At 41.7% G+C, this 114,560-nt stretch carries 120 protein-coding genes, 2 tRNA genes, 2 rRNA genes, 6 pseudogenes and 1 riboswitch (2 of these 131 only partly in view); of the genes and pseudogenes, 83 read left to right on the forward strand and 47 right to left on the reverse strand.

Translation table 11 applies throughout. The annotated features are described in order from the left end of the window. On the reverse strand, nt 1-198 hold the 5' portion of the coding sequence (locus NSQ37_RS07930) for a hypothetical protein (protein WP_041904602.1). The gene continues 105 nt to the left of window position 1, outside the view; the window shows 198 of its 303 coding nt (coding positions 1-198); it begins with the start codon at nt 196-198; its stop codon lies off the left edge, out of view. A gap of 134 nt (nt 199-332) precedes the next feature. Between NSQ37_RS07930 and NSQ37_RS07935 the strand changes: the two genes are divergently transcribed. From NSQ37_RS07935 to NSQ37_RS07995, 13 genes are all read left to right on the forward strand, one after another. Beyond that, nucleotides 333-608, forward strand: coding sequence for a hypothetical protein (locus tag NSQ37_RS07935; protein WP_167340497.1), 276 nt, complete (start codon nt 333-335; stop codon nt 606-608). A gap of 13 nt (nt 609-621) precedes the next feature. Continuing rightward, nucleotides 622-888, forward strand: coding sequence for a hypothetical protein (locus NSQ37_RS07940; protein ID WP_167340498.1), 267 nt, complete (start codon nt 622-624; stop codon nt 886-888). 16 nt (nt 889-904) lie between these two features. Beyond that, nucleotides 905-1,183 (forward strand): hypothetical protein, encoded by a 279-nt coding sequence (locus NSQ37_RS07945; protein ID WP_010331229.1) that lies wholly within the window; start codon nt 905-907, stop codon nt 1,181-1,183. Between the two features lie 17 nt (nt 1,184-1,200). Further along, nucleotides 1,201-1,350: a hypothetical protein gene (locus NSQ37_RS07950; protein WP_003328171.1), complete on the forward strand. Its 150-nt coding sequence runs from the start codon at nt 1,201-1,203 to the stop codon at nt 1,348-1,350. Nucleotides 1,351-1,377: 27 nt separating this feature from the next. Next, complete coding sequence (locus NSQ37_RS07955; protein WP_167340499.1) at nt 1,378-2,442, forward strand: conjugal transfer protein; 1,065 nt, start codon at nt 1,378-1,380, stop codon at nt 2,440-2,442. Nucleotides 2,443-2,453: 11 nt separating this feature from the next. After that, nucleotides 2,454-2,702: a transposon conjugation system subunit ConC gene (conC, locus tag NSQ37_RS07960; RefSeq protein WP_167340500.1), complete on the forward strand. Its 249-nt coding sequence runs from the start codon at nt 2,454-2,456 to the stop codon at nt 2,700-2,702. 12 nt (nt 2,703-2,714) lie between these two features. Next, the gene (locus NSQ37_RS07965) at nt 2,715-3,239 is read left to right on the forward strand and encodes a conjugal transfer protein (protein ID WP_120027805.1); all 525 of its coding nucleotides are present in this window, start codon (nt 2,715-2,717) and stop codon (nt 3,237-3,239) included. After that, entirely contained in the window at nt 3,127-5,622 is a 2,496-nt protein-coding gene (gene conE / locus NSQ37_RS07970) for a VirB4-like ATPase ConE (protein WP_167340501.1), read from the forward strand. Before NSQ37_RS07965 ends, conE begins: the two co-directional genes overlap by 113 nt. A gap of 17 nt (nt 5,623-5,639) precedes the next feature. Next, nucleotides 5,640-5,966: a YddF family protein gene (locus NSQ37_RS07975; RefSeq protein ID WP_084992079.1), complete on the forward strand. Its 327-nt coding sequence runs from the start codon at nt 5,640-5,642 to the stop codon at nt 5,964-5,966. A 3-nt stretch (nt 5,967-5,969) separates the two neighbouring features. Continuing rightward, complete coding sequence (locus NSQ37_RS07980; RefSeq protein WP_167340502.1) at nt 5,970-8,414, forward strand: CD3337/EF1877 family mobilome membrane protein; 2,445 nt, start codon at nt 5,970-5,972, stop codon at nt 8,412-8,414. Continuing rightward, complete coding sequence (locus tag NSQ37_RS07985; protein ID WP_167340503.1) at nt 8,411-9,400, forward strand: bifunctional lytic transglycosylase/C40 family peptidase; 990 nt, start codon at nt 8,411-8,413, stop codon at nt 9,398-9,400. Before NSQ37_RS07980 ends, NSQ37_RS07985 begins: the two co-directional genes overlap by 4 nt. Before the next feature lie 14 nt (nt 9,401-9,414). Next, complete coding sequence (locus NSQ37_RS07990) at nt 9,415-9,921, forward strand: hypothetical protein (RefSeq protein WP_167340504.1); 507 nt, start codon at nt 9,415-9,417, stop codon at nt 9,919-9,921. 62 nt (nt 9,922-9,983) lie between these two features. Then, nucleotides 9,984-10,364: a cystatin-like fold lipoprotein gene (locus tag NSQ37_RS07995; RefSeq protein WP_167340505.1), complete on the forward strand. Its 381-nt coding sequence runs from the start codon at nt 9,984-9,986 to the stop codon at nt 10,362-10,364. Nucleotides 10,365-10,373: 9 nt separating this feature from the next. Here the strand turns inward: NSQ37_RS07995 and NSQ37_RS08000 are convergent, their stop codons facing one another. Continuing rightward, entirely contained in the window at nt 10,374-11,072 is a 699-nt protein-coding gene (locus NSQ37_RS08000) for a DUF4145 domain-containing protein (protein ID WP_167340506.1), read from the reverse strand. 253 nt (nt 11,073-11,325) lie between these two features. On the opposite strand from NSQ37_RS08000, the gene rapI reads away from it, so the two are divergent. The 4 genes from rapI (at nt 11,326) to speE (ending at nt 14,449) form a co-directional block, all read left to right on the forward strand. After that, complete coding sequence (gene rapI, locus NSQ37_RS08005) at nt 11,326-12,501, forward strand: response regulator aspartate phosphatase RapI (protein WP_167340507.1); 1,176 nt, start codon at nt 11,326-11,328, stop codon at nt 12,499-12,501. Continuing rightward, entirely contained in the window at nt 12,458-12,577 is a 120-nt protein-coding gene (phrI, locus tag NSQ37_RS08010; protein ID WP_010886415.1) for a phosphatase RapI inhibitor PhrI, read from the forward strand. Before rapI ends, phrI begins: the two co-directional genes overlap by 44 nt. 78 nt (nt 12,578-12,655) lie before the next feature. Next, nucleotides 12,656-13,339 carry a hypothetical protein gene (locus NSQ37_RS08015; RefSeq protein ID WP_167340508.1) on the forward strand — a complete coding sequence of 228 codons (684 nt, stop codon included), beginning with the start codon at nt 12,656-12,658 and terminating at the stop codon, nt 13,337-13,339. A gap of 279 nt (nt 13,340-13,618) precedes the next feature. Next, nucleotides 13,619-14,449, forward strand: a complete 831-nt coding sequence (gene speE, locus NSQ37_RS08020) for a polyamine aminopropyltransferase (RefSeq protein WP_167340509.1) — start codon at nt 13,619-13,621, stop codon at nt 14,447-14,449. A gap of 75 nt (nt 14,450-14,524) precedes the next feature. Here the strand turns inward: speE and NSQ37_RS08025 are convergent, their stop codons facing one another. Further along, a complete protein-coding gene (locus NSQ37_RS08025) occupies nt 14,525-14,839 on the reverse strand; it encodes a DMT family transporter (protein WP_095714139.1) in 315 nt (104 codons plus the stop codon). Then, nucleotides 14,839-15,183: a DMT family transporter gene (locus NSQ37_RS08030; protein WP_167340510.1), complete on the reverse strand. Its 345-nt coding sequence runs from the start codon at nt 15,181-15,183 to the stop codon at nt 14,839-14,841. The genes NSQ37_RS08025 and NSQ37_RS08030 overlap by 1 nt, the downstream gene beginning before the upstream one ends. A 148-nt stretch (nt 15,184-15,331) precedes the next feature. On the opposite strand from NSQ37_RS08030, the gene NSQ37_RS08035 reads away from it, so the two are divergent. Beyond that, nucleotides 15,332-16,171, forward strand: coding sequence for a MerR family transcriptional regulator (locus tag NSQ37_RS08035; RefSeq protein ID WP_167340511.1), 840 nt, complete (start codon nt 15,332-15,334; stop codon nt 16,169-16,171). Nucleotides 16,172-16,246: 75 nt separating this feature from the next. Beyond that, nucleotides 16,247-17,152: an agmatinase gene (gene speB / locus NSQ37_RS08040; protein ID WP_095714142.1), complete on the forward strand. Its 906-nt coding sequence runs from the start codon at nt 16,247-16,249 to the stop codon at nt 17,150-17,152. A gap of 807 nt (nt 17,153-17,959) precedes the next feature. On the opposite strand, the gene NSQ37_RS08045 is transcribed toward speB, so the two are convergent. Continuing rightward, nucleotides 17,960-18,409 (reverse strand): hypothetical protein, encoded by a 450-nt coding sequence (locus NSQ37_RS08045; RefSeq protein WP_044802974.1) that lies wholly within the window; start codon nt 18,407-18,409, stop codon nt 17,960-17,962. A gap of 885 nt (nt 18,410-19,294) precedes the next feature. Continuing rightward, nucleotides 19,295-19,798: an RrF2 family transcriptional regulator gene (locus tag NSQ37_RS08050; RefSeq protein WP_004393007.1), complete on the reverse strand. Its 504-nt coding sequence runs from the start codon at nt 19,796-19,798 to the stop codon at nt 19,295-19,297. Nucleotides 19,799-19,994: 196 nt separating this feature from the next. Here NSQ37_RS08050 and NSQ37_RS08055 point away from each other — a divergent pair, with 196 nt between their 5' ends. The 6 genes and pseudogenes from NSQ37_RS08055 (at nt 19,995) to NSQ37_RS08080 (ending at nt 24,353) form a co-directional block, all read left to right on the forward strand. Beyond that, the gene (locus NSQ37_RS08055) at nt 19,995-20,636 is read left to right on the forward strand and encodes an FMN-dependent NADH-azoreductase (RefSeq protein ID WP_007409582.1); all 642 of its coding nucleotides are present in this window, start codon (nt 19,995-19,997) and stop codon (nt 20,634-20,636) included. Between the two features lie 8 nt (nt 20,637-20,644). Continuing rightward, entirely contained in the window at nt 20,645-21,499 is an 855-nt protein-coding gene (locus NSQ37_RS08060; protein WP_341123520.1) for an NAD-dependent epimerase/dehydratase family protein, read from the forward strand. Nucleotides 21,500-21,584: 85 nt separating this feature from the next. Beyond that, nucleotides 21,585-22,214 carry an FMN-dependent NADH-azoreductase gene (locus NSQ37_RS08065; RefSeq protein WP_341123521.1) on the forward strand — a complete coding sequence of 210 codons (630 nt, stop codon included), beginning with the start codon at nt 21,585-21,587 and terminating at the stop codon, nt 22,212-22,214. A gap of 48 nt (nt 22,215-22,262) precedes the next feature. Continuing rightward, nucleotides 22,263-22,712 (forward strand): GNAT family N-acetyltransferase, encoded by a 450-nt coding sequence (locus NSQ37_RS08070; protein WP_341123522.1) that lies wholly within the window; start codon nt 22,263-22,265, stop codon nt 22,710-22,712. A gap of 79 nt (nt 22,713-22,791) precedes the next feature. Next, a pseudogene (locus tag NSQ37_RS08075) lies at nt 22,792-23,086 on the forward strand (NAD(P)H-dependent oxidoreductase); the annotation flags it as partial. 742 nt (nt 23,087-23,828) lie between these two features. After that, the gene (locus tag NSQ37_RS08080) at nt 23,829-24,353 is read left to right on the forward strand and encodes an NAD(P)H-dependent oxidoreductase (protein WP_032870345.1); all 525 of its coding nucleotides are present in this window, start codon (nt 23,829-23,831) and stop codon (nt 24,351-24,353) included. Nucleotides 24,354-24,544: 191 nt separating this feature from the next. On the opposite strand, the gene NSQ37_RS08085 is transcribed toward NSQ37_RS08080, so the two are convergent. Further along, entirely contained in the window at nt 24,545-24,703 is a 159-nt protein-coding gene (locus tag NSQ37_RS08085) for an ester cyclase (RefSeq protein WP_076982829.1), read from the reverse strand. A gap of 452 nt (nt 24,704-25,155) precedes the next feature. On the opposite strand from NSQ37_RS08085, the pseudogene NSQ37_RS08090 reads away from it, so the two are divergent. From NSQ37_RS08090 to NSQ37_RS08110, 5 genes and pseudogenes are all read left to right on the forward strand, one after another. After that, a pseudogene (locus NSQ37_RS08090) lies at nt 25,156-25,546 on the forward strand (BCCT family transporter); the annotation flags it as partial. Between the two features lie 38 nt (nt 25,547-25,584). After that, nucleotides 25,585-26,988 carry an MFS transporter gene (locus NSQ37_RS08095; RefSeq protein ID WP_059368300.1) on the forward strand — a complete coding sequence of 468 codons (1,404 nt, stop codon included), beginning with the start codon at nt 25,585-25,587 and terminating at the stop codon, nt 26,986-26,988. A 339-nt stretch (nt 26,989-27,327) separates the two neighbouring features. Next, entirely contained in the window at nt 27,328-27,642 is a 315-nt protein-coding gene (locus NSQ37_RS08100) for a MarR family winged helix-turn-helix transcriptional regulator (protein WP_072588824.1), read from the forward strand. A 160-nt stretch (nt 27,643-27,802) separates the two neighbouring features. Beyond that, nucleotides 27,803-28,155, forward strand: a pseudogene (locus NSQ37_RS21215) (cystatin-like fold lipoprotein); the annotation flags it as partial. A gap of 125 nt (nt 28,156-28,280) precedes the next feature. Further along, nucleotides 28,281-28,706: a MaoC family dehydratase gene (locus NSQ37_RS08110; protein ID WP_038463641.1), complete on the forward strand. Its 426-nt coding sequence runs from the start codon at nt 28,281-28,283 to the stop codon at nt 28,704-28,706. Nucleotides 28,707-28,969: 263 nt separating this feature from the next. Here NSQ37_RS08110 and NSQ37_RS08115 read toward each other — a convergent pair whose 3' ends face one another. Both NSQ37_RS08115 and NSQ37_RS08120 read right to left on the reverse strand, forming a co-directional pair. Continuing rightward, on the reverse strand, nt 28,970-29,311 hold the full coding sequence (locus NSQ37_RS08115) for an MmcQ/YjbR family DNA-binding protein (protein ID WP_025284287.1): 342 nt from the start codon (nt 29,309-29,311) through the stop codon (nt 28,970-28,972). A gap of 343 nt (nt 29,312-29,654) precedes the next feature. After that, nucleotides 29,655-30,098 (reverse strand): Rrf2 family transcriptional regulator, encoded by a 444-nt coding sequence (locus NSQ37_RS08120; RefSeq protein ID WP_012116883.1) that lies wholly within the window; start codon nt 30,096-30,098, stop codon nt 29,655-29,657. 197 nt (nt 30,099-30,295) lie between these two features. On the opposite strand from NSQ37_RS08120, the gene NSQ37_RS08125 reads away from it, so the two are divergent. Together NSQ37_RS08125 and NSQ37_RS08130 are read left to right on the forward strand one after the other, a co-directional pair. Further along, nucleotides 30,296-30,934, forward strand: coding sequence for an NAD(P)-dependent oxidoreductase (locus tag NSQ37_RS08125; RefSeq protein ID WP_007409573.1), 639 nt, complete (start codon nt 30,296-30,298; stop codon nt 30,932-30,934). Nucleotides 30,935-31,132: 198 nt separating this feature from the next. Then, a complete protein-coding gene (locus NSQ37_RS08130; RefSeq protein WP_341123531.1) occupies nt 31,133-31,258 on the forward strand; it encodes a hypothetical protein in 126 nt (41 codons plus the stop codon). Between the two features lie 315 nt (nt 31,259-31,573). Here the strand turns inward: NSQ37_RS08130 and NSQ37_RS08135 are convergent, their stop codons facing one another. After that, entirely contained in the window at nt 31,574-32,809 is a 1,236-nt protein-coding gene (locus NSQ37_RS08135; RefSeq protein ID WP_085341756.1) for a toll/interleukin-1 receptor domain-containing protein, read from the reverse strand. Nucleotides 32,810-33,057: 248 nt separating this feature from the next. On the opposite strand from NSQ37_RS08135, the pseudogene NSQ37_RS21220 reads away from it, so the two are divergent. Next, nucleotides 33,058-33,131 (forward strand): annotated as a pseudogene (locus NSQ37_RS21220) (class D sortase); the annotation flags it as partial. A gap of 697 nt (nt 33,132-33,828) precedes the next feature. Here NSQ37_RS21220 and NSQ37_RS08140 read toward each other — a convergent pair. After that, nucleotides 33,829-34,803 carry an NAD(P)-dependent alcohol dehydrogenase gene (locus NSQ37_RS08140; protein ID WP_012116887.1) on the reverse strand — a complete coding sequence of 325 codons (975 nt, stop codon included), beginning with the start codon at nt 34,801-34,803 and terminating at the stop codon, nt 33,829-33,831. A gap of 177 nt (nt 34,804-34,980) precedes the next feature. Here NSQ37_RS08140 and NSQ37_RS08145 point away from each other — a divergent pair, with 177 nt between their 5' ends. Then, the gene (locus NSQ37_RS08145) at nt 34,981-35,316 is read left to right on the forward strand and encodes a winged helix-turn-helix transcriptional regulator (protein ID WP_012116888.1); all 336 of its coding nucleotides are present in this window, start codon (nt 34,981-34,983) and stop codon (nt 35,314-35,316) included. A gap of 541 nt (nt 35,317-35,857) precedes the next feature. On the opposite strand, the gene NSQ37_RS08150 is transcribed toward NSQ37_RS08145, so the two are convergent. Next, the gene (locus tag NSQ37_RS08150) at nt 35,858-36,886 is read right to left on the reverse strand and encodes a fatty acid desaturase (protein ID WP_012116889.1); all 1,029 of its coding nucleotides are present in this window, start codon (nt 36,884-36,886) and stop codon (nt 35,858-35,860) included. Between the two features lie 177 nt (nt 36,887-37,063). Between NSQ37_RS08150 and NSQ37_RS21225 the strand changes: the two genes are divergently transcribed. Next, nucleotides 37,064-37,162 carry a molecular chaperone TorD family protein gene (locus NSQ37_RS21225; RefSeq protein WP_412678112.1) on the forward strand — a complete coding sequence of 33 codons (99 nt, stop codon included), beginning with the start codon at nt 37,064-37,066 and terminating at the stop codon, nt 37,160-37,162. A gap of 446 nt (nt 37,163-37,608) precedes the next feature. After that, the gene (cspC, locus tag NSQ37_RS08155; protein WP_003156143.1) at nt 37,609-37,812 is read left to right on the forward strand and encodes a cold shock protein CspC; all 204 of its coding nucleotides are present in this window, start codon (nt 37,609-37,611) and stop codon (nt 37,810-37,812) included. Between the two features lie 644 nt (nt 37,813-38,456). Here cspC and NSQ37_RS08160 read toward each other — a convergent pair. After that, a complete protein-coding gene (locus NSQ37_RS08160; protein WP_059368304.1) occupies nt 38,457-38,918 on the reverse strand; it encodes a CarD family transcriptional regulator in 462 nt (153 codons plus the stop codon). A gap of 566 nt (nt 38,919-39,484) precedes the next feature. Here NSQ37_RS08160 and NSQ37_RS08165 point away from each other — a divergent pair. Beyond that, entirely contained in the window at nt 39,485-40,165 is a 681-nt protein-coding gene (locus NSQ37_RS08165; RefSeq protein WP_094031530.1) for an aspartate/glutamate racemase family protein, read from the forward strand. Between the two features lie 106 nt (nt 40,166-40,271). Here the strand turns inward: NSQ37_RS08165 and NSQ37_RS08170 are convergent, their stop codons facing one another. The 3 genes from NSQ37_RS08170 to NSQ37_RS08180 all read right to left on the reverse strand — a co-directional run bounded on the left by NSQ37_RS08170 (nt 40,272) and on the right by NSQ37_RS08180 (nt 42,477). Next, a complete protein-coding gene (locus tag NSQ37_RS08170) occupies nt 40,272-40,841 on the reverse strand; it encodes a DUF2812 domain-containing protein (RefSeq protein ID WP_169510092.1) in 570 nt (189 codons plus the stop codon). Further along, a complete protein-coding gene (locus NSQ37_RS08175) occupies nt 40,828-41,145 on the reverse strand; it encodes a PadR family transcriptional regulator (RefSeq protein ID WP_012116900.1) in 318 nt (105 codons plus the stop codon). Before NSQ37_RS08175 ends, NSQ37_RS08170 begins: the two co-directional genes overlap by 14 nt. Nucleotides 41,146-41,511: 366 nt before the next feature. After that, a complete protein-coding gene (locus NSQ37_RS08180; RefSeq protein ID WP_094031531.1) occupies nt 41,512-42,477 on the reverse strand; it encodes a patatin-like phospholipase family protein in 966 nt (321 codons plus the stop codon). A gap of 216 nt (nt 42,478-42,693) precedes the next feature. Between NSQ37_RS08180 and NSQ37_RS08185 the strand changes: the two genes are divergently transcribed. From NSQ37_RS08185 to NSQ37_RS08205, 5 genes and pseudogenes are all read left to right on the forward strand, one after another. Continuing rightward, a complete protein-coding gene (locus NSQ37_RS08185) occupies nt 42,694-43,170 on the forward strand; it encodes a DinB family protein (protein WP_327943972.1) in 477 nt (158 codons plus the stop codon). Between the two features lie 35 nt (nt 43,171-43,205). Further along, a complete protein-coding gene (locus NSQ37_RS08190) occupies nt 43,206-43,571 on the forward strand; it encodes a cupin domain-containing protein (RefSeq protein ID WP_095352371.1) in 366 nt (121 codons plus the stop codon). A 164-nt stretch (nt 43,572-43,735) separates the two neighbouring features. Beyond that, nucleotides 43,736-43,920, forward strand: a pseudogene (locus tag NSQ37_RS08195) (hypothetical protein). Between the two features lie 285 nt (nt 43,921-44,205). Next, complete coding sequence (locus NSQ37_RS08200; protein WP_015239237.1) at nt 44,206-44,526, forward strand: hypothetical protein; 321 nt, start codon at nt 44,206-44,208, stop codon at nt 44,524-44,526. Between the two features lie 401 nt (nt 44,527-44,927). Continuing rightward, complete coding sequence (locus NSQ37_RS08205; RefSeq protein ID WP_032873047.1) at nt 44,928-46,274, forward strand: FAD-binding oxidoreductase; 1,347 nt, start codon at nt 44,928-44,930, stop codon at nt 46,272-46,274. An 82-nt stretch (nt 46,275-46,356) separates the two neighbouring features. On the opposite strand, the gene NSQ37_RS08210 is transcribed toward NSQ37_RS08205, so the two are convergent. Together NSQ37_RS08210 and NSQ37_RS08215 are read right to left on the reverse strand one after the other, a co-directional pair. Next, a protein-coding gene (locus NSQ37_RS08210) for an IS3 family transposase (protein ID WP_094031235.1) occupies nt 46,357-47,507 on the reverse strand; the annotation gives its coding sequence in 2 pieces (ribosomal slippage) (nt 46,357-47,234 and nt 47,234-47,507; 1,152 coding nt in all). Nucleotides 47,508-47,635: 128 nt separating this feature from the next. Continuing rightward, nucleotides 47,636-48,058: a VOC family protein gene (locus tag NSQ37_RS08215; RefSeq protein WP_012116908.1), complete on the reverse strand. Its 423-nt coding sequence runs from the start codon at nt 48,056-48,058 to the stop codon at nt 47,636-47,638. A 192-nt stretch (nt 48,059-48,250) separates the two neighbouring features. Here NSQ37_RS08215 and NSQ37_RS08220 point away from each other — a divergent pair, with 192 nt between their 5' ends. Next, on the forward strand, nt 48,251-49,192 hold the full coding sequence (locus NSQ37_RS08220; protein ID WP_341123538.1) for a cation diffusion facilitator family transporter: 942 nt from the start codon (nt 48,251-48,253) through the stop codon (nt 49,190-49,192). Nucleotides 49,193-49,254: 62 nt separating this feature from the next. Then, on the forward strand, nt 49,255-50,292 hold the full coding sequence (locus NSQ37_RS08225) for a flavin-containing monooxygenase (RefSeq protein ID WP_012116910.1): 1,038 nt from the start codon (nt 49,255-49,257) through the stop codon (nt 50,290-50,292). Nucleotides 50,293-50,390: 98 nt separating this feature from the next. Here NSQ37_RS08225 and NSQ37_RS08230 read toward each other — a convergent pair whose 3' ends face one another. After that, entirely contained in the window at nt 50,391-51,023 is a 633-nt protein-coding gene (locus tag NSQ37_RS08230) for a hypothetical protein (RefSeq protein WP_341123540.1), read from the reverse strand. Nucleotides 51,024-51,294: 271 nt separating this feature from the next. Between NSQ37_RS08230 and NSQ37_RS08235 the strand changes: the two genes are divergently transcribed. Next, nucleotides 51,295-51,828 carry a cupin domain-containing protein gene (locus NSQ37_RS08235; RefSeq protein WP_043021449.1) on the forward strand — a complete coding sequence of 178 codons (534 nt, stop codon included), beginning with the start codon at nt 51,295-51,297 and terminating at the stop codon, nt 51,826-51,828. Nucleotides 51,829-52,101: 273 nt separating this feature from the next. Here NSQ37_RS08235 and NSQ37_RS08240 read toward each other — a convergent pair whose 3' ends face one another. Beyond that, nucleotides 52,102-52,629 (reverse strand): DinB family protein, encoded by a 528-nt coding sequence (locus NSQ37_RS08240; RefSeq protein WP_341123542.1) that lies wholly within the window; start codon nt 52,627-52,629, stop codon nt 52,102-52,104. Between the two features lie 246 nt (nt 52,630-52,875). Between NSQ37_RS08240 and NSQ37_RS08245 the strand changes: the two genes are divergently transcribed. The 5 genes from NSQ37_RS08245 (at nt 52,876) to NSQ37_RS08265 (ending at nt 56,787) form a co-directional block, all read left to right on the forward strand. Continuing rightward, nucleotides 52,876-53,670 carry a dihydrodipicolinate synthase family protein gene (locus tag NSQ37_RS08245; RefSeq protein WP_341123544.1) on the forward strand — a complete coding sequence of 265 codons (795 nt, stop codon included), beginning with the start codon at nt 52,876-52,878 and terminating at the stop codon, nt 53,668-53,670. 143 nt (nt 53,671-53,813) lie between these two features. Further along, complete coding sequence (locus NSQ37_RS08250; RefSeq protein ID WP_043021451.1) at nt 53,814-54,017, forward strand: hypothetical protein; 204 nt, start codon at nt 53,814-53,816, stop codon at nt 54,015-54,017. Nucleotides 54,018-54,168: 151 nt separating this feature from the next. Next, a complete protein-coding gene (locus NSQ37_RS08255; RefSeq protein ID WP_043021452.1) occupies nt 54,169-55,218 on the forward strand; it encodes a Cfr family 23S rRNA (adenine(2503)-C(8))-methyltransferase in 1,050 nt (349 codons plus the stop codon). A gap of 109 nt (nt 55,219-55,327) precedes the next feature. After that, entirely contained in the window at nt 55,328-55,711 is a 384-nt protein-coding gene (locus tag NSQ37_RS08260; RefSeq protein ID WP_015239247.1) for a hypothetical protein, read from the forward strand. 113 nt (nt 55,712-55,824) lie between these two features. Then, nucleotides 55,825-56,787: an arsenic resistance protein gene (locus NSQ37_RS08265; RefSeq protein ID WP_032866825.1), complete on the forward strand. Its 963-nt coding sequence runs from the start codon at nt 55,825-55,827 to the stop codon at nt 56,785-56,787. 59 nt (nt 56,788-56,846) lie between these two features. Here the strand turns inward: NSQ37_RS08265 and NSQ37_RS08270 are convergent, their stop codons facing one another. Then, nucleotides 56,847-57,896 (reverse strand): NAD(P)-dependent alcohol dehydrogenase, encoded by a 1,050-nt coding sequence (locus NSQ37_RS08270; protein WP_025284311.1) that lies wholly within the window; start codon nt 57,894-57,896, stop codon nt 56,847-56,849. 159 nt (nt 57,897-58,055) lie between these two features. Here NSQ37_RS08270 and NSQ37_RS08275 point away from each other — a divergent pair, with 159 nt between their 5' ends. Beyond that, nucleotides 58,056-58,460: a MerR family transcriptional regulator gene (locus NSQ37_RS08275; protein ID WP_043021453.1), complete on the forward strand. Its 405-nt coding sequence runs from the start codon at nt 58,056-58,058 to the stop codon at nt 58,458-58,460. A 223-nt stretch (nt 58,461-58,683) separates the two neighbouring features. Continuing rightward, complete coding sequence (locus NSQ37_RS08280; protein WP_007409336.1) at nt 58,684-59,973, forward strand: Na+/H+ antiporter NhaC family protein; 1,290 nt, start codon at nt 58,684-58,686, stop codon at nt 59,971-59,973. Between the two features lie 30 nt (nt 59,974-60,003). On the opposite strand, the gene pdxR (NSQ37_RS08285) is transcribed toward NSQ37_RS08280, so the two are convergent. Beyond that, on the reverse strand, nt 60,004-61,386 hold the full coding sequence (gene pdxR, locus NSQ37_RS08285; protein ID WP_341123545.1) for a MocR-like pyridoxine biosynthesis transcription factor PdxR: 1,383 nt from the start codon (nt 61,384-61,386) through the stop codon (nt 60,004-60,006). Between the two features lie 117 nt (nt 61,387-61,503). Here pdxR (NSQ37_RS08285) and NSQ37_RS08290 point away from each other — a divergent pair, with 117 nt between their 5' ends. Continuing rightward, a complete protein-coding gene (locus NSQ37_RS08290; protein WP_341123546.1) occupies nt 61,504-62,124 on the forward strand; it encodes an FMN-binding negative transcriptional regulator in 621 nt (206 codons plus the stop codon). 47 nt (nt 62,125-62,171) lie between these two features. Here NSQ37_RS08290 and NSQ37_RS08295 read toward each other — a convergent pair whose 3' ends face one another. Next, entirely contained in the window at nt 62,172-62,534 is a 363-nt protein-coding gene (locus NSQ37_RS08295; RefSeq protein ID WP_341123548.1) for a hypothetical protein, read from the reverse strand. Nucleotides 62,535-62,741: 207 nt separating this feature from the next. Here NSQ37_RS08295 and NSQ37_RS08300 point away from each other — a divergent pair, with 207 nt between their 5' ends. From NSQ37_RS08300 to NSQ37_RS08315, 4 genes are all read left to right on the forward strand, one after another. Beyond that, complete coding sequence (locus tag NSQ37_RS08300) at nt 62,742-63,350, forward strand: class I SAM-dependent methyltransferase (protein ID WP_341123550.1); 609 nt, start codon at nt 62,742-62,744, stop codon at nt 63,348-63,350. Further along, the gene (locus NSQ37_RS08305; RefSeq protein WP_015239254.1) at nt 63,322-64,008 is read left to right on the forward strand and encodes a response regulator transcription factor; all 687 of its coding nucleotides are present in this window, start codon (nt 63,322-63,324) and stop codon (nt 64,006-64,008) included. Before NSQ37_RS08300 ends, NSQ37_RS08305 begins: the two co-directional genes overlap by 29 nt. Beyond that, complete coding sequence (locus NSQ37_RS08310) at nt 64,005-65,078, forward strand: sensor histidine kinase (RefSeq protein ID WP_341123551.1); 1,074 nt, start codon at nt 64,005-64,007, stop codon at nt 65,076-65,078. Before NSQ37_RS08305 ends, NSQ37_RS08310 begins: the two co-directional genes overlap by 4 nt. A 177-nt stretch (nt 65,079-65,255) precedes the next feature. Next, on the forward strand, nt 65,256-65,834 hold the full coding sequence (locus NSQ37_RS08315) for a TVP38/TMEM64 family protein (RefSeq protein ID WP_341123553.1): 579 nt from the start codon (nt 65,256-65,258) through the stop codon (nt 65,832-65,834). A 91-nt stretch (nt 65,835-65,925) separates the two neighbouring features. Here the strand turns inward: NSQ37_RS08315 and NSQ37_RS08320 are convergent, their stop codons facing one another. Further along, nucleotides 65,926-67,116 carry an MFS transporter gene (locus NSQ37_RS08320; protein ID WP_025284320.1) on the reverse strand — a complete coding sequence of 397 codons (1,191 nt, stop codon included), beginning with the start codon at nt 67,114-67,116 and terminating at the stop codon, nt 65,926-65,928. A 258-nt stretch (nt 67,117-67,374) separates the two neighbouring features. Between NSQ37_RS08320 and NSQ37_RS08325 the strand changes: the two genes are divergently transcribed. Next, on the forward strand, nt 67,375-67,953 hold the full coding sequence (locus NSQ37_RS08325; protein WP_021495037.1) for a TetR/AcrR family transcriptional regulator: 579 nt from the start codon (nt 67,375-67,377) through the stop codon (nt 67,951-67,953). Nucleotides 67,954-68,030: 77 nt separating this feature from the next. On the opposite strand, the gene NSQ37_RS08330 is transcribed toward NSQ37_RS08325, so the two are convergent. Then, entirely contained in the window at nt 68,031-68,915 is an 885-nt protein-coding gene (locus NSQ37_RS08330) for a DMT family transporter (RefSeq protein WP_332286491.1), read from the reverse strand. A gap of 126 nt (nt 68,916-69,041) precedes the next feature. Between NSQ37_RS08330 and pdxR (NSQ37_RS08335) the strand changes: the two genes are divergently transcribed. After that, a complete protein-coding gene (gene pdxR, locus NSQ37_RS08335) occupies nt 69,042-70,430 on the forward strand; it encodes a MocR-like pyridoxine biosynthesis transcription factor PdxR (RefSeq protein WP_341123554.1) in 1,389 nt (462 codons plus the stop codon). A gap of 65 nt (nt 70,431-70,495) precedes the next feature. On the opposite strand, the gene NSQ37_RS08340 is transcribed toward pdxR (NSQ37_RS08335), so the two are convergent. From NSQ37_RS08340 to NSQ37_RS08360, 5 genes are read right to left on the reverse strand one after another with little or no spacing between them, the layout of a single operon-like run. Continuing rightward, on the reverse strand, nt 70,496-70,795 hold the full coding sequence (locus NSQ37_RS08340) for a spore coat protein (RefSeq protein WP_012116933.1): 300 nt from the start codon (nt 70,793-70,795) through the stop codon (nt 70,496-70,498). Between the two features lie 14 nt (nt 70,796-70,809). After that, nucleotides 70,810-71,007: a hypothetical protein gene (locus NSQ37_RS08345; protein WP_003156073.1), complete on the reverse strand. Its 198-nt coding sequence runs from the start codon at nt 71,005-71,007 to the stop codon at nt 70,810-70,812. A gap of 18 nt (nt 71,008-71,025) precedes the next feature. Then, a complete protein-coding gene (locus NSQ37_RS08350; protein WP_015239260.1) occupies nt 71,026-72,162 on the reverse strand; it encodes a zinc-dependent alcohol dehydrogenase in 1,137 nt (378 codons plus the stop codon). Between the two features lie 18 nt (nt 72,163-72,180). Then, entirely contained in the window at nt 72,181-72,549 is a 369-nt protein-coding gene (locus NSQ37_RS08355; protein ID WP_039062697.1) for a spore coat protein, read from the reverse strand. 17 nt (nt 72,550-72,566) lie between these two features. Beyond that, nucleotides 72,567-72,812, reverse strand: coding sequence for a hypothetical protein (locus NSQ37_RS08360; protein ID WP_015239261.1), 246 nt, complete (start codon nt 72,810-72,812; stop codon nt 72,567-72,569). Between the two features lie 413 nt (nt 72,813-73,225). Here NSQ37_RS08360 and NSQ37_RS08365 point away from each other — a divergent pair, with 413 nt between their 5' ends. The 3 genes from NSQ37_RS08365 (at nt 73,226) to NSQ37_RS08375 (ending at nt 77,323) form a co-directional block, all read left to right on the forward strand. Next, nucleotides 73,226-74,443 carry a sensor histidine kinase gene (locus NSQ37_RS08365; RefSeq protein WP_341123555.1) on the forward strand — a complete coding sequence of 406 codons (1,218 nt, stop codon included), beginning with the start codon at nt 73,226-73,228 and terminating at the stop codon, nt 74,441-74,443. Then, a complete protein-coding gene (locus tag NSQ37_RS08370; RefSeq protein WP_012116939.1) occupies nt 74,436-75,071 on the forward strand; it encodes a response regulator transcription factor in 636 nt (211 codons plus the stop codon). Before NSQ37_RS08365 ends, NSQ37_RS08370 begins: the two co-directional genes overlap by 8 nt. A gap of 98 nt (nt 75,072-75,169) precedes the next feature. Beyond that, nucleotides 75,170-77,323 (forward strand): MMPL family transporter, encoded by a 2,154-nt coding sequence (locus tag NSQ37_RS08375; protein WP_032866777.1) that lies wholly within the window; start codon nt 75,170-75,172, stop codon nt 77,321-77,323. A 33-nt stretch (nt 77,324-77,356) separates the two neighbouring features. Here NSQ37_RS08375 and NSQ37_RS08380 read toward each other — a convergent pair whose 3' ends face one another. From NSQ37_RS08380 to NSQ37_RS08395, 4 genes are all read right to left on the reverse strand, one after another. After that, a complete protein-coding gene (locus NSQ37_RS08380; protein ID WP_015239265.1) occupies nt 77,357-78,079 on the reverse strand; it encodes a gamma-glutamyl-gamma-aminobutyrate hydrolase family protein in 723 nt (240 codons plus the stop codon). Between the two features lie 125 nt (nt 78,080-78,204). Next, on the reverse strand, nt 78,205-79,836 hold the full coding sequence (gene abc-f, locus NSQ37_RS08385; protein ID WP_032866774.1) for a ribosomal protection-like ABC-F family protein: 1,632 nt from the start codon (nt 79,834-79,836) through the stop codon (nt 78,205-78,207). Nucleotides 79,837-80,115: 279 nt separating this feature from the next. Then, the gene (locus tag NSQ37_RS08390; protein WP_032866771.1) at nt 80,116-80,643 is read right to left on the reverse strand and encodes a GNAT family N-acetyltransferase; all 528 of its coding nucleotides are present in this window, start codon (nt 80,641-80,643) and stop codon (nt 80,116-80,118) included. A gap of 115 nt (nt 80,644-80,758) precedes the next feature. Then, nucleotides 80,759-81,616: a YitT family protein gene (locus NSQ37_RS08395; protein ID WP_032866769.1), complete on the reverse strand. Its 858-nt coding sequence runs from the start codon at nt 81,614-81,616 to the stop codon at nt 80,759-80,761. Nucleotides 81,617-81,898: 282 nt separating this feature from the next. Here NSQ37_RS08395 and NSQ37_RS08400 point away from each other — a divergent pair, with 282 nt between their 5' ends. Both NSQ37_RS08400 and NSQ37_RS08405 read left to right on the forward strand, forming a co-directional pair. Beyond that, on the forward strand, nt 81,899-83,032 hold the full coding sequence (locus tag NSQ37_RS08400) for a glycerol dehydrogenase (RefSeq protein ID WP_003156056.1): 1,134 nt from the start codon (nt 81,899-81,901) through the stop codon (nt 83,030-83,032). A 145-nt stretch (nt 83,033-83,177) separates the two neighbouring features. After that, on the forward strand, nt 83,178-84,389 hold the full coding sequence (locus tag NSQ37_RS08405) for a Bcr/CflA family efflux MFS transporter (protein ID WP_032866766.1): 1,212 nt from the start codon (nt 83,178-83,180) through the stop codon (nt 84,387-84,389). A 28-nt stretch (nt 84,390-84,417) separates the two neighbouring features. Here NSQ37_RS08405 and fabF read toward each other — a convergent pair whose 3' ends face one another. Further along, the gene (fabF, locus tag NSQ37_RS08410; RefSeq protein WP_021495025.1) at nt 84,418-85,653 is read right to left on the reverse strand and encodes a beta-ketoacyl-ACP synthase II; all 1,236 of its coding nucleotides are present in this window, start codon (nt 85,651-85,653) and stop codon (nt 84,418-84,420) included. A 108-nt stretch (nt 85,654-85,761) separates the two neighbouring features. Here fabF and NSQ37_RS08415 point away from each other — a divergent pair, with 108 nt between their 5' ends. Next, nucleotides 85,762-86,601, forward strand: coding sequence for a helix-turn-helix transcriptional regulator (locus NSQ37_RS08415; protein ID WP_007409314.1), 840 nt, complete (start codon nt 85,762-85,764; stop codon nt 86,599-86,601). A gap of 41 nt (nt 86,602-86,642) precedes the next feature. Here the strand turns inward: NSQ37_RS08415 and NSQ37_RS08420 are convergent, their stop codons facing one another. Both NSQ37_RS08420 and NSQ37_RS08425 read right to left on the reverse strand, forming a co-directional pair. Beyond that, nucleotides 86,643-87,386, reverse strand: coding sequence for a sulfite exporter TauE/SafE family protein (locus NSQ37_RS08420; RefSeq protein WP_015416927.1), 744 nt, complete (start codon nt 87,384-87,386; stop codon nt 86,643-86,645). 157 nt (nt 87,387-87,543) lie between these two features. Beyond that, the gene (locus NSQ37_RS08425; RefSeq protein WP_032866763.1) at nt 87,544-88,002 is read right to left on the reverse strand and encodes a GNAT family N-acetyltransferase; all 459 of its coding nucleotides are present in this window, start codon (nt 88,000-88,002) and stop codon (nt 87,544-87,546) included. A 131-nt stretch (nt 88,003-88,133) separates the two neighbouring features. On the opposite strand from NSQ37_RS08425, the gene NSQ37_RS08430 reads away from it, so the two are divergent. The 4 genes from NSQ37_RS08430 (at nt 88,134) to NSQ37_RS08445 (ending at nt 91,654) form a co-directional block, all read left to right on the forward strand. Continuing rightward, the gene (locus tag NSQ37_RS08430) at nt 88,134-88,955 is read left to right on the forward strand and encodes a MerR family transcriptional regulator (protein ID WP_032866761.1); all 822 of its coding nucleotides are present in this window, start codon (nt 88,134-88,136) and stop codon (nt 88,953-88,955) included. Between the two features lie 215 nt (nt 88,956-89,170). Then, nucleotides 89,171-90,043 (forward strand): DMT family transporter, encoded by an 873-nt coding sequence (locus NSQ37_RS08435; protein WP_032866760.1) that lies wholly within the window; start codon nt 89,171-89,173, stop codon nt 90,041-90,043. Between the two features lie 175 nt (nt 90,044-90,218). After that, on the forward strand, nt 90,219-90,836 hold the full coding sequence (locus NSQ37_RS08440; RefSeq protein WP_032866758.1) for an NUDIX hydrolase: 618 nt from the start codon (nt 90,219-90,221) through the stop codon (nt 90,834-90,836). A gap of 35 nt (nt 90,837-90,871) precedes the next feature. Further along, nucleotides 90,872-91,654 carry a class I SAM-dependent methyltransferase gene (locus tag NSQ37_RS08445; protein WP_032866755.1) on the forward strand — a complete coding sequence of 261 codons (783 nt, stop codon included), beginning with the start codon at nt 90,872-90,874 and terminating at the stop codon, nt 91,652-91,654. A gap of 48 nt (nt 91,655-91,702) precedes the next feature. Here the strand turns inward: NSQ37_RS08445 and NSQ37_RS08450 are convergent, their stop codons facing one another. Further along, nucleotides 91,703-92,761: a tartrate dehydrogenase gene (locus tag NSQ37_RS08450; protein ID WP_032866753.1), complete on the reverse strand. Its 1,059-nt coding sequence runs from the start codon at nt 92,759-92,761 to the stop codon at nt 91,703-91,705. A 182-nt stretch (nt 92,762-92,943) separates the two neighbouring features. On the opposite strand from NSQ37_RS08450, the gene NSQ37_RS08455 reads away from it, so the two are divergent. Beyond that, entirely contained in the window at nt 92,944-93,630 is a 687-nt protein-coding gene (locus tag NSQ37_RS08455; RefSeq protein ID WP_032866750.1) for a GntR family transcriptional regulator, read from the forward strand. A gap of 141 nt (nt 93,631-93,771) precedes the next feature. After that, the gene (locus NSQ37_RS08460; protein ID WP_025284340.1) at nt 93,772-94,965 is read left to right on the forward strand and encodes a macrolide family glycosyltransferase; all 1,194 of its coding nucleotides are present in this window, start codon (nt 93,772-93,774) and stop codon (nt 94,963-94,965) included. Between the two features lie 56 nt (nt 94,966-95,021). Here NSQ37_RS08460 and NSQ37_RS08465 read toward each other — a convergent pair whose 3' ends face one another. Next, nucleotides 95,022-95,276, reverse strand: coding sequence for a hypothetical protein (locus NSQ37_RS08465; RefSeq protein WP_007409304.1), 255 nt, complete (start codon nt 95,274-95,276; stop codon nt 95,022-95,024). A gap of 231 nt (nt 95,277-95,507) precedes the next feature. Here NSQ37_RS08465 and NSQ37_RS08470 point away from each other — a divergent pair, with 231 nt between their 5' ends. Both NSQ37_RS08470 and NSQ37_RS08475 read left to right on the forward strand, forming a co-directional pair. Further along, a complete protein-coding gene (locus NSQ37_RS08470; RefSeq protein WP_007409303.1) occupies nt 95,508-95,777 on the forward strand; it encodes a hypothetical protein in 270 nt (89 codons plus the stop codon). 136 nt (nt 95,778-95,913) lie between these two features. Then, nucleotides 95,914-97,269: pseudogene (locus tag NSQ37_RS08475) on the forward strand (serine hydrolase). Nucleotides 97,270-97,321: 52 nt separating this feature from the next. On the opposite strand, the gene NSQ37_RS08480 reads toward NSQ37_RS08475, so the two are convergent. Continuing rightward, nucleotides 97,322-97,495: a hypothetical protein gene (locus NSQ37_RS08480; RefSeq protein ID WP_007409301.1), complete on the reverse strand. Its 174-nt coding sequence runs from the start codon at nt 97,493-97,495 to the stop codon at nt 97,322-97,324. Between the two features lie 196 nt (nt 97,496-97,691). Between NSQ37_RS08480 and NSQ37_RS08485 the strand changes: the two genes are divergently transcribed. Then, a complete protein-coding gene (locus NSQ37_RS08485; RefSeq protein ID WP_014417056.1) occupies nt 97,692-98,258 on the forward strand; it encodes a YdhK family protein in 567 nt (188 codons plus the stop codon). 51 nt (nt 98,259-98,309) lie between these two features. On the opposite strand, the gene NSQ37_RS08490 is transcribed toward NSQ37_RS08485, so the two are convergent. Beyond that, the gene (locus tag NSQ37_RS08490) at nt 98,310-99,470 is read right to left on the reverse strand and encodes an MFS transporter (RefSeq protein WP_007409299.1); all 1,161 of its coding nucleotides are present in this window, start codon (nt 99,468-99,470) and stop codon (nt 98,310-98,312) included. A 54-nt stretch (nt 99,471-99,524) separates the two neighbouring features. Then, a riboswitch (purine riboswitch) is annotated at nt 99,525-99,624 on the reverse strand. Nucleotides 99,625-99,801: 177 nt separating this feature from the next. Between NSQ37_RS08490 and NSQ37_RS08495 the strand changes: the two genes are divergently transcribed. The 3 genes from NSQ37_RS08495 (at nt 99,802) to NSQ37_RS08505 (ending at nt 102,530) form a co-directional block, all read left to right on the forward strand. Next, on the forward strand, nt 99,802-100,518 hold the full coding sequence (locus tag NSQ37_RS08495; protein ID WP_007409298.1) for a GntR family transcriptional regulator: 717 nt from the start codon (nt 99,802-99,804) through the stop codon (nt 100,516-100,518). Between the two features lie 121 nt (nt 100,519-100,639). Beyond that, a complete protein-coding gene (locus tag NSQ37_RS08500) occupies nt 100,640-101,326 on the forward strand; it encodes a FadR/GntR family transcriptional regulator (RefSeq protein WP_100001257.1) in 687 nt (228 codons plus the stop codon). After that, entirely contained in the window at nt 101,316-102,530 is a 1,215-nt protein-coding gene (locus NSQ37_RS08505) for a CynX/NimT family MFS transporter (RefSeq protein ID WP_341123563.1), read from the forward strand. Before NSQ37_RS08500 ends, NSQ37_RS08505 begins: the two co-directional genes overlap by 11 nt. Before the next feature lie 59 nt (nt 102,531-102,589). Here the strand turns inward: NSQ37_RS08505 and NSQ37_RS08510 are convergent, their stop codons facing one another. The 6 genes from NSQ37_RS08510 to NSQ37_RS08535 all read right to left on the reverse strand — a co-directional run bounded on the left by NSQ37_RS08510 (nt 102,590) and on the right by NSQ37_RS08535 (nt 107,238). Beyond that, the gene (locus NSQ37_RS08510) at nt 102,590-102,904 is read right to left on the reverse strand and encodes a DMT family transporter (protein WP_007409295.1); all 315 of its coding nucleotides are present in this window, start codon (nt 102,902-102,904) and stop codon (nt 102,590-102,592) included. Further along, the gene (locus NSQ37_RS08515) at nt 102,904-103,233 is read right to left on the reverse strand and encodes a DMT family transporter (RefSeq protein WP_341123565.1); all 330 of its coding nucleotides are present in this window, start codon (nt 103,231-103,233) and stop codon (nt 102,904-102,906) included. Before NSQ37_RS08515 ends, NSQ37_RS08510 begins: the two co-directional genes overlap by 1 nt. Nucleotides 103,234-103,305: 72 nt before the next feature. Further along, complete coding sequence (locus NSQ37_RS08520) at nt 103,306-103,887, reverse strand: TetR family transcriptional regulator (RefSeq protein ID WP_007409294.1); 582 nt, start codon at nt 103,885-103,887, stop codon at nt 103,306-103,308. Between the two features lie 116 nt (nt 103,888-104,003). Further along, on the reverse strand, nt 104,004-105,566 hold the full coding sequence (locus tag NSQ37_RS08525) for an APC family permease (protein WP_007409293.1): 1,563 nt from the start codon (nt 105,564-105,566) through the stop codon (nt 104,004-104,006). 238 nt (nt 105,567-105,804) lie between these two features. Continuing rightward, a complete protein-coding gene (locus tag NSQ37_RS08530) occupies nt 105,805-106,659 on the reverse strand; it encodes a manganese catalase family protein (RefSeq protein ID WP_007409292.1) in 855 nt (284 codons plus the stop codon). A gap of 111 nt (nt 106,660-106,770) precedes the next feature. Then, nucleotides 106,771-107,238, reverse strand: a complete 468-nt coding sequence (locus NSQ37_RS08535) for an SRPBCC family protein (RefSeq protein WP_059368353.1) — start codon at nt 107,236-107,238, stop codon at nt 106,771-106,773. Nucleotides 107,239-107,365: 127 nt separating this feature from the next. On the opposite strand from NSQ37_RS08535, the gene NSQ37_RS08540 reads away from it, so the two are divergent. The 6 genes from NSQ37_RS08540 to NSQ37_RS08565 all read left to right on the forward strand — a co-directional run. Beyond that, nucleotides 107,366-108,367, forward strand: a complete 1,002-nt coding sequence (locus tag NSQ37_RS08540; protein WP_015239286.1) for an NADPH:quinone oxidoreductase family protein — start codon at nt 107,366-107,368, stop codon at nt 108,365-108,367. A gap of 428 nt (nt 108,368-108,795) precedes the next feature. Further along, a complete protein-coding gene (locus NSQ37_RS08545) occupies nt 108,796-110,214 on the forward strand; it encodes a sugar porter family MFS transporter (RefSeq protein ID WP_341123568.1) in 1,419 nt (472 codons plus the stop codon). A gap of 301 nt (nt 110,215-110,515) precedes the next feature. After that, a tRNA-Arg gene (locus NSQ37_RS08550) sits at nt 110,516-110,592 on the forward strand. Nucleotides 110,593-110,600: 8 nt separating this feature from the next. Continuing rightward, nucleotides 110,601-110,674 (forward strand) — tRNA-Gly (locus NSQ37_RS08555). A 98-nt stretch (nt 110,675-110,772) separates the two neighbouring features. Next, nucleotides 110,773-112,322, forward strand: a 16S ribosomal RNA gene (locus NSQ37_RS08560). 233 nt (nt 112,323-112,555) lie between these two features. Next, nucleotides 112,556-114,560, forward strand: a 23S ribosomal RNA gene (locus NSQ37_RS08565) (it continues 925 nt past the right edge of the window). Together the 16S and 23S rRNA genes with 2 tRNA genes alongside form the textbook arrangement of a ribosomal RNA operon.

Consider the following 114,560-nt stretch of genomic DNA (forward strand, 5'->3'; position numbering starts at 1 on the left):
CTCATTTGAAGCATAATTTATTGTAACTTTTACCACCTCGTATCCATTATGGAAGCCTGAATCAAATCCAGGATCGTCAATTATATCTCCTACTTGAGGACGAAAGTCAGATTCAAATGTTTTCACTAATGTTTGAGTATTTTCCTCTGTAGGTTCTTGATTAATTGATGAGACAAATAATATTAAATTTATATTCAAAACATTTACCCCCTATCTATGCTGTTTAAATAATCTTTAGTTTAATTCTATTGTTATTGATGATTGAGTGCAAATCTTCCGTTGGTGGGTTTAGGTGAAACCCAAGAACTTAATTCAATATAAGGATGGTGAATATGTTACTTGCGATATTTTTTGTAATCGTGAGTTTACTTGGCGGCGGTCTCTTATTCCTTTTGATATATCCTAAGCTTCAAAGTTTGGCTGACCGTTATAGTTGGACAGAAAATACAATTTTTATTATGGCTGTATCTGTGACAGTGGTAGCTTCAATGTTCGGTCTAATTTCTGAGAGTGTTAATTCAGATGTCATTGCAAAGGTATTGTATTATACCTTTGTTTTTTTATGGGGTTTTTCAATATGCATAGGCGTTTTTCTAAGAGAACGTTAAGGGAGGAAATCAGATGTTTAACATTAATCTGTTGAATCAGGCCCGACTAGAGAGTGATTTGGAGTCTCTTGGCTGTTTGGATATTGCTGAGGAACTCATTGAAAAAATGATGGAAGACGTCTTTTACAGTGATGTTGCTCAAAGGGTCATAGTCCAAACTCTTGCGGTTATAGATAACGTGAATGCTAAACTTCAAGCCACATTCAACATACTGGAGGATGAAGACGCCGAGACAGATGAAAGAATTGTAGAGTTTGAAGGAATTAGCTACTACCAATAAGGGGTGAAAATGTGCGGTGTCTGCTGTAGACAAACGATTCAAAAGCTTGGGTTTTAATGTGGGTATCCCCTCTTTAGTTTTTGTGAGAAGTTTAAGCAGAGATTGTATGTTGGTTGTCGAAGGCGAACGAATAAAAGGTTTCGCTGAATATCGTTACACATTCTACAAGACAAGATATTTGCCGGACGGTCGAATGACTAGTTTAAAAGTTTATATGGAGAATCAAAGCATAAAAAGGGTGTTACATCGTGTAGCATCCTTTTTATTATTCCTTGAAAAAACAAAACAGGTTTGAAGAAAGCGAGGTCTTTCATGAAACAGAGTGTTGAGGTCGTTGAAATTAAAGGTAAGCCAGTGGAAGTGATCGTGACGGAGTTAAACGAACCGAACTATGAAAAAATGGCGAGAGCCATTTTGAAAATGACAAGAAACATGAAAGTTAACCAGGAGGAAAGTGCTTAGAAATCTATGAAAGGAGAGTGAATCGAATTGCTTCATAAAGAAATTGGCTCGGATAAAAAAGAAGAGTCCTTTTTTCGGTCTGCCTTTCAAAAACTGAAACGAATTGAAAGACCGGAAAAAGATAAACAGAAAGTTCCTCGTGACAGGTCGAAGCTGATAGCCGTCACATTGTGGTCTTGTGTCGGTGGCATGCTGTTTATCTGCTTGCTCGCTGTACTTCTATCAATTAACACACGATCCCAACTTAATGACATGAAAGATGAAGCCAATAAGCCAACAAATGACGATAAACAAAAAATTTCGGTGACTGCTGCTGAAAACTTTCTGTCAGGGTTTATCAATGAATATGTCAATGTGAAGAACGATCAAGAATTTATTGATAAACGCATGCAGAGTCTTGAAAGCTACATGGTGAAACAGGAAGATAACCATTTTGAAGATGAAGAACGCTTTAATGTAGATGGCTTAAAAGGTGATCGTGAGTTAAAAGATTACAGCTTATATAACGTGAAAGAAGGTGATAAAAACAGCCTTTTTCAATATAAGGTCACATATGAAAATCTATACCCTGTAGAAAAGGAAGTTGAAAAAGAAGTCAAAGACGGAAAGAAGAAAAAGAAGGTGAAAGAAAAGATTAAAACAAACGAAAAATCCGAAAAACAATTGTTGCTGAATATTCCAGTCACAAATAAAGGAGATTCTTTTGCTGTATCTGCTGTCCCTTACTTTACACAGATTTATGATCTGAAAGGCAATATTGCTTCTGAGATTAAAGAAGAAACTAGAGACGAATATGCAGGCGAGAAAAAAGAATCTATCGAATCATTCCTTCATACTTTCTTTGAGAAATACGCTTCTGAAAAGAAAGAAGAAATGGTTTATATGATGAAAAAGCCGGAAGCGTTGGAAGGAAACTTGTTATTTGGGGAAGTTCAGTCAATGAAAATCTTCGAGACGAAAAAAGGTTTCGAGGTTTTTTGTGCTGTTCGATTTAAGGAAAAAGAAAATGATATTCCGGTAAATGAAAAATTCAGTTTAGAGATTACGGAAAACAGCGGTCAGTTTTATGTAAATAAACTCAAACATCAATAGGAGGTTTAAATATGGATTTCATGAATTTCTTTATTCTTGGCGCAGACCTTCCAACACTTGGAGGAGTAAAAGGATGGGCATCAGATGTTGTTGTCCAATTCATTACGATCGTGGTCATGTTCATAGCCGCAAAGAATCTTATGAAATTAAAAATGGGCGGCATTATCTTTGTTTGCTGTATTGGTAGTGCGGTTACATGGATTATTAAGCACTGGCCAGAATTCTCCGGCTGGATCAATGCGCTAATGGAAAAACTGTAAGGGGGCATCTGAATGGGGCGTCTGGTGTTCAACTACCGGAAGGCAATGAGAGAGCCGAAAAAGATTCAGCAATTAACCGAAAATTATTCGTTACCATTTGCAGTTGAGTTAATACCGGCTATTAACTATTTCATTTTTGTTGGTCTCTGCTTTGGATTTTGGTACGGCGTGAGGATGATTTTTCCTCACGCTTTTGATAACAGTTTCGTCATCGTGATCTTTGGAATACCGATTTTTTTAACAATGCTTGTTACGAAAATAAAGCCGGAAGGCAAAAACATCTATTTATACTTCATTGATTTTGCAAAGTATTACTTCTTCATCAAGCTTCCACAAAAGAAGTTTTGCAATGACCGAAAGGTTGATCTAAGCAACGAAAAACAAATTGAGTTTCGAAAACTTGTGAAGGTGGTGGATTATTCGAATGAGACTAAAAACGCCTATGAAGGCAATACACAAGAATTTGCTGTTAACAAGAACGGGCGACGTGTGGGCGTACTACCGAATAAAAAGCAATTCGATTCCTATGCAAAATAAAGAAAAAGTTGAATCGTATAAAAAGAAGTGGCAGCATCTTTTTGAAGAAATTACATCTTATGAGGATTTTCACTTGATGATGTATCCAAGTGAGTATGAATTAGAAAAACGATTTAAGGATTTAGAAACAGATATTGCGGCAGATGCAATGGATGTGGCACGTTACTACAATGAAGAAACGGTAAGGCTATTAGAACAGCGATTAGGAAGGCTGACAAAGTATGACTTCATTATAGGTGTAAAACTGAAAAGCAGTCTTGTAAATATTAGTGTCGAACTTAAAGACAATATATTATCTTTTTTCAATACAGCGACTGATACAGTCGTGAAAATGCTCGGGTGGGAACAAAATGTTTCCACCTCTTTTTTTGAAAAATATGAGGAAGTCGAAGAAACACTAGCGAACATCATGGCTTCTGTTCGCGGAGAACGGCTTTCAGAAACAGAAATGACATACATTAACCGTTATCACTTTGTACGTGGGTTAAAGCACCAAACGAATGAAGAAAGTGAGATAAAGGATGTTCGCTCTATTACAAACACGATCATAGACCCCACTGACCCATCAGTTTTGCATTTGCATAGTGATCAAGATGAAGGCTATTCAGCATTTGTCGTGATTGACGAATTTCTTCACAATATGTCGGAAAGTGATTTGTTTTATGAAGCACAGTCTCTTCCCTTCCCTGTTGAAGTTCAGATGAAAATTCAAACGGAATCAAAGTCCATTACCAAGCCTGCCCTCAACCTCAAAAGACAGCAATTGAAAGAAGAACAAAAAGAACAACAAAGCACAGGCGATCGAAGTGATGTTTCCACTGTCACAAGTGCCACAATGATAAGGCATTTACAAGATGAAATAAAGAAAGAAGATGTGCATGTGATGAACTGGCTGTCGGTGATAGTCGTTCATGGAAAGACAAAAAAAGAATGTGTGGGAAAAGCAACGATTGTCAAAAGGCATTTAAAAGGCGCTGGCATTACGTGTCGGCTTCCGGTGGCTGATCAACTGAACCTTTTTTATAAAATGCTTCCCGGTGAAAAGTTAGATATAACCGATAAGAACTGGATTCAAAAAACGACACAAGATGGCGTGGCAGAAAGTCTATTTGCTGTTAACTCTGATATTGGTTCGAAAATTGGATTCTTCCTTGGTTGGGTTGATCGTTTCCAAGAACACACCGACTTAGAAAGTGCCATTATGTCCAGCCGTGATTTTGTCTTATTTCACCCTTTCCTAGCGAATCAGCAGTTAAAAGGTTCAAAGACACGTTCTCCTCACTGCCTAATCACCGGAGACACAGGAAACGGCAAGTCATATCTGGCGAAATTGATCTTTAACTACATCAGCATGTTAAACATCAAATCTCTGTATATAGACCCTAAAAAGGAAATGAGAAAGTGGATTCAAAGAGTCTTGAATGATGAATACATTCGAGAGAACTTTCCCTTATATATTGCACATTTAGAGAAATACAACTATATCACACTAGATCATGAAAACACGCACAACTGGGGAGCGCTTGATCCTATCTCCTTTCTCCCTCCTATGAAAGCGAAAGAGCTAGTTCAAGTCATTTTTGAACAAGTATATGACTTTAAAGGGAAAGACGATGTGAACACAGCTTTCCTTCGTGCTACGTCAGAAGTAATTGATGAAAAACAAAAAGGTGAACAGGTCGGCTCGCTTGATATTATTCGGAAGATGCAGAACCATCCGGAAGAAGCTGTACAAAAGGCTGGCGACTATTTAAATGAGGTTGTGTCAGATTCTATTTTGAAACTTTGTATTCATGATGGTTCAAACCCTGCATTGTCTCTTGAAAAACGAATCACCATTTTAGAAGTTGAAAATATGGATTTACCAGATCATGCTGAGCGACTTGAAAACTACACCATATCACAATTAAAGTCTAGTGCCGTCATGTTTGCGCTTGGTAAGTTCTGCGAACTATTCGGTATGAATCAAGATGAACAAACTGTTGAATTTATAGATGAAGCATGGATATTCACCACTTCCCAACAAGGAAAAAAAGTAGAAAGACAAATGCGCCGGATTGGTCGCTCATACAACAATGCGGAATACTTCATTTCCCAATCTACAAAAGACGCATTAAAAGAAGAGGATTCTGGAAACTTCGGCGTTGCCTTTGCCTTTGATGAACCGAATGAGCGTGAAGAAGTGTTGAAATGGATGAACATGGAGGTCACAAAAGAAAATAAAAAAATGATGGAATCCATGTTCCAAGGTCAATGCTTATTTAAAGATTACTATGGCCGTACCTCCAAAATCTCAATAGAATGCCTATTCGAAGAATGGCAAGGTGCTCTGAAAACAGTTGAGAAAAAAGCTGTCGCATATGCGGAAGAAAAATATTTGTAAAAGGGGTTGAATCGTACATGGAAATAGCTTTCTTAAACTCTCTTGTTGTCACGAGTCCAGGCTTTTATAAAGCTGAAAAAATCACATTGGACGAAGTGAAACAATGGCTGAATCATTATGAAGGTCGGTACAAAAGTTTTATTGGGCATAAATCAACGGCACAGTTCCTGCAAAAATTATTAGGTATCAAGATTGAACAAAACCGAAAGACTTTCAGGCATATGAAATATCAAAAAGCAATTTGTTTTTCCCTATATGAACGATATCCCGAAAACGTGCTGCTAACGCAAAGAGACTTAGAGAAAGCCAGATACCAATTTTATTTATTAACTCGATTAGATTAGGAGGTGGCTGTGATGAAGAAGAAAAGGATCCTGATTTTATCGGCAATCGTGTTGTTGTTTTTAACTGTCGCTTCAGCTGTAACAGTATTTTCGGCTGACGGAGATACCACCACACAGCCAAAAATCGAGAAAGCCGGCGGCGTGGAATTGAAGGTGAAAAGGTTTCCTATCTCACGCTATCAAGCGAATAATGAAGCATCTGACGATTTAATCAAGGGGGCGTTTGTTGGGCTGACAAACGTCACTTTTTCTTTTGCGGGAAACATTGTTCGTGTGGTTGATGCGGGGATGGATATTTTGTATAACTTGCAACCGATTGACGAGTTCGCAAACTCCATTACAAACGTCTCTAAAACAGTTTATAAAACCCTGAAAAAGACTTTCGGTGAAGCCTTATTCATCTTCACGTGCGCCTATGTTGTCTACCTGTTCTGTGTGAGAGGTAGCGTAAAAGAAGCAATGCGACGGAGTATTCTATTTATTTGTGTCATGGTGATCGGCGGGCTTTGGATGTCAAACGCTGGTTATTACATGAAAGCGTTGAATGCCTTGTCTGTAGAAGCACAAGGAAAGCTTTTAACTGCGGGAAATGGATTAGTGGGCATTGTTCAAGATGAAGGGAATTTTGCTGACAGTTCTGCTATTGAAAAAGGAAAGGAAATGGAAGGCACAGTCGCAGTTATGCGTAATCTATACTTTGACATCGCTTTGATGAAGCCATTTTTAATCGTGAATTTTGGAGAAACAAGTGAAGTAAAAATTAATGAAAAAGGTGATTCGAAAGAGAAATTATCAAGGGTCGATAAATTGCTTTCATACAAGCTGTCAAAAGACGGAGAAAAAGAAAAACAGAAGCATATAAAGGATACTGAAATTGAAGAATATGAAAATGAGTCTATGACCTCTGGGAATGTTTTTAATCAACTTGGAGAATCTTTTATTGCTGTGGTCGCTTCTATTGTCATTGGGATACCATTTTTAGCATTAGCTTTCTTTAACTTCTTGCTCCAAATAATCGCTCTAGTGATTGTATTCTTTGTACCATTCGCTTTCATCTTAGCGTATGTTCCCCAATTAGCTTACTCGGGATTTGTCACCCTTGGACGCTTGGGGAGTGTTTACCTACTGAAAGCAATGTTAGGGGTTATCGTTCTGTTTGTGTACGTGACTTGTTTTATCGTTGACAAGTTAATACCGCCAAATGGTTTTGGAATGTATCTTTTAAATGTTGCTGTCCTTGCCTCAATCTTGTGGATTGGTTTTCACAAGAGGGATGCCATTATCAAGTTTGTGACTGCTGGAAAAGTTGTTTCAGTTGATAATAATATGATGGAAAATATGAGACAAAACATTGTTCAGCCTGCTTGGGAACAAGCAAAAAAAATAGGTGGAACATTGGGTAACGGTGGGGGCGTATTTACTGACTTTGCAAAGGATTTTAAGGGGAGAAAAGATGGTTCGAATGCTGATGGCTTAAATGGTGCTCCAAGTGGAAGTGGTGGTAATTCACCGAGTGGTGCTGCTATAGGGTATGATAATACTCATGCTATTTCAAGAACCCCGCAAAAAGAGACTGCTAACGGAGTATCTAATCATAATAGCCGAAACTTAAAACGAAATCCTCAAACTCTGTCGAAAGAACAAGAGAAACAAAAAGAAGCATTTGCGAACGCAAAAGAAAATAAACAGCAATCCCATTTAGACAGATTGAGAAAAGACGGAATAAACTCTCCTATGCTGAAGGACGTTTTGCAAGAAGGTAATGAAGAGTTATCCAAAAGAGCGCCTATATTACAGGATAAAAAGGATGAATCAGCTAGAACAGATCAAAAAGAATATGTTGAACAGCTTCTTAAACAGCCTGATAACCAGCAACAAACTGATGATGCATCATTACAACATGAAGAAGAAACTGCTTCTGATCGAGCACCAGTCTTACAAGAGAGTGATAAAGACACAGAACGTACTGATCAAAAAGCGTATGTTTCTGAAGAACAAAACCAGAATCCTGAAACAGATATGCAAAAAGATTTTGAAGTCCAGAAAGATGATTCTGTTTCAAAAAGTGAACCTGTAGCACAAGAGAGATTAGCAGACATCAAACGTTCAGACCAAAAAGTCATAACGAGTCAATCTGAACCACAGAATGGCTTTGAAAGCTCTCAACCTACAAAAGTAGAGAATCAACCTGTTGTCAATAATGAACGAAAAACCAGACCATCTGAACCCGCAAAAGTTCATTCAGATGGTATTCGTGCTGAGAAAAAACAGACGGATGCACCTGCTGAAAGTAAGACTGTTTTAAGAGAAAATCAGCCTTCATCACAAACGATTAAGCGAACTGAACAAAACGTAAATACATTTGAACAAGTGTCTTTAAATGATATTGGAAGGCGCACCTCGTCAAAAGTTGAAGATCGACTGAGAAGGGATGAAAGAACAAGATGATAAGTAAAAAGGTAGTTCTTCCTTTGGTGTTCTCAACTCCTTTTATCTTCTTTTTTGTTTTATGTATCGTAGTGGTTATGACGATTTCAAGGGAAAATCAAGTTGGAGACGATTTTATAGGCGGCGGGGATGGCGAATATGAAACGGTCGGGATTGCACCGGAAGTCGAACGATTTAGGGCTGTATTTGAGAAGTACGCACGTCAGGAAGGAGTTTTTGATCAAGTGAATATTATTATGGCGCTCACCATGCAAGAAAGTGGTGGGCGTTCTTTAGATATCATGCAAAGTTCCGAAAGTATCGGCTTACCTCCCAACTCCATAACTGACCCAGAACGTTCGATTGAAGTCGGCATTAAACATTTTAAGAAGGTTTTTAAACAGGCTGGCGGTGATGTTCGTTTAACCTTACAGGCATACAACTTTGGTTCTGGCTTTATAGACTATGTCAAAAAGAATGGCGGGAAATACACAAAGAAATTGGCACTTGATTTCAGCCGATTGCAAGCTTTTAAAATGGGCTGGAAAAGCTATGGTGACCCAAGTTACGTTGACCATGTCATGAGGTATGTGAAAGGCTCTGATAAAAATGTGAAGCCTGTGAATGGTTCTATGGATTTCTATAAAACAGTCATGAAAGAAGCTTTGAAATATGAAGGGCAACCGTATGCCTGGGGAGGTTCAAACCCGAAAACTGGATTTGATTGTTCGGGCCTTGTTCAGTGGTCTTTTGCGAAAGCTGGAATCACTCTTCCTAGAACAGCACAAGAACAACATGGGGCAACAAAGAAAATAAGTGAAAAAGAAGCGACTGCGGGTGACTTAGTGTTCTTTGGCGGCACATATGAAGGAAAAGCCATTACTCACGTCGGCATCTATGTAGGCAATGGCAGAATGTTTAATTCAAATGACAGTGGGATTGAATATTCTGATCTGAAATCTGGTTATTGGAGAGATCACCTTGTATCCTTTGGACGTATTAAATAACTAGGAGTGAAAATATGAAAACACATATTGCATGGACTTCAGCTTGTTTATTATTGATATTGCTGACTGGATTTTTTACGAATGGACAGCAAACGTATAAGATTGAAAAGTTAAAGGATAAAAATGAAGTTTTAACAGAAAAAATTAAGGAATTGAACCATATAGAATCAACAAGCAGCGCTTCAGAAAACAAGGCATTTCTTGATGCGTTTTTTAATTACTCGGATATAGATAATCGATATGAGACAGTTAAGAAGCACACAACTAGAAAAGGGTTTGACTATGCATTCCCTTCTCGTTCTGATCAAAAGCACACAGTCAGTGTGCAAAGTGAGTTACTTTCACTAGAGAGTTATTCAAAGCCGTTAGATGAATCTCATGAATTGTTTTTAAACATTGTCGAAATTGCCACAACCGCAAATTCAGTTACTACGAATCAAGTGTTGATTGTTCAAACGACTATGAAAAAAGAGAAAGATGGTTGGTTAGTTGATAATGTGCAGGTCAAGGGAAATGGATAAAAGATGGAAAAGATCGAATTGTTTGTTTATACTAAATATTGAAAAAGGAGGTAATGTTTATTTTGAAAAACCTTTTTAGTTTCCTTAGTTTGATGATGATGTTCGTTTTAACTGCGTGCGGCGGCAATAAATATAATGATGCGATTGATGATGTAATCAATCAATATAAAGAATATAAAGGTGATGATACTAGAATAAATGTTTCGAGGGCTAATTCTATAGTTCGGGTTTACGATGGAGGAAAATATATTCAGTTCGCATTTTATATGCCTGATGATTCTTCTCGTGAATTAACTACTTTTAAATACTATGAAAAACTTGGAGACGAGTATAAAGAAATGAGCGACATGCCTGGAAATGGTGAAAATGATCGTCTTGGCTTATCAAAGAAAACACCTGACTATGAAGAAGCCAAAGGTAAAGAAACAAAGTTAAAGGAGTAGACCTGCGTTCTACTCCTTTTTTTGCTGTGTATTCATATTTGGAGGTGAATCTTCTGAACTAGATGTTTTGGCAGTTTTCATTTCAAATATAAATCTTGCTTCGTTCATTTCCCCTGGCAATATGTAGACATATTCAAGTATTTTGTTTGTTAATCTAAACATAGCATCAACTATATAACTATCAATATCTACTTGATCTCCATGAGCAGCCATATTTCCAAAATCTTTTATTACCTTTGAAATGTCACCCATTAAAGGGGGTAAAATGTTTTGTTGTTGTAACTGATTAAGTTTTTGATGAAGCTGTCCTTTAACAGCCCCTTTATCTTTACATACCATTTCTAAAGTTCTACGAAGAGAAATCAGACAAATAACGTCATCAATCTTTCTAACTCTTAAAGCTGATTCATATGCACTTTTAACACTTTTAGGAAGTCTGAATGAATTCACCTTTTCAGAAAGAGGGAATAAAACTTGACCATCTTCATAGATATCATAATCCTCAAAGTATGCTTCTTCAGTATTCCAATGAGTATGATATAGTTGAAAATCGTTACAAACCGGACACTCAAACACCTCGAATATGTCATTATATTGAGCTTGATCATCACCAAAACCTAATGGAACAAAAGTTTTTTTTTCATATCTATTTAACAGATTCATAGGAGTCTTATTTCCGCAGTGTGGACAAGTAAGAATTGTCACCATTTTAAGCACCTTCTACAACTTTTTTACTCGTATTATAGCACTATTATTGTGAACTGTTAATTTTATTCAATGATTCTAAAAGTTTGTAAATTGGCGTCAAGTCGCAAAAGTATTGGTATAACCGCAAAAAAACCGCAAAGGAGTAGATATAACGTACCTTTTTGCAATTCTTCTTTGTAAAATAAAGGGTGTTCTGACATAATACAATTAATGTAAATATTCGCACAATTTATGTAAGGATGGGGGAATTTTCTTGCGGGGTGTTTTCTTAGATAAAGATAAAATTCCGTACGACATAGTCACAAAAAAGTTAAATGATTGGTATACATTAATAAAAGATGATCAAGTTGAGCAGGCAGAGATTATAAAAATAGAAGTAGAGAAAGAATTGCTAAACATGGAAGAAAACCAAGATGCCTTGTTATATTATCAGTTATTAGATTTTAGGCACGAGATAATGCTGAGTTATATGAAATCTAAGGAAATAGAAGATCTCAATAATGCTTATGAGACTATAAAAGAAATTGAGAAACAAGGGCAATTAACTGGCATGTTGGAATATTATTTTTACTTTTTTAAGGGGATGTATGAGTTTAGGCGAAAAGAATTAACTTCGGCGATAAGTGCCTATCGAATAGCTGAATCAAAGTTGTCGGAAGTTGAGGATGAAATAGAAAAAGCAGAGTTTTTTTTCAAAGTGTCCTATGTATATTATTATATGAAACAAACATATTTCTCCATGAATTATGCAAATCGTGCTCTCAAAATATTTAGAGAGTATGAAGAGTATGCGGTCCAAACTGTGCGTTGTCAATTTATCGTAGCAGGTAACCTGATCGATTCTTTAGAATATGAAAGAGCCTTGGAACAATTTCTGAATTCTTTGAAAGTTGCTAAGGAAAGTAACATAGAGCATTTAATTGCAATGTCACACATGAATATTGGGATTTGTTATGATGAATTGAAAGAATATAAAAAGGCTTCACAACATTTAATTTTAGCGTTGGAAATTTTCGAAAAATCAAAACATAGTTTCCTAACAAAGACTTTATTTACTCTAACCTATGTAGAAGCAAAACAACAAAATTATGATGTTGCTTCGATATACTTTAGGAAAGGGCGATTTATTGCCGATAAAAGTGATGATAAGGAATACTCAGCGAAATTCAAAATATTAGAGGGATTATTTTTTTCTGATGGTGAGACTCAATTAATAAAGAATGCATTTTCATATCTGGCTTCGAGAAAAATGTTTGCTGATGTTGAAAATTTTTCGATTGAAGTCGCTGATTATTTTCATGAACAAGGAAATTTAATGCTCTCTAATGAATATTATCGTATGAGTATTGAAGCAAGACGAAAAATTAAAAAAGGGGAGATTATTAATGAAAATCAGCCGGATTCTATTGGCAGCAGTGATTTTAAGTAGTGTATTTTCAATAACTTATTTGCAAAGTGATCATAATACTGAGATCAAAGTGGCGGCAGATAGGGTAGGGGCATAGGTTACTTTAAATAATTAGAAAAAGCTTAATCTTTTTGATTAAGCTTTTTTATAAAAATACGAAAAGAAGGAAAGTGAAATGGAATACTCATTATTAGAAAACGGCATAGATTCATTAAAGAAAGCTAAAACTAACATAGAAGAGTTTGAGAAGTATCATAAGGAAAGCAGTTATCACTTTTTAAAAGATGCAATTATATTTCTTAATCATGGAATAGAAATTTTATTGAAATACATATTGTCAAAGCAAAATGAATCACTAATATTTACTGATATAAATTTATATATGGAAGCAAAAGAAAAGCTAAAGAATGAAAGTAAGGGTAAGAAAAACCCATTTGAATTTAATAATAAGCGAAATGTTTTTGACGTTGAGTTGGGTAACGGCAATAATAAAAAGAAACAATTGTATACAATTAATTTAAATGAAGCAATTAAAAGAATTAAGTTTTTAGTTGATATAGATATATCAAAAGATGTTGAGACGGCAATAACCCTTATTAATGACTATCGAAATCATATAACACATCATTCAATCATTTTAGATGAACCCAGTGTTAATGAGTTAGTTGAGAAGATAAAATTTTTATATAGTCATATACTTGATTTTTTCCAAGAATATATCACAGAAAGAGACGTAATGAAGGAAGTGGATGCAGAAAGATACCTGTATACAAAGCAAGAGTGGGAACAATATCAAAGCGATATGGAATACTTTTATTCCGAGAGGGCAATGAGTGACATCTCTAGTGATGAAATGTAGAGTTCCGTTGGTCTCTAATAGGTGCCCAATTTGTTCCCAGAATTCGTGAAAAATGATGAAAATATAGGTGTAAATAAAATAAACAGATGCTTAGAATACAAGCTTTTGTAGCCCATGATATGTTTTTACTAGGTGAGGATTGAGGGGCTATCTAAAGAAGAAAACATACCAAATAATACTGGTATGTTTTTTTATGTTTTTAGTCTTATAATATTGACTTTTGTGTAACACAAAAGATTATACTGAAAAATGATTTTTAACAGAAAAGGGTGGAATCATATGAGTTTATGGTTTACTGAAAAACAAACGGATTCTTTTGGTATAACAGCTAAAGTGAAAAGAACTCTGCATTCTGAAAAAACGGAGTTTCAACAGCTTGATATATTTGAAACAGAAGAATTCGGAAATATGCTCACACTTGATGGAATGGTGATGACTACAGAAAAAGATGAATTTGTATATCATGAAATGATGGTACATGTTCCGTTATTTACTCATCCAAATCCGAGAAAAATCCTTGTAGTCGGAGGAGGGGATGGCGGGGTCATTCGTGAAATATTGAAACATCCATCAGTTACTAGTGTAGTTCAAGTCGAAATAGACAGTAAAGTAGTTGAGTACTCTAAAAAATATCTTTCAGGGTTTGCTGAGAATATAGCTGATGCGCGTTTTGATTTGCGAATTGAAGATGGTTATATGCATATTCTTGAAAGTGAAAATGAATATGATGTAATTTTAGTCGATTCAACTGAACCGGTTGGACCAGCTGCTAATTTATTTACGAAAGGTTTTTATGCCGGTATATCAAAAGCATTGAAAGATGATGGCATATTAGTTGCTCAATCTGATAATCCATGGTTTAAAGGTGATCTCATTCAAACGGTTATCAAAGATGTAAAAGAGATTTTTCCTATTACTAAATTATACACTTGTAATATACCCACTTATCCAAGTGGTTTATGGACTTTTACTATGGGCTCAAAAAAGCATGATCCTTTAAATATTGATAAAGATAGATTTTATGACACTGGAAGCAAATATTATACAAAAGAAATTCATAACGCAGCGTTTGTTTTGCCTAAGTTTGTAAATGATTTATGTAATGATTAAATCTAAAAACACTTAAACAGTGATTAAAAAAGGCATACTGTAACAAGTATGCCTTTTTTAAATGAAAATTTTAGACTAAGAAAGCAGTTTTAACCCAATAGCCGCACATAAAATCATTGAGATGAAGAGGATTCTCCGCCATTCTTTAGGTTCGCCGTATATAAACATCCCGACTAATGCGGCTCCAACTGTCCCGATGCCAGTCCAGATAGCGTAAGCGGTACCCATAGGGATACTAGTCATAGCTTGTGAAAGGAAGAAGAAGCTTAATGTGAATGCTACAATGAGGACACATATGGATTTAATATCTTTCCGGATGACAAAGCGATTAATCGCGGAAACCCCAATAACTTCACATAAGCCGGCTAATATTAAAAGCAGCCAAGCCATTATTCATGTCCTCCTTCCGGCTCTGTTGAGTCTTTAGTTATGAGTTTCAATCCAATTACTCCTGCCAGAAGCAATAAGATTAATAATATTTTTATGAATTGAAAAGGTTCCCCAAATAAGAGCATTTCAGCTGTAACAGTACCAGCCGTACCTATTCCAGTAAATACTGCATATACAGTGCCTACTGGTAATTTACTTGAGGCAATAATTAATAGCCAGAAACTTAAAACGATTGCTACAATCGTTAACATCCATTCAATAAAATTTGTTGAATGTTTTAACCCAGACACCCAGCCGATCTCCATAATTCCGGCAACTAAAACATAGAACCAATTGCGATTCATAACGATCCTCCTTAGATGTTTAATTAAAGATTTAACTTAAGATCAAGTTATATCAAGATAACTGTTATTAACATAACCCTTTGTGTAACAAAAGAGTCAAGAAAGTTTGATCATTTATTGATGAACAATAAAAGAAGGTGAAAAGACATTGTTAAAAGAGCTTTTATCAATTAGTGAGATGGCGAAATTAAGAAGGATAACTGCTGAAACGTTAAGGCATTATGATCGTGTGGGGCTATTTAAACCCGCATATATTGACCCGAATACGGGTTATCGGTTTTATTCGATTTATCAATATGAAGTTCTTGGGACAATAAAAGAATTGCGTCAAATTGGCATGACTATTGAAGAGATCAAATTTTTTTTAACAGAAAGAAATACGGAAAAATCAATCGGAATCTTAGAAGAAAAACATAAATTATTGCAAAGAAATATAAAAGAACTAATCGATCTAGAAAAAAGTATAAATGAAAAGATAGAAAATTTTAACAAAGTATCGGAGGAAGGGTTGTTCCCAGGGATAAAAATCTATTCCTTAGAAGAACGGTTTTTCATTACGAAAAACACGAAAATATCAAATGATTTAGAACTAAGTTATGGGGTTATTGAAATTGAGAATATGATGCTGGAGAAAGCACCACTTGTCGCAAGTAATCGTTTAGGGGTTTTAATTGAAGAGGAGGATCTTCTTTCAAATCATTATTCAGCGCCGACAACTTTAATTGCTAGAACCAATCATATAAAAGATATCCCTGAGGAATATGTGATTCGTATACCAAAGGGGGAATTTGTGTGTTTAAGACACTACGGAGAAATATGGGATAGAACGGATAGTTTAACCCAATTGATGGCCTTCATCAAAGAACAGGATTACAAACTTGCTGGGAGTGCACTTCAAATGGTTCAAGTGGATATTTCAATAACAGATGAGCCGAATGAAGCAATGTTTGAAATTCAAATTCCTGTGGTGAAAGATAAAAAACGTTAGTTAAAGTTGTATGTTGACATTTGTGTAACACAAGAGTTTATGATGTCAGCATATTAGCAAAGGAGGGATTTATATATGGAAAAGAAACAATTTTTAGCGTATTCAGGTCTTCCGACATTTTGGAGAACTCCACAAACAAGAGATGTAACAAACGTAGATATAGCGGTTATGGGTGTCCCTTTTGATGTAGGTGTTTCAAACCGTCCAGGCGCTCGATTTGGACCAAGATCTATTCGGCAGATGTCATTGCATGCGGGAAATTTTCTGTATCCTTATAAGTATGATGTGAAAGAAAAGTTGAACATTATTGATTATGGTGATGTCGGAGCAAATATCGGTGAAAATTCTACAAAATTAATGATTGACGAAACTTATTCTCATGCTTCTAAGATATTAAAGTCAGGAGCGAAATTACTAACATTAGGCGGAGATCATACTATCCCTTATGGTTTGGTTCGAGCTGCCTATGAGAAGCATGGTAAGATTGCGCTTCTTCATTTTGATAGTCATCAAGATTCTCTGTCTGGAAATGATGGTGAAATATTTCATGGTACATTTGCAAATGATATAGCGGAAATTGGTTATGTTGATGCTTTGAGATCAGTACAAGTGTTTATTAGAACCAATATGCCGAATGATCAAAATTATAATATCATATACGCAAATGAAGCCTTGGAAATGTCTACAGAAGAGTTAGCACAAAAAATTAAGAGCATTATTGGAAATATGCCTGTCTATATAACGTTTGATATAGATTCACTTGACCCAAGTGTTGCACCCGGTACAGGGACACCTGTTGTTGGTGGACCGGATACTTACAATATAAGACGGTTACTGCAGGAATTAGCTGGGTTAAATGTCGTTGCGGCTGATCTTGTGGAAGTCTCTCCAATGTATGATGCTGGCGAGGTCACATCATTAGCAGCTGCGACAATTGCCACTGATTTGATATATTTACTAGCGCAAAATATTAAAAGATAAATAGAATTAAAACATCTTAAGGCTGTTTTTCGATTTCTGGTCAGGAGCAAGTATAATAAGATGTTTAAAAAGTTTACTTTTAAAAGATCGACGTGGGAAGTGCATAACAACACAATTATTCAGCGGTTTAATTATCCTAAAAACAGTGCCCAATTTGTGCCCAGAATTCATAAAAAATGATGAAAATAGGTGTAAACAAAATAAACAGATGCTTTGGTTAAAAGCTTTTGTAACCCATGATAGGTTTTTACTAGGTTGAGGGCCTAGTGGGTGAATAACCCGTGGAGGTTCAAGTCCTCTCGGCCGCATCTCAATGATACCAAGGATAATAGAGATCCTTGGTATTTTTTTGTTTGTAGAAAATTTGTCTGTTACTGCCCACTTACTTATAGTAAGTCATCTAGTTTGATGCCCTTCGTTTTGTTTATTTTACTTATCTTGGTGAGTGGTCAAGGTTCCTTTACTCCCATTTACTGTCCAGAAAATATGAAAAAACATTAAAAAAGGTGTAAATAATGATAATGAGCGCTGTATAACCCTTAAATATAGGACAGGATAATATTTCATAAGGCTGAGGGGAAAAGAGCAGGAAAAGCAGGAGAAGAAAATTGGAGAAAAGTAATTACTAATCGGTTTGATTTGCATCATATAGGATTTAATACAAAAACCTTTTATTTCTAGAAAAAGAGAAGTTGAAAAACCTGGAGTGAATTTATATCCAAAGTATAGAAAGTAAGGAATCTTTTAAAAAACTAAAAAATGATGAAATTACGGAAAGGTAATGAGTGATTACCTTTCCATAATTCGTTAATTATTTCTTTGAGCAATTTTATATTTCATCTTAACACTACCACCTTGAGCCGTTGGTGAAGCTGTAAATGTGTAATTGTATGTCCAACCAAACCAACCATTTTTAACCTCGGCAGAAATGCTGCCTTGCTTGCCTGGTGCGATGGTTCTTGAGACTTTTCCGTCAATTGATATTTTTATGTCATTGCTTCCGTTATTTGAAATCCAGAAGTTTACTTGTGCTCCGTCATTCTCATCTAATTCGAACTCCCGACTCCAGCTTGATTGATCAACAGAGTCTTCTGAAACCTCCCTGTCTAGAGCTTTGAATACTCCACTTGTAACTGCATAATTTTTCGACGATACACTTGTAGTCGACTCCGCAAAAGCAGGTATAGTACAAGTTCCAACAATTGCACCAGCTATCAGAGTCGATGTTACTCCTTTGAAAATGGACTTAAGATTCACGATCAAGCACTCCTTTTAATTTCATTTATTACACATACATATTCTGTATGCACAATACAAATAGTACCATGTAAAATAATTACAGTAAACGTTCTTTTGGATAATAATGTTTGTAACTCAACTTTTGTACCCCAAACATCCCAAATCAGACAAGTAAGCCTTGATATAGTTAGGTAAGCGGAAATTGGGTTCTTTTATTGAGGTACTGCTACTAGCAAAGATTTTCCGATACCCGCAAAACCAAAAAACACCATCCTTTCTCTAAAGTAACGAAAAGGGTAGTGTTTTTTGTGCTATTCAAGATTAATACGTACTCTTTTTTACTCTGTCTATCTACACTGAATTACAAAAATCGGACAAGCCAAGGTACTACCAAAAGAAAAAACTATCGCACCTATTGGGCGAGACCACCTTACTTCTTTTGTTAGTGGTTTCTTAGATCTTAGCTGGAATTACAAATTTAAAGCTAATATTTCCAGTGATTTTTTTAAAAAAAGTAATACCTAATTTTCGCCCAAAATTCATAAAAAAAAAGAAAACAAATGGAAATGTAGATAAAGAATGCTTTATTTATAAGGTTTATGTAATACATGATACGTTTTCACTATGTTGAGGGCCCAACGGGTATGTAACCCGTGGAGGTACAAGTCCTCTCGTCTGTAAAATAAGAAGATTGTTATTCTTTTTTATAAGGGACCATATAAATCGGCGATTAATGTAGTCTTTAATATGAGTATAACATTTGCGCTTTCTTATGCAAGAGAAGCACCAATAGGTACGGCATTGTTTTTACAAATTCAAACGCCGAGATGGAAAACGAAAAAACATAATATGACTTGTAATTTAAAGGCATCTTGAAGCACAAAAAAGCTCTGACTAATTAATTTAGTCAGAGCTTTTTTTTATGAAGTATTCCCGAGTATCTGTCCTTGTTTTTTTAGGCAATACTACGTCCAATTCTTTATTTAACCATGCGAGCGTTTTATTACGAAGATAATTACGCATCTGTTCTTCTGCTTCAAGCATTACCAAGTTAATTGTACAAGAAGAATTGCTGGATTCACAGGAGTTGCATTTGTCTCGATAAAGCAGACCATTGCTTACAATATTTTTACATTGAAAAATGGGTTTTGGTCCTTCAACAGCCTCTATTACATCCCAAAAGGAAATATCTTCTGGGGATTTTGCTAACCTGTATCCTCCCTTTACACCGGGGACAGAATTTACAATACCAGCTTTAGATAATTTACCGAAAACTTTTGAAAGAAATGTTTCTGAAAGTCCTTGGAACTCTGCAAGGTCCCGAATCCCGACACTTTCCTTGGAGGGAACATCTATTAAATAAACCAGACAATGTAAAGCATATTCAACCCCAACACTGTACTGCATATAAACTCACCTGCTTTTGATTTTAAGGGTTATCACATTGTATCTTAGGAGTATTTTTGGTGATAGTCAATCATAAAACCCTTCTTTAGTATATTATTTGTTCCGTTTGACAAAATAAACTGCAGGGTTTATATTAAAGACCGAATTGATCGTCGATTAAATTAATCTTTAATATAAAATAAAAGGAGAGTTTTAAATGAGCAAAACACTTATCATTAATGCACATCCAAAAGTGGATGATACGTTGTCATATAGTTTACGGGTAATGAAACACTTTTTGGAAACTTACAAAGAATTAATTCCAGAGAGTGAAGAGCTTGAGCAGATTAACTTGTATAGTGATGAAGTGCCTATGGTTGATAAAACAGTTTTAAGCGCATGGGATAAGGCTGGAAAGGGCGAAGAACTGACAAGCGATGAACAAAAAGTAACAGAACGCATGACAGAAGTATTGAAACAATTCAAAAGTGCAAAAACGTATGTCATCGTTTTGCCTTTGCATAATTTCAATATTCCATCAAAATTAAAAGACTATATGGACAATATCATGATCGCACGCGAAACATTTAAATATACTGACACTGGGTCAGTGGGTCTGCTTAAAGATGGACGAAGAATGCTTGTCATACAAGCCAGCGGATCAATTTATACAAATGATGACTGGTATGAAGAAGTTGAATACTCTAATAAATATTTGAAATCAATGTTCAATTTCCTCGGTATTGAGGATTATCAAATTATCCGAGTGCAAGGAACAGCTTTACTAAGTCCGGAGGATGTTTTACAAAAAGCAAATAAAGAAGTTGAAGAAGCTGCTTCAAGATTAGCAGGTAAATAAGGTATAGCATGAAGATCATTGTTGCTGCGGGGACTGGAGTAATTGGTCGGTCCCTTCTTCCTAAATTAATACAAAACGGCCATCAAGTATTTGCATTGACCCGAGGTAATCGGTCGAACACGTTCCTCAAAAGAATAGGGGTAACTCCTGTAAAAGCAGATGCAATGGATCGAGATGCTGTTCTTAATGTTTTTAGGAAAATTCAACCTGAGGTTGTTGTCCATCAGCTTACCTCTTTAACAAGTTACAATCTTATAGAAAACGCGAGAATCAGAATTATAGGTACGAGAAATATTGTTGATGCGTGTCATGAAGTTGGAGTGAAGAGGATAATTGCTCAAAGTCTTTCTATGGCCTATGAACCCGGATTAATACCTGCCAATGAAGATGTCCCTTTAGATCTCGACGCACCGAATCCAAGGAAAGTAAATGTAATTGGAGTGGCATCATTAGAATCCGCAGTTGCTGAATTACCCGAGTATGTCATCCTGCGGTATGGGCTGCTTTACGGATCAGGTACATGGTATGAAAAAAACGGAATGATTGGTCGGCAGGTATTAAAAGGAGAAACTAAAGCCGATGATAGCATCACATCATTTTTACATGTGGAAGATGCAGCACAAGCCTCAGTTGAAGCATTAAACTGGCCGAATGGACCGGTTAATATTGTGGATGATGAACCAACCACGGGAAAAGAATGGCTCACGCTATTTGCGAGCGAGATCGGAGCACCAAAACCAATATTTATAGATGGAAGTGAACGAGGAAAACGTGGGGCCTCAAATGGACAAGCGAAAAGAGAATATGGTTGGAAGCCCACTTATCCATCTTGGCGTATTGGTTTTAAATTATTAGCCACTTAATAATTCAGAGCGAGTGTAACTTCATAATTAAAGCCTTGGATTTTTCATTAATATGGAATTTATTCACAAAGGAGAGAGACTTAATATGTCGAAAATTTTATATATTACCGCTAATCCAAAATCAGTTGAAAATTCAGTTGGTCATAGGGTAGGACGTGCGTTTCTGGAATCTTATCGTGAATCTCATATAGGGGATGAAATTAGGACAATTAATTTATATGAAGATGAATTCCCAATAATCGATGAAGATATCCTTAATGGCTGGGACAAATTGCGGGATGAGGGTTCAGAGTTAAGGCAAGTAGAGAAGCATAAAATTAACGCACTCAATAATTTCACTGACAGGGTAGCAAGCGCTGATAAATTTGTATTTGTATCTCCTATGTGGAACTGGGGGATTCCTCCAAAATTGAAAGCTTTCATCGATTCCTTTGTTGTAGTAGGGAAAACATTTCACTACACTGAGAATGGACCGGTTGGTCATCTAAAAGGAAAAAAAGCTATTCACATTCAGGTGAGTGGTGGGGTTTACTCGCATGCACCTTTTGCGAAAATGGATTATAGCCACCCGTATTTAAAACATGTACTTAATATCATTGGTATACAGGATGTAGCAGTATTATATGTTGAAGGACATGAATTCAATCGAGACGAAGCGAAAGAAATTATTCACAAAGGTATATCAGATGCGAGAAAGTTAGCAACAACTTTTTAATACAAATCAAATAAATATAAAAACATATTAAAGGGGAGAGAATTTGTAATGGCTACGAATATTAGAAAAGCTGAAGCTAAGGATATTGACCAATTAACTGAGATAATGTATGAATATATCGTTGATTTTTATCAGAGACCGAAACCTTCAATTGAAAAAGTTCACCAACTTTTTTATACACTTCTTAATCAAAAAGAAGGTATCCAATTTGTTGCAGAACAAAATGATAAGCTAGTTGGTTTTGCTACATTATATTTCACTTACAATACACTATTTGCACAAACAACAAGTGTACTAAATGATTTATACGTTTTGGAAGATGCGAGGGGGACAGATGCTGCGAATGGCCTCTTCAAAGCATGGGAAAAATTTTCTGAAGACAATGACTATGCTGATATGTTTTGGCTAACTGCTCATGATAATAAACGAGCTCAGCGTTTTTACGAAAAGATGGGTGGAACTCCTGAAAGATGGGTCCCTTACTCAATTCAATTTTAGTAAACGACATTAAAACATTGCAAGAATATGTATCAATGGGAATCTGAAAAAAATGAAATTACGAGATTTAAATTAATGGTGGGAAGATGATGTGTTAACACATGGGCTGGGCTTATGGAACTGGAGATACTAAATTGCATGGAAAAGAACTGCTCTTAGCGATCTCCTTAGGCGCACAGGAATCTGATTATCAAGCAGGCGGAGAATATAATATCACGATCAGCGAGCTTATCAGACCGTTTCAAGTCACTGCTAACTATATAGGAATGCGTTTTCTTCCTGCCTTTACACAATATGGGACACTTCACCTTTCAAAAGAAGATGTTAAGAACAGTGCGGAGAAATTGGTTGACTATCTTAAAGCTGAGCATTGATCCGGTATTCGCGAGGGAAGCTGAAATAAATGATGTGAAACTAATTACAGCAGGGCGATGAGAGTGCATATTTCTTGATGAAATGCAGATTTCCTTGGTCTCTAATAGGTGCCCGGTTTGTGCTCCGAATTCATGAAAAATGATGAAAATAAGTATAAATAAAATAAACAGATGCTTTGAATAAAAGTTTTTTGTAACTCATGATAGGTTTTTACTAGGTTGAGGGCCCAGCGGGTGAATAACCAGTGGAGGTTCAAGTCCTCTCGGCCGTATCAATGATACCAAGGGTAATAGAGAGATCCTTGGTATTTTTTTGTGCTTATTTTTAAATGATCTACTGCCCACAATCTGCCCGCTTACCTAAAGTAAGTCATCTGCAGTAGACATCGCACAAATATTTTCATCATTATAGGTAGTTACTAATGCCTCAAACTCCAATTTGCAAAAGCAGAGAAAGTATTGCTAAGCATGGAGGAAAACAAAGATGCCTTGTTATATGATCAGCTATTAGAAATTAGACACGAGATAATAGGGTAGGGGCATAAGGGTACTGAAAAGGCTTAATCTTTTTTAAAAGGCTAAGCCTTTTTTTGGCTATAAATGTAATCGGTGTCCAATTAGTTGCCCTGAATTCATGAAAAAGGATAAAATAGGTGTAAATAAGTTGTTATTTTAAAATTAGAATCAATTCTTTATCACAAAAGCAATAATAACTAATCTGCGAAGAAAGGATAACGGTCAAATGAAAACATTAGTTATCGTTATACACCCTAATTTGGAAACGTCTGTTGTCAACAGAACCTGGATGAATCGTTTAAAGCAAGAGAATGACATTACAGTTCATGACCTGTACGGTGAATACCCTAATTTTATCATTGATGTAGAAAAAGAGCAGCAGCTCCTGTTAGATCATGGGCGTATCGTTTTTCAGTTCCCAATGTATTGGTACAGCAGTCCCGCGTTACTCAAACAATGGGAAGATGATGTGTTAACACATGGCTGGGCTTATGGAACTGGAGGTACTAAATTGCATGGAAAAGAACTGCTCTTAGCGATCTCCTTAGGCGCACAGGAATCTGATTATCAAGCAGGCGGAGAATATAATATCACGATCAGCGAGCTTATCAGACCGTTTCAAGTCACTGCTAAATATGTAGGAATGCGTTTTCTTCCTGCCTTTACACAATATGGGACGCTTCACCTTTCAAAAGAAGATGTTAAGAACAGTGCGGAGAAATTGGTTGACTATCTTAAAGCTGAGCATTGATCCGGTATTCGCGAGGGAAGCTGAAACAAATGATGTGTTGTGAAAATAAGGGTTTGTGATAGATAGATGTTAATTAAACTTTATTTCAAAGTTACATCGACTGAATGCAGGGGGGCATAGAGCGAGGACTTAATTATAAAAAAAGAGACCAAGCTATTCACCAGGTCTCTCACTATTTCAACTTTTTCCTGTTAATTAACGCCAAGCTGACGGAGAATATCATGCACATCCACATGAGATCTATGTTCAATAATTTTACCGTCAACAATACGTAACAACATCATAAGAGAGAATTTAACGCTTTTTCCTAAATTCAATTGTCGGTGATTGGCCTGTTTAAATGCATCCATTATTTCATACCCGGTGCTACTTATTTCTGTTGTAGTCTGTATACTGATTAATAGGTAAAGAAAGTCGAAAAGGTATACGAAATTCTTCATACAAATTAAAGTTTTGAATGAAAGAGCAGGATTACTCCTGCTCTTTTTCTTTCTAATTGGGCAAGATAAAACACAGACGGTTATTCCTTGGGAAAAACAAAAAAATTTCTTCTATCCATTGACTAGCTGGGCTTTAGCCGGGTTTCTATCACCCTGTTGGGCTTGTCAGATTTTAAAAAGGTATGCTACGTTTATAGTGTTTTGTTTCACCTGATTGTGGGGTAATAAAGATAGAATCAGTAAATAATTCTTAGGAACGACCTCAATCTTATAATAAACATATTGGAAGCCGTAATGGAAGAACTAAAATAAAGGTTTAGGATACTTTGGAGAAATAAAAGTTTGTTTTCGAATGTGATAATATTCACAATAGAGCTGTATTAAGGGGAATCATTTCTCCAAATAGTCTGCAGAAAATACCAACCACAGCCCAAGGATATATCACTAACCGCTTTGGCTGGTATTATCTGTTGGATGTTTCTCTTTTTGTTGCTTTTTGTATTATTTTTAGTCCAATCGGCAAAAATAAGTTAAGGAAACCAGCGAAAAAACTGAATTTCATCCTTCTTTCCTGGTTTACAATGTTATTTGGCGCTGATTTGGATATTAGTCTAGTCTTTTAAGGTACAGTTGAACCAATCATCCACTATGCCGTTAGCTCTCCATCAGGTGAAACAGAAACCCCCAGACTTTTAGAGAAGCATTACGCTATACATTCTGGGACTGCATGCTTGGACCGTTTATACGCTTGTATAATGTGGATTTGATAATTAAGGAGTCGATATTATTAAATGAAGTTTAACAAGAAAAAAATTAACGTTGTAGACATTCAAAAAGCGAAGAAAAGCGTGTTTGCTACAGGGATAGGAAACGCGATGGAATGGTTTGATTTTGCTTTATATTCTTATTTGGCAGTTATTATTAGTAAAAACTTTTTCAGTCCAGTTCAAAACGATGAATTAAAGTTAATATTTACTTTTGCTACATTTGCAATTGCCTTCTTACTTAGACCCGTAGGCGGAATTATTTTTGGTAAAATGGGTGATAAATTTGGTCGGAAAATAGTATTAACAATTACTATTTTAATGATGGCTTTATCTACTTTAATAATTGGTGTGCTTCCTACTTATGATCAGATTGGTGTATGGGCCCCTATATTATTACTCTTAGCTCGTATTCTGCAAGGTTTTTCTGTGGGTGGAGAGTACGCTGGTGCAATGGTATATATCGCAGAATCTTCTCCAGATAATAAGCGTATAAGGTTAGGCAGCGGTTTAGAAATCGGCACATTATCTGGTTATATAGTAGCTTCTGTTTTAGTTACAGTACTTTTCTGGACTTTATCTGATGTTCAAATGAATAGTTGGGGATGGAGAATTCCTTTCTTCTTAAGTATTCCAATAGGATTATTTGGTTTATATTTGAGAAGTCATTTAGATGAATCACCAATTTTTGAAAATGACATCTCTGAAAGCCAAGAACAACAACCAGGTTTATTAGAAGTCATTAAAACATATAAAAAAGATATCTTTTTATGTATCGTATTTGTGGCATTTTTCAATATAACCAATTACCTATTGTTAGGTTATATGCCTTCTTATTTAGATGAGAACCTTGGTATAAGTGATAATATAAGTACACCGGTTACAGCAATTGTATTGATTATTATGGTACCGTTCGCTTTAACTTTCGGTAAACTAGGAGATAAATTAGGAAATAAAAAAGTTATATCAATTGGATTAGTATTAGGAATTGTATTTTCGATTATCTCTTTTCAATTTCTTAATATGGGGAATATAACATTCTTATTTATAGGACTTTTAATGTTAGGTATTGTATTATCTGTATACGAAGGCACTATGCCAGGATCTTTACCTACGTTGTTCCATACTGACATTAGATATCGTACATTATCCTGGACATTCAACTTATCAGTTTCTATTTTTGGTGGAACAACACCTTTAGTTGCTTCTTGGTTAACCCATGTGACAAGAAACAATTTGGCGCCGGGTTTCTATTTATTAGCAGTTAGTTTAATTGGCTTAATAGTTGTGTTAACCTTATTTAAAGATACTTCAGGTAAATCTTTAAAAGGTTCTTACCCAACAGTTGCTTCTAAAGCTGAGTTTCAAGAAGCTGTTGAAAATCCAAAAGATGCACTGTGGTGGAAAATGGAACAAACAGAAAAGGAATGAAAAAAACATCCATTTAATTGACCGGCTACTCGAAATACAGACTCAGAATAAGCTGGGATTATCCGAGCAGCAATAACTGCAGCTCTTTTATATTCTGGAGGGCTTACTGCTTTGCAAAAGCAGCGTTGCTATTCTCGATCGTCATTATTTTATTGGTTGTGTCCTAATAATAAAACATTGACGCAAGAACGAAGAGAAATTAAAAGGTCCGAGCAATACAGCAAAATAAGAAGCAAGAAGCTTTGTTATGCCAGTTCTTCTCCCGAAGGAGAGCTGGCTTTTTATTTTCTATATGGGGTCCAAAGCAGAAAACGAGAACTTGTACGCTAATCACAGTACTTGGTTCTTCTTGTTTTATGGGAGAAGGAAAAAATATCTGTTAAAGGTTTAGGCGAAGAATTATATCTAGACTCCGGAACATTAACTCCAGTTTTAAAACGACTTGAGGAGCGAGGACTTATTATAAGAGAGCGTTCAAAAGAGGACGAACGAAGTGTAATTATTACGTTAACAACTGAAGGGAATGAGTTTAAAGAAAAAGTCACAATGATACCTAATGCAGTATTTGATAAAACCGGTTGTAATGAAGAAGAAATTAAAAGTTATAACAAGGAAATTCGTAATTTACTTAACATGCTGACAACTGAGCAATAGTTTTATGAATATAGATGGCAGGCCCAGCGGGTGAATAACCCGTGGAGGTTCAAGTCCTCTCGGCCGCATCAATGATACCAAGGGTTTTGACACCCTTGGTATTTTTTGTTTATAAAAATTCATCTGTTACTGTCCACTTACTTATAGTAGGTCGTATGATTTGTCAGTCACCTTCATCCTTCTGCTGACTGCGTGCGGCGGCAGTAAATATGATAATGATTAATGAAGTGATGAAGCAGGAGAAGAAAGTCAGAAAAGAAATGCGAGCCAGATTCAGATGAGCACAAAAGAGATAACGCCATAATTCGTGTATATGATGACGGGAAATATATTCAACTTGCGTTTTATCAGCCAGAAGAAAGTTCTCGTAGGCTGACTGCTTATTCTTATTATGAGAAGCTTGGAGATTCTTATGAGGAAATGGCACATATGCCGGGTGATGGTGATGGCGACCGCCTTGGTCTGTATAAGAAAACACCTGATTATAAAGAGGTTAAAGGCAAGGAAACAAAAACAATGTGCTTGTTCATTCCTGATAGGGGAACAATTGTTTTACCGTTAAGTTGTTGTGTGAGAGCCAGTATGTTAAAATGCTACGTAGATTTAATAATAAAGTTTAGATTCAAGGAGATTTATTTATGAAATTGGATGAATTCACCATCGGGCAGGTTTTTCAAACTAAATCTTTTGAATTAACAAAAGAGAATATAATGAATTTTGCAGAAGTGTATGACCCACAATACATGCATTTAAATGAAGAAAAAGCAAAAATGGGCAGATTTAATGGAATTATTGCTTCTGGAATACAAACGTTATCTATTACTTTTAAGCTTTGGATTGAAGAAGGGCATCATGAAGACGATATTATTGCTGGGACAGGAATGAATAATATAAAATTCCTAGCACCCGTTTACCCTAATGATAAACTGCACACTATTGTTAAGGTTATTGATAAAAAACCAAATAAAAGCCAGACGGGGATACTTACTGTATTGTTATCTACCTATAATCAGAAAGAGGAAAAAGTGTTTGAAGGTGAGTTATCAGTATTAATTAAACGCTAAATGACCTTTGCGGCATATCATCGTCACCTTTCATTTTTTATAGATGTCTGGATGAAATGAGCAATCATCTTAATTAATTGAGTGGACTTTGTGTCTGCTCTTTTTTTATTTGTTCAACCTATGTCAAGAAACAAAGGACTAACAATAACGAAAAAATCATCTCGTAAATACGAATTTAAAAATAGCTGCCTTGAGGTTTTTGCATATTCCTCTGTATCATTGCACCGGGTGAATATCTATAATGAGCGTTCTATCCTTCGATGTTATGTTTCCTTTTTACTTTTTGGTTTTGTCAGTTCAAAGCTGTACTTTACCATGTCATGGATTTGATGCTCTGGGAGTCCCTCATCTAAGGTAAGAGTATTCCAATGCTCCTTGTTCATATGGTATCCGGGCTTGATTTCTTCAAAAAGGCCACGTAGAAAATCAGCCCTTTCAGGTTCGCATTTAAGGTTGACACATAAGTGTTCGTCGCGAGTGAAGATAAGTGCAAATATTTTCTTATTCCCTTTGTGCCGAATTGCAGTCCAACCATCTCCAAAAGGATGGTTTTCATAAGAGTTTGGAAAGGTTAGGCAGTAATCTTTAATTTCATCATAATTCATTATCAATTCACTCCATACCTCATTATTTTTATATACAGAACATATTCGTTCAAACTAAGATTTGCGGTTTCTTTTATATTAATCCGAGATTTCCTCAAGTCTTTGTTTGAACTTAGCTTCTGAACCTTGAGTTGTTGGATAGTAATACTCAACGCCCTATTAAAGAATCTGGCATCGTCTGCATTGTCGTTAATTTTTCCTCTGTATCATGAGCATATTTATATCCCTTACTGTAATCTAAATCTTTCATCAAAAGGAGCAGACTTTATGTCTGCTCTTTTTTTTGTTCATGAAAAGCCATTTTTTTATCCCCAGTCTGATAAAAGATTTTCTGTGAAATCATTTAACAATTATTGGTCAATTTTTCTTTTTCAATAATATCCTTTACCACATCCTCAATTGTGATATGCCCAAGAGCTTTTTCCAAGGCAGATTGGGCGATTTCAAATATTGGACCAATTGTACTTTGAATGTTCCGGCCTACAGGACATTGAGGATTGGGATTTTCATGTATACTAAACAATTCTTTATCTTGAACAACATTAACTGCTCTATAAACATCAAGTAAGGTGATTTCAGTTAGATCCTTCGCTAATTCAGCTCCTGCAATACCTGGCCGAACTTTTACTAAACCTGCTTTTTTCAGCATCCCCACAATTTTTCTTATGAAGGCGGGATTTGTATTTACACTTCCAGCTAAAAATTCAGAAGTGCTAATTCCGTCTTCATTTATTTCAATAAGAGCCAATATATGAATTCCTACAGCAAAACGGCTGCTAATAGACATGATTTCTTCACCATCCTCATTACTTTACACTCTTTATAGTACACTTGTAACTGAATGTATTACAAGTTCTTTTACTCTAATATGCTCAATTAACAAGATGAGAAAAGTATTGACAAATAGAAAAGGTGTAACTAAAATTATTACATGTAATCAATATGGTTACATTTAAAATATTGAATGATTAGGAGGACTTTAAATTGAAAATTGGAATCATTGGTGCAACCGGAAAAGCTGGAAGTCTTATCTTGAAAGAAGCGGTAAGCAGGGGACATGAAGTAACTGCAATTGTAAGAGATGCTGCAAAACTTAAAGAGGAAAAGATTGCAGTCATTGAAAAAAATATAATTGATCTTACATCGGATGATCTAAAAAAGTTAGATGTAGCAGTTAATGCCTTCGGTGCTCCATTAGGAGAAGAACAGGCACATGTAGATGCTGGCCGGGCATTAATTAGGGCATTAAAAGGAACGGATACAAGAGCCGTAATTGTAGGTGGAGCAGGGAGTCTTTATGTAGACGAAAATAAAACTGTCAGTGTAATGGATACACCTGATTTCCCGGAGATTTTTATTCCGACAGCCAAAGGGCAAGGTCGTAACTTGCAAGAACTAAAGGAAACTTCTGATATTAACTGGACATTTATCAGTCCTTCAGCGGTATTTGACCCAGACGGGAAAAGAACTGGATTTTATCAGTCAGGAAAAGATCATCTTCTTGTGAATTCGAAAGGCGAAAGTTATATCAGCTATGCAGACTATGCAATTGCAGTATTGGATGAAATCGAAAATCCAAAACATATAAATGAACGCTTTACAGTTGTTGGAGAAGCTGAATAAGTGATTGAGTAGAAACAAAGGGGTACCATTAGTGTCATCGCTAATGGTATTTTCCTTCTAAGAATGTACGGAGACATTGAAAACTTTGCAATCAGAGCAGCTGATTATTTTTATGAAAAAGGGGATTTATCACGTTCCAATGAGTATTATCGACTGAGTATTAAAGCGGGACGGAAAATAAAAAAGGGGAGATAATTAATGAAGATTAGCCGGACTTTGTTTGCAGTGATATTATTGGGTAGTATCGTAGGAGTGATTTTAACAAATGATGTTCCTGTTATCAAAGCTCCTTTCCATGTTTCTGATGATAGAGTAGGTGCGTAACAGGTGATTATAATAGAGCGATATTTTCATTTTATGGGGACACGGAAATTTTAGTGTATATCGAGCTAATGATGAGGCTGTGCAACACTCATATTAATTAGCACCGAACATGTGCTTATATGCTGACTTTAGGAGTGAATTAGAGGTACTTAAATAGCAAACCTTCATTGGTAGTGGTGGTATTGAGGAGGCCTTCACTCATTTACATGAGCATAAGCAAATCAATTGAGATAAATATCGCATAAGATAAAGTTGTTGTTAAGCGAACATAGAAAAAGAGCATATATTAAAAATTTGCTCTTTTTCATGTCTAACTTAATTTTTAAGATTCCAATCATTATAAGCGTGACTTAATGTACTAGAAAGTATGTTTTCAATTCTACCGAACCATATAATTAAATCATCAATTGAAAAAGATTTATCATATTCATCAAGGACTTCTTTGACAAAATGAAATAAGGGGTTTTTTTCGCCTAAGAACTTAAGACATTCAATGTAGGTGCTTTGCCTTATTGTTAACGCATTTGAATGTAGTTCATTTAAGTCGGTTTCATTTTTTAGTTGTTTATTATTTAAGTACTCTAAAATATCTCTAAGTTTACCATTCTTATAATAAAAATGGTAATCAGAAGGAACTTTAGGTAAAAGGATAGGTTCTTGTGGACCATAATAATAAACGGGATAATCACATTGTTGTTCTTTTTGAATAACTTTAGCTATATCAATAATTGTAGTTGCATCTCTTAGATCCCTAACTAAGTTTAAAGGCGCTTGACACCATAGCCAATCAGCTTTTGGGATTGAAAGTTTTCTAAACTGAACTTCCATATTTCTATCCCAGTCTCTATAGTATGAATCGTGATAATGTGTACCGTGCTGCCATTCTCCATTGTAATTGAAATAATGTACAGTTATTGCCCAAGAGTCATGTGTTTGATATGTTATGTCTTTCAATAATAAAAATCCCCTTGGGAGTAACCAAATTATTCTCTCGCTATTACTTTTATCAAAGACAATATCATAATCATCATTTCTCTCGTTACTACTTTTGAAGTCTGGCTTACTTCCTCTTTTTGGGGGAGTTAGCCTTGGCTCATCCCAAATAAGATGTATTAAATCTTCATACTGTTTTTCAAAATCTCCTTTTTCTAAAATCGGTAAAACCAATCTTGACTTTATAAAATCAGGTAAGAGCAACTGGTTATCGACTGATGATTCCATTGCAATAGGAATGAATTTATCTTGTTTAGTGTCTTCGTAAATCTCGGGTGTAAGTATAATGGTTTCTGACCCTACTCCTCCAACTCTATTATTTGCTTTTTCACAGTAAGTTTTATCGCAAATTACTATTACCTTGTCAGCTTGTCTTATACTCTCTTCCATAAATTTATATCTATCATGTCCAATTTTTAAGTGCCACCTGTCTAAAATGACTTCAACTCCAGATTTAGCCTCTAATCTATTAGCTAAATCAAGTACCCATTGTTTATGAGCCTCAGAAGACCAACTGTAAGATATAAAAACCTTTGGTACCTTGACATCTTTCTCCATATAAACCTCCTAATAGGAACTTTTTATCTAAATATACCATATTTATTCTTTTCACGGTGCTAAGGATCTGATTTCTTTAAGGGCATTATGTTTAGAAGGATGTTTTTGAACTTTAAATAAGCTTCAGGTTGCTTTTCAATAGCATCTTTTTTTATGTATGTCACTCTCATGGCATGCCTAGGCAGTATAACCCTTTTTAGAAGTAAAGAAGTTAAGGTATTTTTTGCTCACCAATTATTAACCGCAATCTTACAACCTGTTATCCCTTTTCAATATCGGTAATGTACCGAAACGATATATCATTTATGGAAAGCGAATTTGAGAAAATGCAGAATATTAAAGATTAGGCTGACGAAATTTTCGTCAGCCTTTTTAATAAGAAGAAAGAAATTAAAACTCTAATCAATACACATGAAAAAGTTATAGTGATTGTTATTTTGGCTCACCATTTTTTAACCATAATTCATATAAACGTATATAATGATGACAAATGAAAATAGGAAATGTAATGAAAATAAGCTTTCATAATCAGTGATACGGATTTACAATGTTGAGGGCCTAGTGGGTGAATAACCCGTGGAGGTTCAAGTCCTCTCGGCCGCATACCAATAATACCAAGGGTTTGACCACCTTTGGTATTATTTTTTTGTGCGGAAAATACAGCTATGGGAGAAGACTTGCTTACCAAAACTTTCTAGGTTGAGGGCTTAGTGAGGTTAAACCCGTGGAGGTTCGACTCCTCTCAACCGCATATATGAAGTAATCCAAAAGACCAAACTCACAAGAGTATTGGTCTTTTTTATTAATTGAAATTACAGATTTTCCACTATACCTTTTTCGGTTATTCATACTATTCTTGGTACTGGTGAAAAGACGATCTATATTATAGCGGCTAAAGTACTGAATGCATCAGCAAATTGAGTTGATCTCAATCCATCTAAAGCCCCGCCTAATAACGCCGCAAATGGAGCAACGCCTTTTACAAGAAATGAGCGTCCATTTTATCCTGAAATGATGGTTTATTTTTTATCAAGTAAATTTATGATACGTTTTCCTCGTCCACCTCCAGCTTCTAAGGAATGATGAGCTTTGGCAACATCAGATAAAAAATAAATGCTATCAATAACTGGTCTGACCTTGTTGGAATCTACATAAGATGCTAATTCTTTTAGAAGTTCATTTTTGGGATTTGCGCTGAATGTGCGAACTCTACGAGAACCGAAAGTAGTTGAAGCTAATATATATATGAAGGACGAAAAACTAGGAAATCCAATAGTAACCATTCTACCGTTCTTTGCAAGCAAGCGCCTATAATGTTTGAGGTCAGTTCCCACTGTGTCCATGACTACATCAAACTTTTTAAGATCAGTAGGAGATGTTTTTTTATAATCAAATACTTCGTCTGCACCTAGCTCTTGAAGAAAAGTAAGATGTTTTTCGTTTGCAAGAGCAGTTACATGAGCACCCAACATTTTGCCAATTTGAATCGCAATGCTTCCGACTCCTCCACTTGCACCACGTACAAGTAACTTTTCGCCTTTTCTAAGTTTCGTTTTATATTTTAAGGCAATAATTGCAGTAACACCTACACCAGGCAATGCCGCGGCTTGTAAGAGATCAACCTTTGTAGGAATTTTAGATATTTTCTCAGGTGATATAGCTACATATTCAGCGGCACTACCAATTTGGCTCCTTAAATTCATTGGAAGAACTCCCCACACTCTATCACCTAATTGATAATTTTTTACGTTCGATCCTACCTCAACAACCTCACCAGAAAAGTCTGCCCCTGTTCCTTTTGGGAATTGATTACCCGTTAATAGTTTCAGCTTGCCTGATCGAAATAGCGTATCCATAGAGTTTACACTCGACCCATGTACACGAATGAGTACTTCTCCAGTTTCTATAACAGGTTTTGATATAGAATCTTCAAAAAGAACATTCGGTGATCCATATTTAGTATATTGTGCAGCACGCATCTTTTCACTTTTCATTTACTCACTCCATCTCCTTGAAAAAGTATAAACTTGAAGGGTTTTATGATCAATTTAGCTCTCTAATACATGGGTGACAGGGTTTACATATTTGATTATAATAAATGGAAAAGATTTAACAAGTACTCAATATAAACTGACTAAGTAAGGAAAAACTGACTAAGGAGTGGATAAAATATGACTGAAAGTGAGCTAAATAAAGCGATAGCTCCAGCAAGTTATGCATTAAATATATTAGCGGGAAAATGGAATTTAAAAATCTTAGCTGTACTATGTAGTTACAATGATATTCGATATAATGAGTTAAAGCGTAAAGTGTATGGAATTACAGGAACAATGCTCAATCAATCATTAAAGGACCTGATTGAATACGGAATTGTTCAACGAGTTCAGTATAATGAAGTTCCATCAAGAGTAGAATATTCATTGACTAGGGCAGGACTAGAGCTGAACCCTATATTTGAACAACTTCTTTTATGGGGCGAAAACCAATTAGAAAAATCAAAGTCATAATAAAATGAATATACAAAGAAAACGATGATCACGAGTAGAATAACAAAATAAAAATTAATTGTAAATAAATGTTTTTTATTTGTAGAAGAGATTGGCGAATTCATTTCAATTATAAACTGATAGAAGTATGAACAAGGTGATTCAAAAACGAACGTTTTGACAATATTAATATGATTGTTCGATATTATAATAATGATTATTCTTTGGAGGGTTTCCGAGTGGTGAAGTATTAGGGAATTTTAAGTCTTCAAGATGGCTGATAAAGTAATAAAAACGAGTAAATGTGTGCAATGGATATAAGTAAATGAAGGATATAACATGGATGCACCCAATTGAGGGCCCAGCGGGTGAATAACCCGTGGGTTCAAGTCCTCTCGGCCGCACCCTAATGATACAAAGGGTTTTGACACCTTTGGTATTTTTTTGTTGTAAGTGCATGTGGCATTAAAAAAGTGCTGACCTCTGCGTAAAATCTTTGCGCGAGTCTGCACTTTTATTATGCAAAATACACTGCCCATTATCATCGATTATGGGCGTTTATTTAATCCGTTCTTACCCGAGCTGATACCTGGCTTTTAGAAGTTTTTTTTAAGTGGGTAAAACCAACAAATTTTTTGCCTTCTTCATCCCATAGGCGGAACTTTAACGACTTAATACTTGTTGCCAGTGTGATGGTCGGAACGTTTTGCAATGGTTCGGTGTTGTTATGCACGATTTCAAGCTTATAGTTTGGGACTCTTGGGCTTAAATGATGAACATGATGGAAACCGATATTGCCTGTTAACCATTGCATGACTTTTGGAAGCTTATAAAAAGAGCTTCCTTCAACGGCTGCTTTTACATATTCCCAATGCTCATCTTCCTCGAAATAAGAATCCTCAAACGTATGCTGAATATAAAACATCCAAATTCCGAGGGATCCCGAGATCATAAAAATTGGCGTCTGGACCAGCAGAAAGGTTTGCCAGCCGATAGCCCAACATAAAAGTGCTGCCAAAGCGACGATCCCCAGGTTTGTTACATATGTATTCATCCGTTCTTTGCGTTTTGCTCCTTTACGATTAAAACGATTGGTAATCCCGAAGACGTAAATCGGTCCGATAATAAACATAACAAACGGATTTCTGTACAAACGGTACATTATTTTTGTCTTTGTTGAGGCCTCTTTATATTCCTCAACAGTCAGTACCCAAATATCGCCCGTACCGCGTTTGTCCAGGTTGCTGCTTGTCGCATGATGGACAGAATGATCGTGTGCCCAATGATCAAACGGATGCAGAGTCAGAATTCCTGTTATTGTTCCAAGGATTCGATTCGCCTTTCGGTTCTTAAAAAAGGAATAGTGGCAGCAATCATGAAAGATGATGAAGGTTCTTACTAAAAAACCTGCTGCAACGACAGAAATGGCTAATGTAAGGAAATAAGAAATGGACAAGCTCTTATATGCCAAATACCATAGCAGGAAAAATGGCACCAATGTGTTAATGATTTGACATATACTTTTTTGTAAATCGGACTTTTCATAGGGTGTAACCAGTTTTCTCAAAGTCCTTAGGTTTTGTTCATTCATTTTTTAAAAATTTCCCCTTCCCTGATGTTCTTCTATGTATCGAAAACGTTTGTCTTTGAAGTCACACCGTCATACACCATAGATGATAAGTATCTTTCCCATTCGTTTGTGAAATTATTGGAAATGAGATACTTTTTTCCAGGTCGATTAAATCTTTATTAGCAATGGCCAGCCAGGATACAAAAAGCGTATGAAGATTATACCCAGCTCTTTATCGGGCCAAACTCTCTCCATGCTCCCCAATGTGAATCGGTTTATTTAGACCGTAAATTTTGATTGTTTGAGGAACAAACATGACAAGTTAATACCGTTAAAATAGGGGTATACCTGAGTGATCGTTTGGAAACATCTGCAGAAACAAAGCTGTACCAGTGAACAGCCAAGAATATCTTGTACTTGAACAAGAAACAGCTGAGCTTTTTAAAGAAACCTTTAACAATCAATATGAAGTACTGGGTTTGAAGGCACTCGTGATTCATTTTCACGGTGTTTTCAAACCATAGCTATTAATAGGCATCTTATTTTGCACTGGTATCGACAGGTTTAACAAATAAAACATGAATGAACACATTATTAATTTGCAGTTATTTCCGTTTCGTGATATGATAAAGGAGAATTATTTTTGTTCGTGTAAAGGATAGTATGAATATCGACTTTTCGTCTTGATGATACTTTGGGCAAGGATAGTAATACAATGTGTAACACACTAGGAGGCAACAAAAATGGAACAAGGTACAGTTAAATGGTTTAATGCAGAAAAAGGTTTTGGATTTATCGAACGTGAAAATGGAGACGATGTATTCGTACACTTTTCTGCAATCCAAAGTGACGGATTCAAATCTTTAGACGAAGGTCAAAAAGTAACGTTTGACGTTGAGCAAGGTGCTCGTGGAGCTCAAGCTGCTAACGTTCAAAAAACTGCTTAATCTTCAATCGTTTATACAAACAGGCTCTTTATATAGGGCCTGTTTTTTTATGTTCTCTGTATCATACTGAATAAAAAAACCCTACTCAACGTTCGAGTAGGGACAGTTGCTACAAGGTAAGAAAAAGGTTTAAAACCTCAAAGGATTGTTTACAGTATAACATACCGGATTGACGATATGTGGAATATATATAAATGATTTGTTTTTATGTTCTCAATATCACTGTATGTTATTCTTTGTTACAATTCGCATATCTCTTTTACGAAAAGAAGATAAACAACTGCTATTCACTGTAGAAGCAGATATAGAGGAGAGTGGTTGTTTTTTCTTCCGGAAATAATCACTTAGACCTAAAACAATGAAAGCCCTGCCTCTCTTCCATCCTTACGGCTCCTTGTCCGTGCCAGTGTGAATCAGGATTACAAAAATCAAGTGACTATTTCATCGGGTTTTTTGATAAAACATCAAATGTTCGTTGAAGAAATTTTTAATAATAAAAACAGATTAGATTGTAGGAATAATAAAAGAGGTTAATGTTCTAAAAGTAAGTTGATGAAGTTAAGCGTCTTCGAAATATTTTAATCGTAATATTCCGAAAACTCGTGGGTGCTTTTTGGAATGCAAAACATTATTTAAAATTAACCTTAGCAGAAACTTTTCATTTGTTTTTCAGTGATTCCTTTAATGACTTCCAGTTCACTAATCAAAAATTCATATGCATGATCCAACATTTTTTTTTCGCTTGAATTAAGTGCTTTTTCTTTCTTCATTCGCATTAAATCACGTACAACTTCAGCGCCTTCTTGTATTTCACCCGTTTTTATTTTGTTCGTGTTTACTATATACCTTTGCTTCCAGGGCAGTAACTTATCTGATTCTCCATGCTGAAAAATGTGTATAATGTGTTTTAATGCACGTATATCAGTAACTGGCCGTATATTTGAACTCAATATTTTACGCGTTGGAATCATAACTGTCATATTACTGATTGACATTCTTATGACATAATACTGTTGTTTTTCCTCTAAGAATTGTTTTTCTTCTATGGCTTCAATTGTACCTGCTCCGTGCATTGGATAAACAATGTTATCGCCAATTTGAAACATATAATCCACCTCCATATATGGGAACTTAACTTAAGGTTATCATATATGGAGTGAGATATCAAATTTTTAATGATAACATGGTCATTTATTTGTGTCAATATTTTTTTTAAAAAACAACATCAAAACAAGAGGGAACCTGTGGGATTCCCAAAAAAGGAAAGATCAATTGGTCCGTGTATATCTTGGAATCTCGACTAATTAACAGAGATCAGTTTTTCGTTGAAAATGAGTTATTAAATCTCCTTTAGGAGTTCATGACTTGACATCAATGACACTTTACTAATCTATATGGACACAATTTAATCACCGATTTTTAACCATAATTCATGAAAACATATAGAAATGATGAAAGTGGAGGATAGAGAGTGTAATGAAAACAAGCTTTCATAACCTTAATGTATCTGCCATTCTTCTGCGTGCGGCGGAATTAGATATGATAATTCGATTAATGAAATGATAAAATAGGAGAAGACAGCCAAAAAGAAATGAGAGCAGATTCAGATGCGAAACACAAGAATAACTCATCGTGATCGTATTCGTACACATTTTTACAGAGGAGGACAATTATGATTGGAATACTGGCAGGAATGGGGCCAAAATCTACTGGGCCATTTGTAGATAAGGTAGTAGACGAGTGCCAAAAAATATATGGAGCAATACATGACATGGATTTCCCTCATATGATGATTTATTCTTGTCCGACTCCTTTCTATATGAATAAACCTCTCAATCATACGGACATGGAAAAGGCAATTATTGAGGGGGCTGTAAAGCTTGAAAAAACGGGTGTTGATTTTATTGCAATCCCATGTAATACCGCACATATCTATTTTAATCAAATAAAAAAATCGCTTTCAGTCCCTTTACTAAACATGATTGATGAAACCATAAAAAAAATACCTAAAGGCTCCAAAAAAGCAGCTCTTTTAGCCACTGTTCCTACGGTTCAATCTGGAATATTTCAAGAAGCGTTAAACAGAGAAGGTTATGATTTTTTACATCAAGATAGTTGGCAAATCTATGTCGATCACATAATAGAAAAGATTAAACAAGGTAAAATCAATGAGGCTCGTACATTATATGATGAATTACACCGTGAATTAGCAGAAAAGGTTGATACGGTTATCATTGCATGTACGGATTTAAATATGGTCACGGATCAAAAAAGCAGCGAACTTACCTTTGTTGATTCATCAGCCTGTCTTGCTCAAGCCATTGTAAATAAGTATGTATTATTAACAAAATAAGCCGTCTTATTTATCAGCAAATTCAGGGCGCTTTTTTTCCGTTAAAGCGCCCGGCTTCGGCAAATACATGATCCTCGATTACTTCTTTGAATGTAACTTCCCCGCGTTATTGTTCTTTTAACATTGAATACTTTCGATACGCTTTATAGAAACTGCAGCCAAATAGAACAGCCATAAGGGCGGGAAGCGACCTCAAAAGGGCAAATGGAGTTTCAAATAAAAATGCTTTCCAAAACATTGCGCTTTCCATACTCCACAGACCTTCAGTTAAATACAAACCTGATTCCTTGTAAATCAAATAAGAATAAAACAAGCACAGTAAACCAAAACAAGATGAAAAACTCATTAGTCTTTTATAATAATTACTCTTTGATTGGCGATCCGAGAAGATTTCATTTTGATCATCATCTTCTTTTTGCCAATATCGAGTTCCGCTAAGCCATGGGCTGTTTATATAACTCCAGCCGAAGTCTTCATAGATCTCTTTGTAGTCTTTGAACTTTTTCTTTGATAAATAATCTTGATAATCCAGTCGCATCACATATTTTTTGTCGGTTTTTTCGAAAGTGTATATTCCTAATCCGCTGATATTTGTACAGCGATAGCCTTTTTGTAATTGCTCGTTCAGCCATTGCTCCTCTTTTTCAATATCAAAAAACATCTTAAATGTCTTCATTCGATTCACTTCCTTCGTACAGGGATAAAATATGCAGTAACCTGTTTTGTTCCATTTTCAAAATGGCGCTTCCTTCCGCAGTTATCATATAAACTTTTCTCCGGCCCGACTCTCCAACAGGTTCAATCCAGCCATGCTTATTCAAGTTTTCAATCGCGCCGTATAATGTGCCGGCTGCTAAAATAACAGTTCCGTTACTCATCTTTTCGATCTTCTGCATGGCGGCATAGCCATGAAGCGGCTCCCGCAGAGCTAATAAAATATAATGCATGGTTTCAGACAGCGGTAATAATTTATGTTTCATATCCTCATCCTCTATTCAGTCTGACTATATAGTTAAACTTAATACAGTTCAACTGAATAGTCAATGGTCTTTTCAAAATTTGTCAAAGGAACTTGAAAATCAAATCTAAAAAGTCGCTTTTCTTACGTAATGGGAAGCGACTACTGAGTAGTCCTATTCAATTAAATGGCCCGATTGTTGGATGTAATGCTTAACTTCAGTGCTTGAAATGCCGGGTGGTAATAAGCTAAGCTTTCACTTTATCGAATGCCCAGCGTATAAACACCCCGTAAAGGTCCAAACCCTCTCGGCTGCATTAAAAATACCAAGGGTGTTGAGTCCCTTGGTATTTTTTGTTCATTGAATTATTATAAACTTCTAACTTAGTTAATGGTTGTTGTTCCAGTTTTTCTCTATAAATGTATTCACAGGCTGTAAGTTGGTTTTGTTCGCAATTTCAATGACAGCGGGAACCACGGAAGGGTCTGTTTTGGAGAAGTTAGGAATCCGCGGATCTAACCGGAAAAAGCGATCTCCCAGCAGATTCGCGCTGACCATGGATTCATAGTAGCCATTTCCGCCGGAGATCATCTGAAGAAATGGCAGTAATGGTTCATTAGGCGACCTGTCCAAAAGGACTCCCCAATTTGGAGGAAGGTCCTTCAGATTTTCGGGACGTATGTTATCCGCACTCACCATTCCCCATCCCCTCGTATCTCTTCTTAACCGAGTCGGGGCTTCACCTGTACCGATGGATAGTGCCGCAATTTGATCCAGTGGCACGTTGGCTTTACCAACCGCAAACGCGATACTGGCCGTACTGGGGTTCGTTGCCACTACATATCCGTCCACGTAGTTTTGATAGGCTCGCTGCGTCGCGGGAGCACCGCTGCTCCGCAGTATGACATCACTCACTTTCTCATTTAAATAGGGAGAGCCGGGAAAGTTGTGAAATAATACGGGCGTCCAACGATCCAGTGCTGGGGAGTATAATTTGAATGAAGGGACAACAATTCGTTTTCTTACATCTTTAAGACGAAGGCCTGGCGGGAAAAAGTTTCGTACCGCTTTAATAAAACCGGAATATGGTAATTGTTGATTGAAAACAGGTCCGCCCGGCCGCGAAGTGCTGAATGCGGGCAGGATTTCATCCTCAAAATACTGAAGTGTTTCCTTCGGAGATCTTCCGCTTGCTAATGCAAGGGCAGTAAATGAACCGATTGAATTTCCCGCAAATACATGGGTTCGGCTTATTAATGCTGGATTTTCTTCAGCCAGTCTGTTCAATAGCTGTAAACTTAAAGCACCTAAGGTACCGCCCCCGTCAAAGGTCATGATCCGATACTTTGCCAAAGCTGATTTCTCCTTTCTGATGAAAACTATCATTCAGTATATGTTTATCCAGCGTCTATTGTATGGATGAATGAATATCTCATACCATAAAAATTGCTCAATTTATCAATCTAACGGGGTGGGAAAGAAAATATTTTTAAGTTTAAGAGGCAGATCATGAAGGTATTCCATGGGAAGAAGGAGAATAGGTTATAAAAATAAAAGGGGGAAAAATATTTGAATACGATTGACCTTATCGTTTTACATTTTGAAGAGGTGAGACGGCGAAGCATCAAGTTATGGACAGCTATACCTGAGGAAAAAATGAACTGGCGCCCGGATTCCGAAGCCATGTCGTGTAAAGAAATGATAAGACACATATTAGAAGCGGAATTTCTTTATCATCAAATTTTAATGAAAAATATGAGTGAGTTTTCAGAGGAAACTATTAATCCTTATGAATCAAAAATGTTTACCACTGTAAGCGAAGAATTAGAATTTGCAAAACCGTATCGGGCCGAGTTTTTGACATTCATCAAATCGTTAAACGAAACAGATTTAACAAATATAAAGATTGACAGGTCTGATGTTGGATATATTCGCGAACTAGGAGACATGTTATTAAGAATCGCTTACCATGAGTCCGTACATACCGGTCAGCTTTTAGATTATCTCAGAACTGCTGAGGTTGACAGGCCTTTAATTTGGGACTAGTTAAATAATTGAGTTTTACACGGGAAGGGGAAAGAATGGAATATAGACCGATTAATTTTCAAGAGAAATTGGCTGCGTTCCAAGATCAATGGTCTCCAAAAGTAATCGCTGAAATGAATGATTATCAATTTAAACTTGTTAAGGTACAAGGGGATTTTGTTTGGCATAAGCATGACGAAACAGATGAAGTCTTCATTGTCATTAAGGGTAATTTAATCATTGAATTTCGTGATGGAGAAGTAACATTAAATGAAGGTGAAATGTTTGTCATTCCGAAAAATGTTGAACATAAACCTTATGCAGAATCAGAGTGTAACATTTTGCTTGTAGAACCTAAAGGTGTTGTGAATACCGGGCAGAAAATAACTGATCAAACAGCTGAAAATGATGTCTGGGTCTAGCCTGTAACAAAAAAACGATCAAAAAATCCGAAAGATCGAATGACGATTAGAGAAAATGATCAGGAAAACCAATTAAGAATGATTTTTGGTTAATTGTTGAAAAATTTTGTTAATATTATAATACATTGTTTGGAAATGTAATCATTTTATAAGGAGTTTTCTAATTGCGTTGGAGTAAATGGTTCAATATTTTTGCATAACAGCATTGGGATCAGTATATGGCTATAAATTGTTTACTAACCAAGAAGTCAGTACGACTCGTGTAATCATAGCTGCTGCAATTATCTTGTGGAACGTTGTCGGACTTTTTAGCAAAGAACCAGTAAAACAAACACAGCAAGCAAACTAAAAGTCAAAAACACAAAAAGTTGGTACAGAAGGATGCTGCAGCGTGCAGCATCCTTTTTATCATTTTCACAAAAAAACCAAGGGTTTAACCCCTTGGTTTTTTCGCAGTCTCCCTTTTTACGCTGCTTATCATAAACATTTAAGTTTCATCAAGCATCCAGAATCTGTTGTATCGATAAATGAAAGTTATCCTAAAATGTGCCGGTTCATCAAAATACCAGTCCAAGCTGCAGTTATTTCTTTACATAGTATGTAAAGATTAAAAAATGAGAGAAGGAGTGGCGTAATGTATTATAACGAAGGTGAAGATCAACAGTACGTTCAGAAGAAAAAGCCATACAACGAAGCCTGTGACCTAGGCCATGATTTTGATATGGCGGACGACGCAGCAAGAGCGGAAGCAGCAAGAGAAGCAGAAGCGAGAGCCAGAGCGGAAGAGGCAATAGCAAGAGCGGAAGAAGCAAGAGCCAGAGCAGCAGAAGCGGCAAAATTAGCAGCAGAAGCAAAGGTAAAAGCGGCAAAATTAGCAGCAAAAGCGAAATGTAAAAAACGTCATAAGAAAGAGAAAAAACAGGATTGCAAACGTAAGCACAAGAAGAAAAAATAAGAGCTTTTCATCATGTGAAAGATAAGATTCAATGTGTATTGATTTTAACCGTACAGGGGTGCAAAAACGATAAAGAATAAGATTCTTTGTCGGGGGATCAAGCAGAAAGATTGCTCAGCCGGTGTCTCAGCAGAACCACGCATGGCAGGGCAAACATAATTTTCTATGGACTTCCATAGTTTGGTCGGGATATCACGCCAATAAATGTAAGTGCCTATCATGATAAAAAAGGCAGGAGAGACAAGAGTTTCGGCAGCTTGCCGCTCTTGTCTTTTTTTTGTTTTTATATCATCTTCGCGTATATGTATCTATTTTTAAGTTTGCAGAACATCTGTCTAAGAATTTGTCCAATTCCTACATATACTGGTATCGGAATCAAATGCTTATTGGGAGTGAAATAGATGGGATCAGCACAGTTAACAGGACGCGTCATCTTCAAAGGGGACCCCGGCTATACACAGGCGGTTAAGAATTGGAACCCTTATGTTGATGTCTGTCCGCTTGTCTTTGTTTTTGCCCAAAATTCATACGATGTAAGTAATGCTATTAAATGGGCTCGTGAGAAGAATGTGCCTATGCGTGTCAGAAGCGGCCGCCATGCTCTGGATAAAAATCTTTCCACGGTAAGTGATGGGATTGTTATTGATGTGAGTGACATGAATAAAGTTTTCTTAGATGAAAAAAACGCGGTAGCAACTGTTCAAACCGGTATTCACGTCGGCCCGCTTGTAAAAGGTTTAGCTCGGGAAGGTTTTATGGCCCCGTTCGGAGACAGTCCAACCGTCGGAATCGGAGGAATCACAATGGGAGGCGGATTTGGAGTGCTTTCCCGATCGATCGGCCTGATAAGCGATAACCTTCTCGCACTGAAAATGGTAGATGCCAAAGGCAGGATTATTCAAGCAAATCAATCCCGCAATGAAGATTTACTGTGGGCTTCCAGAGGCGGCGGGGGAGGCAATTTCGGATATAACACCCAATATACATTCAAAGTTCACCGTGCCCCTAAAACCGCAACCGTCTTTAATATCATTTGGCCGTGGGAACAGTTAGAAACGGTATTTAAAGCGTGGCAAAAATGGGCGCCGTTTACAGACGAACGATTAGGATGCTATCTTGAGATTTACAGCAAAGTAAATGGCTTGTGCCATGTGGAAGGATTGTTCCTCGGTTCAAAACCAGAGCTGGTTCAATTATTAAAACCTTTATTAAATGCCGGAACACCGGCACAAACAGTAATCAAAACACTATACTACCCGGATTGTATAGATTTCTTAGATCCTGACGAACCGATTCCCGGCAGATCTGATCAGAGTGTTAAATTCTCCTCGGCGTGGGCGCTCAATCTTTGGCCGGAAGAACCTATTGCAGTAATGAGACAATTTTTGGAAAAAGCGACTGGGACAGAAACCAATTTCTTTTTTATCAATTGGGGCGGCGCGATAAGCAGAGTTCCAAGCAGTGAAACAGCCTTCTATTGGCGCCGTCCGTTGTTTTATACGGAATGGACGGCCAGTTGGAAAAATAAATCACAAGAAGCTTCGAATCTTGCATCAGTTGAAAGAGTGCGTCAGCTGATGAAACCATATGTAACAGGTTCATATGTGAATGTTCCGGATCAAAATATCGAGAACTTCGGAAAAGCATATTATGGCTCAAACTTTGCAAGGCTTCAAAGAATAAAGGCGAAATACGATCCCGAAAATGTATTCCGTTTTCCGCAAAGCATCCCGCCATCGTATAAATAGTTTGATCGTTTTAGGAAACAAATAAAAAACACACCAGAACATGGGACTGACCCCCGTTTTTGAGACAGGGATCAAAACACCTTTAAGCAGCCAGCTGTCGGTATGTGACCGGCGGCTGGTTGTTTAGTTTCGTTTGAATACGAATGTTGTTATAATAGTGTATATAGGTTTCGACAGTTTGTTCTACGATGGTCGTCGTAGTGCTTTCCAACCTGTCGAGGTAGAACGTTTCAGACTTTAGTGAGGAATGAAACGATTCGATGGAGGCATTATCAGCGGGCGTCCCTTTGCGGGACATGCTCATGGTAATGCCTTTTGTTTTAACAGCTTTCTGATACTCATAAGATGTATAAACAGAACCTTGGTCACTATGTAACACACAGTTCTCTGGCAGTGCGGGCAGCTGATCAAGTGTGTGTAAGACAAAGTCTGTGTCCTGTCTATCGCCAATCGTAAAAGCAATCACTTCTCCATTGTATAAATCCAATATACTGGAAAGATACAATTGTTTCTGCCCATAAGGCAAATATGTGATATCCGTTACTAGCTTTTCCAGAGGGCGATCAGACTGAAAGTTCCGATCCAATATATTCTCGGCCACGGCATATGGCTGCCCATTCTTCTTACGCTTTTTCACCTTAACCCGGCATTGCCACTGATTCTTCTGCATAATGCGCTGAACCGTTTTATGATTCATACGCATTCCCTTTTTTAATATGGCTGTGATTTTCCGATAGCCATATCGATACTTGTGTTCTCGGCACAACGTGCCGATTTGTTTTTCTAAATGGTATTTAGGGTTATCTTTCATCAGATTCTTCTTCCAACGATAATAAGATGCTCGTGAGATACCTAAATGAATACAGATATCCTTTATGGTCATTGTGCTGCGCAATGCTTCTACAAGCTCGACTGGCGTTTCGCTATCAGCTTCCTTTCCAATTCGTTGTACTTTTTTAACACTTCATTCTGTTGTCTCAGATAACGATTTTCTGCCTGCAGTTTCTCTAATTCGGAAGAATACTCTGGACCTTTTCCATAAGAATATTGCTTTCCGACAGGTTGTTCGAATCGATGTGTGTCCCCAGCTTTATACCACCTGACCCATGTCTGCACCTGCGTCTTATTCTTTATATTCAATTCCTGCATGATCTCCTTCACAGGCACGCCCGCCAATCTCATTTCTACAGCCTTCTGTTTGACTTCAACCGGATAACTCACTCTTGCCCTCATAGAAAAACACCTCCAAGTCTAATTTCGGATAACAACGATCCGTTTTCAAACTTGAAGGTGTTTTTTGTTTGTCTCATATTATGGGGTCAGTCCCCATTCAGGTGTGTTTTTATTGTTGCTAAATTTGGTTATTCAATTGCATCCCAGTGCGGATTCCAAACGATTTCCCATAAGTGTCCATCGGGGTCTTGGAAGTGACCGGCGTATCCGCCCCAAAAAGTATCATGAGCGGGATCAGTTATCGTTGCTCCTGCCTGTTTTGCCTGTTCCATGACTTTATCGGCTTCAGCTTTACTGCCAACATTATGTCCTAATGTAAATTCTGCAGGGCTTGGCGCAGTTAACGTAACGTTTGTTTCATGTGCGATGTCTTTGCGGTTCCAAATGGCAAGTTTCAGTCCTGTTTGTAAGTCAAAAAAGGCAACTGCATCATGTTCAAATTCTGTACCGGCTATTCCCTCTGTAGGCAGACCCAAGCCATCTCGATAGAAGTGAAGCGATTTTTCTAAATTGTCTGCGCCTAAAGTAATTACTGTAATCCGCGGCTTCATAGCAATCATTGATCAAGAGCAATATAAAGTATCGGGAATTTTCATTGAAAAGATTTTGACATTTCAGTAAAGAACCTATATATTCATATATGAGCACATAATCATATAAGGTTATTTTTTTGTCCATGTTAGAATGCTTCATAACAGAAAAGAAATAATAAATGCAGTGTATGAGATAAGGAGGAGATTTTTATGGGTCACAATCACAATCACGCTGGCAGATCCAATAAGAAGGTTTTATTGATCTCTTTTATCATGATTACAGGTTATATGATAATAGAAGCGATAGGCGGATTTTTAACCAATAGTTTAGCGCTTTTGTCAGATGCAGGCCATATGCTGAGTGACTCGATCTCATTAATGGTTGCTCTGATTGCTTTTAAATTGGCCGAAAAAAAGGCAAGTCATCATAAAACATTCGGCTACAAACGATTTGAGATTCTCGCAGCTGTGATAAACGGTGTTGCATTAATATTGATTTCCCTTTACATCATTTATGAAGCAATCAAACGTTTCTCTCATCCGCCGGAGGTAGCAACAACCGGCATGCTGACGATTAGTATTATCGGGTTAGCGGTGAATATATTGGTCGCTTGGATTATGCTGAACGGCGGAGATACAAAGAATAACCTGAACATAAGAGGGGCTTACTTACATGTGATAAGTGACATGCTCGGATCTGTAGGTGCCATACTGGCTGCGATCCTTATCATCTTCTTCGGGTGGAGCTGGGCAGATCCAGCGGCCAGTGTCATTGTGGCTATTCTTGTTCTGAGAAGCGGTTACCATGTGACGAAAGACTCCATTCACGTATTAATGGAAGGAACTCCGGAAAATATCGATGTCACTGACATCATTCATACAATTGAAGAGACAGAAGGAATCCAAAGCATTCATGATTTGCACATATGGTCTATCACAAGCGGATTGAATGCTCTTTCCTGCCACGTTGTTGTTAACGATCAACTGACCATTTCAGAAAGCGAAAGTATTTTACGCAAAATTGAACATGAACTTGGAGATAAAGGCATTACACATGTAACCATTCAAATGGAAACAGCAGCGCATAATCACGACAATACGATTCTTTGTCAGGCCCAAACTGAGATTCCGCGTGACCATCATCATCATTAAAGAAGGAAATAGGGGTTCACTTTGTCTTCTGACAATTAAGCTAAAACCGCGGGGGGATTCATATGTACGACACGATAGTAATCGGAGCCGGTCAGGCAGGAATCTCAGTAGGATATTATCTAAAGAAGTCGAAACAAAAGTTTATCATTTTGGATAAAAGTCATGAAGTAGGAGAAAGCTGGAAAAACCGGTATGACTCATTGGTTTTATTTACTTCTCGAATGTACAGCTCTTTGCCTGGAATGCAGCTTGAAGGAGACAAGCATGGACTCCCTTCAAAAAATGAAATTGCTGCTTATCTGAAAAAATATGTTGAAAGATTTGAAATCCCGATCCAATTACGGACAGAAGTAATAAGTGTCCAAAAATTAAAGAACTATTTCTTAATAAAAACAAACCGGGAAGAATATCAAACGAAGAATCTTGTGATGGCCGCAGGTCCTTTTCATACCCCTAACATTCCATCAATATCAAGGGATGTAGCCGATCATATTCATCAATTACATTCTTCACAATATAAACATTCAAAACAACTGGCGCCTGGGAATGTACTGGTAGTCGGCGGCGGGAATAGCGGGGCTCAGATAGCTGTTGAATTATCCAAAGAAAGAGTTACATATTTGGCTTGCAGTAATAAACCGGTTTATTTCCCTTTATGGATTGGAAAAAGAAGCATCTTTTGGTGGTTTGATAAATTAGGAGTTTTACATGCAAGTCATACATCAATATTAGGCAAGTTCATTCAGAAGAAAGGCGACCCCATATTTGGGTATGAATTAAAACATGCAATAAGACAGAAGAAGATCATCTTAAAACAAAGAGTCATAGCCGGAAAGCAAAATGAAATGATTTTTAAAGATTCATCTTCATTAGAAGTAAACAATATCATTTGGGCAACTGGTTTTAAGAATCCGCTTTGTTGGATGAAAATAGAAGGTGTTTTGGATAAGGAAGGCCGAATTATACATCACCGGGGTGTTTCAGCTGTGGAAGGATTGTATTTTATTGGTTTGCCTTGGCAGCATAGGCGAGGTTCAGCGCTGCTTCAAGGTGTAGGAAATGATGCTGAATACATTGTAAAACAAATGAACGGTGGATAGACAGAGGAGAGCAGTAACTTACGTGTTTACTGCTCTTTTTTGTGTTGAATAAGTACGGTTATGTGACTGTGTAAAGCCGAAAAAATCTTTTGGCTTAATTAATAAGAAGATCCCTGACTCATTGATTGTGCAACATTCTGACGTACTTCCCGAGCTAACTGCGCGGCACGTAAGGAAGCCTGCCAAATAGCCGGACTCACTGCAAATTGACTGATGGATAATGCCTGTTGTGTGGCTGGAACCATTGGTCTTAGGAGATTTTCCGCCTCGTCTACAGATGACTCGTATTGGTGACCGGCTGCTCTTCTCAGGTCTGCTATCGCTGCGGGGAAGTTTGACCATAGACGAAGTATTGAATTCATGCAGCCAACCATAAGAGGAAAATGAGGAGCCCGGCCTTGTCCGGAGGCGAGAAGCTCTGCTGCGCCTAAAGCGGAATAAACGTGATAGCTCAACGGAGTAAGATATTTCGCGTGTACAATATGAAGTTCTCGTAATCCCCAAGTGTCTGGAAGAAATCTGAATTCTGAACTCATACCGCATCCCAGAGCGAGTGCTCTGCTGACAGCCTGCAAGTGTTTCACTACCGCAGCCATTGATTGTTGAAAGGAGGATGAGTGTATTGGAATTTGTTGAATCGCAGATAAATGGCTTCGCATTTTAAGGTTTGCCTGACTTAAATCAGGCTGCTGTCTGTAATCATATACATAATACGGATAATAATAATACATATCTAAACTCCCTTTATGAATGACTTTTAGGAGCAGGATATGCACCCAGATTGTTTTTGATAAGGGCATGTGCCTAAATTATCCATCAGTGCAACGATTTTAGTCCGCGCATATTCAGTTGGTATTTTTTATGCAAACGGATTTAGTGGCCAAAACGTTTCTGCTAACTTAAGTCTTTTAGGCTGAACAAGGGAATTTCTTAGTGTGGCACACTCTCATTACCAAAAGCATAGGATAATATCACAAAAATTTAAAATTGCGGGGATGAAAAATGTATTATATACCTTTTTCGCATCAATGTTATTATTGTGTGAATGTACCGATGTATAGCGATGGAAGATCTGTTTATTGGACTGTTCCAAATAACTATGATCCTTCATACGAAGATAGAAACCTTCTCTTGAAAGATTATGGACCAAAACCATTCGTTGTGAATATCAATAAAGCCGCAAAACAAAACAATACATTCCGTACGGCTCTATGGACGGGAAAACATTTTCAAATTACTTTAATGAGTATCGGCATTGGAGAAGATATCGGTTTGGAAATCCACCCCCACGTAGATCAATTCTTACGGATTGAGCAAGGCCGGGGGATCGTTAAAATGGGTAAGAGCAAGGAACATTTAACTTTCCAAAGAAATGTCTATGATGACTTTGCCATTGTTGTCCCTGCCGGCACTTGGCACAATGTTGTGAATACGGGTAATACGCCGTTAAAACTGTATTCAATTTATGCTCCTCCTAACCATCCGTTTGGTACGGTTCATGTGACAAAGGCCGATGCAGCGGCTGCGGAAGATTAGTATAGGATTCCAGAGGACTTTACTGCTGCAAAGACTATAGGAAAAAATCGTATTTGGACAGCATCATTAAATAAAGCGATTGAATGGCTGAAACACAAAATATTAACGTTTCAGCTTGTCATAGTGCAGTTGATGCGATGCTTTATTCCACAACTTTTCAACAGCAAATGTGGTTTTTTGTCTGTACATTTTAATTGATTGGCAGTCAGTGAAAATAGGCAATCCGCAGGGAATTTGTAATAAATTTATCCTTGCTCCTCCTAATAAGCGGCTTTAACTGCCAAGTTTCTGTTTCTCTTCAAACCATTTGCGAAGCTGATGAATATGAGCTTGATGATATCTATTATGGTCTGCCATATGCCATATTCCCCATTGAATGGTTGCTTGTTTTTCTGCTTCATAATCTACTGTATGATTCAGCTGATCGTCAGTTAACTCATAACAAACAGACTTAAACATGCTGAATACTTCTTCATAATCAGTGAGAATTTGTTCTAATGAAACACCGGAAATGAAAGGGAGCTTATTGTTCTGATCTAACATTGGTCCATACTTCTCTTCAAGCTGCTTTGGTATCGGTTCACCCTTTATTCTGAATATCCAGTTGAGATCAACATTTGCTAAGTGTCTTATTAGCTGAGCTGTACTATTGTATGTTTGATTTGGTCCTTTATAAGCGATCTCCTGCTGTGACATGTCTGACACAATGGATATTAAGCGGCTGTAATTTTCATTAACGGCAGAATACAGCATTCCCACAAGATGATCCATGTGCGTTTCACCTTTTAAATCTAAAATCATTAACCCCACCTCATTAGCACAATTTTTATATTCAGTTTGTCTTATTACTCATATTTGTCAAGCCATCCAGGGAATGAATCGCTAGAGGATGAAGTAATGAAGCAGGCTCTCTTTGCCTGCTTTTTTTGTGTGTCGGCCTATACATCTGACATGTTTGTTTATCTGAAACTGTACCTTTTTAAATGTCAGATAGTGTTATATGATACTCTGCAGATATTCAAGAATATGTACTTGGAGGACATTCTCATGCGAAATTTTAATGTTGCTATCCCTACGCCTTTTCATGAAGATGAAAGTTTATATTTAGAAGGATTTGATGCTATTGTCGAACATTTGAAAAACAGCGGTATCCATTCGTTACTCATATGCGGTACGACTGGTGAACAGCATTCACTCAGCATAGATGAGCGTCTTCAGATCATTGAGTATGTTCATCAGCGAAAATTTGAAGATGTTGAACTGATGTTCGGTGTTTCAGCCGTAAGAACCAGTGATGCCGTCAAACTGATGAAACACATCGAGAAAACCAATATTGATTCTGTACTGATTGGTTTTCCTCCTTATATAAGACCGACACAGCAGCAAGCCGTTTATTACGTTGACGAACTTCTCAGTCATACCTCTAAAGAGGCTGTGCTTTATAATAACCCCGGCCGGACCGGTTTTAATCTGAGTGAGAAAGCGCTTAAAGACTTAATAAGCCGGCATCCCGGGATAAAGGGGCTGAAAGAAGGAGGAGACGTTCTGCGTCATAAACAAACAGAGTTCCCTGATCACTTTATTTTGTTTGCGGCAGGAGACGTTGAATTTCCGAAGATGATGAGTAACGGGTGTAACGGCCTGTCAAGCATGGCCGGAAATGTCTATCCTGAAGAAATCAGAGAAAGCTTCAGCAGCTTATCAGAAAATAAACCGATTAATCTGGACCGAATAAACGATCTGATTGCTGAAGTGACAAATCATCATACTGTCATGAATATAAAAAATCACTATAAGAAGATTGGGATTCAAGCAGGCAGCTGCCGGTCACCCATTATATAAGAAATGTTCCGTCGCGGATAAGTGAAAAATGTGATCAGCGCGCTTTCTGTACTTGGATTAGGCTTAATAAGCAAGTTATATAATACTGTCATTAGCGGGGGCGTAAGCATTTGTTTAGCTTTACATAAGGGAAACCTTATGATATGGTGATTATTGCTAATATTGACAAGAAAGAGGTGAAAGCGATGATAACGATTTATGGAATTTTGTATGGTAAAAATGCAAAAATTGGAAACATCATGGCAGACAAAGGGAGCAGTCTGTCCTTTTTTAAGCCAAATCACCATACAAAAACAGTTATCGGTGCTTTTTCTCTTTGTCAAATAAACGATAATCAAATGACATAATGTCCTTGTTTATTTGTGCATGATGTTATTTAAGCGTAGCACCGATAATTGTGTCGGTGTTTTTTTGTGCCTGATTTTAAAAAAAGGTTAGATTGATAACTCCCTTCTATTTACTCAAACAAACAAGAGTATTATGGAAGGATGAGAAAACATGCAACAAAAAAACAAGTATATAAGAATCCAAGAGTTCCTGAAGCAAAATAAATTTCCTGATTTTAGAATGAATCAAATCAAAAATGCTGTATTCCAAGGGAGAATAAATCATTTCAATGAAATAACGGTTCTTCCTAAATCCTTGAGAAAATTGTTAATAGAGGAGTTCGGAGAGTCAATTTTAAATATTGCTCCTTTAAAAGTGCAGCATTCTGAGCAAGTTACAAAAGTCTTATTTGAAATTTCAGGAGACGAAAAAATAGAAACGGTTAATATGAAATATAAAGCCGGTTGGGAGTCATTTTGTATATCCTCGCAGTGCGGCTGTCATTTCGGCTGTACATTTTGTGCAACAGGAGATATTGGTTTAAAACGCAATTTAACGTCAGATGAAATGACTGACCAAATTTTGTACTTTCACTTAAAAGGACATTCAATTGACAGTATTTCTTTTATGGGAATGGGAGAAGCATTAGCGAATGTACAAGTTTTTGATGCTTTACATGTGCTTACAAATCCGGAGTTGTTTGCTTTAAGCCCTCGCAGGTTATCTATTTCGACCATAGGTATTATTCCGGGCATTAAAAAAATCACTCAGGATTATCCTCAGGTCAACCTGACGTTTTCATTACATTCTCCTTTTAATGAACAGCGAAGCAAGTTAATGCCGATTAATGAACGCTTCCCGTTATTGGAGGTAATGGACACATTAGATGAGCATATACGTGTGACCTCAAGAAAAGTTTATATTGCTTATATTATGCTGCCGAGAGTTAATGATTCTATTGATCATGCGAATGAAGTAGTAAATCTTTTAAGAAGCAGATATAAGAGAGGGAACTTGTTCCATGTAAACATCATTAGATATAACCCGACTGTTAGTTCACCTATGAGATTTGAAGAAGTAAATGAGAAACAAGTTGTAAACTTCTATAAAAAATTAAAGTCAGCAGGAATTAACGTGACCGTCAGAAGTCAATTTGGCATTGATATAGATGCTGCTTGCGGACAATTATATGGAAATTATCAAAAAAATAAGAACCAATAAATCAGGTGCAGAACTCGGTTTGACTTCATATTATTTCATTTGATAGCATAAAATGGTTATCGTGATTGAAAAAAAGATACCCGTTTTTATAAAAAAAGGAGTCATAACGTTGCTGAAAAGGTTTTTTCTTGTTTTTCTTACGCTGATAATGTCTATATTTGCTGTATTCGCGGCTGCTGAAGAGTCTCCCGGCGATCGTGTCATTTCTTTTGACGAGCCTATGATTTTATTGATCTCACTCGGAATCATCTTATGTTTGTTCATTCCTCCATTCGTCATGTCCTTTTTTGGCAGTTTGGTTGTGAGAATCATATCCGGAGTCTATCAATGTTTTATCGTCCTCACGTTTGCGGGGCTCATTCCGATTGGATTTCTGATTCCCAATGGCTTTTTGACAATTCTTGCTGCCGTTCTGGGGACTTTGGTCAGTTCAGCGAGTGTTGCGGTCACCTTATTCGTTGGCAGGACAGAGAACACAAATAAGCTTTCGTAAGCGGTTTTGACAACAATAACACGCGTCCTGAAAACACCAAGTGTACAGACCCTTGGTGTTTTTTAATTCCGGCAGAAAAGAAGGTATAATGGGCGGAGAAGAGGTGTCAGCCAATGAAAATTAACAGAGAGACATTAGAAAAACAGCAAATTTGGATATATGGTGTGACTCTTGTAATCGGCGGAATAGCGGGGATCGCCGGGAAAGATTCAGGACTTCGCTGGGGATGGACGATATCACCGCTTATCGCTGTTCTCATGTATGCCATGTTTGCCCAAATCCCATTCTTGAAGCTGAAGGAAGCCATGTCAAACCTCAAGTTTATGGCGGCTTTATTGATCGGTAATTTCTTAGCTGTACCTGTCGTTGTATGGGTGTTAACCGCCATTTTTCCTCAATCTCCTCCTATATTATTAGGGGTTTGTTTGGTATTGCTTACACCTTGTATTGATTACGTCATCGTCTTTACTCAGCTCGGCAAAGGAAATGAGAGATTAATACTGGCTTCCACGCCGGTTTTGTTCGCCGTTCAGATGGTATTGCTTCCGTTATACTTGTGGCTGTTTATCGGGAAAGAAGTGATAGGGGCTGTTCATGCGGGGCCGTTTCTGGAAGCATTCTTATGTTTAATAGCGGGACCGCTGCTGGCGGCAGTGATGACACAATTGTGGGCTGATAAGAAGCCGGCGGGAGAAAAGGTGTTGGAGTGGACGGCGTGGCTGCCTGTTCCTTTTATGGCTCTGGTCTTACTGGCGGTCGTCGCCACACAAATCGGCAAGGTCATCAGTGATGCTGGCATCATTATACGTGTGATTCCGATCTATCTGTTATTCCTGCTCATTATGCCGTTTGTCTCCCGGTTTATCGCATATGCGTTCCGTCTGGATACAGGTGAAGGAAGAGCATTGATCTTCAGCACGGGCACAAGAAATTCTCTCGCAGTCCTTCCGTTAGCGCTGGCTCTGCCGGATGCTTGGGCCTCATTAGCCGCCGCTGTTATCGTCACACAGACGATTGTTGAATTGATAGGCGAATTGGTTTATATAAAAGCGGTGCCCGGATGGCTGCTGAAATAAAAAATAATTTGAACTGAAAAAAACATACCAACAAATATTGGTATGTTTTTTTATGTCGATTATAAAGTTGAAATATCAATGACGAAACGGTAGCGGACATCGCTTTGGAGAACCCGTTCGTACGCTTCGTCAACTTGATTGGCCGGTATCACTTCAATTTTAGGAGCAATGCCGTGCTCGGCGGCGAAATCAAGCATCTCCTGAGTCTGCGGAATACCGCCGACGAGTGAACCCGCAATGCTGCGGCGGCCCGTGATTAAGGAGAACACACTGTATGAGTCCGGCTTAGCGGGCGCTCCCACATTTACCAATGTACCGTCAATGCGAAGCAGGGATAAGTAGGCATCTACGTCAAGGTTCGCGGATACTGTATTTAAAATAAGATCAAATCGTCCGGCCAGCTCAGTAAATGTATCCGGATCGCTTGTTGCAAAGTAATGATCGGCTCCAAATTCAAGCGCTTCGTCTTTTTTGTTCATTGAGCGGCTGAGGACGGTGACCTCTGCGCCTAAAGCGTGCGCGAATTGAACGGCTAAATGTCCGAGCCCGCCCATTCCGACAATCGCCACTTTTTTGCCGGGGCCGGCATTCCAGTGTTTCAGCGGAGAATAGGTGGTAATGCCCGCGCACAATAGCGGGCTGGCGGCATCTAATTCCAATTGATCGGGAATCCGGACAACGAATCTGTCAGTGACAACTATTTTCTGGCTGTAGCCGCCGTACGTAGGGTTTCCGTCGTAGTCCAGGTTATTATAAGTCTGAACAACGCCTTTTGTGCAATATTGTTCGTCTCCGTTCAGACAGTATTCACATTCCCCGCAGGAGTCTACAAAACAGCCGACACCCACACGGTCGCCGACGGCAAATGTGGTGACTTCTTCACCCACGGCTTCCACAACTCCGGCAATTTCGTGTCCGGGAACCATCGGAAAGATTCCGCCGCCCCATTCATCGAATGCACTGTGGATGTCTGAGTGACAAATCCCGCTGTACTTAATATCAATCAGGATATCGTGCGGCCGTAATGCTCTTCTCTCAATCGTTGTCCGCTCAAATTTAGCTTTTGCATGCGGAGCGCTTAATACACGAGTCGGATGATTATTGCACATGGTTATCTTCCTTTCCAAGATAAAGTGATGAATCCTCTGTTCAATTTTACTTTAAATGTTAAAGCGGACTTTAAGTCAAGGAGTTTGGTTTATTTTTTTATGAAATGATATTCTATAATGGCACGCTTATGAAAGGTTTGAAGGACGGGTGATAAGAATATGAAGATTGCGCAGGCTGCAAAGCAGGTTGAGTTATCAGCCGCAACGCTTAGGTATTATGAAAGTATAGGACTGATTCCTCCGGTAAAACGCGATGAAAGCGGCATCCGCGATTATGACGAAGATGATGTGAATTGGATTGAATTTATTAAATGCATGAGAAGTGCCGGGCTGTCGATTGAGGCGCTGATTGAATATACCGCTTTATTTATTGAAGGAGCCGATCATACGATCGAACCCCGAAAAAACATCCTGATAAATGAAAGGAAAAGGCTGACGGAGAAACAGAGGGAAATTGATGAAACCATAAAACGATTAAACAGGAAGATTGAGGATTATGAAGATATCCTTGAAAATGAAGCGAAACTTAAAAACAGATTGAAGGCTGAATGTATTTCTGAATGAAGAGAAGGTGTCCCGGACGCCGGGCCGCATGAAATGTACCAAGGGAAACGAGCCTTGGTTTTTTTATTTTCTAAAGAGTGGAAACAAAACAGCTTTTTCTATCTTATCAATCATTACTTATCCTTTTTTCAGCTTGACTTTTTTACTGCAGACTTTTAAAGTGTGAAATGTTGCTTAGACTGTGATTAGCGACTTTAATGCTGAAAAGAGGTGGTTTACCCAGATGAACAATAAAAAGAACCCTTGGGCGTTATTGCCTTTAGTCTTATTCGTAGGGCTTTTTGTCGGCTCTGGTCTGGTGACCGGAGATTTTTATAAATTGCCGATCTTGATTGCCGCGATCATTGCGTCAGCTTTTGCGCTGTTATTTAACCGGAAGAAATCGCTCAATCAAAAAATAGAATGGTTCGCTTCCGGTGCGGGACATCCTGATATTATCATTATGGTTATGATTTTTATATTGGCAGGTGCCTTTGCTTCGGCGGCTGAAGCGATGGGAGCGGTGCATTCAACTGTCAATCTTGCTTTGAGCGTTATTCCGCAGCAGTTTTTGCTGCCGGGGCTGTTTATCATTGCTTGTTTTATTTCTATATCGATGGGAACATCAATGGGCACGATTGCGGCGGTTGCGCCGATCAGCGCGGGTCTGAGCGGAGAGCTTGGAATCTCCGGCGCGATTACGATGGCGGCTGTGGTCGGCGGAGCTATGTTCGGAGATAATCTTTCTTTTATTTCTGATACGACCATCGCGTCAGTCCGGACGCAAAAAACACAAATGATGGATAAATTCAAAACGAACTTTCTGATTGTTTTGCCTGCTGCCATTGTGACTGTTATTATCTTATTTTTTATTCCGGCAGGCCACGCCGGCCATACGGGTGCTGAATCTTACAGCTGGATTAAGGTGCTTCCTTATGTCGCCGTGTTGGTTTTTGCGTTAATCGGTATTAATGTGATGGCTGTCATATTCGGCGGATTGGTTTTGACGGGAATCATCGGATTAGCGGGCGGCAGCCTGACGCTTGACTCTTATTTTAAGGCGATTACGGATGGAATTGCCGGAATGAGCGATCTGATCATCCTGTCCATGCTGATCGGCGGGATGGTCGGCGTGATGAAACAAAACGGCGGGATCGACTTTTTACTGGAGTTCATCACGAAACGAATCCGTTCGAAAAAAGGCGCCGAAGCCGGCATTGCCGGACTGGTCAGCGTGACGAATCTGGCTGCGGCCAATAATACGATCTCGATTATCGCAGCCGGGCCGATTGCAAAGAATATCGCTGATAAATTCAACATCGACAACAGAAAATCGGCAAGTATTCTGGATATCTTTTCGTGTATGATACAAGGATTGATTCCTTACGGCGCGCAGCTGTTATCAGCCGGGAAATTCGGGAATATTTCACCCGTCAGCATCCTGCCATACTCTTTCTATCCCGTTTTAATCGGAATCTGCGGCATCGCCGCCATCATATTTGGACTGCCGAAATTCACAAGAAATACGAAATAAAAAAAGGCGCCGTTCGGCGCCTTTTTTCTTTCATGACAGCCAAGCATTTCTCAAAAGCTGTACGCCATGTGTGATCTGATCCGTATCGAGATGGGCGAAACCTAGCTTTATGATCGGCGGTTCGGGTTTTTCGGCAACGAAATAAACGGTGGTAGGATATACCTTCACTCCGTACTGAAAAGCGCGTTCGATTAATGTTTCTTCTGTATAGTTCAGGTGAACTCTCACCAATATATACAATCCCGACTGCTCGCCGATGATCGTCACATGACCGCCGAACTGCTGCTTTACATGTGAAATCAAGTGCTGCATTTTTCGCCTGTAAACAATGCGCATGCGCTTAATATGGCGGGTCCATTCACCGGCCTTCATCAATTCAGCCATGGTCAGCTGGTTAAGCGAAGAAGCGGTGCTTTCGAAATGAATAAACCGTTCTTTATACCGGTGCAAAAGGCGCTGCGGCAAAACCATATAGCTTATGCGGATGCCCGGAAGAAAGGATTTTGAGAAATTCCCTAAATAAATCACCCGGTCTGATTGAATGGAAGCAAGAGCGGGAAACGGCTGCTGTGTATAACGGAATTCACTGTCATAATCATCCTCAAGAATATAACCCTCTCTATGATTCACCCAATTGATCAGAGTTTGGCGCTGCTGAATGGACATGCTTACGCCGTAAGGGCTGTGATGGGATGGGGTCACATAGATTAATTTTTCTTTCATTGCATGTAATTGAGAAAAATCAGCTCCGTTTTCATAGACAGGCATCGTTTCCAGAGATAGCCCGTGAAATTGAAAAGCCGCTCTGGCACCGTCAAATCCCGGGTCTTCAACGATCATTCCCGAAAAATCCTCTTTCAGAATCCGGCTGAGATATATCAGCATCTGCTGCGTGCTGCTGCCGATGATAATGGAATCCGCATCTGTTTTCACTCCGCGGGATTCCAAGAGATAAGCGGCAATTTGTTCACGCAGGTCTCTCTCGCCGAACGGTTCACCGTACAGGAAGCTTTTCTCTGATGTCAAAACTTGATTGTATAATTTTCTCCATGTTTTCAGAGGAAAATGCTTTTGATCGACGGCTCCGGCGCGAAAATCAATCAGGACCGGCTGAGTTGATTCGGTTTTTTCAGCGTAAACAACATCGTTTTCTTTTTGAAATATAGAAGGTTCTACTTCATTTACAAAATAACCTTTGCGTGTTTCTCCGCGAATGTATCCCTCCGCTAAAAGAAGATCATAAGCCATCAGCGTTGTATTGCGGCTTACCCGCAGGGAATCTGCCAGCTCCCGAATCGAAGGCAGCCGCTCATCTGCCTGAATATTTCCCTGCTCAATCAATGTTTTAAATTGCTCGTAAATTTGTTTGTATTTCGGGGTGTCGCTTTCGAAAGCGAAAATCATATTTTTCATCAGATGTTCTCCTCTGACATGTTTATTTATTCCTAACTGTACCTTTTAAAATGTCAGGTGATATCTTATTATAGCAGAAAGCGCTTTATCAATCCATGTTCGAGAGGAGAGTTTTGTATGTATATTCCGGCTCCATTTCAGCTGAGTGAAGCTCAAGCGTGCGATGTTATCAAAGAGTATGGTTTCGCAGCATTGTTTTCAACGGCGGAAGGCATGCCGTATGCAACCCACCTGCCATTGATGATGAGTAAGAATAACGAATACTTATACGGTCATTTTGCATTGCCGAACCCCCAATGGAAAGAGATTGATGGCCAAAACGTGTTAGCCGTTTTTCAAGGGCCGCATTGTTATATCTCGCCTAAATGGTATGAGACGAATCAGGCTGTTCCCACATGGAATTATGTGGCGGTTCATGTTTACGGAGAGGCGGAGCTTTTGGATGAGGAAGAAACCGTGCAGTCGATGAGTGATCTCGTATTGAAATACGAAAGCCCCGACAGCCCGTACAAATTAGAGGATGTCGATGCGAAATTGCTGGCAGGCATGAACAAAGGGGTAAAAGGCTTTAAAATCAAAATCAGCAAAATAGAGGGGAAAGCAAAGCTGAGTCAAAATCATTCAGCTGCAAGACAAGGGCTGGTCGTACAACAGCTCAAACAGATTCCTCATACAAACGAACAGCTCATTTCCGGCTTGATGGAAGAAAACATCAAACGGATCACTGCGAACAACTGACAAGCATATTAAAAACATACCGGCAGCATACGGTATGTTTTTGCAGGTTATGAAGCTTTTCTCAGTATGAATAACGACTCAAACAGCACATAAATCAATGGCGCCATTAAAATGAAGAAAGAATGAAAAATAGCATACGGTATGAGTAAGTAAACGATAAGTTTCAATAGAATGGTAGACGGTTTATTGAATGTCCAGCGGTTCTTCAAGATATCAGTCATACAAGCTGAAACAAGGCCGACCGTCAAATATCCGGCTGCTATGTAAAGATAAATAAAAAGGTAAAACGGGTAAGAAGACAACGGCGGTGTGTCTTCCTGTGTCATTTTTAAACTCATGTAAAAGACCAATAAAAAGCAAACGGACGAAACGAGAGCTAACAAAAGGTGTTTATATAAATACTTCTTCATGTGTTTCACCTGCCTATGGCGCAATTATTTCTTAACATATTATGACATGGTTTTACCGCTGCTGAAAGAATCGGCAGCTGAAAAAGACGGCAAATCCCGCCGTTTTTTTTTATAACTTAAGATTTCTTAAGAACTTTTACGGCTTTTTCTTCAGGTTTTGAATGTAGAGTGTGTTTTATAAATTCAAAACAAATGGAGAGATTAAAGATGAAACGTCTGTTATTTTTATTTCAATACATTATGAATCCCAGATCTGTCGGCGCCGTTCTGCCCAGCTCGCGTTTTCTTGCTGAGAAGATGATGGGAAAAATTGATTTTCATAAAGCTGAATACATTGTTGAATACGGGCCGGGTACGGGAGTATTTACAAAAAAGCTGCTTGAAAAACGTCACCCTGGGACGATGATCTTATTGATAGAACAAAATGAGGAATTTTATGCTTTGCTGCAAGAAAAATATAAAGAGGAACAGAACCTATTTATTGTACATGGATCGGCTGAACATATTGAGAGTCATATGAAGGAGCATGGAATCCCTTATGCCGACTATGTCGTCTCAGGACTTCCTTTTGCAAGCCTTCCGAAAAAAGTGTCTGCTGATATTTTGACGAATACAGCTAAAATCTTAAGAAATCATGGAGAATTTATTACATTCCAATATACTCAATATAAAAAGGCATTGATTGAGCAATTCTTTCCCAAAACAGAAGTAAAGAGAGAATTCAGGAATATTCCGCCGGCATATGTTTTCAGCTGTTCATTGCCGCAAAAAAAGAGGGAGGATTCATATGGGGACAACCATTCTAATCGTAGATGATGACAAAGATATCCGAAACCTGATCTCTGTCTATTTAGAAAATGAAGGAATAGACACACAGAAGGCGGAAGATGCTGCTGAAGCATTGAAATTATTGGAGCAAAAGGAGTTTGACCTGATTATTTTGGATATTATGATGCCCAATATGGATGGGATTGAGGCATGCATGAAGATCAGAGAAGAACGCAATCTGCCCATCATCATGCTTTCCGCCAAATCGGAGGATATGGATAAAATTCAAGGACTGGCTTCCGGTGCCGATGATTATTTAACGAAACCGTTTAACCCATTGGAATTGATCGCCAGAGTGAAATCGCAGCTGAGAAGGTATAAAAAATACAATACAGATACGATCAGCACGGCGAACGTCATTGAAATCGGTGATTTGACCGTGAATACGGATACACGGCAGGTGTGGGTGCGGGGGAAAGAAGTCAGGCTGACTCCGAAAGAGTTTGATATTCTGGAGCTGCTTTCGAGAAACAAAGGAATTGTCATGAGTGTTGAAAAAATATATGAGGCGGTATGGAAGGAAGACTTTTTTAAGTCGGACAATACCGTAATGGTCCACATCACAAAGATCAGAGACAAGATAGAAGAGGATTCTAAACATCCGATTTATATCAAAACGGTATGGGGAACGGGATACAAAATATGAAGAAGTTTGGAAATAAGCTGATTGTCAGGCTTCTGATCGCGATCGCAATTAGTTATCTAGTTGCATTTGGTGTGTTGATTCTTGTTATTTTATCTATCTCATATCTGTACAAAATAAATTATTTAACAGATGTGAGCCAAGGAAACGCTAATTTTAGGATACTGATTCAATTTACTGCAGCTATTTTGACCTTTATTGCGGTTTTTTTGTTATTGGTGCGGAAAAAAATATTATATTTGAAACACATTACGGAGAGTGTTCACCATATTGCCAATGGGAAATTGGGTTTGACCATCAGGATTGAAAGCAGGGATGAATTGACACAGCTTGCACAACATATCAATTATATGTCCGAAGAATTAGAGAGTAAATTTGAACACGAAAGAGAATTAGAACGAGCGAAAAGTGAGCTGATCTCAAGTGTATCTCACGATTTAAGGACCCCGTTAACATCAATTATCGGATATTTGGATCTGCTTAAAAAAGAACAATACAACAGTAAAGCTCAATTTCAGGAGTACCTTGAAACGATTTATTCAAAATCGCAAAGGCTGAAATATTTAATAGATGAACTGTTTGAATATACACATTTATCGAGTCCGGACGTTACTTTGAACCGCAGCAAAACAGACTTGTCAGCCCTATTGGAACAAATCACCGGAGAGTACATTCCCATGTTTGAAAAGGAACGATTAACTGTCCGAAAATCAATTACGGAAGAGCATGTTCCCGTCTGTATTGATATAGAAAAGATGGTTCGCGTTTATGATAATCTTTTTATGAATGCGCTGAAGTACAGCATCAAACCATCTGAATTGTTCATAAACCTTGAAATAAAAGATGAAAAAGCAATTTTGCAAGTGTCAAACAAGGCCGAAAATCTCCCTGCTGACGATATCAATCAATTGTTTGAACGGTTTTTCAGAGGGGATAAGGCCAGGACGGGTCATCAAGGCACCGGGCTCGGACTTGCCATTTCAAAGAGAATTGTTGAGCTTCACAGCGGCCGTATTCATGCGGATTACAGCGGCGGATGGCTTCGTTTTTCTGTTGAACACCCGATTGACTAGAGCTTGCGGGACAAACGTTCCGTAAGCTTTTTTCTTAGAATAACTTAAGAATCCTTAAGAATTTTACCGGCTGTTTCTTCATTTTTTTTGCTTATGATGTGATGGAAAGCGAGGAGAGCGGAGAAATTGAAAAATAAAATGATTTTATTATGTATATGGTTTTTAGGTGTTTATTGTTTGAAGGAACTGGACGTGCTGTCATTTGATATGAATGATGTAACGGACTTTATATCAGGGCATGTGCAATACGCGATGCTGCTGTTTTTGGCTTTGTGGATCGTCAGGCTTCTCTTTTTTATTCCCGGCATGACGCTGATGTTTGTAGGCGGAATATGCTTTGATCCGATGGTCAGCATTTTATTATCAATGGCCGGACTGTTTATAAGCGAAACATTGGTTTATCTTTTTTCAAGGAAATTCGCCAGCGAAAAAACGACTCAATTACTGGAAGATAAATATCCTGACTTGAAAGTGTTATTGGAGGCGTACAATTATAAGTTTTTGGCAGTGGGGATGCTTTGTCCGGCAGCTCCTACGGATGTGATTTGTTTTTTATCCGCTGCAGTCGGGTTAAAGTATTCTGCCTACATGTTAACTGTATTGATTTCAAATATTCCTATGGTGCTATTGTCCAGCTTTGTCGTTATCAATTTCAGTGAGTCAATGACAGGTATTGTGTTAGTAATCGTTTCGTTTCTATTGATTACGATCTTAACGGTGAGAATGTGGAACCGCATGAAGCAAAATTACTCATGAAACAGGGGTTTTTTGTTCCGAAGGATGTAAAGAAGAATACATCAAAAAAAGCTGTCAGCTTGGTCCTGACGGCTTATTTTTGGTGAATGGCTTATTTCTCCGTGGTGAAATAAAGCAATGCGATGACCGGAAAAGCGATTCCAATCCATAATGTGATACTCCACCCGCCTGAGGCGTATGCCCATCCTCCGATTGATGATCCTATAGCACCGCCCAGAAAGAAGATGGCCATAAATAATCCGTTTAATCGGCTGCGAAATTCAGGTGCCAACGAAAAAATGGCACGCTGACTGAGTACGAGATTGGCAGATACACCCATATCCAACAGGATAGCTGCGGCCACCAGAACTGCTATGCCGACGTGAGAGCTGCTTTGAATCATGAGCGGGAGTAATAAAGAAACGATGACAACACCGAGAGCGATTCCGGTGGCAAGCCGGGTCAAGCCGCGATCAGCCAGACGGCCGCCTATCGGTGCAGCCGCTGCACCTGCAATGCCTGCTAATGCATACAGCGCGATTGCCTTTTGAGAAAAATGAAAAGCAGGACCGGACAATAATAAAGGTACAGTCGTCCAGAACAAGCTGAAAGCTCCAAATACAAACGCATGATAAATGGCACGGCGGCGTAAGACCGGAGTCGTGCGCAGCAGCTTCCACATTGAACCGAGTAAGACGGTGTAGCTTGTGTTTGCTGTTGGTTTTCTGGCAGGAAGCACTTTTGATAAGACGATTGCCAGGACAACACTTAACGCGGCGGATAAAGCAAATATGGCATTCCACCCCCATATATCAGCGACCAGACTGGATATCGGACGGGAAAGCATAATACCGAGCAGCAGGCCGCTCATCACATTGCCGACAACCCGGCCGCGTGCGGCGTCCGGTGCAAGGTATGATGCGAACGGAACTAGCACTTGGGCTGCAATTGATCCCAGTCCGATGAAAAACGCAGCGGCTAAAAACAGTGTTCCATGCTTCGCAAATGCTGTCAGTGTCAAAGCGGCTGCGCTTAGAAGGAGCGATACAACGACAAGTTTTTTGTTTTCGATAATGTCTCCCAAAGGGACGAGAAACAGTAAGCCGGCAACGTATCCGATTTGAGTCAGTGTGACAATCAATCCTGCGCTGCTTGGAGAAAGCCCGATTGCCGCACTAATGAATCCTGCCAAGGGCTGTGCATAATAAAGATTAGCGACAATGATACCGCATGCCGTTGCGAGAAGAAGGGTTAAACCAGGTGAAATTCCTTGATCTGCTGTTTGTTTGTTTTCTTTAGCCATATGAATGAACTCCTTTTTAAGTGGTTTTTATGATGCTTTGATAAATGATTTGCTGATTCATCTCCTTACGCAGAGGCTTTGAGAGTCTATGTTTCATCAAGACTTCCCTTAAGTTATTTTATAAACTAAACGTTTAGTTTTATTATAAGCAAATAATATACTAAACGTTCAGTTTTGTAAATGGGTTTCTGTTTTCTTTTTTTATACAGGTTAAGTATACTGAACGTATCGTTTATAATTCGGGAAGGAATGATTCATGTGCAGAGTAAACGAGGACGGCCGCGCGATGAAGGAACACATAAGGCGATTCTTTCTGCAGCGTATGACCTATTGTTGGAAAATGGCTTTGACGCGGTGACAGTCGATAAAATTGCTGAGCGTGCCAAAGTAAGTAAGGCAACGATTTATAAATGGTGGTCAAACAAGGCTGCCGTTATCATGGACAGCTTTCTTTCGACCGCTACGGACAGGCTGCCTGTGCCCGATACAGGATCAACAGTGCAAGATATATTGACCCACGCCACGAATTTAGCAAGATTTTTGACGAGCCGGGAAGGAACCGTTATTAAGGAATTAATCGGTGCGGGGCAGCTGGATGCAAAATTGGCGGAAGAATATCGCACTCGATTTTTCCAGCCCCGCCGCCTCCAAGCGAAAGGCCTTCTGGAAAAGGGAATTCAAAAAGGTGAATTAAGAGAGAATCTTGATATTGACGTAAGCATCGATCTCATTTACGGACCGATTTTCTATCGTCTGCTTATTACAGGTGATGAGGTGAATGATTCCTATGTGCATGATCTGGTGATGAGTGCGTTTAAGGGAGTTCAGCCTGCCTGAAAAATAGCCGGATCATGTGAAAGAGATACAGACTTCTGCTGCCTACGGGCGGAATATAATGAAAAGGCCGAACAAGTTCATTGTTCGGCCTTTTCTGATTGATTTGCGAACTGCCGGGCGGCCGCCACGCAAGCGATAACGCCGGCATTCACCGCCGCAAGTTCCCATCCTGCTTTTTCATGGAGAATCATGGCGGCCAGTAACAGTCCGAAGAAAGGCTGCAGAAGCTGCAGCTGTCCGACCGCGGCGATGCCTCCCTGGGCGAGTCCGCGATACCAGAATACGAAGCCGATCAGCATGCTGAATATTGAGACATATGCAAGACTGAGCAGTGCGGGCGCGCCGATGTTTGACCATGAGTCCGGCATGAAGCAGAAAGACAGGATGAACATAAGGGGAAGCGATAAAACGAGTGCCCAAGAGATCACCTGCCAGTTGCCAAGCAACCGGGAGAGGCGGGCGCCTTCGGCATAACCGAGACCGCACACGATAATCGAAGCGATCATGTACGTATCACCGAGCGGAGAGGATTCTCCTCCTTGCAGCAGAGCATATCCGGCTACGAGGATGCTGCCGGCAGCCGAGAAAATCCAAAAGACCGGTCTGGGCCGTTCGCCTCCTCGCAGTACGCCGAAGATCGCCGTCGCAAGCGGGAGAAGCCCGATGTAGACAATGGCATGAGCGGATGTGACATGCTGAAGCGCTAAGGCTGTAAGCAGCGGGAAACCGATCACGACGCCGAGCGCTACTGTTATTAGTGAAATGATGTCGCTTTTGGCAGGGCGTTTCTCCTGAAAAATGAGGAGCAGAGCGCCTGCCAATATACCGGCTATCGCGGCGCGGCATACGGTGAGAAATACCGGGTCAAAGTCCGCTACAGCCAAGCGGGTCGCCGGAAGCGAGCCGCTGAAAATGAGCACGCCGATAAATCCGTTAATCCAGCCGTTTGCGGCTTTCTTCATTCCAATCACTCCAATATATATTTCTAAACCCATTTTCAAAGTTTATAATGACTATAAACTGAAATTGGCCTTATACAAATGGCCAGTTTTTATAAAAAGAAGAATGCCAGTTTGGAGGGAGCAAAAATGGATATCACGCCATTTTTAAATAGAGATCTGGATATTCCGCTTTATCAGCAGCTTTATCGGCATTTTAAGGAAAATATGCATCAGGGCCGTCTTCCTAAAGGACTGAAGCTTCCTTCAAAAAGGCTTTTGTCAAGTCAGCTTTCCATCAGTCAGACGACTGTGGAGCGTGCCTATGAACAGCTTGCCGCCGAAGGCTATATTGTCAGTAAGCCGAGAAGCGGATGGTTTGCCGATTATGACTCGGACGCCGTCTATGTGAAAAAGCCGGGCGCTTCGCCTGTTCAAACAAAGGCGAAGGAAGACCGCCAATGGATTGATTTTCACTACGGCACTGTGGATGCCGCTCATTTTCCGTTTTCGGCATGGCGCAAAAGTATGGTTGCAAGCTTAGATCAATACGGGCATGAGCTGTATCGGCCCGGGGATGATTTGGGCGAGCTTGAATTGAGAACGCTCATTTCGGAGTACTTATATCAGTCGCGCGGGGTGAATTGCCGTCCTGAACAAGTGATAGTCGGCGCAGGGAACCCTGCTCTTTTGCAAATGCTGTGCAAAATATTTGAAGCAAATCTATCCATCGGATATGAAGATCCGGGTTATCCGAGAGCGAGGGAGATTTTTAAAGCCAATCACATGAAGATCATTCCGATACCCGTCGATGATGAAGGAGTCTGTATCCGGAAGCTGAATGAAGAGCGGCCGCGTCTTGTATATGTCACGCCTTCTCATCAATTTACGTTAGGAACGATTATGCCGGTAAACAGAAGGATTCAGCTGCTGAAATGGGCGAAGGAACATCAATCGTTCATTATAGAAGATGATTATGACGGTGAATTCCGATACACCGGCCAGCCGATCCCATCATTGCAGGGACTTGATCAGCATCACCGTGTCATTTATATGGGGACGTTTTCCCAATCTCTGATTCCTTCGCTGCGCATCAGCTATATGATTCTTCCTTTGCCGCTTATTGAAAAAGGCAGGGAAATCGCTTCTTTATATAAACAGACCGTCTCCTGCCACAGTCAGCTGACGCTGGCTCAATTTATCAAAAGCGGAGAGTGGCAGAAACATATTAACAGAATGAGAAAGCTGTACCGGAAAAAAAGAGCGGTATTATTAGAGGCCGTGCGGCGCGAGCTGGGACAATACGTCAGGATTCGCGGAGAAAATTCCGGGCTGCGGATTTTACTTGACGTTCATCTGCCTTTCAGCGAAAAAGAGCTGATTGGAAAGGCGGAGGAACAAGGCGTCAAAATCTATCCCGTGTCTCTTACCTATCAAAAACAAGTCCCTGAAAAAACAGTTTCCCTCGGATTCGCGGGGGTTTCTGAAACCGATATACAAGAAGGCATAAAAAAACTGAGAGCCGCCTGGGCGCTGTAAAAGGCAGCTCACAGTTTGAAATACTGAAGCTTGAGTCAGGGGTGCTGTCTCAGCAGCAAAACGATTTATAGGACGGGCAGGCGGAGCGCAGTATCAATATTTTGCAAATTGAGCCGGACTTGTTCATTTGTGTTCCACGGGTGATACCAGCCTTTTTCCATCATATAGCGTGAGATTTGCTCGTGCATGTCGATGGCTTCTTCTAAGTGACGGGTGAGGATCGCTTTCACTTCAGGCGTTCCGGCTTCCGTCGCCGCCATCGCATAGTTTCTGACACCGCTTTTTGCCGAATTCAATAAATCCATTGCGACAATTTGGTCTGTCAGTGCATTCATCCCCGTCAGGTATTCCATAATCGGATTCATTCGTTATTCATCTCCTATTCATGCTTTGCATCAGATAAAATCGAGGCAAACTCCTGCAATTGCCTTGTTGATGTATCCGCATCCTGCTGCATGATTTCTTTCAGCTGCGGATCGGATACGAGCGCTTTCATAGTTTTGGACTTCGTCAGACAAAGTGACTTAAAAGAAGCCATCTCCTGAATTTCGAGTAATTCATGTAAGGCGCTGGCCATTTCTGTAGCCTCCGTTCTCTAAGGTTTGAGTACAACTTTTATGCAATCATCTGTTTTCGTGTCAAACATCTCATAGCCGTGCTTCGCTTCACTAAGCGGAATGACATGGCTTACAACATCGCCCGGATCTATTTTGCCGGTTGACACCAGTTCAAACATATACGGCATATAGTGGATGACGGGAGCTTGTCCTGATCGGATATTGACGTTTCGCTGCATGATATCGCCAAGAGGAAAACCGTTATATCTCCCGCCATACACACCCGTAATCTGGATCGTTCCGCCTTTGCGCACCGCTTGGGAGGCAATGACTAAAGCGCTCATCGCCCCGCCCTGAAGTTTTAATCCGCTGGCGAGGAACTCAAGGTCTGTCATTTTCCCGTCCATGCCGACGGCGTCAATGACCACGTCGGCGCCGCCTTTAGTGATTTCCTTTAGGTAGCTGCCCGTATTTTCGTGGTCTTCGAAGTTCACGATTTCCACTTTATTCGTCCGTTTCGCATGCTGGAGACGGTAGTTGACATAGTCTACGGCTATTACGCGTTTCGCTCCCTTTAACCAGCAGAATTTTTGAGCGAAAAGGCCCACGGGCCCGCAGCCGAGAACGATGACTGTATCGCCTTCTTTTACGCCGGCATTGTCAACGCTCCAAAAGCCGGTTGTCATCGCATCGGCAATAACACTCAATTTCTCATCCGGTTCTTCACATGTTTCGGGGACTTTAAAATGAGTAAAGTTCGCAAAAGGGACGCGTAAATATTCGGCCTGGCCGCCCGGATAGCCGCCGGTACTCCCTGAATAGCCGAAATAAGCGCCCATATCGCCGTTTTCATTTGATTGGTCACATTGGCTTTCCAGGTGATTTTTACAATAAGTACATTCTCCGCAGGCGATATTAAAAGGAATAATGACACGGTCCCCTTTTTTGACTTTCGTCACGCCGGGGCCGACTTCTTCCACGATGCCCATCGGTTCATGCCCGATGATGTAGTCTTCCTGCAAGTTCGGGATGAGTCCGTGGATTAAATGTAAATCAGACCCGCAAATTGCCGTACTTGTGACTTTTATAATCATGTCATCGTGTTTTTCAATCTTCGGGTCAGGCACGTCTTTGACGACGACGTTTTTAACTCCTTGATACGTTACGGCCTTCATGCTGTAATACCTCCAGTGTTAGTGTTCATCAGGTGTGCGGTCAAACATCCCTTTTCTGTTCGTTTCAACGGGAAACAGGTTCATGTTTCCGACCATGAGGGTATTTTTTGCAGAGAGCTGATCCAGTTTATACTGTTCGCTCAGATCATGCGGGTGAAACCACTTTTTGCTGACCATCAAGTCTGTAATTTCCTGATGCATCGCGATTCCTTGCATGAGCTGTTTGCGCAGCAAAGCTCTTACATCAGGTGAAGCGGTTTCTGTCAAAGCGACGGCGGTATTTCTGACGCCTTCTTTTGCCCGTAAAAGAAAATCCATTGCGAATGTCATATCTGCGAGTTCAGGGACGTGTAATGAATTGATTGGATCTAAATGGTCATGATTCAATGATGCTTACCTTCCTTTCAATTGATGATCGAAGTCGGCCGGTTTTGAGGAACGGGGGCCTGAAACGTTGCCCGTTCATAAACCGCCTGCAGATCAGCCAGGTCTTGAGAGGCTTGCTGAACGTCTTTTTCCATTAACGTTTTCAGATCCTGATCAAACACAAGCCCTTGCATGAGCTTGGATTTCGCGACACAAAGCGTCTTAAAGTTAATCAGTTCATGTAAGTCCAGCGACTCGTGAGCCGCTAATTCACGCTTTTCCATAATTATCTTTAAACCTCCTCTTCTCAATTACGTAATTAATTTCCCCTGAGAAAAGAGCTCTAGTCTTACAAATTTTGTTTATCAGAAAAAGCGGAGAAAAAGCCTGACGGTGCATCAAAAAAAGAGGAAGCACAATCGCTTCCTCTTGTTCACATGGAATGGCTGTTGGTGTCATGAACATTTTTCTGATGCGCGGGCGGTTTTGCCGCGCGGGAGACGAGCCCGCTGAAACCCGGGAAAGGTCATAAAAAAGATATGAACAAAAGCAGCTTGCGCACAATCCCGCAGGCTGTTTTTTCTTTCACCCGTCATGCAGGAACAGAAGGGGAAGGTGAGAAGAAGGCACTTATGGTATGATGACAAATAGAATAAAACCTCGTGAGGCCGGTCGGCTAAAAGGAAGTGGACAGAGATTGTTTGGTACAAAACATCAAGAAGACTATGTCTCCCGTGACAGACGTTCATTGCATATGCTTGCGCTTCGGGTGCCCGGTCTGGCGTTTATTTTAATGGTATATGCCGCATCAGTCTCTTTGCAGTACATTTATGAAAGCTGGACGGTTTTTTTGCTGCTGTTATTCACGATATTGATCGTCATTTTTACCGTGCTGCACTGGCATTCCCATCGCTGGGTGAACAAAAAAACGTTTCTTTATTTCATCATACAGGGATTTATCATATATACATCGGCTAACTTGATGACCGGGGGCTATATCGCGGTTGTCGTCGGTCTCTATGCCTTTTTAATCGGGCAGATTATCGGAATGGCGGATAAGGGAAAAACGCTGCTCATACTCTATCTTTTCATTTTAATGTCCATAACAGCCCTGCACCAGGAGCATCCGCATCATCTGCTACGTTTCATCGTTATCGCCGCTCCCATCATGATCGTGATTATCACGTATGCGGCCACATTTTTCGCGCAAGTTGATGAAAAAATAAAAACACAAATGACGCTTGAAAAATTAGAGCTCGCTCACCGGCAAGTGAAACAGCTGACGCTTCAAAATGAAAGGCAGCGGATGGCGAGAGATTTGCACGATACGCTTGCACAAGGGCTGGTCAGCTTGCATATGCAGCTTGAAGCGGTGCAAGTTCATCTTTCGAAAGATAACACTGACAGAGCGAAAGACATCATCAGCCAGTCAATGGACAGAGTGAAAGGCACATTGGCTGCTGCGCGCTCGGCCATTGACAACCTTCGCAGCACATCAGAAAAGATCGGGTTCTTAAAAGAAAGCATCACTGAACAAATCAACCATTTTACAGAAGCCTCCGGGCTGTCTTGTTTTTTAGAGTACAGCGTGCATCATGTGCTTGACGTTCATACGGCGGAGAATTGCCATTACATGATTGGAGAAGGCCTGACAAACGCCGCCAAGCATGCAGAAGCAAAGAATGTCTGGGTATCCGTTCAGGAAGAAGAGGGACAGATCCGCATAACCGTCAAAGATGACGGGAAAGGCTTTGATGCCGGAACAGAAATGAAAAAAAGCGGACATTACGGGCTGCTTGGGATACAAGAACGCGTCAATATGATGAACGGCACTTGCCGTATAACAAGCGCCAGATCAGCGGGAACTCAAATTGAGATCATCATACCAATTCAAGGAGAGGCGGAACATGTATAAAGTGTTAATAGCAGATGACCATCTTGTCGTCAGAGAAGGTCTGAAGCTTTTGATAGAAACAAATGACCATTACACCATAACGGGAGAGGCGGAAAACGGGAAAACCGCCGTCCGCCTCGCAGAGGAACTAAAGCCCGATGTCATTCTCATGGATCTGTACATGCCGGAAATGAGCGGGCTGGAAGCCATTAAACAGATAAAAGAGCATTCTGATGTGCCGATCATTATTTTGACGACCTATAATGAAGATCATCTGATGATAGAAGGCATTGAATCAGGCGCGAACGGTTATCTGCTGAAAGACACAAGCTCAGAAACCTTATTTCATACGATGGATGCGGCGGTCAGGGGAGAAGTGCTTCTGCAGCCGGACATCTTGCGGCGTTTCCGGGAAATGAAAATGGAACGGGCAAATGCCAATGAAACACAGCTGACGGACAAGGAAATCATAGTTCTAGAAGCCGTTGCGCAAGGACATAAAAGCAAAGCGATCGCCTTCGATTTAGGAATCTCAGAGCGGACGGTAAAAGCGAGATTAACATCGATTTATAACAAATTAGGCGCTGATTCGCGGACGGAAGCCGTCACCATTGCCATGCAAAAAGGCATTCTGAAACTGAATATATAATGAAAAACTGCCCAAACGTACATGCCCCTATGTACGTTTTTTTTATGTGAATGTGAACTACAATTAGGCAGAAAGTAATGATTGGAGAGGAGTATTCGATGTCTGGTTTTTTATATAAATTAGGGGGATGGTCTGCCCGCAACCGATTTAAAATGATCAGTGCGTGGCTCGTGATACTGATCGCTTCGATTGTGATCGCCATCTCGTTAAAACCTGCTTTTTCTGAGGATATGTCAATTCCCGACACACCTTCTGAAAAGGCGATGGATATCATTCAAAAAGAATTTTCAAAGGGTCCCGATAAAGGAAGCATACGGGTTATTTTCGGAGCTGAAGACGGGAAGAAATTGACGTCAAAACCGGAAAAACAAGCGGTTGAAGAGACATTAAAGAAGATCAAAACCGATCATTCAGTCGCTTCAATTGCAAGTCCTTTTGAGACAGGAACCATTTCTAAAGACGGATCAGTGGCATATGCCGATATTACGTACAAAAAAGCGGCGGATGACATTACGGATGCGTCTGTTTCACATATGAAACACAGTCTGTCCGCCGCCGGAGACAAGGGTCTGCAGACGGAGATCAGCGGCGATGTGCCGGGGGCCGGTGTTGAAATCGGCGGTGTATCTGAAATTGTCGGCGTTGTGCTGGCATTCGTCGTACTGGCTATTACGTTTGGTTCATTAGTCATCGCGGGGCTGCCGATTGTCACGGCCTTGATTGGGTTAGGTGTAAGCGTCGCGCTGACGTTAATTGGGACACAGTTCTTTACGATAGCTTCGGTCAGTCTCTCATTATCCGGAATGATCGGCCTGGCCGTCGGGATTGATTATGCGCTGTTCATCTTTACGAAGCATCGTCAGTTTTTGGGCGAAGGTGTACAAAAAAATGAATCGATCGCGAAAGCCGCGGGAACGGCAGGCAGCGCCGTCGTTTTTGCGGGACTGACCGTGATCGTCGCGCTTTGCGGATTGACCGTTGTCGGCATTCCGTTCATGTCTGCCATGGGATTGACTGCGGCACTCAGTGTGCTGATGGCTGTATTGGCATCAGTAACGCTGGTGCCTGCGGTGTTGTCAATCGCGGGAAAACGGATGATTCCGAAATCAAACAAGAAGAAAGAAAAGAAAAGCGCCGGCACGAATGCCTGGGGGCGCTTCGTTACAAAGAAACCTATTCTGTTAAGCATTTTCAGCATTATTCTTTTATCTGTCATCAGTCTGCCGGCCATGCATTTAGAGCTGGGGCTGCCTGATGCGGGAATGAAAGCGAAAGACAGCCCGGATCGCCGCGCCTATGATCTGTTGTCTAAAGGATTCGGAGAAGGCTTTAACGGCAAGCTGACAATTGTTGCCGATGCAAAAGGGGTCAAGGGGAACAAAAGTGAAGCATTTCAAGACGCCGTGAAAGAAGTGAAGGACTTGCACAATGTGGCGAGCGTCACACCTGCCATGCCGAATCAAAAAGGGGACTATGCCATCATTACGGCAATGCCTGAAACCGGGCCGAATGATAAGGCAACGAAAGAGTTAGTGCAGGATATACGGAAACGATCAGACAAAAACGGCATCCGCCTGCTCGTCACCGGGTCAACCGCGGTGAACATTGATATTTCAGACCGATTAAACGATGCCATTCCGGAATTCGCCATTCTCATTGTCGGGTTTGCGTTTGTATTGCTGACCGTTGTTTTCCGCTCACTTCTCGTGCCGCTTGCCGCTGTCGTCGGCTTTTTGCTGACGATGACCGCTACACTCGGCTTATCGGTATTCGTCCTTCAGGATGGGAATTTCACCGGCTTGCTCAGCATTCCGGAAAAAGGCCCGATTCTCGCCTTCCTGCCTATTTTAGCGATCGGTATTCTTTTCGGGCTGGCGATGGATTATCAAGTATTCCTTGTCAGCAGAATGAGAGAAGAATATGTCAAAACAAAAAATCCGGTACAAGCCATTCATGCCGGATTGAAACATAGCGGACCTGTCGTAACAGCGGCGGGACTGATCATGATTTTCGTCTTTGCGGGATTCATCTTTGCGGGAGAAGCTACGATCAAATCCATGGGCTTGGCAATGACTTTCGGTGTACTTTTTGATGCGTTCATTGTAAGAATGACCATTATTCCGAGTGTCATGAAGCTGATGGGACATGCGGCCTGGTACTTGCCGAAGTGGCTGGATAAAATCATTCCGAACGTGGATATCGAAGGCCATAAGCTGACACAAGGCAAAACACCGGAGAAACCGGAAGAATAAAATGAAAAAGCAGATCGTTATGATCTGCTTTTTTTATGTGCTGACCGCATCCATGAAAAGAGAAAAAAGCTTTTTCATGTCTTCATGTTTTTTTGTCAGCATTTCGGGATGCCATTGCACGCCGACGACAAATAATTCACCCGTCCGTTCAATTGCTTCAATGGCCCCGTCTTTCGCATAAGCCGAGGCTTTAAACGAAGGCGCCGTCTCTTTTATGATCTGGTGATGGAATGAATTCACCCGCGCTGAATCGCCAAACAAGGTATGGAGACGTGTCCCTTTTTCAAAAGAAACATGATGGGTTTTTAACGGCGGATCTTTTTCTTGATCATGCTTAATGTCAGCAAACGAAGCGTGTGTCAGGTCTTGATATAAAGTTCCCCCGTAAGTGACGTTTAACATATGCATCCCCCGGCAGATTGCAAGAATCGGCTTTTCTAAAGCAACCGCCGTGAGAATCAGCTCCTTCTCGTAGGCGTCCCGATCAGGAAAGGTCTTTCTTAAAGCCTGTAAAGGTTCTTCGCCGTAAAACAGCGGGTCTATATCCTGGCCGCCGGACAGAATGATCCCGTCAACATGAGAGACCTGTTCCTTTAAAAGCGCCGTCTCTTGAATCACCGGCAATATAAACGGCACACCGCCGGCCTCAGAAACAGACTGAATATAATCATTATTGACATATGCCCGATTATAACCCGGGAAAGGGCCGGATTGATCAGCCATAATGTTTCCCGTAATTCCAATGCGTTTGGCCATTCTTCGCCCCCCTGAACCATGCTCATAATTAATCTGAACGTAGGTTGTACAAATCAGTTTGAAATTATTCTTCATGATACGTGAGCTTTCCAAAACAAAACCCGTGACAATCACGGGTTTTTCATTCATTTCAATTTCTTGATCTCTTCCGTCAGCTCTTTGAATTTTTGATCAAGCTCACGATATTGTTTATCAGCCGGAGTCATGAAGCTGAGTTTTCCGAGGACTTCCTGCCGTTCGGTCTCAAGCTTCAATCGCAGTTCTTCAGCATCGTCCCTGACGGAGGGAGATTCTTTCCATTGTTTTCGGACGCTGCCGTTTGAGATATCAAGCCGGATGTCCGTCGTCTTTTCGACAAAGTAACGATCATGAGATACGATGATGAGCGTTCCGTCGTATCGGGCCAAAGTGTCTTCAAGCTGCTCGCGTGACGGCAGATCAAGGTGGTTTGTCGGCTCATCCAGAATCAGCACATCTTTCTCCTCCAGAATAAACGCCATCAGTTTGCATTTGACCCGCTCTCCCATGCTCATCTTGCCGATGGGTTCCGTCCATTGCGCTGCGGTAAATCCTAAATGCTTCATGAGGGATTGAACATTTCCCCTTGCTTCGAACGTTTCTTTGTAAAAAAGCTGTTCGGGGGTTTTATCAAGCGGAAGGTCGAATACTTCCTGGGTTAAATATCCGACGTTTGCAGACGGAGAAATCCATATGCTGCCGCCCTGCGCTTTTTCCTGACCGAGGATGACCTTCAATAATGTTGTTTTCCCGCTGCCGTTCGGGCCTGTAATCGCGATCTTTTCACCGTGCATCACAGTGAAATTCACGTTTTTGAAAAGCGTTCGTCTGTCATATGACTTTGTGACATCACTTACTTCTAAAAAACGCTTTCCCGCTTTTTTGCGGTGCTCAATGGAAAAACGGACTTCATACTCCGCTTCAACCGGTTCTGCTTTCGCTTTTTCAAGCTCTTTTTCAAGACGCTTCTGCTTTGATTTAATCTGGGCGTCCGTGCGTTTTGCTTTTACGCGATGGTATTCTTTAAACCCTTCTATTTTCGTTGATTGGGCGTGGGCTTTTTTTGACCAGGCGCTCAGCTCGTTCATTTGAGCTTCAATCCTTTTGACCATATTCTGCTGATTCTCATATTCGCGCTGCTGTGTCAGTCTTCTCTGTTTGCGGACCTCCATATAGCTTGAATAATTCCCTTTATGTTCAATGAGTTTCTTTCCTTCGATGGCCCAGATTTTTGTCGCTGCTGCATCTATAAAAGCACGATCATGCGAAACAAAAATAATGGTGCCTTTGTAATTCTTGATCTGATTTAGCAGTATTTCTAAACTGTGCTGATCGAGGTGGTTCGTCGGCTCATCTAATAACAAAAGGCTGCTTGAGGAGGAGAAACCTTTGGCAAGACGGGCTTTCAATTTTTCTCCGCCGCTTAATTGCGAAAAGGCGCGTGCGGGTACGTTCCACTTTTCTAACAAGGCGGCCTCCGCAGGCTCCGGATGGCCGGAATCGTAAGCTTCTGTTTCTTGTTCCACCATATATATGTTCACATCTTGCATCATCTGGATCTGTCCTTGTGACGGCGTTTTTTGATTGCAGATCAATTGCAGCAATAACGATTTGCCGGCGCCGTTTTTACCGATAACGCCGATGATGTCACCTTGCTGAACGCTCGCGCTGATCTGTTCAAAAAGGGGAACGCTGTTGATTTCATAACTGATGCCGCTTATTTTTACCATTTCTTTCATATGTCAATCCCTCGCTTTAAAGGGAGGACCAAAAAAAATCCTCCCAAATTGATTTGGAAGGATTAGCCGTACCTGTGCATGATCAAATAAGCTATTTTTACATAGCTTTCGTATCGTATAGAAAATGGGCAGACTAATCCTATTTTTTCTGATTTGAAATATTTGATTTCAAACGGTCAAAATAAGATTAGTTAATCATTGTCCACCCATCATCCCTTCGTATTTGTTACAAACAGTGTAGCACACACTTATCTGTAAAAGCAAAGGGTATAAGCCTTTTTATTCCAGATTGGAGACTTCCCACTCTTCTTCTAAAACGGCATAATAATATTCATCCCACCATTCATTATCATGGGGGATGCATTTTTTAAAAAAGCCTTCCCGCCTCATCCCGATCTTTTCCATCACCCGGTGCGAAGCCATGTTTTCCGGCTGACATGTCGCAATGATCCGGTGTAATTTCATCTTGTTAAACCCGAATGCCAGCACGGCGCGCGCCGCCTCTGAAGCATATCCTTTGCCCTGGTATTCCGGGTGAAACACCCAGCCGATTTCATACGTATGATCGCCAAAATACTGAAAAAAAGCAATGTGGCCAATGACCGTTTTTTCATCCTTCAATAAAACGGGAAACTTCCCGGCATGTTCACCGCTGTTTTCAGTAACGAATTTCCTGGCATCTTCTTCAGTAAAGACACCCTCTGGTATATATTTCATGACATTCGGATTTGAGGCGTACGCATAGACATCCTGCCAATCTTCCGGTTCAAATGTCCGAATTACGAGCCTGTCAGTTTTGATATTCATTTTTTATGTTCCTCCATCAAAAAGATTTTTTCTACTACTTCGATTGAAAAATGTAAAAACCTTTGAGCGGGGAAGAGCCGAATAAAAAAAGCCTGCAGCTATACACTGCAGGCGGTTATTTTTCATTTCCGGCGGCGGGCAGGTTTGTAAACCCGAATTGCCCTCCGACAGCTTCTTTTACTTCATGAATAACGATAAATGATTTCGGGTCAATTTTTTGAACATGTTTTTTGATTTTCAGCAATTCGTTCTTTTTAATGACAACATAGATAATGCGCTTGTCTTTGCTGCCGTAATACCCGTATCCGTAAAAAATCGTCGCCGCGTTGCCGTACTCGGAGGTGATGGCTTTGGCGATTTCTTCGTATTGGTCAGACATAATGGTGAGGGCTTTTTTATTATGGAAACCCTCAATGACAATATCGACGATTTTGGCGCACAGATATACGAATATAAACGTATACAGCATATGATTGATGCCGATCGCTAAAACGGATGCGAAAATGATGACACAATCCATATAAAACATGCTTTTGGAGATGTTAAAGCCCTTTGTGTAATTTAATAAATACGCCAAAAGCGTGGTCCCGCCGGTAGATCCGTCAGCAATAAAGATCAATGCCAGCCCCGCTCCCATCAGCAGAGCGCCGAATACAATCCCGAGCACCATATCGTGCACGCCGAACGGAATAAAGCTGACGATGCTGAGAAAAACAGAAGTCATTCCCGTACCGAGTATCGTGTATAAAATCGTTTTTTTCGTTAAAAATTTATAAGCCAGCCCGATAAAAATCAAATTTACAACCAGAGTCGTAATACTTGCAGGTATATGGAAAAGATAATATAACACGAGAGCGATTCCCACGGTGCTGCCGTCCCCTAAATGATTCGGGATGACGAAAAATTCCACGGACGCCGCAATAAGAAAGGCTCCGGCCATAATCATCAGTATATCCTTGCAAATGTTCTTCATGTGCAAACCTCCTCCGCAGTCAAAAATATATAAAAAACAAAAACGCCTCAAAAATTATCCAGCAGAACTAAATAATTTTTAAGACGAATCATTCACAATCTCGTTTGTTCATTCAGTAAAGAATGATCAGCTTCAATATCGAAGATTATATAGACACCTTCACATCTTGTCAATGCCGTGAAAATTGATTTTTCTGCAGTGTATATGAGGTTTAAATCAATTTAAAACGAGGAATTATATCAGAAGAGTTTTCATTTCTGCTCTATCAATAAGAGAAATGTAATGAGAGACAACGAAGAAGGGATGATGACATTGGAACGAATTTTTATCAGTCCGGCCAAATACGTGCAGGGAAAAAACGCCATTGAAACGATCGGCGGACATCTGGAGGGCGTTGGTGAAAAAGCCGTCGTCATCGCGGACAAAACCGTATGGGATATCGCGGGCCACAAGGTGACGGCTGAATTAAAGAAAAGCAATATCTCTTCTGAAGAGGCGGTTTTCAACGGCGAAGCCTCCCAGGAAGAAATGAAAAGAATTGCCGGCATCGCAGAAAAAGCAGGCGCGACTATTGTCATCGGAGTCGGCGGCGGTAAAACGCTTGATACGGCCAAAGCCGTATCAGATGAAATAAACGGCTATACCGTTATCGTGCCGACGGCCGCTTCAACGGATGCTCCGACAAGCGGGCTGTCTGTCGTGTATTCTGAACAAGGCGCGTTCGAAAACTATCGTTTCTATCATAAGAATCCTGACCTGGTTCTGGTCGATACGAAAATCGTCGCGGAAGCTCCGCCGCGCTTTTTAGCATCAGGGATTGCCGATGCGATGGCGACGTGGATAGAGGCGCGCAGTGTCATCGCCAATGGCGGTAAAACGATGGCAGGCGGAATTCCGACAATCGCCGGAGAGGCTATCGCGGAAAAATGTGAAGCGGTATTATTCAAATACGGCCATCTCGCTTATGAGTCTGTGAAAGCGAAAGCCGTTACGCCCGCATTGGAAGCGGTGGTTGAAGCCAATACACTTCTGAGCGGACTGGGATTTGAAAGCGGCGGCTTAGCTGCGGCGCATGCCATTCATAACGGATTTACCGCGCTTGAAGGAGAAATCCATCACTTGACCCACGGTGAAAAAGTGGCATTCGGCACGCTCGTTCAATTGGCGCTGGAAAAACGTTCGCTTGAGGAAATTGAGCGGTATATCGCGTTTTATATTAGCTTGGGGCTGCCTGTCACACTTGAAGACATCAAATTGAAAGACGCATCTAAAGAGGACATTATGAAAGTGGCAGAAGCCGCGACGATTGAAGAAGAAACAATTCATGCCGCTTTTGACGTGACGGCTGACGACGTGGCGGATGCCATTATAGCGGCTGATCAATACGCAAAAGCATTTAAAGAAAAACACGCGTAAAACCTTTTATCGCGTGACCCGGACCCAAGGGCTGTTACAGCCCTTGGTTTTTTTATGCCCTTTGAAAACTTTTAAAAATAAAGAAAAAATTATGATACAATATACAAATGTTTTGAGAGATTGACAAAGGAAAGGTGGGAACGATATGCTGCATAATCCGACCGGTAAGGAGCGGCTTGCGCTGGCTTTTCTTCTCGGAATGCTTGCGATACTGGGGCCGCTCAATATAGATATGTATCTGCCGAGTTTCCCTGAAATCGCCGAAGATTTAAGCGCCCGCGCTTCGCTTGTCCAGCTCAGTTTAACCGCTTGTCTGATCGGACTGACAATCGGACAGGTTGTTGTCGGCCCGTTAAGTGACGCGAAGGGAAGAAGAAAACCGTTATTACTATGTATTTTTTTATTTGCGTTGTTTTCTCTGTTTTGCGCACTTGCACCGAACATTGTAACACTAGTGATTGCCCGTTTTCTTCAAGGATTCACCGCTTCGGCAGGACTCGTTTTATCCCGTGCAATCGTCAGAGATGTGTTTACGGGAAGAGAGCTTTCTAAATTTTTCTCGCTGCTGATGGTCATTACCGCCGTAGCGCCGATGGTGGCGCCGATGACGGGAGGCGCGATTTTACTGCTTCCGTTTGCATCATGGCATACGATTTTTCTCTTTTTAACGTTTATCGGTTTTTTGCTTGTAATCATCATTGCGCTCAAGCTGACAGAAACCCTGCCGCCGGAAAAGCGGATTCCGAGCTCCATCGGAAATTCCGTGCGGACAATGGGAAGCCTGCTGAAGGATCGGTCATTTATCGGCTATGCGCTGACGGTCGGTTTTATTCACGGCGGGAGCTTTGCGTATGTCTCCGGAACGCCTTTCGTGTATCAGGATATTTACGGAGTATCGCCTCAGGTATTCAGTGTTTTATTCGGCATAAACGGTCTGGCGATCATTACCGGAAGCTTTATCATCGGGCGTTTCGGCGGAATCATTCACGAAAAAAGCCTGTTGAGAATCGGCGTGATTACAGCGATGACGGCGACTGCCGTTCTGCTCGTCATGACGATCATTCACGGACCGCTAGCGGCACTGGTGATTTCAATTTTTATTTATATGATTACGATCGGCATGACGCTGACAAGCACCTTTACATTGGCGATGGAAAAGCAGGGACACCGCGCGGGAAGCGCAAGCGCACTGCTTGGCATGCTTCCGCTTCTTCTCGGTTCCATCGTGTCGCCGCTTGTGGGGATGAATGAAGCGACGGCCGTCCCGATGGGGGCAATTATGTTCACGACATCCGTTATCGGTTCCATCGCTTTTTTCGCCTTAACAACAAAACCGGAGAAAGCAAAAAAGGAGTGAAATGATTCACTCCTTTTTTTGATGCCCGTTATTCATATTTCTTCAGCACGATTGCCGAATTATGCCCGCCAAAGCCGAATGAGTTGGAAAGGCCGATCGTTAACGATTGCTGGCGGGGCCCGTCTGCTACATAGTCCAAATCACATGCCGAATCAGGGTGCTGCAGATTGATCGTCGGCGGGATGATGCCGTGTCTCAGGCTTTCTGTCAGAGCGATGGCTTCAACGCCGCCTGCCGCGCCAAGCATGTGGCCGAGCATTGATTTGTTTGCCGTAACCGGAATATCATACGCAAGCTCCCCGAATAATGTCTTGATGGCCAACGTTTCAGAAAGATCTCCGGCTTTTGTGCTTGTCGCATGAGCGCTTACGACATCAATGTCTTCCGCTGAAACATTCGCCTTTTTCAAAGCGTTTTTCATCGCCAGGTATGCGCCCGTTCCTTCCGGATGGGAGGCCACCATATGATAGGCGTCAGAGCTTGCGCCGTAGCCGAGCACCTCACAAAGGATCGGGGCGTTTCTGCCGATTGCGCTATCCAATGATTCCAATACTAAGATGCCCGCGCCTTCACTCATGACAAATCCATCGCGATCCGCGTCAAACGGCCGGCTTGCCGCGGCGGGGTCTTCGTTTCTCGCTGACAGCGCGTGGGCATTGCCGAAGCTGGCTAATGACAAATTCGTAATCGCCGCTTCCGCTCCCCCGGCAAACATGATATCTGCGTCATCATTCCGAATGGCGTTGAATGCTTCCCCGATCGACGTATTGCCGATGGAACACGCGGTGACGGGAGAAAGTGAGGGGCCGAGCGCGCCTAATCTGATGCTGATTTGAGCGGCGGCCGCATTTGAGATCATCATGGGGACAAGGCTCGGGCTCACTTTTCGCGCTCCCCGTTCATTTAAAGTATGAACGTTATCAATCAAAGTCGTGATGCCGCCGATTCCCGAGCCGACGTACACGCCGAGGCGTTCACGGTCAATCTGATCGAGCTGAATCCCGGAGCTTTCAAGCGCCTGTTCCGCTGCCGCTAGAGCAAACTGGCTGAAACGGTCAAGCCGTCTCGCTTCTTTTCTGCCCCATCTTTCTTCTGCGTCAAAATCACGGACGGTACCGGCTATTTTTGTTTTTGAGCCGGAGACATCAAACGAATCGATGAAAGAGATTCCCGATTTTCCTTCCGTCAGGTGTTTCCAAAATGTATGCACATCATTGCCGAGAGGTGAAATCACTCCCATTCCGGTGATCACAACTCTTTTCATGGTCATTCCTCCTTCGGTATGTATTTATTGTAACTCGCAATTATCCTATTACAAGTTGTTGATTATCCTAGTATAATGAATACCAGGGTAAGAGAGGAGAGATTCGGTATGATACCAGAAGGAAGATTGCAGGCGCTCTCAGAGTTTTTAAAAACGCAGCGGGCCAAAATTTCTCCGCAGATGGCCGGGCTGCCGATGGGTACACGGAGAAGAACGCCCGGACTCCGAAGAGAAGAGGTCGCGCAATTAGCCGGCGTAAGCACCACGTGGTATACGTGGCTGGAGCAGGGCAGAGACATTAAAGTGTCCGCAGCCGTATTGGACGCCGTTTCCGATGCGCTGCAGCTGAACAAAGATGAGAGAAATTATTTATACGCGCTTGCCATTGAGGAGGGCGTGAAGCAGCCGTTTGCTGCGGAGGAAGAAGCGGTTATCAGCCCGTCCCTTTCAAAAATCCTGCAGGAGCTCCGTTATTGTCCCACCATTATCTCGGACAGGCGGTGTCATATCGTAGGGTGGAACCAGGCTGCGGCGCACGTGTTTTTAGATTTTGAACAAATTCCTCCTGAAAAGCGGAATCTCATAGAGCTATTGTTTTCCAGAAAAGAATTAAGAAGTTTAGCCGTGAACTGGGAGCACTTTGTGAAAGGATTCATCGCCATTTTCAGAACGTATTACGGCCAGTATGTAGCTGATACGTGGTATTCTCAGTTTATAGAAGAAATGGAGAAAACGTATTCGGAATTTCATACGCTGTGGAATGAGAGCGAAGTCAGCTCGGCACCCGAAGTATTAATTGAGTTCCGCCACGCGAAGGCGGGAAAAATGGTCTTTAACCTGACTTCATTTCAGGTTCAGGGCAACAGTGATCTGCGTTGCAGTGTGTATACGCCGGTAGATCATACCGAAACGGAAGCAAAGCTGAAAAAGCTCTTCGAAAACAGATGAAGAACAGAACAAAACGGGAGGCGGCCGCCTCCCGTTTCAGTTTAAAATAAAAGCATGAGACCGGCGATGGCCGGTGTTAAAAAGATGGCTGATTTCAGAATGACTTTCGGCACGAGGTTGGTGAATTTCGCTCCGACATATGCGCCGCACATCGTTCCGATCAGCACTTTGACCAACAGCATATAATCGACAAATCCTTCCGTCACATAACCGAGTCCTCCGCCGACCGCAAGCGGGATAATGACAAGCATGGTGGTGCCGACCGACTGGCGGATGGATAAGCGCAAAAGAATCATTAAGCCGATTTGGATGAAAGGGGCAGAGCCGATCCCGAACGTTCCGGACAAGATTCCTGCGATGACACCGAGTACAACAGCTTTCACCCATATGTTCAGATTGCTTTGCTGTCCGGAATCTTCTTGTGTTTCTTTTACAATAAATAACCGGACTAAAATAAGCAGAGCAGATAAAAACAGCATGCCCGCCGTCAAGTAATGCAGCAAATCTGCGGGGATAAGGGAAGTAAGCCTTGCCCCGAAAAACGAACCGAATGCCGCAAAAACGCCGACGATGAGACCGATTTTCATCTGAATATTGCCTTCACGGTAGTGGCTGAATGCCCCCGATAAACTTGTGAAAGCCATTCCGGCAAGGGAGGTGCCTAAAGCCGTATGAATCGGTACGTGAAACAGTATAGTTAAAAGTGCAATGACAAAACCGGCTCCCCCGGCGCCGATAAACCCGAGAATAATCCCGAGAAGAAACATAACGAGTATAATAAGCACAATCTTCTCCTCCATTTAGATGCCTGATCACCATGTTCCGCTCCGCTGTATCAGGTTTTAATAATCGACCGTAGTCCGTCGACCGTCGTCTAATATCTTTATGTTATCTCAAATTTAAGGTATTGGCAAGAAGACGAATTGCTTTTATACAGAGGGTTTACAGCTCTTTCACCATCACTTTTTCACCATTGAAGTCCAGCTCTCCATTGAATAAGAAGCCGAATTTTTGATAAAGCCGCAATGCGTGGACGTTATCTTCAAACAGGCTTAAATAAATCCGTCTGCAATCATATATTTGAGTGAGATGACGGATTAGGGCATCAAGCAACAGCTTGCCCAATCCCCGTCCCTGATAGCGTTCATCAATAAAAAAACGGTCAAGCCACACTCTGCCGTTTTCATTTTCCTCATCATATTCCGGAAACCATCCGTACATGGCAAAGCCGACCAATTCCCCGTTAACATAAAGACCGGCCGGCTGATAATGCCGGCAATCCTCAGCATCTTGTAAGCACTCTTCCGCGGTTTCAATAAATGAAGTCTGGCTTTCCCTTACATGAAGCGCCAGTATATCGGCACGGTTTTCTTCCGTGACTGTTCTGATTTCAATCGTCATACTTGATACTCCTCTTCCGCTTTTTTTGAGACGGTAAAGCTTTCATTACGTAAGCCATTTGTGAATCAGCCTTCTCTCGGATACAATGATCATCATAAAGGATATGGTTACCGTATAGTCAAGGAGGCATTATGAGCGAAGACGTCAGAAAATACTTCACAACGGGTGAATTTGCAAAACTGTGCCACGTAAAAAAACAAACCCTGTTCCATTATGACGAGATCGGCCTGCTTTCTCCGGAAATCAAAAAAGCGAACGGATACAGATACTATTCCTATCATCAATTCGAACTGTTTCAGGTCATCGGTCTGTTTAAGGAGGTCGGCGTGCCCTTGAAGCAGATCAAACCGCTCTTAACAGACAAAACCCCTGAGGGTATCATCACGCTTTTAAAAGAGAAATCTTCAGAAATCGAAAGCAAAATCAAAAAGCTGGAGCACCTGCAAAGGATGATTCGGACAAAGGTGAAGCTGACCGAACAAGCCTTGGAGACAGACTTTTCCTCCGTCTCATTGCAGCGATTAGATGAAGAGACACTTATGATAGGACGGCCCGTACTCCATTTGCCAGAACGGCAATATACTGCCGCCATTTCAGAATTGATCCGCTATATGCGGGTACATGAGCTCGATCAGGGGCATCCGGTCGGCGGACTGTTTGCGCGGGAGCAGATTCTGAAAAAAGAATTCTACAACTACACCCATTTTTATATGAAGACAGAAGAAGGCATAGAGAATAGAGACCTCCATATCAAGCCGAAAGGGCTTTATGCCGTCGGGTACCAAATAGGGGATGAAGCGGAAGCGGCTTACCGCAGCATCATGCAGTTTATTGAAGAGTATGGGCTGGAAATGGGCGATTATGCATATGAAGAATATATGCTTGATGAGGTTGTGGCGGACGGGTTTGACAATCAGATCACAAGAATCCAGCTCCAAGTCCGCAATCCATAAAGCCGATGCCGCCGTTCATTTACGTCTTTTAACAAACCTTGTATAATGAGAAAAATCAGATTGCAATTGAGGTGAAAAACGATATGTTTCTAGCGCCCTTATTTGAACATGATGTACCGGCAGCACTTCTCCGCCCTTAATGGAGGAAAGTGACTGCGCTTCTCTCCGTTAGGGCATATGACGTGACCTAATATGATAACGGAGGGTGCATCAAATTGAAAAATACATTGTTCGGTTCGATTTATTTGGCATTGGCCGCCAGTATCTGGGGCGGTATGTATGTCGTTGTAAAAGTTGTGGTAGCGGTCATTCCGCCGCTTGAACTGGTATGGCTGAGATATGCGGTGGCGCTTCTTTCGCTTTTGATTCTCAGTTTATTTACACGCCAATCCTGGAAAGTTCATAAACGTGATTTATTACTGATCGCTGCGATCGGATTGATCGGCAACACGGTTTCGATCGTCACGCAGGAAATCGGCACGAAATTATCAACCGCGCAGATGGGTGCGATTATTACGGCATCCACTCCCGCATTTATGGTTGTATTTGCCCGGCTGATGTTGAAAGAACGGTTAACGCTGAAAAAAGGAATATCGACAGGGCTGGCGACGATCGGAGTATTGCTCATTGTGGGGAACGGAGATCTCAATATGTCGAGCCAGCTCGGCGGTCTCTCGCTTCTGGCTGCGGCGCTGACATGGGCTTTGATGTCCGTGCTGATGAAACGGGTTCCCGGCCATTACTCACCGCTTGTCGTCACAACGTATTCCATTTGCGTCGCATTTGTCATCCTGACCCCGTTTACAGCGGGCCCGCTTCGGGAGATTCCTTTGTCTCAGCTTGCCCGGCCTGAGATATGGGGCGGACTTTTATATCTGGGTGTGATCTCAACCGCCTGCGCGTTCTTGCTTTGGAATCGCGGATTGCAATTACTGAATGCGGCAAGCGGCGGTCTGTTTTTCTTCTTTCAGCCGCTTTCCGGGACTTTGCTCGGCTGGCTGCTGCTGGGAGAGACGATCGGAGGAACCTTCTGGATCGGGGCGGCTCTTATTGTTTCAGGCGTCGTTCTCGTCATGAAAGAAAAATAGAAAATGAAAAAAAGCCATTCAGCAAATGAATGGCTTTTTTCTGATTTTCCGGCAGGATTCGCTCCGTCATACACAGAAAACAAGGAGCAGAAACGGATCATGGGCATCGGTACTCTCAAGGTGCAATATCCTGACTCTTGGGGTTTCGTCAATTAACATAACGGGCGGTGAAAAAATGGAGCCAAAATGGCTTGAATGGGCAAAACAGCTTCAATCCGCGGCGCAAGCGGGGCTGGCTTATTCCAAAGACATATATGATATTGAGAGATTTGAAGAAATAAGAAAAATAAGCGTGGATATCATGGCGCATCATACCGGCATCGACAAAAGGGTCATAAAAGACGTATTCGCCGGTGATACGGGCTATCCCACTCCGAAAGTTGATATCAGAGCGGCAGTTTTTAAAGATCAGAGCATATTAATGGTAAGAGAGAAAAGCGACGGCAGATGGGCGCTGCCGGGAGGATGGGCTGATATCGGGATTTCACCGGGCGAGACCGCTGTCAAAGAAGTAAAAGAGGAGTCGGGAATCGACGTAAAGCCCGTTAAACTGTTAGCTGTAATGGATAAGAAATGCCATTCCCATCCGCCGTCCGCCGCCCACGTTTACAAAGTGTTTATCAAATGCGAGATCATCGGCGGCCGGATCAGGGAGGGAACAGAAACAAGCGCCGCCGGCTTTTTTGGGGAAACGGAACTGCCGCCGCTATCTGCCGCCCGCAATACAGAAAGTCAGATTGAAAAGATGTTTGCGTATTTCAAACATCCGGACGAACCCGTTTATTTTGATTAAGGCAGCAAGCAGAAAGAAAAGGGGGCCCGAGTATAATGGAGGATTCAATTAAACAGCAGGCGCAGCGGCAATTTGCCAAAAACGCCGCGAAATATGTGACTAGTCCAGGACACGCCGCAGGAGAGGATTTGGCTTATCTCGTTTCAGCTTCCGGTGCCGAAAAGCATATGGACGTGCTGGATATCGCGACGGGAGGCGGACATACGGCTAACGCTCTCGCTCCTCTCGTACGCTCTGTTATCGCATATGACCTCACGGAAGAAATGTTAGCAGCCGCTGAAGCATTTATATCCGGAAACGGATGGACGAACGTGTCATTCAAAAAAGGCGATGCTGAAAAGATGCCGTTTTCCGATGCTGCTTTCGATATCGTCACATGCAGAATCGCGGCGCATCATTTTCCCGATGTCAGAGCCTTTGTTCATGAAGCGTTTCGGGTTGTCAAACCGGGCGGCAGACTGCTTCTCATTGACAATACCGCACCTGAAAAGGATGAATATGACCATTTTTATAATGACATTGAAAAGAAACGGGATCAGAGCCACTTTCGGGCGTGGAAAAAAACAGAATGGCTCCGTTTTCTGGAGACAGCCGGCTTCCGGATTGAATCCGCTGTCTGCTTTTTGAAACCATTTCAATTTACCGTCTGGTGTGAACGGGCAGGCCTGACTGAAGAGAAAGCCGCATTACTGGAAAAACAGATGCTGGATGCTCCTCGTGATATACAGCGGTTTTTTTCTGTAGAAAAGGATCAATCAGGCCGTATTGCAGGCTTCACAGGTGAATCGGCCTGTTTCTGCGCGATCCGTCCCGTCTGAGACGAAAAAAACCGCTGTGCAGTTTTCCTGCCCGCGGTTTTTTTCGTATTATCTGTTCTTGATTTGAGAAATAATAGCGGAAGTGACATCTTCCGTTGTATGTTTTCCGCCGACATCAGGAGTCAGAATGCCGCTGTTTGTGACCGTTTCAATAGATTGTAAGAGGAGATGGCCCAGTTCCTCTTCTCCGAATGAATCGAGCATTAATTTCGCCGTCCATATTTGGCCTATAGGATTGGCAATTCCTTTTCCGACAATATCCGGGGCGGAGCCGTGAACAGGCTCAAACATGGAAGGATATTTGCCGTTTACATTGATGTTGGCTGCGGGAGCGATTCCGATGCTTCCCATAATCGCCGCGCCGATATCTGTCAGCACATCTCCGAACAGATTTGAAGCGACAATGACATCGAAGCGTTCCGGCTGCGTGACAAAGAAGGCCGCCAGTGCATCGATGTGCTGGGAATCCGTCTCAATCCCGGCGTACTCACGGCTGACCTCTTTAAAGATGTCATCCCAGAACGGCATCGAGTGAACAATACCGTTTGATTTCGTCGCGCTTGTGACGTGTTTCCGCCGACTTGCCGCCAGTTCGAAAGCATACCGCATCACTCTTTCCGTACCCCGGCGGGAAAAGACCGCGTTTTGTATGGCGATTTCGTCCTCACCCTGATAGATTCTGCCGCCGACAGAGCTGTACTCGCCCTCACTGTTTTCGCGGACGACTATCAGATCAAAATCCTTCGGGTTAACGAGGGGGGAAGTGATACCCGGCAGGAGCTTCGCCGGCCGCACATTAATCACCTGTTCAAATTCCCGGCGTATCCTGATGAGCAGCCCCCACAGCGAAACATGATCGGGGACGAGTTTTTGATTCCCCACCGCTCCCAAAAACAAAGCATCAAAGTGCTGTAACCTTTCTAATCCATCATCCGGCATCATAGTCCCGTGCTCCAAATAATACTCGCAGCTCCACGGAAAAGAAGTGAAATCAAAGGCAATGCCTCCATGTAATTCGGCGATCGCGTTCAACACCCGCTCCGCTTGAGGGACTGTTTCTTTCCCCACACCGTCCCCCGGTATGCTGGCAATCTTGTATGTTTTCATGTTTCCGTCACCTCTGAATGAATTGTTTTCGGTTTACGGCAGACTGTCGACCGTCGTTCATCATAATTCCATATTACGCCACATCCGATATGCTGACAAGCTCGGGAATGTTGCTTCCATAGATAAACTGTTATATGATCTTGGTAACAATAAGGCCTAAATTGTATGAAGAGGTAGGAAAGATGGATAATTTTAAATTAGATAAGCCAATCCCGTATTATCTGCAATTTTATTCCCAATTGAAAAAAATGATATTTGACGGGATTTTTAAACCGGGTGAACGGCTGAATGAGACTCAGCTGGCCAAGGATTTCGGAGTCAGCCGGTCGCCGGTCAGAGAAGCCATGCGGCTCCTTGAAAAGGACGGGCTTCTGACGGCAGACGATCGAAACGGCTTTGTCATTTATTCTTTGTCCGTTAAGGATGTTGAAGAGATTTATAAAATCAGAATGTCACTTGAATCACTGGCGGTCGAACTCGTTATTGATGAAGCGGTTGAGAGTGAAATTGACCTCATTGAAAAACAGCTGCGGGAGACGGAAGAAGCCATCAATAAAGGCGTCAAAGAGACTGAGATTATTTCCTTAAACGAGTCGTTTCATAGGCTCCTTGTGGATTTCAGCCGCAACAGCCGGCTGGCCATGCTGCTTGAGCATGTCAATGTGCTGATTCATTTTTGCAGAGTTCTTAATTTTAAAGGCGATGACCGTGCGGAGGTTATCCTGCATGAGCACCGGAAAGTCTTTGAAGAAATAAAAAAGGGCGACAAAACAAAAGCCGTGCAATATATGACGGAGCATCTCAAGCATGATGAAGAACATCTGAAAGGCGTGCTGAGAGCGGAAGAAACAGACGAATCATCACGATAGACAAGGCGAAATGCCTTGTCTTTTTTTTGCCGATGTCATCGAACCGTCATAAAGACCTGACGGATGTTCCTTGCATGATTTTTTCCGCGTCATTTATGATGGATATGGAAGAGACGCAAAAAAGGCAAAGGAGATTGAAAAATGGCGAAACATATTCTGATGATCAATTTTCCCGCAGAAGGACACGTAAACCCGACATTGGGTATGACAAAGGCCTTCAGCGAACGGGGCGATCACGTTCATTATATCTCAACGGAAAAATACAAAAGCAGACTGGAAGGAGTAGGGGCGAAAGTTCATCTTCACAGCGATCTGCTCAGAATGACACCTATTGATCCCGGCAGTCCGTCCGGCATACTTGCATTTTTAAAGGTTCATATCAAAACGTCACTGGAGATTTTACATATTGTGCAGCGGCTGGCAGAGGACATTCAATTCGACGCCGTCTATTATGATAAATTCGGTGCGGGAGAGCTGGTGCGGGATTATCTCAACATTCCCGGCATCTCTTCTTCAGCATCCTTCCTGTTCAATGAAGACCGTCTGAAAATACTGCCGCTCCACCCGGAATCGGGCGTGCCGTTTCAGCCGGACAGGGAATGTGAAGAGCTGTTGGCCGAGATGAAAGACAAATACGGTGTCGCCCCTGACAGCATGGTTCAATTTATGAACAACACAGGTGAATTGAACGTCGTCTATACAAGCAGATATTTTCAGCCCGAAAGTGAGACATTCGGAGATGAGTATTTATTTATCGGTCCGAGTTTTCCGAAGAGAAAAGGGCGCGTCGACTTCCCGATTGACTCACTAAAGAATGAAAAAGTCATTTATATCTCAATGGGAACGGTGCTCGGGGACACGGAAGCGTTTTTCAATCTGTGCATAGAAGCGTTCTCAGATTTTGAAGGAAAAGTAGTCATTGCCGCCGGGGAAAAAGCCGATCTGTCGAAAATCAAACAGGCGCCGGAAAACTTTATCATCGCCCCGTACGTGCCGCAGCTTGAAGTGCTGGAGCAGGCCGACGTGTTTGTCACGCATGGCGGAATGAACAGTGTAAATGAAGGCATTCATTATCAAGTGCCGCTGGTCGTCATCCCGCACGATAAAGACCAGCCGATGGTTGCGCGCCGCCTGACTGAATTGGATGCAGGCTATACCGTGCAAAAAGATGAAGTGAGCGCTGAAAAGGTAAAGCTTGCCGCGGAAGAAGTGCTGCATAACGGAAAATACAAACAAGGCATTCAAGCCATTAATGAAAGCTTTAAAGAATGTACGGACATGAAGGATGTTCTCGCCCGGATCGACCGGTTTATTGAACAAAAACATGCTCAATAATACATGGAAAAAGCCTGTTTCCTCTGTCAAGGGAAACAGGCTTTTTATAATGGCTTTTAGATGATGTGATGTTCTGCATTTGCAAGTTTCACAAGAGTCAAAAGAGATTCTGCCTCACGTGCGTCGAGTGTTTTTGCCAGACGGTCTTTTTCAAAGATCTGCTGGCCGAAGACATTCACTGACGCCTGGTCAACCGCTGTGTGCCAGTTCTTTTGTGAATGATTCTCAGAAAAAGAGAAAACGAACACGGTGAAGACCGCTATAAGCATCGCCATGACCCAAAATTTTTGCCGATTTCCTGCTGCTGACATAGGCCGCCTCCTAAACATTTTACTGGTATTAGATCATATATGAGCTGTTTTTAACAGAGTAAAGAAGTCATTATTTCATGTAGTCCAAATGAAACGGAGCACAGCCGAAAGCCCGCCGGTCAGGCCGATGAGCCAATTCATATTTTGTTCATATTTTATTAAAAGTTTATCCAAGTCTGTCCTTTACAGTAGATATAACCACAAAATGCTGCTGAAAGGAGCCTTTAAAAAATGCATATTCATATGATCAACAAAAACCAGTTTGAGAGTGACTTGGAGGCGGCCGGCTTCAGCCGTCAGGCAGATGATATTATCGGCAAAATGAAAGAGTACGTAACGGAATACGCGGCTTCATCCGAACGGTTCCTGATTGAAATTCAAACCGTCATGAACGAATACAAAGCCGTCGTCTGCGCGATGTTTTCGACCATGGAAATTGCCGGTGCAAATAAAGACGAGAAGCATGTTGAATTCGAAGCCTGCACAGTATTGTGTGAATAAAAGACATTCATCAAACCTCCGCGGCTGCCTGAACGGCAGTATACTGACTGGTGTTCCGGAAAGGGAAAATATTGAAACTTCTAAAGCGGCCGTTCGTATAAAAGGGTAAATCAGCTTGTATATGGAGGTTCGTGAAATGAACGAAAAGAAAAAACAAGCGTTTGAACAGCTTTTCAGCACTTTAGACGAAAGACATGAAATAAACGGCGCTGTATTGGCAGCGGAAAACGGCCGCATCTTATACCAGGGTTCATTCGGCGCTGCAGAACTGAAAACAAAGAGGATGCTGAATGACCAATCGGTCTTTGAATTGGCCTCGTATCGAAGCCGTTTACAGCTTTAGGCGTTATCATTTTAGAGCAGCAAGGGAAGCTGCGTTATGACGATATGATAGAGCGGTGGCTTCCTGATTTTCCTTATCCGGGCATTACCATTCGGCATTTACTCCATCATACGTCAGGATTGCCGGACTATATGGAGTTGTTCTTAACACATTGGGACCGGGACAGAATTGCCGTTAATCAAGATGTGATCAATATGCTCAAGCAGCATAAGCCGGATGCTTATTTCCCGCCGGGCAAGGAGTGGCTTTACAGTAATACGGGGTATGTGGTGTTAGCGGTTATTATAGAAATTGTATCAGGCATGAGTTTTGCTGAATTTATGAAACAAGCCGTATTTCATCCGCTTCGTATGCACGATACGCGGATTTATAACAGAAGGCTGAGTAAAGAAAACATTCCGAACTATGCATATGGCTATGTGTATGATGTTCATTCCGGAGAATATGTGCTGCCGGATGAACTTGAGGAAACTGATTATGTCGTCTTTCTTGACGGCATTCAAGGTGACGGAACCGTTAACTCCGCTATTAGAGATTTATATCTGTTTGATCAGGCTTTTTATACGGAAGAAATCATCGGCAAAGAGTCTAAAGATCAAGCGTTTACACCGGGCTATTGGAATGAAGAAGAGCAATTCGGATACGGATTTGGCTGGATGATTCAAAACAGCCCCCAAAAAGGGAAGGTTATCAGTCACGACGGAGGCTGGCCGGGCTATTCAACTCTGATGATCCGGTATATTGACCAGAATAAAACATTGATTTATCTCAGCAATATGGAACAATCGTATCAATTTGAACAAGCTGTAATTGCCGCGGCTGTAAACATCTTATTTGATCAGCCATACGTGATTCCGAAACGTCCGGCAGATCAGAAAAAAGCAGATATCGATCCTGCGATTTACAGCAGATTTACCGGCAATTACTCATTTCAGGATGACACACAGCATCGGTGGCGGTAAAAGAAAACCGATTGTATCTTACAATAGACGGGCAGACTCCATTCGAATTATTCCCAATGACGGAAACCCGTTATTTTGTCAGGGCGCTGCCGCTTGAAATTGAATTTGCAGGTGATAAAGCACAAACAGCCCCACATTTGTTTTATATCAGGACGGCACAGAAGAAACGGCTGTGCGGATAGACTGAGTGACATGCAAAACAAAACCGCCGTCCTGAGAAGACGGCGGTAATAGAAAAGTCAAACCCCTTTGATGACGCGAAATTTTCTTTTCGGCTCTGACATAAATATAGAAGAAAAAATCATAGCTCCGAGCATTGTGATGTATTCCATATAAAGCGAAACTTCTGCCAAAACCAACCCCGCAATCATTAAAACAGCGCCCAATACCACCGCAAAAACCTTCGTTTTCATGATGAGTTCCCCCTATTATCTGATAATTGAATTATACTGCATCTCCATTAATGTGTACATTTTGTGAACAATTTCACCTGATGAAAGGCAATAAAGAGAGAGTTGAAGAATTAGGAGAAATGACAGGCCATCTTTTTGTTTTACTGAAGAAACGAAAGGGAAAGTGAAAAATCAAAAAGGCAAAGGAGTTCTTGAAATGAAAGCGAGACTATTTTTATTCAGCATGTTTCTCCTGATCCCCGTTCTGGCGCTTGCCGGATGCAACAGCCAATCTTCAGGAGGAAGCGAAAAAGCGAAAGACAAAGAAACGCACTCTCACGAAGACATGAATCACTCAGGTTCATCCGAGGTGCCGAAAGGTTTAAAGAAGGCCGAAAATCCGACTTATAAAGTCGGCAGTGACGTTATGATTTTAGCTTCTCATATGAAAGGCATGAAAAATGCGCAAGGAACCGTAAAAGGTGCTTATGATACAACGGTTTACAGTGTATCTTACACTCCGGAAACGGGAGGAAAGCGCGTCGAAGATCATAAATGGGTCATTCAGGAAGAGCTGAAGGGCGCCGGTAATAAAACGTTAAAACCGGGTGACAAGGCCGTGATCGAGGCATCCCATATGAAAGGCATGAAGGGCGCCGAAGCCGTTATTGATTCAGCCAAAAAGACAACCGTTTATATGGTCGACTATACACCTACTGACGGCGGCCAAAAAGTAACCAATCATAAATGGGTGACAGAAGACGAGCTTGCTGCCGCAAAATAAAAAGACCGCAAAAGCCGAAGGAACTCCTTTGGCTTTTTTGCGGTCTCACATTTATGCGGATTTTCTTTTCAAAGCGGGTCTCGTTAAAGAGAATACAGCTAACGCGACAGCGATAATGACAATCAAACCGCCGCACCAGGCTGTTGCTGTGACTGAACCGGTTTGTCCGATCACGCCGCCGCCGATGGCTGACCCGAGCGCGATGCCGATCTGCAAAGCGGACGTGTTGAAGCTTTGCTGAATATCGGAAGACTCAGGCGCAATTTTGATTAAATAGCTTTGCTGCGCCGGCGCAAGGCTCCAGCTGAGCAATCCCCAGATCACCATCGCAGGCAGGAAAATGATTAAAGAAACCGTTGTCAGCGGAAGAATAAACAGGATCAGAGCGAAAGAAACGGTCACAAGCATGATGCTTTTAAATGCTCCTAAACGGTCATACAGCCAGCCTCCGAACGGGCCGCCGCATACCGCTGACAGACCGAACAAAAAGTAGCATACACTGACCCAAACGGAACTCAAATGAAGCGTTCTTTCCAAAAAAGGCGCAAAGTAGGCATAGAGTGTGTAATGCCCCGCCAATGTAAACAAGGTGACAAGATGTGCGCTGGCAATTTTGGCGGTCCCGATCGTCTTGATCTGCTCACGAAACGGAATCATTTTTTCGGCAGGTATTTTTTCAAAAAAGACGCTGATAATCAGCATGGAAACGAGAGATAATACGCCGATTCCCAAGAACAGAACGCGCCATCCGAAGGCATTGCTGATGATAATACCGACAGGCACGCCTAAAGCGATTGCGGAGCTGAACCCCATGAAAATGATGCCGATCGCCCGCGCTCTGTATTCAGGCGCCACGATTTTAGGAGCAATCGTTAAAGAAAGGACGACAATCAGCCCTGTGCTCATGGAAGCGAGCACCCGTGACACCATAAGTACGGCGAAATTGGGACTGAAATAAGCCACCAGATTACTTAGGAAGAAAATAAACAGTGCGATTAAATAAAGCCGCTTTCGTTCAGCCTTTGCCGTCACCGCCAAAAGCAGCGGGCCGGATACCGCGTAACCGAGCGCAAACACGCTGATCAGCTGCCCCGCGCTGACGATAGATATATCTAAGTCGGAAGCGATTTGCGGAAGAATACCGCCCACAATTAATTCAACCAATCCGACTGCGATGGTAGATGCTGCAAGCAGAAATACTTTGAAATTCATGTACAGATACTCCTTTTTTTATTTTTTAGAAAATAAAAAATCCTGATTACAAAAAGTGTACGGGACAATTTTTGTAATCAGGATTTTACGGTTCCTGGTAGACACCCTCAAACCATATCATTGAGGTTATACAATGTATGCAATATTCGGTTGTGTCCGTTTCTGCAAAAAATTCTACCATAATAGTGAGAGAGATTCCATAGAAAATTCGAGGAAATCCTTTCAATTTCAATATCGGCGGCTGTAATGTCATTGATGAAGCAGGGAAAAAAATTTATGATAACCGTAAGGAGTCTATACAGATCAAACATTATACAGCCGGAGGAAACCGATGAATAAGTACGAAAAAATCGCCAACGAAATGAGAAAGAGGATTAAAAGCAGTGTATATGACATAGATCAGCCGATCCCGGATGAAAAGACGCTCGCTGCGGAGTTCGGGTGCAGCCGGATGACGATGAAGCGGGCGCTTGATACACTTGCGGCTGAAGGGATGCTTTTCAGAAAAAGAGGGCACGGCACGTTTATCATTCAATCAGCCATGCAGGATGAGCACGTTCACGTAGTCAGCAACGAAATTCTCGGTCTGAGCAATTTGTTAAAAGGAAAAAATATCAAGAGCAAGGTCATCCGGTTTGAAGTGCAGTTTCCGTCTCAAGATGTCGCCGCACATTTGGCCATTGATGAAAAGACTCCCGTCTATTATGTAGTGAGGCTCAGAATTGTTGAAGGCGAACCGTACGTTCTTGAAAAAACGTACATGCCGGCGAGCCTTATACCCGGCATTAATGACGAGGTGCTCAACCATTCCATCTACGATCATATTACGCGGGAACTCCAGCTCAAAATCGCAGGCTCACACAGAAAAATCAGAGCGTGCAAGTCGGATGATATGGATCAGCAATATCTCGGCTGCCGGCCGGATGACCCGATACTTGAAGTCGAGCATGTAGGCTTTTTGGACAACGGCACTCCCTTTGAATATTCATTTTCCCGCCACCGTCATGACAAGTTTGTCGTGACCTCAGTCAATATAAAACGTTCATAAAAGCGCCGAAGAGTGAGAGAAAAACTCACTCTTTTTTTGTTGCCGCTGATTTACATCTTCGCTTTTTTTATGTTATATTACCCAATGATAGAATCATCCTACAAATTTCAGAGGTGTTTTGATGGAGATATCCAAAACAAGCAGACTGTCGCTCGTAGAACAAGTGGTGACGCAAATTGAATCGTTAATTCAATCGGATAAATGGCCGGTCGGGACGCGCATTCCCCCTGAGCTGGATTTAATGAAGCAATTTGATGTGAGCCGAAACACATTGCGTGAGGCCATTCGGGCGCTCGTACATGCCGGCCTGCTTCAGACAAGGCAGGGGAGCGGTACGTATGTCAGCTCATCCAGTGTTCTCGGCGCGGCATTTTACCGCCATATTAAAAAATCAAATTTGCTTGAAACATTAGAAGTCAGATACGCACTCGAAAGAGAAGCTGCGCGATTGGCGGCGGAAAGGCGTAATGACGAAGACCTGAAAGCACTGAAGGCATGCTTGGATGAATGTGAAGCGGCCTTGCAAAATGAAGATCGAAAACGGTATGCCGAGGCTGACATTAAACTGCACAAAACCATTGTACAGGCGGCCCATAACAACATGCTTTCTGATCTTTACGAGCATATGACGGAGGCGCTTTGTGCGTCAGTCCATAACCTGTTGGAAATCACCCCTGCTATACGGATCCACACCCAGCTTGCCGCCGCGATTATCGGACAGAAACCGGATCAGGCCATGGAGGCCGTCAACCAATACATCACAGTATTTAAAGATACAATACGCATGGAGGATGAACATGAAAATTAAAGACGAACGTCAAATTCTGCAAGCAAGTCAGCGTAAAAAACTGATATTGCTGGTCATCGGAGTCATATTGATAGGGGCCAACCTTAGAGCGCCTCTGACATCGGTCGGGCCGCTCGTTTCCTCAATTCGGGACAGCCTCGGCATGACCAATGCGGCTGCCGGCACTATTACGACAGTGCCGCTTTTGGCCTTTGCATGTCTGTCACCGTTTGTTCCTTTATTGTCCCGGCGCTTCGGGACCGAGATTGTGTTACTGTCATCATTAATTGTCCTGACAGCCGGAACTCTGCTGCGCTCCATCGCCGGAATCGGCACTCTCTTTTTCGGAACGATCCTGTTGGGATTGTCGATCGCCGTATGCAATGTCCTGCTGCCGAGTCTCATTAAACATAAGTTTCCCGGAAATTTAGGCATCATGACCGGCGTCTACTCGGTTTCTATGAATCTGTGCGGCGCGATTGCATCCGGCATCAGCGTGCCGATCGCCTCTTCAGCGGGGTTAGGCTGGAAAGGCGCGCTCGGCTGCTGGGCTATCCTTTCTTTCATTGCGTTTGTCATGTGGATTCCGCAAATGCGAGGACGCGAACTGCCCGTCCGCACGACTGGGACAAACGGAGAGAAGAAAAGCAGTCTGCTGCGGTCTCCGCTTGCTTGGAAGGTGACGATGTTCATGGGGCTGCAATCCCTTATTTTTTACACCGTCATCGCTTGGCTGCCGGAAATTCTTCAGCAGAATGGACTCAGCTCAAGTAAGGCGGGATGGATGCTTTCATTAATGCAATTCTCAGTCCTGCCGATTACTTTTATCGTGCCGATCGCTGCCGCTAAAATGAAAAATCAGCGCGCACTCGCCGGACTGACAGCTTTATTTTTCCTTATCGGCATTGCCGGCGTTCTTTTCGGAAGCCCGGCTCTCACTCCGCTATGGGTCATTTTAATCGGAATTGCGGGAGGCTGTGCATTCAGCTTGGCGATGATGTTCTTCAGCCTGCGGACCCGGCATGTTCATGAAGCCGCGGCGCTTTCCGGCATGGCCCAGTCATTCGGATACCTGCTTGCCGCGTTCGGGCCGCTCGTATTCGGTTTGCTGCATGACATCACGCACGGCTGGACGGTTCCGTTATTCATGCTGATCGCAGTCTCCGTTCTGATTTTCATTTTTGGAGTCGGAGCGGGAAAAGCGGAACAGATCAAAACAGCATAAAAAAACAAAGGGCCCGCTTAGGGTCCTTTGTTTTTTATTTAAAAAGCTGTCTCAGGCCGTCACGTTGTCAGTTTTAAGCCGATGACACCAATGAGGATAAGCCCTAGAGACACCAATTGTGACAGATTGAATTTTTCTTTAAACCAAAGTATGCCCACGGCCGAAACGCCGATGCTTCCCATGCCGGTCCAAGCCGCATACGCGACACCTGTGGGAAGAACCTGCATCGCTCCGGAAAGGCAAAAGAATGAAAGCATAAAGCCTGTTACCATGACAATCAGCGGCCACTTTTTTTTAAAACCGTCAATATGTTTCATGGCAACGGCCGCTACAACTTCCTCCGCTCCGGCAATAAATAACAGCAGCCATGCCATTAATGTTCACCCCTTGTTTCAGTTTCTTTCGTATATACCTTCATTCCTAAAATGCCGGACAACAGCAAAGTCAAAAAGAATATTTGCCCGATTGAAAACGATTCGCCTAAAATGACGCCCGTTACATATGTGCCGACGGTGCCTATTCCGACAAAAACGGTATATGCGGCAGCCATTGGAATTTTTTTATAAGAGCGGATCAGCATCAGAAAGCTGACGGCAATCAGAAGGAAAATACCAATCCAATCAAAGAGCGAATCCGCATGCTTCAGGGCGGACGCCCAAACTACTTCTAACAGTCCGGCTATCAATACAAGCAGCCAATACATGATACAGTCACCTCAGTTATGAATGAATGTCAGTCATTTTTACGGCGGTCAAAAATGATCGGTCTCTGCCAATCATTTCTGCAAGCTTCTTTTGAGAAAGCTGAATATTTCTTTTTTATATACTTCGAGATCGACATCCTGTTCACAGCCGATATAAAACCGTTCAGCCGCGTTCTCGACAACGTTGATAATCGTTCTGGCCGTCCATCTGACATGAATGCCGCTGTGGACCTCACCCTGTTCAATGGCCGTATTGATCACGCCTTCCAGCCAGGAATAATAAGGCTGATAAATGGCTTCCCATTTCTCCATTGAATGATCGATGGCAAGACCGGAATAACAGAGAACGATAATATCTTTATGAAGCCGGGTGATGTGAAATGTCTCATCTACCAAAATGTCCAGCAACGTCCAAAAATCTTCAGAACCGTCCGTTTTCCCTTTTATTCTGTCCAGCGTAGTGTCGAGCAGGTTTTCTGCAATCGCGGATATCAGTGCGTTTTTAGAAGAAAAATATAAATAAAACGTACCTTGGGCCGTTCCGGCTTTTTTGACGATTTCTGAAATGGATGCTTTGTCTAATCCTTTTTCAGAAATGACTTCAATCGCGGCTTGCAGGATCTTTTCGTATTTTCCCGAGCTTTGTTTTGCCAATAGAGGGGTTCCTCCTTTTATGAATGACTGTCATTCATTTTATCGCATGTTCTCTTTTTTGTCATCCCTTAAAATAAAAATACCGGAAAGAAGACCATACTTCTTTCCGGCATTCGTCATTTATCACTGTCGATCATAGCCTTCGGCAGTCCCGTATATTTTGCCCAGTAATAAATACCGAGCGAACCGATGGCGATCAGAATCAGGTCAAGCGGATTGCTGATAATGCCCAATCCGTGGCCGAACGAGCCGAGATAGGAGAAAATCAGCATCATGACATAAAAGCCGACGATCCACCATGCTGATTTCAGCTGCTGCCGTATGCTGACATCATCTTTGGGAGCATATTTACTGAAACAGAGATAGATCAGAAACATGACAATTTGAGAACCGAGAAGCCAGGATACGGTGCGCCATCCGGACCAATATACAATATAAGAGGTAAAAATAAACGACAGCGGCCCGATGATGCTCATCCCTTTTAAATAAAACGGTCTGTTAATATTCTTCGCGTTGACTCTCAGCGCCGCAGAAGAAATCGGCGCAATCGCATAAGACAGAATCAATGCGACGGAGCATACGTTGACAAGAGCGTTCCAAGAAGGGAACGGAAGCGTCCAAAAAACAGCCAGACCGAACGAAAGCCAAAGGGAGGCACGCGGTGTCCCGGTTTCTTTATTGACTTTAGAAAAAATGCTGAATAATGTTCCGTTTCTGGCCCAGGCATAGACGAGACGTGAAGTCGTATTCATAAAGATATTTCCGTTACCGCCCGGTGATAAAATCGCATCTAAAATGACCAATGTCGCCAGCCACCCCAAACCGAGCAAAACGGCGATATCTTTGAACGGAAGGGAGAATTCAGTCCCGATAGCCGGCCATCCGTGCTTCAGGGTATCCGCCGGGATCGCCCCGATAAAAGTGAGCTGCAGCACGGTGTAAATAATAGTAGAAACGATAATACAGACAATCAATGCGATCGGAATGTTCCGCTTCGGATTCTGCACTTCACTCGCGACAGCCACAATCGGATGCAGCCCAAGGTATGCAAACATGACGCCGCCTGTGGAAATCGCGGCCTGAATTCCGGTGAAGCCAAAAGGCGCGAATCCGTGAACGGTCATATTGCCCGGGTGAAAATGAAAAATCAGTACCACAATTACCGTAATCGGTACGACATATTTAAAAATCGAAATAATGAAGTTTGCTTTCGCAAAGGTTTTGACACTCCAGTAATTGAGGAGGAAGAACAGGCAGAGCAGCGCAAATTGCAATATCCACCCGGCAATTGTCGGAGAATCGGAGCCTTTTACGGTCAAACCGGGAAACCAATACGCCACGTATTGGCGGACTGCCGTGACTTCTATAGAAATAAGACTCGTGTATGCCACAATGGTGACAAAGGAAATTAAATATCCGACGAGGTGTCCGTGTGAATATACGGGATACCGGATAATTCCCCCGGTCCGCGGCAGCGCGGCGCCCAGTTCCGCATAAACCAAGCCGATCAATAAGATGATTCCCCCGCCGATCAGCCAGGAAAAAACGCCTGATGGGCCCGCTTTAGAGGCGACGTTGCTGACGGCAAACAGCCATGCCGAACCGAATATGGCTCCCATGCCGATTAAAATAAGATCAAAAAGTGACATAGTTTTCTGGAAGTTTCCTTGCTTAGACATTCGCTGCCTCCTTAGAAAAGACATTGTTCTCTTTACATAATTCCCATTATCATTCAAACATACCCAGCCGGCCGGCTGGAAAATTAGGACAACTTTCGAAACGAAGTATGTACAGCAATGTGCTCACATTATAATAACGGCCGTATGGCAAGATCTCCCGGCTTATATTCCCCGTTTTAAACACATTCAAACCTCATATTCAGAAAAACAAAAAACGCCCGAAACAGGCGTTTTTTTGTTACAAGTTCATATCTTTCAGTCCGGGGCTGTGCTCATTCGGAAGCTCAGGAAGTTCCGGCACGGGGAAACCTTTAGGAGGCTCGGACACACTTAATTCGCCGCCGTTTCGGCTCGGCGTCGTTCCCTGCAGAATTTCTCCGATCCGTGTCGGATCCAGTCTGAAATTAAATTGGGTATTATGATAACCCATCTCAACGAATTTCCGGCATTCCGGGTATTTTTCAATATCATAATTCGGCACGGGAAATAATTTGCCCCATTCGACACCCAGTGTTTCCAACGCTTTTGTAAATGCATTTTGATGGGCGTTGTCACGGACGATCAGAAAACCGAGTGTTTCTCTGAACGTCTGATTTGAACTCATTTCATAAATGCGCGTCTTTTGCAGCACGCCGGTTGATTCCAGCACGACATTGTCCAATAAATCGGAAATCAGATTCCCGTGGTTGTATACCCAAGACCCGTTCCATGGATTGCCGCCGGCGTCTACAGGAAGAGAACTTTGCGCTCCGATGATAAAATGGTGCGGATTGGCGTGTTTAACTGCTTCGTCAAGCGGCGCCTGATCTGCTGCCTGATTTCCGGGGCCCTCAGCGCCGCTTTCGTCGAGCAGCGCATTAATCGTATGCTGGACAAGCTCAACGTGTGCGATCTCTTCTAAAAATACACCGCGAAGCAGGTCACGGAACTGTTTTTCTTTTCCTCTGAAATTAGAGCTTTGGAAAAAGTATTGCATCATCGTCCGCATTTCTCCGTAGTGCCCGCCTAAAATTTCCTGAAGCACCTTGGCCGCGGCCGGGTCCGGCTTGTCCGGTTTAATGATATTGATCAGCTCTTCTTTGTAATAATACATAAACAGCGCCCCCTGAAAGAAGTTTTCGGTTCTTCTGTTAGTGTCTTTGCAAAGTCAGTTTTTATGTATCGGCATCAAAAAAAGGACGGAAAGCGTGTCCGTCCTTCTGTGTTAAGCCTCAACAGCCCCGCGAAGTTTCGAGTTGACAAGCCCGTTCCATCCTTGATCCATCGTACTGTGAATCTCGGAGCTTTTCCGATTGACTTTATTGATGACGGCTTCCGGCTCTTTCCATCCGCCGTGAATGAGAGTGAATTCCGTATCTCCGCTTTCTGTTTCCTTTAAGACAAAAGAAACGATCCAGCCTTCCGTATCCCACGAAAAAGAAAGGCGGTACGGCGCTTCAATATCCAGCAGCTTGCACGGAGACGGACCGAACGGAGATTCCAGCTGAAACTCACTGTCTTCTTGAGGTGTGAAATCATTCGGCATAAACCAGAGAGACAGGCCGTCCGCAGTGGAGACCGTATCCCAGACAACTTGTATCGGCGCCTTGAAAACGGCGGTATGAATAATGTCCGGTAATGGCTGATTGCTGCTGCTGTTGTTTTTGTTATCTTTGTTTTGTTTATCAGACATGATGCGTAACCACTCTTTCGCTGTTTTTACTTTTGATCATACTACACGGGGCAGGACATTTGAAATCAAATCAAACTTATTCTATGCTTTTCCAAAGCCATTCAATTCATTTTAAGGAGACGTAGTGATGACAGATCAATTTAAAGCGTTAGTAGTCGATCAACGTGAAGACCGGTTTTCAGTCAGCGTACGGGAGCTGGCGGTTCAGGACCTTCCCGAGGGTGAAGTGCTGATTAAGGTTTGCTACTCAGGGGTGAATTATAAAGACAGCTTGGCTGCCATTCCTGACGGCAAGATTGTAACGTCGTATCCTTTCGTGCCGGGAATTGATTTAGCGGGAATCGTCGTTTCCTCAGATGACGCCCGTTTCAAAGAGGGGGACAAAGTCATTGCGACAAGCTACGGCATAGGTGTTTCCCGCTTTGGCGGTTATAGCGGGATGGCCCGCATTCCGGCTGATTGGATCGTGCCGCTGCCTGAAGGTCTGACACTTAAAGAAGCCATGACGATCGGAACCGCCGGCTTCACTGCCGCATTGTCCGTCCAGCGTCTTGAAGAAAACCATGCCGCTCCTGAAAAAGGGAAGGTGCTGGTGACGGGAGCGACAGGCGGCGTCGGAAGCTTTGCCGTCTCCATTCTTTCAACCTTAGGTTACGAGGTCGAGGCCAGTACGGGAAAAGAAGACGAAAGCGGCTATTTGAAGAGCCTCGGAGCAAAGACGGTCATTCACCGTGACGAAGTGTATAACGGCACGTTAAAACCAATGCAAAAACAAAAATGGGCAGCGGCCGTCGATCCGGTCGGAGGTGAGCCGCTTGCTTCAGTTCTCAGCCAGATTCAGTACGGCGGATCAGTTGCTGTGAGCGGACTGACAGCGGGAACGAAACTCCCGTCTACAGTCTTTCCGTTTATATTGCGCGGCGTCAGTCTCTTGGGAATCGATTCCGTATTCTGTCCGATGGAGACACGAAAGAAAACATGGCAGCGTTTAGCTGATGACTTCAAGCCTGCAGATCTGGAGGCCTTTATTCAAAAGGAAATTACACTTGAAGAGCTGCCGGATACGCTTCCTGCTCTTTTAAAAGGAGAAGCGAGAGGAAGAACGATCGTTACAATAAACGAAGAATAAATCAAAAACCCCCAACTGCTGATTGGGGGTTTTCAATATATAATCAATTTTTTATCTAAAAGAGATTAACTATTGATCATATAGTGAAAATGAGTTGATTAAAAACATAAATTGATTACATATAGGTAATATAAAGGTAAGTTATAAAATTTTCTGAAATATTTATTGACTGAAAGCGCTTTTAAAATTATGATAATAACATAAATGCCAATAATATCATTATAACTTCACTACAAAGTAACTATAAAATAACAATTTAACGAGAGGGGAGAGTGGATAATCACTATAAGTGATAACGCTTTCAAATTATTTTCTTCTTATATAACTGTTTTGGACGGTCAGAACTTGTATGCAGACGTTATGGGTGCAAATATTGATAACTGAATATTCCGATATTATCTCTGTGTAAAAACTAGGAGGATTTGAAGATGAATAAAAATAGCAGCCAGCATTCATTTTTGAGAACCATCATTTTAGTATCGACGTTCGGGGGTCTACTTTTCGGCTACGATACCGGTGTAATTAATGGGGCGCTGCCGTTTATGGCGGAAGCTGACCAGCTTAATCTTACCGCTTTGACTGAAGGGATGGTGGCGAGCTCCCTGCTCTTGGGGGCTGCGATCGGTGCGGTTTTCGGAGGGAGATTGTCGGACTATAACGGCAGACGTAAAAATATCCTTATCCTTGCCGTTTTGTTCTTTGTAGCAACGCTTGGATGTACACTGGCGCCTAGCGTATCGGTTATGATCATCTCCCGTTTTCTGCTGGGACTTGCCGTCGGGGGAGCATCCGTAACCGTTCCGGCATATTTGGCTGAAATGTCGCCGGCGGAAAGCCGAGGGAGAATGGTTACCCAAAATGAATTGATGATTGTAACAGGCCAGCTGCTTGCCTTCACGTGTAATGCTATCATCGGCAATGTGCTTGGTGATATCTCTCACGCCTGGCGCTATATGCTCGTTATCGCGGCCCTTCCGGCGGTATTCTTGTTTTTCGGTATGCTGAAAGTTCCTGAAAGTCCGCGCTGGCTGGTTTCTAAAGGGAGAAAAGAAGATGCTCTGCACGTTCTCCGGCGAATAAGGAATGAAGAGAAAGCGAAGTCTGAGCTCACTGAGATTGAATCTGCCTTTCATAAGGAAGCTGAGATGGAGCAGGCCGCCTTTAAGGATCTTGCCGTTCCGTGGGTGCGCCGCATTGTGTTTATCGGGATCGGAATTGCGGTAGTGCAGCAGCTCACCGGCGTGAATTCAATTATGTATTATGGAACTCAAATTTTAAAAGATGCCGGTTTCGAGACAAAAGCCGCATTAATCGGCAATATCGCTAACGGTGTGATTTCGGTGCTCGCGACTTTTGTAGGAATATGGCTTCTCGGCAAAGTCGGCCGCCGCCCGATGCTGATGACGGGGCTGATCGGAACGACTGCGGTGCTGCTTTTGATCGGAGTTCTGTCTGTCGTGCTGAAAGGATCGCCTGCTCTTCCTTATGTGGTTCTTTCATTAACAGTCACTTTCCTTGCGTTTCAGCAGGGGGCTGTCTCTCCGGTGACCTGGCTGATGCTGTCGGAGATATTCCCGCTTCGATTGCGGGGACTTGGTATGGGGGTCACTGTCTTCTGCCTCTGGATCGTGAACTTCCTTGTTGGTTTCACTTTTCCGGTCCTGCTCGCAAACATCGGATTGTCTGCAACCTTCTTCATTTTTGTCCTGTTAGGGATAGCGTCCGTTATATTTGTGAAAAGGTTCCTTCCGGAAACGAAAGGTCTGTCGCTCGAACAGCTTGAACAAAACTTCCGTACTTATGAAAAAACAGATCGTAATAGCGCAGAAGCCAAGGTGAGCGGGTAATCTGGATAGACGCGGGGTTCCTAGGAATCCTGCTTTTTTATTTATTATATAGAAGGGAATAATAAGTGAGAAAAAAGTTTCGTAAAAGTGTTGACCTAATTTAAAGTGCATGGTATATTATTAAACGTCGCTGATGAACAAAGCGATAACGACAAATGAGAAAATGATCTTTTAAAAAAAGACTTTACAAATTCTCGAAAGCGTGTATAATAAATGAGGTCGAGAAAAAGACTTCGAAAAGAAATAAAAAACACTTGACATCATAACTGATTGGTAGTATGATAGTTAAGTCGCCTGATAAGCGCCCGTAGCTCAATTGGATAGAGCGTTTGACTACGGATCAAAAGGTTAGGGGTTCGACTCCTCTCGGGCGCGCCAATTCAAACGCGGGTGTAGTTTAGTGGTAAAACCTCAGCCTTCCAAGCTGATGTCGTGAGTTCGATTCTCATCACCCGCTCCATTATAATGATCTTTGAAAACTAAACAAGACAAAACGTACCTGTTAATTCAAAGTTTTAAATAAATCGCACAGCGATGTGCGTAGTCAGTCAAACTACTTTATCGGAGAGTTTGATCCTGGCTCAGGACGAACGCTGGCGGCGTGCCTAATACATGCAAGTCGAGCGGACAGATGGGAGCTTGCTCCCTGATGTTAGCGGCGGACGGGTGAGTAACACGTGGGTAACCTGCCTGTAAGACTGGGATAACTCCGGGAAACCGGGGCTAATACCGGATGGTTGTCTGAACCGCATGGTTCAGACATAAAAGGTGGCTTCGGCTACCACTTACAGATGGACCCGCGGCGCATTAGCTAGTTGGTGAGGTAACGGCTCACCAAGGCGACGATGCGTAGCCGACCTGAGAGGGTGATCGGCCACACTGGGACTGAGACACGGCCCAGACTCCTACGGGAGGCAGCAGTAGGGAATCTTCCGCAATGGACGAAAGTCTGACGGAGCAACGCCGCGTGAGTGATGAAGGTTTTCGGATCGTAAAGCTCTGTTGTTAGGGAAGAACAAGTGCCGTTCAAATAGGGCGGCACCTTGACGGTACCTAACCAGAAAGCCACGGCTAACTACGTGCCAGCAGCCGCGGTAATACGTAGGTGGCAAGCGTTGTCCGGAATTATTGGGCGTAAAGGGCTCGCAGGCGGTTTCTTAAGTCTGATGTGAAAGCCCCCGGCTCAACCGGGGAGGGTCATTGGAAACTGGGGAACTTGAGTGCAGAAGAGGAGAGTGGAATTCCACGTGTAGCGGTGAAATGCGTAGAGATGTGGAGGAACACCAGTGGCGAAGGCGACTCTCTGGTCTGTAACTGACGCTGAGGAGCGAAAGCGTGGGGAGCGAACAGGATTAGATACCCTGGTAGTCCACGCCGTAAACGATGAGTGCTAAGTGTTAGGGGGTTTCCGCCCCTTAGTGCTGCAGCTAACGCATTAAGCACTCCGCCTGGGGAGTACGGTCGCAAGACTGAAACTCAAAGGAATTGACGGGGGCCCGCACAAGCGGTGGAGCATGTGGTTTAATTCGAAGCAACGCGAAGAACCTTACCAGGTCTTGACATCCTCTGACAATCCTAGAGATAGGACGTCCCCTTCGGGGGCAGAGTGACAGGTGGTGCATGGTTGTCGTCAGCTCGTGTCGTGAGATGTTGGGTTAAGTCCCGCAACGAGCGCAACCCTTGATCTTAGTTGCCAGCATTCAGTTGGGCACTCTAAGGTGACTGCCGGTGACAAACCGGAGGAAGGTGGGGATGACGTCAAATCATCATGCCCCTTATGACCTGGGCTACACACGTGCTACAATGGACAGAACAAAGGGCAGCGAAACCGCGAGGTTAAGCCAATCCCACAAATCTGTTCTCAGTTCGGATCGCAGTCTGCAACTCGACTGCGTGAAGCTGGAATCGCTAGTAATCGCGGATCAGCATGCCGCGGTGAATACGTTCCCGGGCCTTGTACACACCGCCCGTCACACCACGAGAGTTTGTAACACCCGAAGTCGGTGAGGTAACCTTTTAGGAGCCAGCCGCCGAAGGTGGGACAGATGATTGGGGTGAAGTCGTAACAAGGTAGCCGTATCGGAAGGTGCGGCTGGATCACCTCCTTTCTAAGGATTTTAACGGAATATAAGACCTTGGGTCTTATAAACAGAACGTTCCCTGTCTTGTTTAGTTTTGAAGGATCATTCCTTCAAAACATAGGAACACCTGCTAAATGCGCCACTTCCTGTGGCAACGCATGTGTTAGCATGTCCTATGCGTTGTTCTTTGAAAACTAGATAACAGAAGTAATTCACATTCAATTAGTAATGCAAGATATCACGTAGTGATTCTTTTTAACGGTTAAGTTAGAAAGGGCGCACGGTGGATGCCTTGGCACTAGGAGCCGATGAAGGACGGGACGAACACCGATATGCTTCGGGGAGCTGTAAGCAAGCTTTGATCCGGAGATTTCCGAATGGGGAAACCCACCACTCGTAATGGAGTGGTATCCATATCTGAATACATAGGATATGAGAAGGCAGACCCGGGGAACTGAAACATCTAAGTACCCGGAGGAAGAGAAAGCAAATGCGATTCCCTGAGTAGCGGCGAGCGAAACGGGACCAGCCCAAACCAAGAGGCTTGCCTCTTGGGGTTGTAGGACACTCTGTACGGAGTTACAAAGGAACGAGGTAGATGAAGAGGTCTGGAAAGGCCCGCCATAGGAGGTAACAGCCCTGTAGTCAAAACTTCGTTCTCTCCTGAGTGGATCCTGAGTACGGCGGAACACGTGAAATTCCGTCGGAATCCGGGAGGACCATCTCCCAAGGCTAAATACTCCCTAGTGACCGATAGTGAACCAGTACCGTGAGGGAAAGGTGAAAAGCACCCCGGAAGGGGAGTGAAAGAGATCCTGAAACCGTGTGCCTACAAGTAGTCAGAGCCCGTTAACGGGTGATGGCGTGCCTTTTGTAGAATGAACCGGCGAGTTACGATCCCGTGCAAGGTTAAGCAGAAGATGCGGAGCCGCAGCGAAAGCGAGTCTGAATAGGGCGAATTGAGTACGTGGTCGTAGACCCGAAACCAGGTGATCTACCCATGTCCAGGGTGAAGTTCAGGTAACACTGAATGGAGGCCCGAACCCACGCACGTTGAAAAGTGCGGGGATGAGGTGTGGGTAGGGGTGAAATGCCAATCGAACCTGGAGATAGCTGGTTCTCTCCGAAATAGCTTTAGGGCTAGCCTCAAGGTAAGAGTCTCGGAGGTAGAGCACTGATTGGACTAGGGGCCCCTACCGGGTTACCGAATTCAGTCAAACTCCGAATGCCGATGACTTATCCTTGGGAGTCAGACTGCGAGTGATAAGATCCGTAGTCGAAAGGGAAACAGCCCAGACCGCCAGCTAAGGTCCCAAAGTATACGTTAAGTGGAAAAGGATGTGGAGTTGCTTAGACAACCAGGATGTTGGCTTAGAAGCAGCCACCATTTAAAGAGTGCGTAATAGCTCACTGGTCGAGTGACTCTGCGCCGAAAATGTACCGGGGCTAAACGTATCACCGAAGCTGCGGACTGTTCTTCGAACAGTGGTAGGAGAGCGTTCTAAGGGCTGTGAAGCAAGACCGGAAGGACTTGTGGAGCGCTTAGAAGTGAGAATGCCGGTATGAGTAGCGAAAGAGGGGTGAGAATCCCCTCCACCGAATGCCTAAGGTTTCCTGAGGAAGGCTCGTCCGCTCAGGGTTAGTCGGGACCTAAGCCGAGGCCGAAAGGCGTAGGCGATGGATAACAGGTTGATATTCCTGTACCACCTCCTCACCATTTGAGCAATGGGGGGACGCAGGAGGATAGGGTAAGCGCGGTATTGGATATCCGCGTCCAAGCAGTTAGGCTGGGAAATAGGCAAATCCGTTTCCCGTGAAGGCTGAGCTGTGATGGCGAGCGAATTATAGTAGCGAAGTTCCTGATTCCACACTGCCAAGAAAAGCCTCTAGCGAGGTGAGAGGTGCCCGTACCGCAAACCGACACAGGTAGGCGAGGAGAGAATCCTAAGGTGATCGAGAGAACTCTCGTTAAGGAACTCGGCAAAATGACCCCGTAACTTCGGGAGAAGGGGTGCTCTGTTAGGGTGCAAGCCCGAGAGAGCCGCAGTGAATAGGCCCAGGCGACTGTTTAGCAAAAACACAGGTCTCTGCGAAGCCGTAAGGCGAAGTATAGGGGCTGACGCCTGCCCGGTGCTGGAAGGTTAAGAGGAGCGCTTAGCGTAAGCGAAGGTGCGAATTGAAGCCCCAGTAAACGGCGGCCGTAACTATAACGGTCCTAAGGTAGCGAAATTCCTTGTCGGGTAAGTTCCGACCCGCACGAAAGGC

It is taken from the genome of Bacillus sp. FSL P4-0334 (genome assembly GCF_038004825.1).
GTDB lineage: Bacteria > Bacillota > Bacilli > Bacillales > Bacillaceae > Bacillus > Bacillus velezensis.

Coding starts and splice junctions, on each gene's coding strand:
- speE (WP_167340509.1), top strand. CDS start 13,619: ATGAGTTTATGGTTTACTGAAAAACAAACGGATTCTTTTGGTATAACA.
- pdxR (WP_341123545.1), bottom strand. CDS start 61,386: ATGAAAAATATGATTTTCGCTTTCGAAAGCGACACCCCGAAATACAAA.
- fabF (WP_021495025.1), bottom strand. CDS start 85,653: ATGAAAAGAGTTGTGATCACCGGAATGGGAGTGATTTCACCTCTCGGC.
- cspC (WP_003156143.1), top strand. CDS start 37,609: ATGGAACAAGGTACAGTTAAATGGTTTAATGCAGAAAAAGGTTTTGGA.
- NSQ37_RS08265 (WP_032866825.1), top strand. CDS start 55,825: ATGAAAATTAACAGAGAGACATTAGAAAAACAGCAAATTTGGATATAT.
- NSQ37_RS08275 (WP_043021453.1), top strand. CDS start 58,056: ATGAAGATTGCGCAGGCTGCAAAGCAGGTTGAGTTATCAGCCGCAACG.
- NSQ37_RS08165 (WP_094031530.1), top strand. CDS start 39,485: ATGATTGGAATACTGGCAGGAATGGGGCCAAAATCTACTGGGCCATTT.
- NSQ37_RS08535 (WP_059368353.1), bottom strand. CDS start 107,238: ATGTCTGATAAACAAAACAAAGATAACAAAAACAACAGCAGCAGCAAT.
- NSQ37_RS08395 (WP_032866769.1), bottom strand. CDS start 81,616: ATGAAGAACATTTGCAAGGATATACTGATGATTATGGCCGGAGCCTTT.
- NSQ37_RS08170 (WP_169510092.1), bottom strand. CDS start 40,841: ATGAAGACATTTAAGATGTTTTTTGATATTGAAAAAGAGGAGCAATGG.
- pdxR (WP_341123554.1), top strand. CDS start 69,042: ATGGATATCACGCCATTTTTAAATAGAGATCTGGATATTCCGCTTTAT.
- NSQ37_RS08025 (WP_095714139.1), bottom strand. CDS start 14,839: ATGGCTTGGCTGCTTTTAATATTAGCCGGCTTATGTGAAGTTATTGGG.
- NSQ37_RS08500 (WP_100001257.1), top strand. CDS start 100,640: ATGGAGATATCCAAAACAAGCAGACTGTCGCTCGTAGAACAAGTGGTG.
- NSQ37_RS08470 (WP_007409303.1), top strand. CDS start 95,508: ATGCATATTCATATGATCAACAAAAACCAGTTTGAGAGTGACTTGGAG.
- NSQ37_RS08360 (WP_015239261.1), bottom strand. CDS start 72,812: ATGGAAAAGCGTGAATTAGCGGCTCACGAGTCGCTGGACTTACATGAA.
- NSQ37_RS08280 (WP_007409336.1), top strand. CDS start 58,684: ATGAACAATAAAAAGAACCCTTGGGCGTTATTGCCTTTAGTCTTATTC.
- NSQ37_RS08390 (WP_032866771.1), bottom strand. CDS start 80,643: ATGAATATCAAAACTGACAGGCTCGTAATTCGGACATTTGAACCGGAA.
- NSQ37_RS08490 (WP_007409299.1), bottom strand. CDS start 99,470: ATGAATTTCAAAGTATTTCTGCTTGCAGCATCTACCATCGCAGTCGGA.
- NSQ37_RS08065 (WP_341123521.1), top strand. CDS start 21,585: ATGTCGAAAATTTTATATATTACCGCTAATCCAAAATCAGTTGAAAAT.
- NSQ37_RS07990 (WP_167340504.1), top strand. CDS start 9,415: ATGAAAACACATATTGCATGGACTTCAGCTTGTTTATTATTGATATTG.
- abc-f (WP_032866774.1), bottom strand. CDS start 79,836: ATGAAAGAAATGGTAAAAATAAGCGGCATCAGTTATGAAATCAACAGC.
- NSQ37_RS08095 (WP_059368300.1), top strand. CDS start 25,585: ATGAAGTTTAACAAGAAAAAAATTAACGTTGTAGACATTCAAAAAGCG.
- NSQ37_RS07965 (WP_120027805.1), top strand. CDS start 2,715: ATGGGGCGTCTGGTGTTCAACTACCGGAAGGCAATGAGAGAGCCGAAA.
- NSQ37_RS08510 (WP_007409295.1), bottom strand. CDS start 102,904: ATGGCATGGCTGCTGTTATTTATTGCCGGAGCGGAGGAAGTTGTAGCG.
- NSQ37_RS08150 (WP_012116889.1), bottom strand. CDS start 36,886: ATGAATGAACAAAACCTAAGGACTTTGAGAAAACTGGTTACACCCTAT.
- NSQ37_RS08030 (WP_167340510.1), bottom strand. CDS start 15,183: ATGAATCGCAATTGGTTCTATGTTTTAGTTGCCGGAATTATGGAGATC.
- NSQ37_RS08495 (WP_007409298.1), top strand. CDS start 99,802: ATGAATAAGTACGAAAAAATCGCCAACGAAATGAGAAAGAGGATTAAA.
- NSQ37_RS08430 (WP_032866761.1), top strand. CDS start 88,134: ATGAGCGAAGACGTCAGAAAATACTTCACAACGGGTGAATTTGCAAAA.
- NSQ37_RS08350 (WP_015239260.1), bottom strand. CDS start 72,162: ATGAAGGCCGTAACGTATCAAGGAGTTAAAAACGTCGTCGTCAAAGAC.
- NSQ37_RS08375 (WP_032866777.1), top strand. CDS start 75,170: ATGTCTGGTTTTTTATATAAATTAGGGGGATGGTCTGCCCGCAACCGA.
- NSQ37_RS08130 (WP_341123531.1), top strand. CDS start 31,133: ATGAAGATTAGCCGGACTTTGTTTGCAGTGATATTATTGGGTAGTATC.
- NSQ37_RS08330 (WP_332286491.1), bottom strand. CDS start 68,915: ATGAAGAAAGCCGCAAACGGCTGGATTAACGGATTTATCGGCGTGCTC.
- NSQ37_RS08290 (WP_341123546.1), top strand. CDS start 61,504: ATGTATATTCCGGCTCCATTTCAGCTGAGTGAAGCTCAAGCGTGCGAT.
- NSQ37_RS08340 (WP_012116933.1), bottom strand. CDS start 70,795: ATGAATCCGATTATGGAATACCTGACGGGGATGAATGCACTGACAGAC.
- phrI (WP_010886415.1), top strand. CDS start 12,458: ATGAAAATCAGCCGGATTCTATTGGCAGCAGTGATTTTAAGTAGTGTA.
- NSQ37_RS08370 (WP_012116939.1), top strand. CDS start 74,436: ATGTATAAAGTGTTAATAGCAGATGACCATCTTGTCGTCAGAGAAGGT.
- NSQ37_RS08425 (WP_032866763.1), bottom strand. CDS start 88,002: ATGACGATTGAAATCAGAACAGTCACGGAAGAAAACCGTGCCGATATA.
- NSQ37_RS08235 (WP_043021449.1), top strand. CDS start 51,295: ATGTATTATATACCTTTTTCGCATCAATGTTATTATTGTGTGAATGTA.
- NSQ37_RS08450 (WP_032866753.1), bottom strand. CDS start 92,761: ATGAAAACATACAAGATTGCCAGCATACCGGGGGACGGTGTGGGGAAA.
- NSQ37_RS08230 (WP_341123540.1), bottom strand. CDS start 51,023: ATGTATTATTATTATCCGTATTATGTATATGATTACAGACAGCAGCCT.
- NSQ37_RS08200 (WP_015239237.1), top strand. CDS start 44,206: ATGTATTATAACGAAGGTGAAGATCAACAGTACGTTCAGAAGAAAAAG.
- NSQ37_RS08135 (WP_085341756.1), bottom strand. CDS start 32,809: ATGGAGAAAGATGTCAAGGTACCAAAGGTTTTTATATCTTACAGTTGG.
- NSQ37_RS08515 (WP_341123565.1), bottom strand. CDS start 103,233: ATGTATTGGCTGCTTGTATTGATAGCCGGACTGTTAGAAGTAGTTTGG.
- NSQ37_RS08310 (WP_341123551.1), top strand. CDS start 64,005: ATGAAGAAGTTTGGAAATAAGCTGATTGTCAGGCTTCTGATCGCGATC.
- NSQ37_RS08505 (WP_341123563.1), top strand. CDS start 101,316: ATGAAAATTAAAGACGAACGTCAAATTCTGCAAGCAAGTCAGCGTAAA.
- NSQ37_RS08220 (WP_341123538.1), top strand. CDS start 48,251: ATGGGTCACAATCACAATCACGCTGGCAGATCCAATAAGAAGGTTTTA.
- NSQ37_RS08530 (WP_007409292.1), bottom strand. CDS start 106,659: ATGTATTATTACAAAGAAGAGCTGATCAATATCATTAAACCGGACAAG.
- NSQ37_RS08240 (WP_341123542.1), bottom strand. CDS start 52,629: ATGATTTTAGATTTAAAAGGTGAAACGCACATGGATCATCTTGTGGGA.
- NSQ37_RS08215 (WP_012116908.1), bottom strand. CDS start 48,058: ATGAAGCCGCGGATTACAGTAATTACTTTAGGCGCAGACAATTTAGAA.
- NSQ37_RS08460 (WP_025284340.1), top strand. CDS start 93,772: ATGGCGAAACATATTCTGATGATCAATTTTCCCGCAGAAGGACACGTA.
- NSQ37_RS08245 (WP_341123544.1), top strand. CDS start 52,876: ATGCGAAATTTTAATGTTGCTATCCCTACGCCTTTTCATGAAGATGAA.
- NSQ37_RS08255 (WP_043021452.1), top strand. CDS start 54,169: ATGCAACAAAAAAACAAGTATATAAGAATCCAAGAGTTCCTGAAGCAA.
- conE (WP_167340501.1), top strand. CDS start 3,127: ATGAGACTAAAAACGCCTATGAAGGCAATACACAAGAATTTGCTGTTA.
- NSQ37_RS08480 (WP_007409301.1), bottom strand. CDS start 97,495: ATGAAAACGAAGGTTTTTGCGGTGGTATTGGGCGCTGTTTTAATGATT.
- NSQ37_RS07985 (WP_167340503.1), top strand. CDS start 8,411: ATGATAAGTAAAAAGGTAGTTCTTCCTTTGGTGTTCTCAACTCCTTTT.
- NSQ37_RS08525 (WP_007409293.1), bottom strand. CDS start 105,566: ATGTCTAAGCAAGGAAACTTCCAGAAAACTATGTCACTTTTTGATCTT.
- NSQ37_RS08345 (WP_003156073.1), bottom strand. CDS start 71,007: ATGGCCAGCGCCTTACATGAATTACTCGAAATTCAGGAGATGGCTTCT.
- NSQ37_RS08415 (WP_007409314.1), top strand. CDS start 85,762: ATGATACCAGAAGGAAGATTGCAGGCGCTCTCAGAGTTTTTAAAAACG.
- NSQ37_RS08055 (WP_007409582.1), top strand. CDS start 19,995: ATGAGCAAAACACTTATCATTAATGCACATCCAAAAGTGGATGATACG.
- NSQ37_RS08400 (WP_003156056.1), top strand. CDS start 81,899: ATGAGAGACAACGAAGAAGGGATGATGACATTGGAACGAATTTTTATC.
- NSQ37_RS08205 (WP_032873047.1), top strand. CDS start 44,928: ATGGGATCAGCACAGTTAACAGGACGCGTCATCTTCAAAGGGGACCCC.
- NSQ37_RS08405 (WP_032866766.1), top strand. CDS start 83,178: ATGCTGCATAATCCGACCGGTAAGGAGCGGCTTGCGCTGGCTTTTCTT.
- NSQ37_RS08070 (WP_341123522.1), top strand. CDS start 22,263: ATGGCTACGAATATTAGAAAAGCTGAAGCTAAGGATATTGACCAATTA.
- NSQ37_RS08050 (WP_004393007.1), bottom strand. CDS start 19,798: ATGCAGTACAGTGTTGGGGTTGAATATGCTTTACATTGTCTGGTTTAT.
- NSQ37_RS08440 (WP_032866758.1), top strand. CDS start 90,219: ATGGAGCCAAAATGGCTTGAATGGGCAAAACAGCTTCAATCCGCGGCG.
- NSQ37_RS07975 (WP_084992079.1), top strand. CDS start 5,640: ATGGAAATAGCTTTCTTAAACTCTCTTGTTGTCACGAGTCCAGGCTTT.
- NSQ37_RS08120 (WP_012116883.1), bottom strand. CDS start 30,098: ATGTCTATTAGCAGCCGTTTTGCTGTAGGAATTCATATATTGGCTCTT.
- NSQ37_RS08000 (WP_167340506.1), bottom strand. CDS start 11,072: ATGGTGACAATTCTTACTTGTCCACACTGCGGAAATAAGACTCCTATG.
- NSQ37_RS08300 (WP_341123550.1), top strand. CDS start 62,742: ATGAAACGTCTGTTATTTTTATTTCAATACATTATGAATCCCAGATCT.
- NSQ37_RS08250 (WP_043021451.1), top strand. CDS start 53,814: ATGGTGATTATTGCTAATATTGACAAGAAAGAGGTGAAAGCGATGATA.
- NSQ37_RS08465 (WP_007409304.1), bottom strand. CDS start 95,276: ATGTCAGCAGCAGGAAATCGGCAAAAATTTTGGGTCATGGCGATGCTT.
- conC (WP_167340500.1), top strand. CDS start 2,454: ATGGATTTCATGAATTTCTTTATTCTTGGCGCAGACCTTCCAACACTT.
- NSQ37_RS08115 (WP_025284287.1), bottom strand. CDS start 29,311: ATGAATTATGATGAAATTAAAGATTACTGCCTAACCTTTCCAAACTCT.
- NSQ37_RS08060 (WP_341123520.1), top strand. CDS start 20,645: ATGAAGATCATTGTTGCTGCGGGGACTGGAGTAATTGGTCGGTCCCTT.
- NSQ37_RS08145 (WP_012116888.1), top strand. CDS start 34,981: ATGACTGAAAGTGAGCTAAATAAAGCGATAGCTCCAGCAAGTTATGCA.
- NSQ37_RS08320 (WP_025284320.1), bottom strand. CDS start 67,116: ATGGCTAAAGAAAACAAACAAACAGCAGATCAAGGAATTTCACCTGGT.
- NSQ37_RS08015 (WP_167340508.1), top strand. CDS start 12,656: ATGGAATACTCATTATTAGAAAACGGCATAGATTCATTAAAGAAAGCT.
- NSQ37_RS08305 (WP_015239254.1), top strand. CDS start 63,322: ATGGGGACAACCATTCTAATCGTAGATGATGACAAAGATATCCGAAAC.
- NSQ37_RS08295 (WP_341123548.1), bottom strand. CDS start 62,534: ATGAAGAAGTATTTATATAAACACCTTTTGTTAGCTCTCGTTTCGTCC.
- NSQ37_RS08545 (WP_341123568.1), top strand. CDS start 108,796: ATGAATAAAAATAGCAGCCAGCATTCATTTTTGAGAACCATCATTTTA.
- NSQ37_RS08190 (WP_095352371.1), top strand. CDS start 43,206: ATGGAATATAGACCGATTAATTTTCAAGAGAAATTGGCTGCGTTCCAA.
- speB (WP_095714142.1), top strand. CDS start 16,247: ATGGAAAAGAAACAATTTTTAGCGTATTCAGGTCTTCCGACATTTTGG.
- NSQ37_RS08085 (WP_076982829.1), bottom strand. CDS start 24,703: ATGGATGCATTTAAACAGGCCAATCACCGACAATTGAATTTAGGAAAA.
- NSQ37_RS08485 (WP_014417056.1), top strand. CDS start 97,692: ATGAAAGCGAGACTATTTTTATTCAGCATGTTTCTCCTGATCCCCGTT.
- NSQ37_RS08080 (WP_032870345.1), top strand. CDS start 23,829: ATGAAAACATTAGTTATCGTTATACACCCTAATTTGGAAACGTCTGTT.
- NSQ37_RS08270 (WP_025284311.1), bottom strand. CDS start 57,896: ATGTGCAATAATCATCCGACTCGTGTATTAAGCGCTCCGCATGCAAAA.
- NSQ37_RS08160 (WP_059368304.1), bottom strand. CDS start 38,918: ATGTTTCAAATTGGCGATAACATTGTTTATCCAATGCACGGAGCAGGT.
- NSQ37_RS08175 (WP_012116900.1), bottom strand. CDS start 41,145: ATGAAACATAAATTATTACCGCTGTCTGAAACCATGCATTATATTTTA.
- NSQ37_RS08225 (WP_012116910.1), top strand. CDS start 49,255: ATGTACGACACGATAGTAATCGGAGCCGGTCAGGCAGGAATCTCAGTA.
- NSQ37_RS07950 (WP_003328171.1), top strand. CDS start 1,201: ATGAAACAGAGTGTTGAGGTCGTTGAAATTAAAGGTAAGCCAGTGGAA.
- NSQ37_RS08455 (WP_032866750.1), top strand. CDS start 92,944: ATGGATAATTTTAAATTAGATAAGCCAATCCCGTATTATCTGCAATTT.
- NSQ37_RS08110 (WP_038463641.1), top strand. CDS start 28,281: ATGAAATTGGATGAATTCACCATCGGGCAGGTTTTTCAAACTAAATCT.
- NSQ37_RS07935 (WP_167340497.1), top strand. CDS start 333: ATGTTACTTGCGATATTTTTTGTAATCGTGAGTTTACTTGGCGGCGGT.
- NSQ37_RS07940 (WP_167340498.1), top strand. CDS start 622: ATGTTTAACATTAATCTGTTGAATCAGGCCCGACTAGAGAGTGATTTG.
- NSQ37_RS08380 (WP_015239265.1), bottom strand. CDS start 78,079: ATGGCCAAACGCATTGGAATTACGGGAAACATTATGGCTGATCAATCC.
- NSQ37_RS08445 (WP_032866755.1), top strand. CDS start 90,872: ATGGAGGATTCAATTAAACAGCAGGCGCAGCGGCAATTTGCCAAAAAC.
- NSQ37_RS08540 (WP_015239286.1), top strand. CDS start 107,366: ATGACAGATCAATTTAAAGCGTTAGTAGTCGATCAACGTGAAGACCGG.
- NSQ37_RS08140 (WP_012116887.1), bottom strand. CDS start 34,803: ATGAAAAGTGAAAAGATGCGTGCTGCACAATATACTAAATATGGATCA.